This window comes from Klebsiella sp. WP4-W18-ESBL-05 (assembly GCF_014169075.1).
Taxonomy (GTDB): domain Bacteria; phylum Pseudomonadota; class Gammaproteobacteria; order Enterobacterales; family Enterobacteriaceae; genus Kluyvera; species Kluyvera ascorbata_B.
Window position 1 is genome coordinate 1,827,523 of the sequence record NZ_AP022057.1, and the last position, 113,105, is coordinate 1,940,627.

Sequence of the window (113,105 nt, forward strand, 5' to 3'; positions counted from 1 at the left end):
ATCGCCCCGGCGTCGCTGGCGGGCAGCAGCCGCCAGGCGCTAAATCCGACGGCGGCAATCAGTACCAGAACGGACAGGGCAAAAAAGGTACGCGGCGCGAGTCTCATTGCGGCTTCCAGGAATAGTAAAAGTAGTTATCGCAGTAGCTGAACGGGTTATCTTCATGCATGGCGCAGTGGGCAAGAAACACGCGTCCCAGACCGTTGGTTTCCAGCCGGTCGCCGTAGAAAAAGAGAAAGCGTTCCCCCGGTTTGCAGGCGATATTTAAACGCTGGCGCACCTCATCGAAATTTTTACCGTAGGCACCGGCGCTGACCGAACGGCGCATCTCGTCGCTGGCCAGCAGCTCGCACTGGCTGTGGCTGAGACGGGTAAGCGCAATGGGCCGCGATTCCCGCGGGCCAATCAGGCTAAACAGGATCAGCAGCAGCGCGATAGTCAGTAAACATCCTCCCGCCATATACCAGCACATACCGCGCGCGTGGGCGCTGCGCGGCAGCGCTGTGTTGGCGGCAGCGGGTAACGCCTCGGGCTGCGCGTCTGGCTGCGTCTCGGGCTGGACGGACTCCGCGGGTTCAACGGGCGGGGAGGCGTCCAGCGGTTCCACCAACACGTCTGGATTAAGCTGCAAATAGCCGCGTGAGACGGTGATGATGATGTTGTCGATACCGTAGTGGCGGCACGTTTTACGTAGCATGCTGAGGTACTGGTTCAGGTTGCTGTTCGAGGAGGTTAATCCGTTGTCATCCCAAACTTTTTTCAACACCTCTTCGCGGCTGACGATGCCGGGGTGGCGCAGGAAAAAATCGAGCAGCGCGCTGGCGGTAATCGACAGCTGGCTGTCCGGCTCATCGCTTTGCGGCAGCGTCAGGGTACCGTCGGTAGCATCGTAAATAAAACGGGCATTGATGTTGTAGCGCATCGCGGCCTCAGTCTCAGTGCTTCATGCGGGAAGCGTCATCTTATTGAGGGAGTCAACCAGCGCGCGGCGGTGGCCTGCGCTCATGGTGATCCCTTCCGTCAACTCCGACAGCCAGATTCCGTCAGCGGCGTAACGCACCAGCGTGCCGGTTGGGCCGTTGTCCAGCTCGTCACCCTGCGCCAGTTTGTCCAGCATCCAGTCGCGCCAGCATTTACGTAGCACCGGTTCATCGGGCATCGCCAGCGATAGCACCATCAGCTGGCGGCTTTCATGGGTGTCCGTCAGATCGGCAAGATAGTTCAGGTAAGCGCGGGTGAAGCGGCCGTAGCTCACGCCGTCCTGCTGCATGAGCGCGGTAATCGCTTCTTCCATAATGGCCAGCAAACGGGCGAACAGGGCAAAGATCAGCGCTTGTTTATTGGGAAAGTGGTGAATCAGACCGCCTTTGCTGACGCCAGCCTCGCGGGCCACGGCGTTTAGCGAGAGAGCGGCAATGCCGTCTCGTCCGGCGATCGTCGCAGCGGACTCAAGCAGCTGCTGATGCAAACGGACGGGATCTTTTTTACGGTGCTGAGTGTCGATATTCATGGGCCGAATCATACCGACCAGACGGTATGATTATTTTTGACGGCGATCAAGGCGTGCGGGATGTCCGTAAAATGAATGCGGGTAATGCGTGAGAGGTCACAACTTGTAGTAGAAATCAGCCTGTTATCATAGCGTTCATCCGCGATGCGCATATCGCGGATCGCTGTTTCCGCGGGTCACGATGGGAAACAATCACCGCACGACATCATGACTTTTTGCCTATTAAGGCCGTTTTCATCTTTCTCTTCGAACGCCTATTTCAACCTTAAATGGTGGCAAAAGGAAATGCGAAATATCGCTAAGCATTTGCATTTTTCACCCGCCTTTAGCCACGCGCATCAATTATTTTACCTTTAGATAACAATCACTTTCGCCAAATGATATTTGGTAATAAGGCATAGCAAATCGTTATTTGTTCCGCTAAGGGCAGTGTGGGAGCGTAAAAAGACAATACAAAAACAGGGGTATCCAGAAAGATTATGGCAAAGACAAAACAGACAGTAGCACAGCTCGCCATCATGACCGGCCTGGCCGTCGCCAGCGTTACCGCGTTTAGCGCGCAGGCAGATCAGCTGGCCGATATTAAAGCGAAGGGCGTGGTGAAGGTGGCCACGTTTGACGCGAACCCACCGTTTGGTTCCGTGGATGCCAAAACGCACGAGCTGGTCGGCTACGATGTCGATTTTGCGAAGGCGCTGGCCAAATCGCTGGGGGTAAAACTGGAGCTGGTCGCAACCAATCCGGCGAACCGCATCCCGCTGCTACAGTCCGGCAAGGCCGACCTGATTGTGGCCGATATCACCATCACCCCGGAGCGCGCGCAGGTGATTGACTTCTCCACGCCTTATTTTGTGACCGGACAGCAGTTCCTGGTACCGGTCAGCGGTAGCGATAAGCTTGACGGCTACAGCAAGGCGCGCATTGGAGCAGTGAAGGGGACGACCGGTGAGCAAACGCTGCACCAGCGCTTCCCGCAGGCCCGCGTGCTTTCTTATGACGATATCCCGCTGGCGCTGACCGCCCTGCGCAACGGTAACGTGCAGGCGATTACCCAGGACAGTACGATTCTGGCCGGTCTGCTGGGCGAAGCGCCGGATAAAGCCAAATTCAAAATCCTGCCGGATCTGCTGAGCAAAGAAGAGATTGGCGTCGGCGTGAAGAAAGGCGAACCGGCGCTGCTGAAAGCGGTTAACGATGAGCTGGTGGCGCTGGAAAAATCCGGCGACGCGGCAAAAATCTATGACGTCTGGTTTGGCCCCGCCACCAAAGCGCCACAGCCCCGTTCCTTTACCATAGAAGCAAAATAATATGTTGTCGGCTTTACGCACTCTTTCCGCGGCCAAGGCCGCGGATTTTTCACATCTGGAGAACGCCAGCGTGGCCTTCCGACAGGTCGTGAAAACCTACGGCGATCATCGCGTGCTTAACGGCATCGATTTGACGATTAACCCCGGCGAGGTGGTGGCGATTCTCGGGCCTTCGGGCTCGGGGAAATCGACGCTGATTCGCCTCATTAACCAGCTGGAAAACCTGAGCGGCGGCGAGATCCTGATAGACGGTAAACCGACCCGAGGGCTCCGCGGCAGAGCGCTACGCCAGCTGCGCAGCCGCATTGGTTTTGTTTTTCAGCAGTTCAATCTCTATGCCCACCTGACCGCAGCGCAAAACATTACCCTGGCGCTGGAGACGGTGCACGGCTGGCCTCATCAGGACGCACAGGCGCGCGCGCTGGCTCTGCTGCATAAGGTTGGGCTAGCGGAAAAAGCCGACGCCATGCCGTCTGAACTCTCCGGCGGTCAGCAGCAGCGCGTGGCGATAGCGCGGGCGCTGGCCTCATCGCCGCAAATCATTCTGTTTGATGAACCCACCTCGGCGCTGGATCCGGAAACGATTGGCGAGGTGCTGCACGTCATGCAGTCGCTGGCGCACAGCGGTATCACGATGATCGTGGTGACCCACGAAATGCAGTTTGCCCGTGAAATCGCCGATCGCGTGGTGTTTATCGACGGCGGCGACGTGCTGGAGGTCGCCGCGCCGGAGGCCTTTTTCACCCGGCCGCAGCACCCGCGCGCGGTACGTTTTTTGCAGAAGGTGCTCGACCCGCTGCATCAGGAGCGAATGGCGTGATGATTCCTTTTGATTGGCAGGGCGTGCTCAGCGGGCAGCCTTTGCAGTGGATACTCTCCGGTTTTCTCACCACCCTCTGGGTGACGCTTGCCGGCATGGCGCTGGCCAGCCTGCTGGCGGTGCTGTTTTTGCTGCTGCGGCTGGCGGGCGGTCGCGGTGGTGCGGCGGTGGCCGCCGTGTGGGTCTCGCTTTTTCGCAATACGCCGCTGCTGGTGCAGCTGTTGTTCTGGTACTTTGCCGGCTGGAATTTTTTGCCGCAGATCGTACGCGACTTCGTTAACGATCCGCACGACTGGTCAATTCTGCCGGGTAATGTCTGGTGGCTGACGCCCGAGTTTCTCTGTTCAGCGTGGGGCCTTGGCGTGTTCACGTCGGCGTTTCTGGTCGAAGAGATAGCCGCCGGGCTACGCAGTGTCCCTGACGGCCAGCGAGAAGCCGCGCTGGCGCAGGGTTTTTCGCATGCCAGCCTGCTGCGCCATATTCTGTTGCCGCAGGGGCTGGCGAACGCCTGGCAGCCGGTGGTTGGGCAATATCTTAACCTGATGAAGCTCTCTTCGCTGGCGAGCGGCATTGGCTTTGCCGAACTGACCTATCAGGTACGGCAGATTGAAAGCTATAACGCCCATGCGCTGGAGGCCTTCGCCGTGGGCACCGTACTGTATCTGCTGACCGGCGTGGTGCTGGGGCTGCTGTTGAGCCGCCTGGGGCCGAAACCGCACGGAGTATCGATGCGACGGCGTCGGGCGGCCATTGCGCAGAGAGGTATACAGCATGAACGCTAGTCTGGCGACGATCGTGGATAATCTCGACTATCTGCTGTGGGGGCGGCTGGCCGAGGGAGAGCCCGGCGGAGTCGTGCTCACGCTAATGATGGCGCTGGAGGCGGGGGCCATGGCGCTACCGGGCGGCGTACTGCTGGCCTGCACAGCGTGGCGTTTTCCCGGCACCGTGCGTCGCCTGTTGTATCTGTGGGCAGAGATTATTCGCGGTATTCCGCTGATTTTTGTCATCTTCTGGCTGTGGTATCTGCTGCCGATGCTGACCGGCAGCGATATGCCAGGCGCGGTGACGGTGACTTTTGCGCTGGCGTGGTTTACCGCCGCCTCGGTAATGCACTCGGTGCTGGCCGGGCTGCATGCGCTGCCGGGCGGGCAGTATGAAGCGGCGTTGACGCAGGGCTTTAGCGCCGGCCAAATCCTGTGGCGGATTCTGCTACCGCAAACGCTGCGCAACGTACTGCCGTCGTTGGTGGGTATTTTTATCGGCCTGCTCAAGGATACATCGCTGGCGTTTATCGTTAACGTACCGGAGTTGACGACCGTGGCCGGGCAGGTGAACAACCGCGTGCAAATCTATCCGACGGCAATCTTTGCCTTTATCGGCGTCGTCTATTATCTGCTGTGTTTCGGCCTGGAAAGGGGGGCAAAGCGCTGGCAGCGGCGACTGAGGGTATAAAAAAATAGCCCGGCGTCGCGATGGCTGGCCGGGCTACTGAATGAATTTTGTAGGCCTGATAAGTATAGCGCTATCCCGGATAGCGGCGTTGCCTTATCCGGCCTACACGCTCGGATCAAACGTTTTTACGTTCGATGGTTTGTTCGCCCCAGAACAGAGAGTCTTTATCTGTTTTGCTGAAGGCCAGCTCCAGGACGGCATCGCTGCCTTCTTCCCAGATTTGTTCCGCCGCTTTTTCATCATATTTTGCGAGTTCAAAAATCGCTTCGGCGATCTCTGGTGAAGTGTTGCGCAAGCTCGCCCATTCACCGATATGATGTGTTTTGCCTTCTTGTGTGGGCATATCTCTTCTCCCTCAATTAGCCTTTTAATTTAACCGCCAGGCCTGCGACGTATTCGCCCTGATAGCGGGCAATCGCCAGCTCTTCCTGGCTTGGTTGACGTGAACCATCGGCACCAGCAATGGTGGTTGCGCCATACGGCGTACCGCCACGCACCTGCGAAATATCAAACAGTTCTTGTGCCGCATAACCGATCGGTACAATGACCATACCGTGGTGGGCGAGCGTCGTCCAGGTCGAAGTGATGGTCTGTTCCTGGCCGCCACCGGTACCGGTAGAGCTAAAGACGCTCGCCAGTTTGCCGTACAGCGCGCCGGATGCCCACAGACCGCCGGTTTGATCGAGGAAGGTACGCATTTGTCCGGCCATGTTGCCGAACCGGGTGGGGGTACCGAAGATAATGGCATCGTAGTTTGCCAGTTCCTGCGGGGTGGCTACAGGGACCGCCTGCGCTTTGCCGCCGGCTTTCGCAAATGCTTCTGCTTGCATGGTTTCTGGTACGCGCTTGATGACAACGTCTACGCCATCGACTTTGTTTGCGCCTTCAGCAACGGCTTTGGCCATCGTTTCAATGTGTCCATACATAGAATAATAGAGCACCAGAACACTTGCATTTCCACTCATCTTAACTCTCCTGTGTCAAATTCGTTGGTTACGTAACAAGCTCCAATAAGCATAGTTCGTGTTGCGGGATTCGCTGCATCGCAGCGGCAATTAATTGCCAATTGCGTTCGTTTGCTGCTTTATTAAACGAAACTTGCTCAGGTTTTGAGTGAAAATAGATATGTTATTAATAACCATAATAAATAATACTGAGCATTAATTATTTATTTGATTGATTATCATCAACAAAACCGCCCCGTCTTATCAGGACAATGCCTGCGAATGATTCAGCGCAATGACGGAAGATGAATGAAAAAACGGATGGTTGCGGCAGCGCTGATGGGCGCGAGCCTGCTGGCGGTCACGCTGGCATCTGCGCAGGCGGTGACGCAGTACACGCAGGTGGCGAAAAAGCGCGCGTATCACGGGTTTGGTATCACCGTCACGCGCGCGGGCGACGCGGTGAGGGTGAACGGTGAGGCGGCGCGAAAACAGGAATACAGCGCCGACGCCGATGTGTTTGTTCACGGGCCGTACCGCATCGTGTTCCACAAACGCACGGGTAAGGTGAGGTTAATGAAGAACGGCACCTACCTGGGAGTACTAAAATCACGCTGACGCATCACGATACATTTTTCTCCCGCTGCTTTTCCCTGCCGCAAGCGTTGGTTATCGCCTGGCGTGAGGGGGAAAACCTAAAACCCGACGGCAGATATGTCAAAATATATCCAGCCGCTGCGGTGCCTGTCTTTGCCAGCTACGCTTATGACTACCCGCGCCATCTCGCGGGTGATGACGCTTTACATCGACGTCATGCACGATGTCGTTCTCTTAACGGGAGGTCAGTCATGGCAAATCATCGCGGCGGTTCCGGTAATTTTGCTGAAGACCGGGAAAGAGCAGCAGAAGCAGGTCGTAAGGGAGGCCAGCACAGCGGCGGGAATTTTAAAAACGATCCCCAGCGCGCCTCGGAAGCGGGTAAGAAAGGCGGGAAAAACAGTCACGGTAGCCATCGCGGAACCTAGGCGCGGCTGACGACATTTTTCTCTGCCCACCGCCGGTTTTACCGGCGGTGTTTTTTTGGGGGTTGAAGCAGGGCGACGCGATACGCAAAATAGAGGGGAATTTACAAGGAGAGGGCGTATGGCTCAGGATGCAGTAAAGAAAAGCGGCAAACGTTCTCAGGCGGTAAGCGCCAAAAAACAGGCGATACTCAACGCTGCGCTAAATACCTTTTCCCAGTATGGCATCCACGGCACCCGGTTGGATCAGGTTGCCGAGCTGGCCGGGGTGTCAAAGACGAATCTGCTGTACTACTTCCCGTCAAAAGAGGCGCTGTACGTTGCCGTCATGCAGCAGATCCTCGATATCTGGCTGGCGCCGCTGCGCGCCTTTCGCGAAGATCTGGCGCCGCTGGCGGCCATCGGCGAATATATTCGCCGCAAGCTGGAGGTTTCGCGCGACTACCCGCAGGCTTCTAAGCTGTTTTGTCTGGAAATGCTTCAGGGGGCGCCGCTGGTGATGGACGCGTTAACCGGCGATCTGAAACAGCTGGTAGCCGATAAGTCGGCGATCGTCGCCGCGTGGGTGAAGAGCGGCAAACTCGCACCGGTCGATCCGCACCACCTGATTTTTATGATTTGGGCCACCACGCAGCACTATGCGGACTTCGCCACTCAGGTTGAGGCGGTGACCGGCAAAACGCTGCGCGATGAGGATTTCTTCCAGCAAACCGTCGAGAACGTCCAGCGGATCATTATCGACGGTATTCGTGTGCGCTAGCTGGCGGGCGGTAGAGGGCAGCTCAGGTCACCCTCTTCACACTGGAGCAGCGAGGCGAGAAACGCTTCGCGCTCGGTGGTTTTATCGGTCAGGCACTGGCTGTTGATCATCGGCTGTACGCTGCCGCCGTGGGTGCTGGAGCTGAGAAACGCACAGTCGGCATCGCGCAGGGCAATCCACGCCGTCTGGGCTTTTTTCAGTAAATCGCGCTGGGTCGGTTCCGCGCGCTTTAGTACGTCCTGCCAGGTCTGATTGAGCTTCTTATCCGCTGCCTGATACTGCTCGGCGGCGCAGGCGTTCATCTCGGCCTGGGTATTGGCGCTGGCGCATTCGTCGGCCAGCGCATAGCCGCTGGTTAACAGCAGGGCGAGGGCCGGTAAAACAGATTTCATTCGTTGACTCCCAAAAGTAGGCTTCCCGAGCATAGGCTCTGGATATAACACGATTTTAACCTGGAATCTCCTCCAACCAGCGTGCGTTTTTCTGAATTTCAAAGCCAGCGCAATGTTCGGATAGACGCCTTTGGTCGAGAAGGTTGATGATCCCACGCTGGGTGTGAAACAAGGGAGATTGTCAGTGATGACGGGCACGGAAAGTCAGGTGCGGCTGGGGCTTTTTACTCTGGCGTGGCCGATATTTGTGGAACAGCTTTTGCGGTTGATGCTGGGCTACGTGAGCGTTTTTATGCTGGGGCACTACTCGGATGAGGCCGTGGCCGCCACCGGCGTGGCTAACCAGATCCTTGCCATTTCGGTGATCTTCTACGGCTTTCTGACCGTCGGCGTGCAAATTGTGGTGGCGCAGCTGCTGGGGGCGAAGCGCTTCCGGCGCATTGAGCGGGTGATCACCAACGGGCTGGTGGTCGCGTTTCTGATCGGGGTGGCGATGAGCCTGGTGTTTGTGCTGTTTGGCGATACCTTCCTACGGCTGCTGGGGCTCAGCGACGAACTGGTGACAGTGGGGTCGCCGTTTATTCGTATTATCGGCGGCATTTCGGTGGTTATTGCGCTGTACTCCTCCATCCTGCCGATTCTACGTACCCACGGCTACGTGCGTCAGGCTATGCTGGTGCCGATCGCCGTCAGCATTATCAACGTGGTATTTAACTATCTGTTTCTGTACGGCCAGCTGAGCTTCCTTGGGCTTGGCGTTACCGGTGTCGGTATCGCGGTGTGCATTGCCAACGTTGTGGGGATGCTGATGTCGGCGTGGATGCTGAAAAAGTACATCGGCTATGCCTTTCGCTGGCAAAACCTGCGCCACTGCTCGCGCAAAATACTCGGCGCGATTTTGCGCTTCGGCCTGCCATCGGCGGGTGAGAACCTCTCCTATGCCGGGTCGCAGCTGGTGGTCACCGGAATTATCGCTTTTCTGGGCACCGAGGCGCTGACGACCAAAGTTTACGCCTCGACCATCAGTCAGTTCGTCGCGCTGTTTGCGATGTCGATAGGCCAGGCCTCGCAGATTATTATCGGCCGTGCGGTGGGGGCAAGGGAGATTGAGTCCGCCTACCGGCAGGGGCTGAAAAGCTGGCGCCTCGGGCTGGCGGTGGCGTTTTCTATCAGCGTGGTTATCTACCTGCTGGCTGCGCCGATCATGCAGCTCTTTACCCCGAATCAGGAAATTATCGCGCTAACCCGTAAGCTGTTTTTACTGTCTATTTTGCTGGAGCTGGGGCGTGCGACCAATATCATTGTGATCAGCAGCCTGAATGCCACCGGCGACGTTCGCTTTCCGTTTATCTGCGGCATTATTGTGATGTGGATTATCAGCCTGCCGTTTTCGTATTGCCTCGGCGTGTACATCGGGCTGAGGCTGGTGGGGGTCTGGCTGGCCTATATTATTGATGAAGGGCTGCGGGCGATACTGATGTACCGCCGCTGGCGCAGTCGGGTGTGGACAACGAAGTCGATGTTTTAGGCCGGCCCGATAGGCGAAGCGCCATCAGACAAGATGTGTGCACATTGCCGGATGGCAGCGTAAACGCCTTATCCGGCCTCCCCATAAAAAACCCGGCGATTGCCGGGTCAGATTGCAGACAAACCCGCTCGCGCGGTGCCGGATGTCGATTTCAATCAGCGACGCCATCCACGCAGGCCCGATAAGCGTAGCGCCATCGGGCATTGCGGATGTTGTCATCAGTCTTACCCGGCAATCGCCGGGTTTGAAAATCTTAACCAATCGTCATCAAGCTGGCGTTTCCGCCCGCTGCGGCGGTGTTCACGCTGAGCGAACGCTCATGGTACAGACGCTCCAGCAGCAGGTTGGTTTCACCGCGGGCAAAGCCCTGCACCGACACAATCGCCCCGTCGCGCGCCGCCACCTGTTCGCACAGTTCGCGCAGCTGGTCAGAATCACCGTGGTAAATCACCGCATCGAAGAAGGCGTTCATCAGCGTTTCCGGTTTCGCGAAGTGGATACGTTCGCTCACCGCTTTCGGCAATGATTTCACCAGCTCACGTTGCAGTGGCGCATCCTGCCACAGCACTTCACTGCCTACTGCCATCACTGCAGACAGCTGGGTCAGCAGGTCCGTTTCGTTATCCGCCACGCACAGCACTCGTTCGCGTGGGACCAGCGTCCAGGTGTTGCGCTCGCCGGTGGGGCCCGGCAGCACCCGCTGGGTGCCGGCCTGTGCCAGCTCGCTGTACTGCTTGCTGATCGCCAGCAGCGCCGGGCGATCGGCCATCCAGCCCTGCAGTTCGGTCAGCGGTTTTTCCAGCAGCGTTTTCAACTGGGTATCGACGGCCTGACCGGCGTCCTGACGTGCCAGCGTTTTCGCCAGCGCCGTTTCCGGGCGGCTCGCCAGCAGGCGATACAGGTACATCGGGCCGCCCGCTTTCGGGCCGGTGCCGGAGAGGCCTTCACCGCCGAACGGCTGCACCCCAACCACAGCGCCCACCATATTCCGGTTAACGTACAGGTTGCCGACTTTCGCGCTGCCGGTCACCTGCGCGATGGTTTCATCAATGCGGGTGTGCACGCCCAGGGTCAGACCGTAGCCCGAGGCGTTGATCTGCGCGATCAGCTGATCCAGCTGGTTGCGGCTGTAGCGAACAACGTGCAGCACCGGACCAAAGACCTCTTTTTTCAGCTCGTCGAAGCTGTCGAGTTCAATCAGCGTCGGTGGGATAAAGGTCCCACTCTGCCATTCGCGGCTGTCTTCGGCATTTTCACGCGCGGCCTGGAACACGGTGCGGCCTTTGGCGCGCATGGCCTGAATGTGTTTCTCAATGCCGGCTTTCGCCTCGGCGTCAATCACCGGGCCGATGTCGGTCGTCAGGCGGCCCGGGTTGCCCATGCGGCATTCGGCCATTGCGCCGCGCAGCATGGTCAGCGTATGGTCCGCGACGTCATCCTGCAGGCACAATACGCGCAGGGCGGAGCAGCGCTGACCGGCGCTGTCGAAGGCGGAGGCGACTACGTCCACCACCACCTGCTCGGTCAGGGCGGAAGAGTCAACGATCATGGCGTTCATCCCGCCGGTTTCGGCAATCAGCGGCGTCGGGCGGCCCTGTGCGTCCAGACGGGTGGCGATATTACGCTGCAGCAGGCCGGCGACTTCCGTCGAACCGGTAAACATGACGCCGCGCACGCGGGCATCAGAGGTCAGCTGCGCGCCGACGGTTTCACCGCGACCCGGCAGCAATTGGACCACGCCAGCCGGTACGCCAGCCTCCAGCAGCAGTGCGATACCCTGCGCGGCAATGAGCGGCGTTTGTTCGGCTGGTTTTGCCAGCACGCTGTTGCCTGCGGCAAGCGCGGCGGCAATCTGCCCCATAAAGATCGCCAGCGGGAAGTTCCACGGGCTGATACACACCACCGGGCCCAGCGGGCGGTGGGTTTCGTTATCGAAGTCGTCACGAACCTGACCGGCGTAGTAGTGCAGGAAGTCCACTGCTTCACGCACTTCGGCGATGGCGTTGCTGAAGGTTTTACCGGCTTCACGTACCAGAATGCCCATCAGCGGCTGCATCTGATCTTCCATCAGCACCGCGGCGCGTTCGAGAATGGCGGCGCGCTCCTGCGGCGGGGTGGCGAACCAGATGGGGGCGTTGTTCACCGCGCTTTCCAGCGCTTGCTCTACTTCCTGTTCGCTGGCTTCCCGGACATAGCCGACGATATCTTTCGGCTCCGCCGGGTTAATCACCGACAGCATATCGCCGTCGGCAACCGGATGCTCCAGCATCGGTTTTGCGGTCCATTTATGCAGCGCGCTGTTGAGCAGCGAGGAGGAGAGCGACGCCAGGCGGTGTTCGTTGGCCAGATCCAGGCCTGCTGAGTTGACGCGGCCGCTGCCATAGAGATCGCGCGGCAGCGGAATTTTCGGGTGCGGCAGCCCGGACGCGCCTTCCTGCAGAGCCATCTTCTCGACGGCCAGCACCGGATCGGCGACCAGCTCATCCAGCGGCAGGCTGCTGTCGGCGATGCGGTTAACGAACGAGGTATTCGCGCCGTTTTCCAGCAGGCGGCGAACCAGGTAGGCCAGCAGCGTTTCGTGGGTCCCCACCGGAGCATAAATGCGGCACGGGCGATTCAGCTTGCCGTCAGCCACTTTCCCCACCACCTGCTCGTAAAGCGGCTCACCCATCCCGTGCAGGCACTGGAATTCGTACTGCCCCGGATAGTAGTTATTGCCGGCCAGCTGGTAAATCGCCGCCAGCGTGTGGGCGTTATGGGTCGCGAACTGTGGGTAAATCAGGTTAGGGACGCCGAGCAGCTTTTTGGCGCAGGCCAGGTAAGAAACGTCGGTATACACTTTGCGGGTATACACCGGATAGCCTTCCAGGCCGTCCATCTGCGCGCGTTTGATTTCGCTGTCCCAGTACGCGCCTTTAACCAGACGGATCATCAGACGGCGACGGCTGCGGGTGGCGAGGTCGATCAGGTAGTCGATGACGAACGGGCAGCGCTTCTGGTAGGCCTGAATCACGAAACCGATGCCGTTCCAGCCGGCCAGCGCCGGTTCGAAGCACAGTTTCTCCAGCAGATCGAGGGAGATCTCTAATCGGTCGGCTTCTTCGGCATCGATGTTAATGCCGATATCGTACTGGCGTGCCAGCAGGGTCAGGGACTTCAGACGCGGGTACAGCTCATCCATCACGCGATCGTACTGCGCGCGGCTATAGCGTGGGTGCAGGGCAGACAGTTTGATAGAAATGCCCGGGCCTTCATAAATGCCGCGGCCGTTGGAGGCCTTACCAATGGCGTGAATAGCCTGCTGATAAGAAACCATATAGGCCTGGGCGTCGGCGGCGGTAAGCGCCGCTTCGCCGAGCATATCGTAGGAGTAGCGGAAGCCTTTCTCCTCCAGCTTGCGGGCGTTGGCCAGCGCTTCGGCAATGGTTTCGCCGGTGACGAACTGCTCGCCCATCAGGCGCATCGCCATGTCCACGCCTTTGCGCACCAGCGGTTCACCGCTTTTACCGATAATCCGGTTCAGCGAGCGCGACAGGCTGGTTTCGTTGTGGGTGGAGACCAGCTTGCCGGTAAACAGCAGCCCCCAGGTGGCGGCGTTAACAAATAATGACGGGCTGCGGCCAATATGCGACTGCCAGTTGCCGTTGCTGATTTTATCGCGAATTAAGGCATCGCGGGTTGCCTTGTCAGGAATACGCAGCAGCGCTTCCGCCAGGCACATCAGCGCTACCCCTTCCTGAGAGGAGAGGGAGAACTCTTGCAGCAGGCTTTGTACCATTCCGGCGCGACCGCTGGCGGTTTTCTGATTGCGTAGCTTTTCCGCTAGCTTCCAGGCGAGCTGATGCGCCTGCTCGGCGATCGGCTGCGGCAGGCGTGCCTGCTCCAGCAGCATGGGGACGGCGTCGGTTTCGCTGCGGCGCCAGGCGGCGGTGATCGCGGCGCGGGTGACCGACTGGGGCAGGATCTGCTCGGCGAACTCAAGGAACGGCTGAGGGTTGTCGTCGGCCGGCTGTGGCGTTTCGTCGCTTTCGTTAGCGGCACCGGACAGCAGCGCGGGCAGCTCCGGCAGGAGCTCGTCATTTTCCAGCTTTTCCAGATAATTGAAAATTGCCTGCTTGATTAGCCAGTGAGGGGTACGGTCGATTCGGGTCGCCGCACTCTTAATTCGCTCACGCGTTGCGTCATCCAGCTTAACCCCCATGGTGGTGGTGCCCATGCCATCTACTCCTGTTGCTCGGTTGTCATATTTTTTGCGTAACAGGAATATCACCCATGTTGCAACTTTGTGCAACCGTGTTAAATGTGACGTCTGTTGCAGGCTTAAAAATGAATTAATTGTTAAAGATAAAACTTATGATAAAGGCGCTGAGCAATACGTCATGGTGCGAGTTTTTATGCGCTACTTAACAGTTATTTCGGGTGCAACCTGAAAAAGCGTGAGGGAGTGCAACCTATAGAAAAATGCTATCTCCGGCCTGATGCATTCGATGTAAATGCAGTGTTAAATCGTTTGTGAAAAAATTCCGCTTCCGTCAGGATACGGTCGCTTCAAATGATTGCCCCGTTCCGGCAATGATAAAAAACGGCAAATTGGGATGTTGCCGACGCATATTTCTGGAGAGTTGAATGACTATTAGCACCCCGATGCTGGTGACTTTTCTTGTCTATATTTTTGGCATGATCCTCATTGGCTTTATTGCATGGCGCAACACCAAAAACTTTGATGACTATATTCTTGGCGGCCGCAGTCTTGGGCCATTCGTGACCGCGCTGTCCGCCGGTGCCTCTGATATGAGCGGCTGGCTGCTGATGGGCCTGCCGGGGGCGATTTTTATCGCCGGGATCTCTGAAAGCTGGATCGCTATCGGCCTGACCCTGGGCGCGTGGATCAACTGGAAGCTGGTTGCCGGGCGTCTGCGCGTGCATACCGAAGTCAATAATAATGCCTTAACCCTGCCGGACTATTTCACCGGCCGCTTTGAAGACAAGAGCCGCGTGCTGCGCATTATCTCTGCGCTGGTGATCCTGCTGTTCTTCACCATTTATTGCGCATCCGGAATTGTGGCCGGTGCGCGACTGTTTGAAAGCACCTTCGGTATGAGCTATGAAACCGCGCTGTGGGCGGGGGCGGCGGCGACCATCCTGTATACCTTCATCGGTGGTTTTCTGGCGGTGAGCTGGACCGACACCGTGCAGGCCAGCCTGATGATTTTCGCGCTGATCCTGACGCCGGTTATCGTTATTTTCGCCGTTGGCGGCCTTGGCGATTCGCTGGAAGTGATTAAGCAGAAGAGCATTGAGAACGTCGATATGCTCAAAGGGCTGAACTTTGTTGCCATTGTGTCGCTGATGGGCTGGGGGCTGGGTTACTTCGGCCAGCCGCACATTCTGGCGCGCTTTATGGCCGCGGATTCCCACCACAGCATTGTGCATGCGCGTCGTATCAGCATGACGTGGATGATCCTCTGCCTGGCCGGTGCGGTGGCGGTAGGCTTCTTCGGTATTGCCTACTTCCAGAACAACCCGGCGCTGGCCGGACCGGTTGGCCAGAACGCCGAACGCGTGTTTATCGAGCTGGCGCAGATTCTGTTTAACCCGTGGATTGCCGGTATTCTGCTGTCAGCGATTCTGGCTGCGGTGATGTCGACCCTGAGCTGCCAGCTGCTGGTGTGTTCAAGCGCGATTACCGAAGATCTGTACAAAGCGTTTCTGCGTAAAAACGCCAGCCAGAAAGAGCTGGTGTGGGTAGGGCGCCTGATGGTGCTGGTGGTGGCGCTGGTGGCCATTGCGCTGGCCGCTAACCCCGAAAACCGCGTACTGGGACTGGTGAGCTATGCGTGGGCTGGCTTCGGGGCTGCGTTTGGCCCGGTGGTCCTGTTCTCGGTGATGTGGTCACGTATGACCCGCAACGGCGCGCTGGCCGGGATGATCATCGGTGCCGTTACCGTTATCGTCTGGAAACAGTTCGGCTGGCTGGGGCTGTACGAAATTATTCCTGGCTTTATCTTCGGTAGCGTCGGCATTGTGCTGTTCAGCCTGCTGGATAAGGCGCCGTCGAAGACGATGCAGGCGCGTTTTGCTGAAGCAGACGCCCATTACCACTCTGCGCCGCCGTCACGTTTACAGGAACAGGAACAGCGGTAGGCTGGATAAGGCGTTTACGCCGCCATCCGGCAATATGAGCCGAACAGCCTGATGGCGCTACGCTTATCAGGCCTACGTAAACCCGCGGTTTCGCGGGTTTTTTACGCCCATTACTCTAGCGTGCTAGTGATAATCAACGCAACTATATCGTTGCTATTCTTTTACATCTCGTCATTATTTCCCACATATTTCACTTGTGTTTCTTTTTGGCTTAATGATAATCACTATCACTCACATTTACCTGTCTTTGCATAAGTTGACGGCGTTTCACATTTAAGGGTGTTTGCATGTTTGTTCCTTTTCTCATCATGTTGCGCGAAGGGCTGGAAGCAGCGCTGATTGTCAGCCTGATTGCCAGCTATCTGAAGCGAACCCAGCGCGGTCGCTGGATTGGGGTAATGTGGATTGGCGTTTTCCTGGCCGCCGCGCTGTGCCTGGGCTTGGGGATCTTTATTAACGAGACGACCGGCGAGTTCCCGCAAAAAGAGCAGGAACTGTTTGAAGGGCTGGTGGCGGTCATCGCCGTGGTTATCCTGACCTGGATGGTGTTCTGGATGCGTAAAGTCTCCCGCAACGTCAAACAGCAGCTGGAGCAGGCGGTAGACAATGCCCTGCAAAAGGGGAATAACCACGGCTGGGCGCTGATCATGATGGTCTTTTTCGCCGTGGCGCGCGAAGGGCTGGAGTCGGTCTTCTTCCTGCTGGCGGCTTTCCAGCAGGATCTCGGTATCTGGCCGCCGCTGGGTGCGATGCTCGGCCTGGCCACCGCGGTAGTGCTGGGCTTTCTGCTCTACTGGGGCGGTATTCGCCTGAACCTTGGCGTATTTTTCCGCTGGACGAGCCTGTTTATTCTGCTGGTCGCGGCTGGGCTGGCTGCGGGGGCGATTCGCGCCTTCCACGAAGCGGGCCTGTGGAACGCCTTCCAGGATGTCGCCTTCGATCTCAGCGGCACGCTGACCACGCATTCGCTTTTCGGCACCCTGCTGGAAGGTATCTTTGGCTATCAGGAAGCGCCGAGCATCAGCGAAGTGGCGGTCTATTTCCTGTATTTGATTCCGGCACTGGTGCTGTTCTTCTGGCCGCCGCGTGCAACAACGTCAACATCCCGTATCGCCCCTTGAAAGCGATAACGGTGATGGCATCACACTCTACTTATTGAAAGGGATGGACCATGACCAAGAACTTCCGCCGCAGCGCGTTGCAGACGGGGATTGCCGCGCTCTTCTCGACGGCGTTTATGGCACACGCTGCCGATATTCCGCAGGTTAAAGTGACGGTAAACGACAAACAGTGTGAACCGATGTCGATTACCGTGGACGCGGGTAAAACCCAGTTTATCATTCAGAACCACAGCCAGAAGGCGCTGGAATGGGAGATCCTGAAAGGGGTGATGGTGGTGGAAGAGCGCGAGAATATCGCGCCAGGCTTTACCCAGAAGATGACCGCCAACCTGCAGCCGGGTGAGTACGAGATGACCTGCGGCCTGTTGACCAACCCGAAAGGCAAGCTGATCGTGAAGGGAGAAGCGGGCAAAGACGTGGCGAAAGCCGACGCGCTGCGCGATCTGGGCGCGGCGATTACCGCGTATAAAGCCTACGTGACGGCCGAAACCGCCGAACTGGTCAAAGGCACTAAAGCCTTTACCGACGCGGTAAAAGCGGGCGATATCGAAAAAGCGAAATCCCTGTATGCGCCGACGCGTCAGCACTACGAGCGTATTGAACCGATTGCCGAGTTGTTCTCTGACCTCGACGGCAGCATTGACGCGCGTGAAGACGACTACGAACAAAAAGCGGCCGACCCGAAATTTACCGGCTTCCACCGTCTGGAAAAAGCGCTGTTTGGCGACAACAGCGTTAAGGGCATGGAGCACTACGCGACCCAGCTTAATGGCGACGTGCTGGAGCTGCAAAAACGTATCGACGAGCTGGCTTTCCCGCCGTCAAAAGTGGTGGGCGGTGCAGCTGGCCTGATTGAAGAAGTGGCCGCGAGCAAAATCAGCGGGGAAGAGGACCGCTACAGCCATACCGATCTGTGGGACTTCCAGGCGAATATCGACGGCGCACAGAAAATTGTCGACCTGCTGCGTCCGCAGCTGCAAAAAGAGAACGCCGCATTGCTGGCGAAAGTTGACGCCAACTTCAAGAAAGTGGACGGCATTCTCGCGAAATATCGCACGAAAGACGGTTTTGAAACTTATGACAAGTTGACCGATGCGGACCGTAATGCGCTGAAGGGGCCGATCACCACGCTGGCGGAAGATTTGTCTCAACTGCGCGGGATTCTGGGGCTGGATTAAGTAAGATGGCAAAGCAACACGCCGACGACCTGAATGAACCTTCACGTCGTCGTTTATTAAAAGGGATCGGCGCGCTGGGCGGCGCGCTGGCAATTTCAGGCGGTTGCCCGGTGGCGCACGCGGCGAAAGCCAGTGATGCGCCGGTGGCCAATAGCCGGATGGAAACCCAGCCGTTTTACGGCGAGCATCAGGCAGGCGTTTTGACGCCGCAGCAGGCTGCAATGATGCTGGTGGCGTTTGATGTGCTGGCGGCAGACAAATCAGACCTTGAGCGTCTGTTTCGTTTGCTGACGGACCGCATTGCTTTCCTCACCAAAGGTGGCCCGGCGCCGGATACGCCAAACCCGCGACTGCCGCCGATGGATTCGGGCATTCTCGGCGCGTTTATCGCGCCGGATAATCTGACCATCACGGTGTCGGTCGGACACTCGCTGTTTGATAGCCGCTTTGGCCTTGCCGATAAAGCGCCGAAGAAGCTGCAAAAAATGGTTCGTTTCCCGAATGATTCGCTGGATGCGGCGCTGTGCCACGGCGATCTGCTATTGCAGATTTGCGCCAACACGCAGGATACAGTGATCCATGCGCTGCGCGACATTATCAAGCACACGCCCGATTTGCTGAGCGTGCGCTGGAAGCGGGAAGGGTTTATCTCTGACCATGCCGCGCGCAGTAAAGGCAAAGAGACACCCATCAACCTGCTCGGTTTTAAAGACGGCACCGCCAACCCGGACGGCAGCGATAAACCGCTGATGGACGAGGTGGTGTGGGTAACGGGCGATCAGGGTGAACCCGCGTGGGCGAAGGGCGGTACTTATCAGGCTGTGCGCATTATTCAGTTCCACGTTGAGTCCTGGGATCGTACGCCGCTTAAAGAGCAGCAGACGATTTTCGGGCGTGATAAGCACAGCGGCGCGCCGCTGGGGATGAAGAACGAGCACGATACGCCTGACTACACCCGTGACCCGAACGGTGACGTGATTGCGCTGGACAGCCACATTCGTCTGGCCAACCCGCGCACTAAAGAGACGCAGTCGGGCCTGATGATGCGGCGGGGTTACAGCTACTCGCTGGGGGTGTCTAACTCGGGTCAACTCGATATGGGCCTGCTGTTTGTCTGCTATCAGCATGACCTTGAAAAAGGGTTCCTGACGGTGCAGAAACGCCTGAACGGTGAAGCGCTAGAGGAGTACGTGAAGCCGATTGGCGGCGGGTATTTCTTTGTGCTGCCGGGTGTGGCATCGGATAAGCGTTATTTGGGCAGCACGCTGTTGCAGGCTTGAGTACAGTCCCGGCGGTGCTTTGCTTGGCCGGGCTACATTGTACGGTGCACGCTTGTAGGCCGGATAAGGCGTTCACGCCGCCATCCGGCTGCCTATTTGTCGCCCGGGCGAGCGTAAGCGACCCCGGGATTTCTCCCAAACTTCAGAATATCGCCAAAAATCAGTCCTTTTTTTTCATTTCCCCCCTGATTGATATAAAACTGTCACATAAGTGTCAGATGCTATCTCTGAACGCTATCGTTATGTTTATGTAAAAATTATGTTGCATCTTTTGTTGATTTGGATGTAATAATAAATAAAGCGGTAGTTTCCGTTTCACTATGGAGATCGCGAATGGTAGCGTCCTTGACCGGACTCAACAAACCAACAGCCCGCACCATCCAGCGCGGAGGCCCTCTCTCCGGCAGCGATTTCGTCACCTCAATTTTTCAGCCAATGTGCATTCATCTCGTTGTTCCCGACGTATTGTGCGGTGCGCGTAGCCGTGCGTTTTCGTCATTTCGACAGGCAGTTGCTATGGCTTACAAGGAAGCCAAACCTCAGACGTTCGTGCGCATAATCGCGCTGTTTTTAGCGCGTGTGATGTAAACCAACAACTCAAGGTGCTATCCATGGGAAGACAGAAAGCAGTGATCAAAGCTCATCGCGAAGCAAAACGTGTGCTGAGGCGGGATTCACGCAGCCACAAACAACGTGAAGACGAATCGGTCACCTCGCTTGTGCAAATGGGTGGAGTGGAAGCGATTGGCATGGCGCGGGACAGCCGCGACCATTCGCCCATCGTGGCCCGCAATGACGCTCAGGCACGTTACCTGAATGCTATCGAGAGTAAGCAACTGATTTTCGCCACCGGCGAGGCAGGCTGCGGCAAGACCTGGATTAGCGCGGCCAAAGCGGCCGAGGCGCTGATACATAAGGATGTGAATAAAATCATCGTCACGCGCCCGGTCTTGCAGGCCGATGAAGATCTCGGCTTCCTGCCCGGCGACATCTCAGAGAAATTCGCGCCGTATTTCCGCCCCGTTTACGACGTGCTGGTAAAACGGCTGGGGGCTTCCTTTATGCAATATTGCCTGCGCCCGGAAATTGGTAAGGTAGAGATTGCGCCATTCGCCTATATGCGCGGACGTACATTTGAAAATGCGGTGGTGATTCTTGATGAGGCTCAGAACGTTACCGCAGCGCAAATGAAGATGTTTTTAACCCGCCTCGGGGAGAACGTCACGGTTATCGTCAACGGGGATATCACCCAATGTGACCTGCCGCGCGGCGTTCAGTCCGGTCTTAGTGACGCGCTGGATCGTTTTGAAGAAGATGAAATGATAGGCATTGTCCGCTTTACCAAAGATGACTGCGTGCGTTCGGCGCTGTGCCAGCGCACGCTGAAAGCCTACTATTAATCGCAGTTACGTCTGCAAAGCCCGGGAAACCGGGCTTTGTTGTTTTTGGTTGTTGCAAATCCAACAGTGGCAGCAGCAGCGTGTTGCATTTCACACTCCTTATCGCGCGATAACGGCATTAACGTACTGAAAAATATAAATAATAATGTATGGCACAAAGTTTGCTATCAATGCATATAACCTAAAAAGTTAAAGACGCAATAATTCATTCCATTTAATGATATGTATAAATATCAACCGGATGTTGCGTCTGAACGTGCTGATAACATTCAAGTGAGACCATGCTATGCCCGTAAATCACGCTGTTCCCGACTATACGCAACATGCGCCGAACGCCCATCGTATCGCCAGTGATGAAGAGGCGCTGAGCATCGCCCACGAGATCGCTGCTTTTTTACAGGCCGGCGCCTCCGAGCGAGACCTGAGCGGCGTAGTGCCGCCCGACGTCGTCAATACCTACTCCAACAGCGGGCTATGGGGGATAACCGTACCGCGCCGTTTTGGCGGGGCCGAAGTTTCCGCGGCGACGCTGGCGTCGGTGATTGCCATTATCTCGGCGGCAGATCCGGCGCTGGGGCAAATCCCGCAAAACCACTACTGCCTGCTGGAAGATATTCGCCTGCAGGGCAGCGAAGAACAGCAGCGCTACTTCTTCGATCTCGTGCTGCAGGGCTATCGATTTGCCAATGCGCTGTCGGAAACCGGCGGTAAAACGGTACAGGATATTCAGACCCGGCTGACCCAGACTGACGATGGCCTGCGCATTGACGGACGCAAAGGCTACTGCACGGGTTCACTGTATGCTCACTGGCTTGGCGTACTGGCGCTGGATGAGGATGGGCTGGCACAGCTGGCCTTCGTGCCGCGCAACACGCTGGGCGTGACGGTTGTCAACGACTGGGCCTGCCTGGGCCAGCGCACCACCTCCAGCGGTACGGTGCTGGTGGAGAACCTGCGGGTTGAGCCGTTCAATATCATTCCCAGCTGGAAATCTTACGCGACGCCCACTCTCGCCGGGCCGTTTGCCCAGCTCACGACGGCGGCTATTGATGCGGGGATCGCCCGCGCCGCGTTGAACGATACCGTCAGTTTTGTGAATCAGTTCGCTCGCCCGTGGATCGACGCAGGGGTGGAGCGGGCCGGAGACGATCCGCTGACGGTGTATCAGATTGGCGCGCTGGATAGCCGACTCGCCGCCGCTGAGGCGCTGCTTGAACAGGCGGGTAGAGTGCTCGACCGCTATAAACACACGCTGACCGAAGAGACCGTGGCGCTAGCGTCTATAGCGGTTGCTCGCGCCAAAATATTTACCACCGAAGCCGCGCTGGAGGCCTCGACGCGGCTGTTTGAGCTGGGCGGTACGCGCTCGACCCATCCGCGCTACAACTTCGATCGCCACTGGCGCAACGGGCGGGTTCACACGCTGCACGATCCGGTGCGCTGGAAGTATCACCTGCTGGGTAACTGGGTGTTGAACGGCAAAGCGCCCGCGCGCCACGACTGGAACTGAGGAGGCACGATGCTCGCTTTTCTGGCCGAAATGGATTGGGGTGACGTGGCGCAGGCGGGGGCAGATACCCTGACGATGCTGGCCTGGGCACTGGGCTTTACCGTACTGATCGGCCTGCCGCTGGGCGTGGTGCTCTACCTCACCGGGCAGCCGCGGCTGTTGCATGCCCCGATGCTGTATCGCGTGCTCTCGCTACTGGTTAACGTACTGCGATCGCTGCCGTTCATCATTTTGCTGATCGTCATGATCCCGTTGACCACGCTGATTACCGGCACCTCGTTGGGCGTGGAAGGTACCATTCCGCCGCTGGTCGCGGGCTGTGCGCCGTTCTTTGCACGATTGGTAGAGACGTCGTTGCGCGAAGTGGACCACGGGCTGGTGGAAGCCAGCTGGGCGATGGGCGGCAGCACCTGGCAGCTAATCTGGTACACGCTGCTGCCGGAGGCGCGATCGGGGCTGATTGCCGCCGTTACCGTCACGGCGATTGTGCTGGTGGATTACACCTCAATGGCCGGCGTTATCGGCGGCGGCGGGCTGGGAGATTTAGCCATACGCTTTGGCTACCAACGTTTTCAGACCGACGTGATGGCGGTGACGGTGGTGCTGCTGATTGCGCTGGTACAGGTTTTACAAATGAGCGGCGACCGCCTGGTGCGCCGTATGAGTCGTCAATAAATCGCTTAACAGGTATCAACAATGAAAAAAACCGTGATTGCCGGGCTGCTGGCGCTGTTCTCTTATTCGGCGATGGCCAATGAAACCCTGTTGGTAGGCGCCACGCCCGTTCCGCATGCTGAAATACTGGCGTTTGTGAAACCGGTGCTGGCGAAGGAAGGGGTAGATCTGAAAATCAAAGTCTTCAACGATTTTATTCAGCCTAACCAGCAGCTGGCGGAGAAAAATCTCGATGCCAACTACTATCAGTATCGCCCGTTCCTCGATGATTATAACAAAAACCGTCATACCAACCTGGTGCCGGTGGTGGGTGTCCACATCGAGCCGTTTGGCGCCTACTCGACGAAATATAAAAATCTGCACGACCTGCCGGACGGCGCAACGATCGCGATTCCTAACGATCCGGTCAATACCGGGCGCTCGCTGGTGCTGCTCAGCGAAGCGGGGCTGATTACGTTGAAAAACCCACAGGACCCGCAGTCGACGGAGAAAGATATCACCGCCAATCCACACCATTTCAAAATTCGCCCGCTGGAAGGGGCGATGCTGGCGCGGGCGCTGAATCAGGTGGATCTGGCGTTTGTCTTTGCTAACTATGCGCTGGAAGCGGGAATTGATACGGACAAAGCGTTGATCGTTGAAAAAGGCAAAAGCCTGTACGTCGAATATCTTGTGGCGCGCCCCGACAACATTAACGATCCCGGCATTCAAAAGCTGGCGAAAGCGCTTAATTCCGACGCGGTGCGCCAGTTTATTTTGACCCGTTATCAGGGAAAGATTGCCCCCGGTTTTTAGGAGACAGCGTATGACACAGCACCAGAATACGCCGCACATCCGCCTGCGTGGCATCAGTAAAGCCTACCCGAACGGCGTTCAGGCGCTGGAAGACATCAGTCTCGATATTCACGCGGGTGAAATATTCGGCATTATCGGGCGCAGCGGCGCGGGGAAATCGACGCTGCTGCGGCTGTTTAACCGCCTGGAGCGCGCCGATCGCGGCGAAATAGGTATTCACGACGTCCCCATTGATGGCGGCGGCAGCGGGCCGCTGCGCGATTTACGCCGCCGGGTGGCGATGATTTTCCAGCACTTCAATCTGCATTCCACCAGGACGGTGGCGGAGAATATTGAACTGCCGCTGCGAATGGCCGGTATTCCGGCCATCGAACGCCGCCGCCGCGTTGAGGAGATGCTTCGGTTGGTGGGGCTGGAGTCACTCCGCGCGAGCTATCCCTCGCAATTGTCCGGTGGGCAAAAACAGCGAACCGGGATTGCCAGGGCGCTGGTCACGCAGCCAGAAATTTTGCTCTGCGATGAGGCGACTTCGGCGCTCGATCCGGAAAATACGCTAGCCGTGCTGAGCCTGCTCAAAGAGATTAATCAGCGTCTGGGGCTGACCATTATTCTGATTACCCACGAGATGGACGTGATTCGTACGCTGTGCGATCGGGTGGCGGTGCTGGAGAAAGGACGGATTATTGAGCACGGTGAAGTCTGGCAGGTGTTTGGCGACCCGCAGCATGAGGTGACGCGCGGAATGCTCGGGACGCTGCATCACGGGCGCGAGGAGAATCGTGAAATCATGGTCGAAGGACAGCAGCTGATCACGCTGCATTTTAATGGTGTGAACGGGCGGGAACCGGATTTGCAGCAGATTGCGAAGGCGCTCGGTGGTCACCCGCAGCTGGTGTACAGCAGCTGTGAACCGATTCAGGGGCGGATCGTTGGGCAACTGCGGGTGCGTGTCGATACGCCGCTGACGGCGGAGTCTTTGCAGCGGGTGACTCAGGTCGCGGATAAGGTGGCGGTCAGGTAGACCGAGCGGCCCCCGGCGGCGCTGCGCTTGGCCGGGCTACGGGATTGTGCCGGGTCCGGGGTTCTCACCCCGCCTGATTGTGCAACAGGCGAAAAAAAAGCCCGTACTTGCGTACGAGCTCTTCTTTAAATATGGCGGTGAGGCGGGGATTGACTCGCTTCGCTCGCCCTGCGGGCAGCCCGTTCACTGTGTTCACGGTCTGTCCAACTGGCTGCGCCAGTTGTCGAACCCGGGTCCGGGGTTCTCACCCCGCCTGGTTGTGCAACAGGCGAAAAAAAAGCCCGTACTTGCGTACGAGCTCTTCTTTAAATATGGCGGTGAGGCGGGGATTCGAACCCCGGATACGTTGCCGTATACACACTTTCCAGGCGTGCTCCTTCAGCCACTCGGACACCTCACCATATTGTTTTGCTGCTCACCTTAGGTGGTCAACGGGGCGCTACTATAGGGAGTTGACCTAAAACGGTCAAGCATAATTTCGGCTTTCTTTATCGTTCGGTTAAGCATTGAGCATTCCCCCACCGTAAACGGCGGGGGAGGGGACTGACGCTGTGGATCGAGCCGCTCAATGCGTAATCACGCACTGCGCCTTTATGTCGCGGGAGCGCCATGTTTTTAACTTCTGTCGTTTTACATTTGACCAAAACGGCCAGCGTTAAAATCGCGAACGGCTTCGGCAATTTCGGTTTGACTGTTCATCACGAAGGGGCCATAGCCCACAATCGGTTCATTAATTGGTTCTCCGGCCAGCACCAGAACCCTGGCATCGCTGCTGGCGTGCAAATGCACCTGCTCGCCCTGATGACTCATGACAACCAGCTGCGCTTCCTGGACGGCACTTTCACCGTTGACCGTTACGCTACCCTCCAGCACCACCAGTGCGGTGCTCCAGCCGTCGGGCTGCTCAAACATGACCTCTTTGTCCTGATTAATCTGGATATCCCAGACGTTAAGCGGCGAGAAGGTGTGGGCCGGACCCCTGGTGTCGCGGTAGCGCCCGGCGATCGCGCGTAGCGTTCCGCTGTCATCCGGCAGCGCCACGACAGGGATCGATGCGGCTTCTATGCTCTGATATCCCGGCGCGGTCATCTTGTCTTTTGCCGGCAGATTGACCCACAGCTGGATCATTTTCAGCTCGCCGCCACGCTGGGCAAACGCTGCCGAGTGAAATTCCTGATGCAGAATGCCCGAGCCGGCGGTCATCCACTGCACGTCGCCGGGTCCAATAACGCCGCCTTTACCGGTAGAGTCACGATGCTCGACTTCTCCCGCGTAGACGAGAGTGACCGTCTCAAAACCGCGGTGCGGATGCTCACCCACGCCGCGTTTAGCACCGTCAGCGGGGAAGTGTTGCGGCCCGGCGTAATCAAGCAGTAAAAACGGGCTCAGGCTTTCGCCGTGCGACTGATAAGAAAATAACGAACGAACCGGAAAACCGTCGCCCACCCAGTGCGGACGTGGTGCGGTATAAACACCCGTAATTTTTTTCATGGTTTTCTCCTCAGGAGCGAGTCTGGATGTCAATAAGCTTATATTCGAGGGTAAATATCCGGTAGATAGCAAAAGTGACCTACACTGTTGCAAAAATAGAACGATGGAGTGGGTATGCAGGATCTCAATGATTTCGCGTGGTTTGTGCATGTGGTCGATCACGGTGGCTTTGCGGCGGCAGGCAGAGCGCTGGATATTCCCAAGTCAAAACTCAGCCGACGCATTGCCCAGTTGGAAGCGCAGCTCGGCGTGCGGCTGATTCACCGTACCACACGCCAGTTTACGGTCACCGACGTGGGGCAAACCTTTTATCAGCACTGCAAGGCGATGATGATTGAAGCGGAGGCGGCACAGGAGGCGATTGCGGTGTTACAGGCGGAGCCGCGTGGCAGCGTCAGGTTGACATGCCCGGTGACGTTACTGCATGTCCACATCGGCCCGATGCTGGCGCGCTTTATGCGGCGATACCCGGGCGTTCAGCTTCATCTGGAAGCAACCAATCGACGGGTTGACCTGATAGCAGAAGGCGTTGACGTCGCCATCCGCGTGCGGCCAAGGCCATTTGACGACAGTGACTTAGTGATGCGCGTGCTGGCCGATCGCGGGCATTGCCTCGTCGCCAGCCCGTCCCTGGTTGCGGAGCACGGCCTGCCGCGCTCGCCGGACGATCTGAGCCGCTGGCCAGGCTTAAGCATGGCGATGGGCAAACAGGTTCACTCATGGTCGCTTAGCGGACCGAACGGCGCGAAGGTGGACGTACATTTCACCCCGCGGCTGATCGCTAGCGATATGCTGGCGCTGCGTGAAGCCGCCGTCGCGGGAGTGGGCGTGGTACAGCTACCGCTCCTGATGGTGCGGGAACAGCTGGCGAAAGGCGCGCTGGTGCGCGTGCTGGAGGACTGGGAGCCGAAGCGGGAAGTCATTCACGCGGTATACCCCTCGCGTCGCGGTCAACTGCCCGCAGTGCGAGCGCTGGTGGATTTTCTCCGCGAGGAGTATGCGCAGATGATTGAAGAGTGACGTTTCCGGGCAGGTAATCAGGCGAGGTGGAAAGCCAGAGAATAGCCCTGTTCATGCCAGTGCTGTATCAATTCCTGCTGTCGGCGGGTGGGGGTAACCCCCGTCCAGACGAACAGCTGCTGGCCGGGAAACAGTTCAGGGCGCGGTGATTCCAGCGGCTCGGCGAGTACTGCAATATGCCAGCCCCGTTGAGAAAGCCGCCAGGCCTCAAGCCACAAACGCGTACGATCGTCGGTGTCCCAGCCCATCAGCAGCGCATCTTTGCCGGCTTTGCGGCGTGATTCGGACAGGCAGGAGGTGACAAACTCAATCAGCACGCCGTCGAGCAGGCTGCACATGATGCGGGCAGTGTTTTGGTCGAGGCTGAGACGTTGACGAACGGGAACAAAAACATGGTCGATCAGTGCATCACAGGGATGTTCACGACCTAATGCGCTGATTTTGGCGCGCAGCCGCGCCGGGCGAGCGGAGCGGAGTGCTGCCATCATCTCTTCCTGCAAGGCACTCCAGTCATCGTGCGTCGTGGTCTGACTTTCTTCAAGCAGCGCTTTGACTTTACCCACGGGCACGCCGCTTTTGATCCAGCGCTTTATCTCTTCGATACGCTGAATATCTTCTTCATCAAACTGCCGGTGGCCGCCTTCGCTACGCTGGGGCTTTAATAAGCCGTAGCGTCGCTGCCATGCGCGCAAGGTGACGGGATTGATACCGCATCGTTCGGCAACATCGCCTATGCTGTAAAAGCTCATACAATCCCTCATGCTATAACCAAACGTCCTGTATAAAAATAACGAATTCACCGCCATCTGTACAATTTATAATTTATTGTACAGTGCCGTTTGTACAGGTGTCATCGTGGATGATTACCTGCCGAGAAGAAGTAAGCGTAGAGGTGATTAAGATGGTAATTTATTGATTTTTAATGACAAAAAGGAATGACGCACGCCTTCGGCCGGAACCTCAGGCGAAATAATTCATTACAGTTCGGTTTTTTTCTCTGGCCAGGTGATGGCCGGGATCCCATAGTGGCACGGCGCCGCAAATAGATGCCCCTGGAATTCGGTAATCCCAGCAGATTCAAGCCACATCCACTCTTCCGCCTTTTCGACGCCTACCGCAGACACGGCAATTTCAAGTGACGAACAGCATTTGATGATGGCCTGAATAATGGCCTGGCGTGGGCCACTTTTGTGAACATCCTGAATAAGGTCGCGGTTGATTTTAATTCTGTCGGGCTGGAACTGCGCCAGCAGCTGCAGGCCCGCGAATCCCGCGCCAAAATGATCGATAGCGACGCTTATCCCAGAACCCTTCAGCGTACGCACGGCCTGAGTGAAAGCATCAAATTGCGAAATGGCTTCACTTTCAGTGAATTCGACGATGATTTGCTCGGGAATGAGGCCATTGTCGGCAATCGCCTGCAGCAAAATGTTGACCGCATCCGGCACGTTAACCAGCGTCATCGGCAGCAGGTTAATCGACAGCGTCAGATCGCCAATACCGAGCGCAACGGCAAGCGCGAAGGCCGTTTTCTTACTGTGCAGGTCAGCCAGATAAAGGTCGTCGCCGTTGAGTGAGTCAAAGAAAACCGCGGGAGAACCGCCGGAGGGCGCACGGACCAGCGCTTCAAGCGAGACAACCTCCTGAGCAAGCGGGTCAATAATGGGCTGAAATGCAAAGCCGCATTGCGCTTCGCAGTGGATGACGGAAGCGTCGAGGATGTGGTCGCGTTCAGTGGTGATAAACGCCCAGCTATCGGCGGGCGGGATCTCGAAATAATTTTCCTTTTCTACCGACTCGACAAACGTGCGAAAGAATTGCAACGCACGATCGTTATAGGTGAGCTGGTAGCGGGAAGTGCCTTTATTAAGAATGAGTTGCAGTACTTCTGTCCTGTCGTGTTCACGGAGATCGAAAAGCTCCATACCGACTTTGCCAAAGCGACGTGAAGGACCGTAATCGCAAAGTAGCTCGACGATGTTGTAGTGGCGGCGATCCTGGCAAATTGCGCGGTAGATGGGTTTTACCGTTTCTTCCGGACCCTCGAGGAGCTGAAAGAAATGCGTACCGTTGAACAGTAGGATGCCCGTGACGTCGGCATGACCATTTTTAAGATTCGCAGCGGCGACCATACTTTCGAGCGCTTTCACCGGCACGTCATCACAGAGATGGCTGCGGTAGATGATGGTAGTAAGCATGATTTTCCGGCGTAGGAGAGAAGGACCTTAACCCTAACAGATAGCAGCGTAATTAACACATTAAATTAACAAAAGTTTTACCGCTCATGATTATCACGCTTACGTTATGCCAGAAGGAGAGGGGGGTAGCGTTTTTTCTCTTTCAAAATTAGTACAATATCAATGGTTAAAAAATGAAAATTAGCACAGTAAGTAATTGAAAGTATTGCATTAGCATTTTTTGCTAAATTTTAAAACATGTGTTTGTACAGATATTGTGTACAATTTTTATGACTTTGAGTGACGAAGCGTTTACTTTTTTACTGATTCGTACAGGAGCATCTCATGCAGCAGAATGGTTACATTTTTGATACGGCTGGTGCCATCGCACAGTATTTCAATAAGGCCAGCCTGCCTACACAGCAGGAGACACTAGGAGAGATTGTGGTCGAAATTTTGCACGATGGGCGAAACCTTAATCGTAAATCATTGTGCACGAAATTACTGAGTCGCCTTGAACAGGCGTCCTGCGCTGAGGAAAAAGGTCATTACAATGCGTTAATCGGTTTACTTTTCGAACGCTGAGCGCAGGTCACGCCAGAGGCGAGCAGCAGCATGCTGCGACTTCGTTTCTGGCTCAAGGGGTATAAGAGAGCGGTAATGTACAAAAATGACATTGAGAAACTCACGGATGAACTTATCGGGCAGGCAGTGCTGTTATTGCTTAAACGCAACGTTCCAGTGAACTCAATGGCGCTGCTCACTCAGCTTCGTGCGATGCAGGCGACTGAAACTGAACGGTCCCGACGTGATGTTTTCCCGTCGCTGATTGCCCGCATTGAAGCGGCGACGGGTAAGCAAACCAAATTAACGCAGGGCGAGCATAGGGAAAATGCCCGATGGAGATCGCGCGACGGCTCGAGACAACGAAAAAGGAAAGTTCACTAAAACCTTTACTTATCAACAGTGGTGAAAAGAATGAACACAGCAATGATTCAACAACCCGATATTTACAGCGCTTTATCCGATCATTCTCTGTCCGATTATTTTCGTCATGCTGGCGATGTGCTTGCTGAGGAAGCGGCTGTATTAGGTTCAGCCATCCGACATATTCTGATGAACGGTGAGCATATTAATAATAAGAATATTATTTTATCACTTGTACAACGGCTGGAGGTCACCGCTGACGTGGTACAGGCAGATGTTATAAGAAAGACGCTGGAGATTGTGGTTGGTCATACCATGGATGATATTTGATCGCGATGTCAGCGGGTTAATTCATCCGTACTCTAACCCAATACGCTATGGCGGTCGGTAGACGCTGACCAGCCTGGTAATTGCCGTTTGATTTTCAGTGGAAAATGAACAATGTGCTGCGACGACTATGTACGGACGGGGCATGCCGACCTTTGGCTTTCCGACAACTATCTCCGCTGTGGCCTGGAGAATATTCTGACAAAGGTGTCCTTTGGCGATAACGCAATCCGCTATGTATTTTTAACTGAACATGAATATGCCGAAGTTATTAATCATAATTATAACCTGAGAAAAAGCAGGATAATTCTGCTGACCGATGGTTCGCGTTTTGAATTTCTCGATGACCTGTCGGTGTATCAGTTTCCGATGAAATCAAGCGTTGAAGAACTGCATGAATTTATTCTGTCGGTTGTGAATCAAAAAGGGCGACGGGCTGCCCGTAAAAACAGGGTGTTGCTGACGCCACGGGAACGACGGCTGATTGATTTAATTAAGCAGGGTAAACGCATGGCGGATATGGGCGATCACCTGGATCTGCATATCAAAACGATCTATCAGACGCGCCGGGCGCTGATAAAAAAGATGGGATGCAGCGGCGCGGTGGATCTGCTGAAAAAACTGCGCAGCGAAGTCTTTAACAACTGGCTGATGGAGAGCCATTAGTCATTCAGGGACGGACTTCTCACCCCACCATGCCATGCAACAGGCGAAAAAAAGCCCGTACTTGCGTACGAGCTCTTCTTTAAATATGGCGGTGAGGCGGGGATTGACTCGCTTCGCTCGCCCTGCGGGCAGCCCGTTCACGGCGTGCACGGTCTGTCCAACTGGCTGCGCCGCTACTCGGCCCATCCCTGGGCCTCGCCCCTCCGGGGCCAGCGCATGCGCTGTTCAAAATTGCTCCCGGCAATTTTGTGTCGAACCCGGGTCCGGGGTTCTCACCCCGCCAGGCTGTGCAACAGGCGAAAAAAAAGCCCGTACTTGCGTACGAGCTCTTCTTTAAATATGGCGGTGAGGCGGGGATTCGAACCCCGGATACGTTGCCGTATACACACTTTCCAGGCGTGCTCCTTCAGCCACTCGGACACCTCACCATATTGTCTTCCCAGCGTCGCTGGGACGAGCGCTAATGTAGGGAAAAGGCTCTCCAGCGTCAATAAACTTTTTCGAAAAATCGCGCGTTTAGACAAACTTCAATCAAATTGCTTCTTAAACATTCATAAATCGTCTTTTTTGCGATCGCCGCCGCATTTCCCGGGACAGCCTGGCGAAATTTGTTATTCTGTAAAATCACAAAAATAATCAAAAACCGCGTCCGATCGCACAAATACGGGCGCCCTGAGCTGGAGTCACTATGGAGATCATCTTTTATCACCCGACGTTTGATACCCCTTATTGGATTGCCGAACTGAGCAAAAAGCTGCCCGGTGCCAATATTCGTGCCTGGGTGCGCGGGGACAATGCGCCGGCTGACTATGCGCTGGTGTGGCATCCGCCGGTTGAGATGTTACAGGGCAGAACGCTGAAGGCGGTTTTTGCGCTGGGAGCGGGCGTTGACTCGATTCTCAGCAAGCTAAAGGCACATCCGGAGATGTTGCCATTGTCGATCCCCCTGTTCCGCCTTGAAGATACCGGCATGGGTATTCAGATGCAGGAATATGCGGTCAGCCAGGTGTTGCACTGGTTCCGTCGTTTTGATGATTATCAGGCGCAGCAGCGAGAATTTCTCTGGCAGCCGCTGGAGGACTATACCCACGATGCATTCACCGTTGGCATTATGGGCGCGGGGGTTCTTGGCTCAAAGGTCGCGGAAAGCCTGCTGGCGTGGGGTTTCCCGGTACGGGTCTGGAGCCGCAGCCGCAAAGCGTGGCCGCAGGTCACCAGTTTTGCCGGCGAAGGCGAACTGAGTGCGTTCCTCAGCGGTACCCGCGTCCTGATCAACCTGCTGCCGAATACCGCGGAAACCGCTGGCATTATTAAGGCACCGCTGCTTGCGCAGCTTCAGGACAATAGCTACGTGCTTAATCTGGCGCGCGGCGTTCACGTGGTTGAAGACGATCTGTTGGCGGCGCTGGACAGCGGTAAACTCAAAGCGGCGATGCTTGACGTGTTCAGCCGTGAACCGTTGCCGGCTGAAAGTCCGCTGTGGCGTCATCCGCGCGTCACCATGACGCCGCACGTGGCGGCCGTCACCCGTCCGCAGGAAGCTATCGCCTATATTGCCCGCACCATCACGCAGCTGGAGCGCGGTGAAACGCCAGGCGGGCAGGTCGACCGAGTTCGCGGCTATTGAGCCAGGCGTTATAAACGCACGCCATTCCTGCTATCCTTGGTTTATCACGAGAGAGGAGAAAGTGATGTATCCTGTTGACTTACATATGCATACTGTTGCGAGCACGCACGCTTACAGTACCTTGCATGACTATATTGCCGAGGCGAAACGGAAAGGGATTAAGCTCTTCGCCATCACCGATCATGGCCCGGACATGGCCGATGCGCCCCACTATTGGCACTTCGTGAATATGCGTATCTGGCCGCGCGTTGTCGATGGTGTGGGTATCCTGCGCGGTATTGAATCCAATATTAAAAATATTGCGGGTGAGATTGATTGCACCGGGCCGATGCTGACGTCGCTGGACTTTATTATCGCCGGGTTCCATGAGCCGGTTTTCGCGCCGCAGGACAAAGAGACCCATACTCAGGCGATGATCGCGGCGATGGCGAGCGGTAATGTGCATATGATTTCACACCCGGGAAACCCTAAATTCCCGGTGGATATTCCCGCCATCGCGGCGGCGGCGGCGAAATATCATGTGGCGCTGGAAATCAACAACTCATCGTTTGTCAGCTCGCGCGTCGGCAGTGAACATAACTGTCGGGCTATTGCCGCAGCGGTTCGGGATGCGGGGGGCTGGCTGGCCCTGGGCTCGGACTCGCACACCGCGTTCACGCTTGGTGAGTTTACCGAATGCCAGAAGATCCTTGATGCGGTTGATTTCCCGCAGGAGCGGATCCTGAACGTCACGCCGCGACGTTTTCTGAATTTCCTTGAGTCGCGCGGGATGCCGCCGATTCCTGAATTTGCTGAATTTTAACGACTAACTGGAATAATTGAATGAACGAGTTTTCTATCCTCTGCCGCGCGCTGGGTTCTCTGTACTACCGTCAGCCGCAGGATCCGCTGCTGGTGCCGCTGTTTACCCTGATTCGGGAAGGCAAGCTGGCGGCAAGCTGGCCGCTGGAGCAGGATGAACTGCTGGCTCGTCTGCAAAAAAGCTGCGATATCCAGCAGATTGCTGCCGACTATAACGCGCTGTTTGTGGGTGAAGAGTGCCGCGTGCCGCCGGTGCGCAGCGCCTGGGTAGAAGGGGCGAGCGAAGCGGAAGTGCGTGCGTTCCTCAGCGGTCAAGGTATGCCGCTGGGGGAGAGCCCGGCGGATCAGATGGGGACGCTGCTGTTGGCGGCTTCATGGCTGGAAGACAACGTTGAAGATGATAATGAGGCGCTGGAAACCCTGTTTGCCGACTATCTGTTACCGTGGTTTGAAACGTTCCTCGGGAAGGTCGAAGCTCATGCCACGACCGCCTTCTGGCGTACGATGGCACCGCTGACCCGCGAAGCGATTGCGGCCATGTGGGATGAGCTGCAGGAAGAAGCTGAAGAGTGATTTAAGTCACGCTTTTGGTGAAAATGAAATGTATATGATGAACATAATGTGCTCGTGATCTCATTATAACGGCGGGCATCTGCTAAGATGCTCGCCATGAACGTTATCTTAGCTATCGCAATCACAACAGGCATTCTCTCCGGTATCTGGGGATGGGTGGCCGTGTCTCTCGGACTCTTGAGCTGGGCCGGTTTTCTTGGCTGTACGGCCTATTTCGCCTGTCCGCAGGGCGGGCTGAAAGGGCTGGCTATTTCCACCTGCACGACCATGAGCGGGGTTGTCTGGGCGCTGGTGATTATCTACGGCAGCGCATTAGCGCCGCATCTGGAGATTGTCGGCTACATGATGACTGGCGTCGTGGCATTTCTGATGTGCATTCAGTCTAAGCAGCTGCTGTTGTCATTTGTCCCCGGCACGTTTATTGGCGCTTGCGCTACGTTCGCAGGACAGGGCGACTGGCGCGCGGTTGTGCCGTCGCTGCTGGTGGGGTTGTTGTTTGGCTATGCCATGAAAAACAGCGGCCTATGGCTGGCGAATCGTAAGGCGGAACGTAAGCAAACGGAAGAATCGGCGCTATAACGGTTCAGACATGACGAAGACAAAACGGCGGCGGGGGAATACCCTGGCCGCCGTTTTTTTGTCACGCGATCTTAATGTTTGAAGTTATCGTTAGCCCAGGAAACGGCCTGTGTGCGGTTTTTGACGGCTATTTTCTTAAATAAATGATAGAGATGCGTTTTAACGGTACTCTCACTAATAAAGAGCGCACGGGCGATCTCAAGATTGGAGGCACCGATCCGCAGCTTGTTCAGGATCTCTTTCTCGCGATAGGTGAGAATAGTACTTTCCGAATTATCATAGCGATAGTTACCGGAATGCATAATAAGATAGCTTGCTAATTTACGTGAAAAGTAGCATTCGCCTTCCATCACCTTTTGCAGCCCTTTGACCAGAAAGTGTTCTTCATCATGTTCATAGAATATGCCGCTGATGTGCGGCCATGCCTCGATGTCGGGATAGGAGTACTCTTCTGGCGTGTTGAACAGCAATAATTTTGCACCGTTGTTCAATTTGCACAGCGCTTCCTGCCAGGCCTTCATTAACCGTCTATCGGTATCCATCATATCGAAAAGGATAATGCCCGGGTCTAAATTATCAATGTTAACTAGATGAATATTAACAATTTTAATTTCCATCCTGAGTAACTTTTTCAAATTCTGCGACAGGGCACAAGACTGTAATGAAGGCCTTGTGACTAAGGAGAGAGTCTGGTTTGTCGAGGTAAGCTCTTTTGCCATGATGAGTCCCCAATATAAATTATGCAGCAGGCAAATATTATCAAATCATCTATTTAAGCACTGCTGAAATGTGGTTGCTGTATGGATGAAGTGTTTCAAATAAGAGAATTAAAACTAAAGTTTCTTAATTTAAAATTTAGACGCTGATAAACCTAAATCAAGAAATAATCATGAAACATAATGTAAAAATAAATTACAAAATGTAAATAGGGCCGATTTATTAAGTTTTTAACCTGCATTCTTAATGATCATACATATTGCGCCTTTATATTTTATTTTGTTATTATTCAATATGATATCGACTGGTTTATTTTAAGTAATATGATCGCATCAGACAATTTGTGTGATGATTGCGTGTGACCTTAAGCACTTTTCAAACTTTTGTTGAATCGTCTTCTTTATAACGTGTTGTTTTCCGTGTGCGTTATTCGGTTAGCCTCTCGGAGGATTTATTAATACTAAAGGTTGACTTTTTGAAAATAAATCAACCTTTGTTATGAGATCGCCACACCAAACTGGTATGCATTCTCATCCATATAGCATCGAGTCACTCAGTATTATCGGTGTGGTAAACATAATGCAGCTTTCCTTCGATATTTCTAACATGGCGGGGTGGTTTGTTTTCAAAAGTATGATGAGCTAACCGAATACAGATAAATGGGATGCGGTCTGCACTACGGGTTTTATTTAAATTCGTGGCGAGGATTATTATACCATCAAATACTGTGCGTAATCTTTTTTCAGATTGTGCCGGGCAGCTATCAACTTATTTTTGGCCATTATTTTCTTCTTTCGACATTGTCTGCGATAACGGATTGAAAGAAAGACCATTATCTGCAGATTGGCTTTTATCTATATCGTCAGAATGCTAGGTCATTTATCAATGGGTGTCGTGATTATCACCAGTTCTATTTTGTATACATTGCAAAATAATCGATTGTTACGGCAATAGCATACAGCAACTTATAACGTGTGAAAGGGTTCATCATGAAAATGAAGCAACTCGCCATCATTATGGCGCTCACCGTTTTATACCCTGCGACGACTATATATGCCGTAGCTGCAGGTGAGAATGGTAATAACGACAACCGCGGTCAAAATTCAAATAACCGGGGGAATGGCAACGACAACGGAAATGGCGGAAACGGTCAGGATAACGGTCAGGGCGGAGGCGGCAATAGCGGCAGCGACCATGGAGGCGGCGGCAACGGAGGCGGCGGCAACGGCGGTGGTGGCGACCATGGAGGCGGTGGCAACGGAGGCGGCGGTAACGGCGGTGGTGGCGACCATGGAGGCGGCGGCAACGGAGGCGGCGGTAACGGCGGCGGCGGCAATGGAGGCGGCGGTAACGGCGGCGGCGGCAACGGAGGCGGTGGTAACGGCGGCGGCGGCAACGGAGGCGGCGGCAACGGCGGTGGTGGCAACGGAGGCGGTGGCAACGGAGGCGGCGGCAACGGAGGCGGTGGCAACGGAGGCGGCGGCAATGGAGGCGGCGGCAACGGAGGCGGTGGCAACGGAGGCGGCGGCAACGGAGGCGGTGGCAACGGAGGCGGCGGCAATGGAGGCGGCGGCAACGGAGGCGGTGGCAACGGAGGCGGTGGCAACGGAGGCGGCGGCAATGGAGGCGGCGGTAACGGAGGCGGCGGTAACGGCGGTGGTGGCGACCATGGCGGCGGCAACGGCGGTGGTGGCAACGGAGGCGGTGGTAACGGCGGTGGCGGCAATGGAGGCGGCGATAACGGCGGTGGTGGCCAAGGCAGCGGCGGTGGCGATCACGGCGGTATGGGTGGTGGCCAGGGCGGCAGCGACGGTGGCGATCACGGTGGTATGGGTGGCGGCCAGGGCGGCAGCGGCGGCGATCACGGCGGTATGGGTGGTGGCCAGGGCGGCAGCGGCGGCGATCACGGCGGTATGGGTGGTGGCCAGGGCGGCAGCGACGGTGGCGATCACGGTGGTATGGGTGGTGGCCAGGGCGGCAGCGGCGGCGATCACGGCGGTATGGGTGGTGGTCAGGGCGGCAGCGGCGGCGATCACGGTGGTATGGGTGGTGGCCAGGGCGGCAGCGGCGGCGATCACGGCGGTATGGATGGTGGCCAGGGCGGCAGCGGCGGCAATCACGGCGGTATGGGTGGTGGCCAGGGCGGCAGCGGTGGCGATCACGGCGGTATGGGCGGTAATGGCGGCGGTCAGGGTCATAACCCGTTTGGTGGTCATGATAACCACGGTGGCAACGGCGGCGGCAACCAGGGCGGTGGTGATAACCACGGCGGTATGGGCGGCGGTCAGGGTCATAACCCGTTTGGCGGCCATGGTAATCACGGTGGCAACGGCGGCGGTGGCAACCAGGGCGGCGGTGATAATCACGGCGGTATGGGCGGCGGCCAGGGTCATAACCCGTTTGGCGGTCATGGTAATCACGGTGGCAATGGCGGCGGTGGTAACCAGGGCGGTGGTGATAATCACGGCGGTATGGGCGGCGGCCAGGGTCATAACCCGTTTGGCGGTCATGGTCACCACGGCGGTAACGGCGGCGGCGATGATAATCATGGCGGCGGTCACCACGGCGGTAACGGCGGCGGCGATGATAATCATGGCGGCGGTCACCACGGCGGAAACGGCGGCGGCGATGGTAACCATGGCGGTGGTCACCACGGCGGAAACGGCGGCGGCGATGATAACCATGGCGGTGGTCACCACGGTGGTAACGGCGGCGGCGGTAACAACGGCGGCGGTAACAACGGCGGTGGCAACAATGGCGGCGGTAATAACGGTGGCAGCAATGGTGGTAGTAACGTCGGCGGGGTTCAAACAACCAGCGGAATTACGGGCACCACGGTGACGACGACCGGAAGACAATCAAGCGGCAACAACGGCGACAGGTCGCGCTCCGGCTTGTGCAACCAACCGGGTGCTATTGGCTGTAACTTCCGCTAATTGAGCGATAACGCTTTATCGTTAACAAAGCATCAAGACAGATCGTTAGTAAAAGGCCGTAACCCAAGCGTTACGGCCTTTTTTTGTCGTTTGCACGGCAGGCATAAAGTATATGGTTCAGTTGCCGATAATGAGTCTAACTATATAAATTTTCTATATAAAAAGAGATTGCAATTGGCAGGCTTGGTTACTATTGTAAACATAATGTTTACAAAATGTGCTAACTAACCATTTCTGCTTCGGGACAGATCCTGCTCAGGGACGATCTCAGATAAACGGGGAGTTACCATGCAAACATTTACGCGCATTTTCATTCCGATCGTTTCACTGCTGTCTGTTTTTACAACCGGAGCGCTGGCGGCAAACAGCGGTGTTATCCATTTCCGTGGGCAGATTGTCGAATCCCCCTGTGATTATCAAACCCTACCGGGCAAAGTGGGGGTCAGCTGTTATCAGGATGGAAAAACCCGGCACCAGTCGGTTCCCATCCATACGCTGCTGGACGGGCGGCAGTTCGTGAATGAAAAAAGCACCGCCAACCTGCGCTGGATTGATAAGGATAAAAAAACAGCAGTCCTCACCGTGGAATACAAATAGCCGAAACGAAATGACGAGTCGTGTTGTCTATGGTAGATAATCGATTTGTCTGAGTGAGAGGATAGTAAGCATGGCCGAACGAATTCAGGTGCTGCAGGGGGATATCACCACCCTGGAGGTGGATGTTATCGTCAATGCAGCCAACCCTTCGTTAATGGGCGGTGGCGGCGTTGATGGTGCGATTCATCGCGCTGCCGGGCCGTCGTTACAGGAAGCCTGCGCGGTTGTGCGTCAGCAGCAGGGGACCTGTCCGACGGGGCATGCGGTGATTACGCATGCGGGAAACCTGAAAGCAAAAGCCGTGATTCACACGGTCGGGCCGGTGTGGCAGGGGGGCGGTGAGCAGGAAGCATCGTTGTTACAGCAGGCGTATTATAACAGCCTTCAGCTGGCGCTGGATAATGGCTATCACACGCTCGCCTTTCCGGCGATCTCAACGGGCGCTTATGGCTACCCGCTGAAGGCGGCAACGGAAATCGCCGTCAGCACGGTGGCGGCATTTTTGACCCGCCGTAGCCTACCGGAGACGGTCTATTTCGTGTGCTTTGATGACGCGACCACCCGGTTGTATCGGGAGGTACTTGGCCAGACGAGAATCCCCGTTCTGGCCAACGATGCGAACACTTAGTGGCTGGCAGCCTGGGTTTTCGTCACCTTTTGCTGCGGTTTACCGGAAAACAGGAAACGCAGCAACGGGATACGCAGGTGAATTTCATAGAGCACCAGCGCACAGCCGACCACAAAGACCAGCCCCGTCAGGAAGCCGAGTGAGTTTGAGCTGATGCTCGGCATAATCCATGCGCCATAGAACAGCGTTAGCGGATGGTGTACTAAATAGATAAACAAGGAAGCATTCACGAAATAGGTCACGCGGGCAGACTGGAAGTTGAGCATGCGGTGACCGAACGAGAACACGACGTTCACCATCCACAGCCCCAGCACCATCGTAATCAGGTATTCCGTTTCATACATCCATGCGTCGCCAGAACCATAGTGCTGGTTCAGGCGGTAGGCGATAAAGCCGAGCAGCGCCGCGACGATGCACCACGGTGACGGGGTGGTGAACAGGGTTTTGAGCTTTGGATGAATAAAGGCCAGCGCGCCCAGGATAAAGAACGGCACGTAAAATAGCGTCTGCATCACTACAAAGTTGAACAGCCCATCGCTCAGAATCGGCGGATAGACGATGAAAATGGTGCGACGGATGGCGGCGTAGAGCAGGCCAAGCAGCAGAAACATGACCGTCAGTTTGCCCATCGTCATGTTATCGAAAAGATCCGCGCGACGGCGCGTCTGGCGACGGCGCATAAAGCGGAAGGCCATAATCCCGAGCGTGGTGAGCACCACCAGCACAAGCAGGAACCACAGGTGTGACACCAGCTCCCAGGCCAGCGTATTATATTTTTGGTAAAACGTCAGCGTATGCCACGTTTCCGTCTTACCCTTAACGTATTGCAGCATCAAAAATTGCGGCAGCGTGAGCAGCGGAATGGCGGTTAGCATCGGGATACCGACCCGTTCCACGCGAACTTTCCACCATTTTTTCAGCGGGTAACGCAGAAAAAGCATGTAGGAAAAGTAGCCGGAAATGACAAAGAACACCTGCATGCGAAACGCGTGCACAAAATCGTTAAACAGCGTCAGCCACCATGACGGCGTCGGGCTGTTCATATGCCAGGTGTGGGTCGAATACAAAAGTGAGATGTGAAAGGGGATCCCCAGCAGCATCAGCCAGGCCCGGATCGAGTCGAGAAAATATTCACGCTGTGCGGGTTTGTTATTCATAGGGTTAGGTACGATTCTCAGACTAATCGCCTTACAGCGTAAGGTGATAAAGTTTACATTCGTTGGCAACCCTACACGAACTCTGGTTACCTGTCTCCAGGATAAGCACGCAAAGTGCAAAGCGCAGTTAACAGTTGCTTACTCGATAAGCCACCGCGCTCAACAATACGGGGATTATGTTGTCGGATAGCTTGAATTTCCAGTAAAATGGATCGGATCGATTTAAGCACACAAAGGGGGAAGTGCTTAGTTATATGAAACAGAAACCACAGATGATGAAACTGCGTTGGTTAGGCGCAGCCGTAATGTTGTCCCTGTGTACTTCATCTGCATGGGCATTCAGTATTGATGACGTTGCAAAGCAGGCTAAAACGCTGGCGGGCAAGAGCTACGAAGCGCCAAAAAGCAACCTGCCTTCCGTCTTCCGCGACATGAAATACGCGGACTACCAGCAAATCCAGTTTAATCACGATAAGGCATACTGGAGCAAAGTTAAGACCCCGTTTAAGCTCGAATTCTACCATCAGGGTATGTATTTCGACACGCCGGTGACGATTAATGAAGTCACGGCAACCTCCGTGCGCAAAATTAAGTACAGCCCGGACTACTTCACGTTCGGCGACGTTCAGCATGACAAAGATACCGTGAAGGATCTTGGCTTCGCGGGCTTCAAAGTGCTGTACCCGATCAACAGCAAAGACAAAAACGACGAAATCGTCAGCATGCTGGGCGCCAGCTACTTCCGCGTGCTGGGTCAGGGCCAGGTTTATGGTCTGTCCGCTCGCGGTCTGGCGATTGATACCGCCCTGCCGTCCGGCGAAGAGTTCCCGCGTTTTCGCGAATACTGGATCGAGCGTCCGAAAGCGACCGACAAGCGCCTGACGATTTATGCGCTGCTGGATTCCCCGCGCGCGACCGGTGCTTACCGCTTCGTGGTGATGCCGGGCCGCGATACCGTGGTTGACGTACAGACCAAAATTTATCTGCGCGATAAAGTCGGTAAGCTGGGCGTCGCGCCGCTGACCAGCATGTTCCTGTTCGGGCCGAACCAGCCTTCTACCACAACCAACTATCGCCCGGCGCTGCACGACTCTAACGGTCTGTCTATTCATGCCGGTAACGATGAGTGGATCTGGCGTCCGCTGAACAACCCGAAACATCTGGCCGTCAGCAGCTATGCGACCGAAAACCCGCAGGGCTTTGGCCTGTTACAGCGTGGCCGCCAGTTCTCTCGTTTCGAAGATCTTGATGACCGCTACGATCTGCGCCCAAGCGCCTGGATCACCCCGAAAGGCGATTGGGGCAAAGGCACCGTTGAGCTGGTAGAGATTCCGACCAACGACGAAACCAACGATAACATCGTTGCATACTGGACGCCGGACAAGCTGCCGGAAGCCGGTAAAGAGATGAACTATAAGTACACCATCACCTTCACCCGTGACGAAGACAAACTGCACGATGCGGACAGCGCATACGTGATGCAGACGCGTCGCTCCACCGGTGATGTGAAGCAGTCGAACCTGATCCGTCAGCCGGACGGTACGCAGGCGTTTATCATCGACTTTACCGGCGCGGATATGCGCAAAATGCCGCAGGACACGCCGGTAACGGCGCAGGCCAGCATCGGTGATAACGGTGAAATCGTTGAAAACAGCGTTCGCTACAATCCGGTGACCAAAGGCTGGCGTCTGACGCTGCGCGTGAAGGTGAAAGATCCGAAGAAAACCACTGAAATGCGCGCTGCGCTGGTCAACGCTGACCAGACGCTGAGTGAAACCTGGAGCTATCAGCTGCCTGCAAATGAATAAGACAACGAAGTATATCGACGCACTGTCGCTTACGGATGCAGAAAAAGCGGCGCTCCCGGACACGACGCTGCGCGCCGTGCACGAAGCGCTGGATGACGAGCATCAGGCTTTTCCACGCGATGACGACACGCCGCTGGCGTCCGTGAAGGCGCGTCTGGAAGAGGGCTGGCCGGACTCCCTGGGCGGCGAGCAGCTTATCAAAGACGACGAAGGGCGCACGCAGCTGCAGGCGATGCCGAAAGCAACGCGCTCTTCTATGTTCCCGGACCCGTGGCGGACCAACCCGGTCGGCCGCTTTTGGGATCGTCTACGTGGTCGCGATGTCACCCCGCGCTACCTGTCTCGTCTCACCAAAGAAGAGCAGGAGCATGAGGCGAAATGGCGTACGGTGGGTTCGTTACGCCGTTACACCCTGTTGATCCTGACGCTGGCGCAGACCGTCGTCGCCACCTGGTATATGAAGACCATCCTGCCGTATCAGGGCTGGGCGCTGATTAACCCGGCCGATATGGTCGGGCAAAATCTGTGGGTCTCCTTTATGCAGCTGCTGCCATATCTGCTGCAAACCGGGATTCTGATCCTTTTCGCCGTGCTGTTCTGCTGGGTCTCCGCCGGTTTCTGGACCGCGCTGATGGGCTTCTTACAGCTGCTGATAGGTCGCGATAAGTACAGTATTTCTGCGTCAACCGTTGGCGATGAGCCGCTAAATCCAGAGCACCGGACGGCGCTGATCATGCCTATCTGTAATGAAGACGTCTCTCGCGTCTTCGCCGGCCTGCGTGCGACCTGGGAGTCGGTGAAGGCCACGGGCCAGCAGAAGCACTTCGACGTGTATATCCTCAGCGACAGCTACAATCCGGATATCTGCGTTGCGGAGCAAAAGGCCTGGATGGAGCTGATTGCCGAAGTGCAAGGGGAAGGGCAGATCTTCTATCGCCGTCGCCGCCGTCGCGTGAAGCGTAAAAGCGGTAACATCGATGATTTCTGTCGTCGTTGGGGTAACCAGTACAGCTATATGGTCGTGCTGGACGCTGACTCGGTGATGTCCGGCGACTGCCTGACTAACCTGGTGCGTCTGATGGAAGCGAATCCGAACGCGGGGATCATCCAGTCTTCGCCGCGCGCTTCCGGTATGGACACCCTGTACGCGCGCTGCCAGCAGTTTGCTACCCGCGTCTACGGGCCGTTGTTTACCGCCGGTCTGCACTTCTGGCAGCTCGGTGAATCGCACTATTGGGGGCACAACGCCATCATCCGCGTGAAGCCGTTTATCGAGCACTGCGCGCTGGCGCCGCTGCCGGGCGACGGTAACTTTGCCGGGTCGATTCTGTCGCATGACTTTGTTGAAGCCGCGCTGATGCGTCGCGCAGGGTGGGGCGTATGGATCGCCTACGACCTGCCGGGCTCCTATGAAGAACTGCCGCCGAACCTGCTGGACGAACTGAAGCGTGACCGCCGCTGGTGTCAGGGTAACCTGATGAACTTCCGCCTGTTCCTGGTGAAAGGGATGCACCCGGTTCACCGTGCGGTGTTCCTGACCGGCGTGATGTCCTACCTGTCTGCGCCGCTGTGGTTTATGTTCCTGGCCCTGTCGACCGCACTGCAGGTGGTTCACGCCCTGACCGAGCCGCAGTACTTCCTGCAGCCGCGTCAGCTGTTCCCGGTATGGCCACAGTGGCGTCCTGAGCTGGCGATTGCGCTGTTTGCATCGACCATGGTGCTGCTGTTCCTGCCGAAACTGCTGAGTATCATCCTCGTATGGTGCAAAGGGTCGAAAGAGTACGGCGGTTTTATGCGCGTGACGATCTCTCTGCTGCTTGAAGTCCTGTTCTCTGTGCTGCTGGCGCCGGTACGTATGCTGTTCCACACCGTGTTTGTGGTCAGCGCGTTCCTCGGCTGGGAAGTGGTCTGGAACTCGCCGCAGCGTGACGATGACTCTACGCCGTGGAGCGAAGCCTTTATGCGTCATGGTTCTCAGCTGCTGCTGGGGCTGGTATGGGCGGTCGGGATGGCGTGGCTGGATCTGCGCTTCCTGTTCTGGCTGGCGCCGATTGTGTTCTCGCTGATCCTCTCGCCATTCGTGTCGGTGATTTCCAGCCGTTCCACTATGGGGCTGCGCACCAAGCGCTGGAAGCTGTTCCTGATTCCGGAAGAGTACAGCACGCCGAAAGTGCTGGCCGATACCGAAGCCTATCTGGAACAGAACCGTGCGCGCGTGCTGGACGATGGCTTTATGCACGCGGTGTTTAACCCGTCGTTTAACGCCCTGGCCACGGCGATGGCCACCGCGCGTCACCGCGCGAGCCACGTGCTGGAGATCGCTCGCGATCGCCACGTCGAGCAGGCGCTGAACGAAACGCCGGACAAGCTGAACCGCGATCGTCGCCTGGTACTGCTGAGCGACCCGGTCACGCTGTCGCGAATGCACTATCGTGTTTGGGCCGCACCGGAGAAATACTCCTCATGGGTGGCCGAGTACGATAAGCTGACGCTGAACCCGCTGGCGCTGAAAGCCAAATAGCGCGGCGCTTCTCTGGCGTCGGTATTGTGCCTCGTCCGGGCTGCCGGTTAGTAGCCCGGGCAAGTGTGGCACCGCCAGAGAGGGCTCTGAGCCATTGTTTGCCGCAAAAAATACCGGCCATCAAGCCGGTATTTTTTTGTCTGTTTAATGAGGAGAATGACGTGATAAGAATCATACTGGTTGCCGCCATGGCGATCGTGCTCAGCGGATGCGGTAGTATTATCAGTCGAACGATCCCCGGGCAGGGCCACGGAAACCAGTACTATCCGGGCGTGAAGTGGGACCTGCGCGACTCTGCCTGGCGCTATGTCACCATCATCGACCTGCCGTTTTCACTGGTGTTTGACACGCTGCTGCTCCCTATTGACGCCAGCCATGGCCCCTACGAGTAGCTAGCGTTCATCCCATTCATCCGCGGCGGTCTGCCCCTCTTCCGTATCGAGAGAGGGCTCCAGCTGGTATTCGCCTTCGTCCCACTCGTGCAGCGTGTTTTCCTCCAGCCACTCCTGACGCAGTTCTATCTCATCAAAATCGCCGTCAAACACGCTCTGCGCGGCTTCACCGCTGAGCATAGGCAGACACTCTCCTTCACCGTCTTCATCGGCGAAGAACTCGGCCTGCCACATGATGTCACCGTCTTGTAAAACGTACTTTTGCATATTGAACTGCTGTACGTCCGCTTCACTCTCCTCAAGACCAGGGTTATCGGCGAGAAAAGTTTCGCGTGCCGCATCAATAGCTTCTTCGAGCGTGGCGTATAAAGTCATCTCAACTCCCTGCAATTTGACGTGGTATTTAGGGAAATAATAGCTGAAGTTTTCGGTTGTACACGCCCTGCGCGATGTTTTCATACTCAGCGCAGGGCAGGGATGACTAGGGGCGGGAGGGCTCGGGGCTACGGCGCAGGCTAAAACCGGTATAAATAGCGTTAAACAGGACCACCGTGGCGGTGACGCAGAATACGGCGCGGAAACCGTAGTTGGCCGACACCGCGGCGCCGATTAGCGGCCCGGTGACGTTACCGATATCGCGGAACGACTGGTTATAGCTGAATATGCGCCCGGCGATCTGATTACTGGAGTTATAGACCAGCAGCGTTTGGACGGCCGGCAGCAGCGCGCCGTCAGCGGCACCGAGCAGAAAACGCAGAATGCCAAGCTGCAGCGGGTTTTGTACAAACGACATGGGAATCAGCAGCAGCACGGAAACGATCAGCGCGGCAATCAGAATTTTTTCTGGCCCAATACGATCGCCCAGCTTGCCTAACCGCGGCGCGCAGATCAACGCCGCCACGCCGGGTACCGAGGCTATCATGCCGCTGACAAAGGCAATATCGCTGATGTTACCCGCTAAATCGCGGACGTAGAGCGTCAGAATGGGGGCAATCGAGCCGGTCGCCACCTGAATAATCAGCGTGGTGACGAACAGGCTGAGCACCAGTTCGCGGTTTTTCAGCGAACCAAACACCTCTTTGACGTGCAGCATCTCTTTTTTGGACACCGGCGTGAACTGTTCGCGGATGAAAAACAGCGTCAGCACAAAGCAGATAAACAGCACGGTAGCGGTCATAAAGAACACCGGACGCAGACCATAGTTATCGGCCAGAAAGCCGCCGGCCAGCGGCCCGAGCAGCGCACCGCTGACGGCGCCGGTGGACAGCGTGCCCAGCGCCCAACCGCTCTTATGGCGTGGAATTTGCGTGGCGATCAGCGCATTGGCGTTGGGAATAAAGCCGCCAAGCAGGCCGAGCAGCGCGCGCAGAATCAGAAACTGCCAGATATTCTGCGCCATCCCCATCAGCAGCATGACGATAGCCATGCCTAGCGCCGAGCGCAGCAGCATGATTTTACGCCCCTTGCGGTCGGCTAATCCGCCCCACAGCGGCGAGGCGATAGCGGAAAACAGGAACGTGATGCTGAATACCAGGCCAGACCACATGTTCAGCGCGCCATGTCCGGTCACGCCAAGCTGTTCAACGTAAAGCGGGAGGAAGGGCATGACGAGGCTGAAGGCGGCGCCGGTTAAAAAACAGCCTAGCCAGACGACAGCGAGGTTACGCTTCCAGTTAATGGGGGCATCTGAGGGTTGCATAAGGTTCCGTAGGAAAAAGGGTGTATTTGTAAGCCTGCTAATTATGCGCCTGTGTTCATATCACCGCAACGCGAAGGGCTTTTAAAGCTAAAACGCGCGCGGTCGGGGACCGCGCACGGGGGATCAGTAGCGAGAAGGAACGCCTTCCGGGCGGGTTTTAAAGCGTCGGTGCAGCCACATATATTGCTCGGGGGCCATCATGATGCATTTCTCAACGACGGTGTTCATCCACGCCGCGGTAGTTTCAGCATCATCGAGCGGCGGATTACACTCCGGTTCAAGGATGATCAGCTCATAGCCTTTACCGTCCGGCTTACGACGCGGTACGAACGGTACCACGCAGGCCTTTGACATTTTGGCCAGCATCCAGGTGCCGGAGGTCGTCGCGGCGTCTTTAACCGCAAACAGCGGTACAAACACGCTGGCGCGCGGGCCGTAGTCGTGATCCGGCGCGTACCAGATAATCTCGCCGTTTTTCAGCGCTCTGATCATGCCCTTCAGATCCTTACGATCGATCATGCTTTTATTCGAGCGCATGCGGCCCCAGGTCTGCAGCCAGTCAAGAACCGGATTGTCGTTTGGCCGATAGACGCCGATCCCCGGGTTATGGATACCGAACATACGGGCACCCATTTCGAGGGTCAGGAAATGGATACCGATCAGCAGAACGCCGCGCCCTGAATCCTGCACGCTGCGAATGTGTTCGAGGCCGCTGGCGTCCATCCAGCGATTGATGCGTTTAGTCGGCCAGAACCAGGCGATGCCGGTTTCCATCACGCCCATGCCCACGGACTCAAAATTCTTTACCACCATTCGGTGACGCTCGGCCGCGCTCATTTCCGGGAAACAGAGCTCAAGGTTGCGATAGGCAATTTTCGCGCGGCGCTTCATCAAGCGCATGGCCAGATGCCCCATGGCGTTGCCGAGGCGATAGATGACCGGATACGGCAGTTGAACAACCAGCCAGAGCAGGCCAATACCCAGCCAGGAGGGCCAGTAGCGGGGGTGCAGCAGCGCAGCGGTGAACTTAGGTAACTGGGTCATGTGTTTCCTGTTTTTACGAGCAACGGGTTCTATTGTCGCACTATTTTTCCCTCAACCAAAATGCGGGGGGCGCAAGTGGCGCTATTTTAGGCAGAGTTTTTACGCGCCAGGATTAATGGTGATGAAAATGTAGCGCAAAATGTGGGGATGTAAATTAACGATGATTGCTATATCATGCGCCCCGATCATAACTCTCCATTCTCTTTTGCAGGATAAGAACACCATGCCAGTGTTGCATAACCGCATTTCGAATGAGACGCTGAAAGCGCAAATGCTGGCTGAAACCGAGCCGCGCACCACCATCTCATTCTATAAATATTTCACCATCGTCGATCCAAAAGCGACCCGCGATGCCCTCTACATTGCGCTGACCGAACTGAAGGTCTTTGGTCGCATCTATCTCGCCCATGAAGGGATTAACGCCCAGATAAGCGTGCCGGCAAGTCAGGTCGGAAGCCTGCGTGAGCGTCTGTACCGCTTCGATCCGGCGCTGAAGGACCTGCGTCTGAACATCGCGCTGGATGATGACGGCAAATCCTTCTGGGTGCTGCGTATGAAGGTGCGCGATCGTATCGTGGCCGACGGCATTGACGATCCGACCTTTGACGCCAGCGACGTTGGCGATTATCTGAAGGCGGCGGAAGTGAACGCCATGCTTGACGATCCGGATGCGGTGTTTATCGATATGCGTAATCATTACGAATATGAGGTAGGCCATTTCGAACAGGCGCTGGAGATCCCGGCGGACACCTTCCGCGAACAGCTGCCGAAAGCCGTTGAGATGATGCAGGAACATAAAGATAAAAAGATCGTGATGTACTGTACCGGCGGTATTCGTTGTGAAAAAGCCAGCGCATGGATGAAACACAACGGCTTTAAGCAGGTGTGGCATATTGAAGGCGGAATCATTGAATACGCCCGCCGCGCTCGCGAGCAGGGGCTGCCGGTGCGCTTTATTGGCAAGAATTTTGTCTTTGATGAGCGGATGGGCGAGCGTATTTCCGATGAGGTCATCGCGCATTGCCACCAGTGCGGAACGCCGTGCGACAGCCACACCAACTGTCTTAATGACGGCTGCCATCTGCTGTTTATCCAGTGCCCGGCCTGTGCCGAGAAGTTCGAAGGCTGCTGCAGTGAAGTGTGTCAGGAAGAACACAAGCTGCCGGAAGAGGAACAGCGTCAGCGCCGCGCCGGCCGTGAAAACGGCAATAAGATCTTTAATAAATCGCGCGGCCGTCTGAATACCCGTCTGGGGATCCCCGACCCCCAGACGCATAATGACTAGCTGAAATAGAGCCAGAGAAGGTCGGCGATGGCCAACAGCATCGATAGCGTCAGATAGAGCATCAGATGCTCGCGAATATTGTTGACCAGAAAGTAGAACAGACGGCGCATAGTCATTCCTGCTAAACGGCCCCGCATCGTCGGGGCCGTTGCTATTTTAGCGGTTAAAGCGGGTGAGGGCGAAGGGACTTAAGTCGAATGCCGGGGCTTGCTGCTGCGCAAACTGCGCGGCAATTTCGCCCAGCACGGTGGCAAACTTAAATCCGTGACCGCTGAGACCGCCGATAAACAGCACATCGGGCTGGCCCGGCAGGGTATCAATAATAAAATCTTCGTCTGGCGAATTGTCATAGGTGCAGGCTGCTCCGTGCAGACAGCCGCCGATACCCGGCAGAATCTGACGCAGGAAGCTAAATGCCTCCGAGCCGTCGGTGGCTACTGCGCCAAACGCTTTACGTTCTTGCGGCTGGTGAATCAGCTGGCCACCGTTGTGCTTACCTATCTTCAGTTCGTTGTCGACGGCCGGAAAACCGTAGAACTGATCGCCGTTCGGCAGCTCGCCGGTGAAGGCCGGGAAGTTATTTTTTTGGCTGTAGCGGCCGTCGGCCTGAAACCAGGCAAAAACCTTACGTACCGGCTGAATCGGCAGCTCAGGGTAAAACTGCTTTACCCAGGTCCCGGCGGTCAGCAGCAGTTTTTTACCTCGCCAGCTACCTTCGGCGGTGTCAATCGTCACGCCGTCAGCATCGCTGTGAATCGCGGTGACCGGGCAGTTAAACAGCTGGGCGCAGCCAGCCTCTTTGGCCATGGCAATCAGCGTTTTGACCGCCAGCTCGCTTTTCAGTACGCCAGAACCCGGCTCGAAAATAGCCCGGTAATGGGCGGGTACGGTAATCTCCGGCCAGCGGGCCATCAGCGCGTCGGCATCAAGCTGCTCTACCTCGAGGTTAAACTGTGCGGCGCTGTGGGCCACGGTGCGCAAAAATTCGGAATCAGCAGGGCCAAGATTGACCACGCCGCTGCGCTCGAACAACGGCTCGCCGCTGACGGCGGCCAGTTCGTCCCACAGCGCCTGGGCACGCAGCACCAGCGGAACATACTTCTCGCCTTCGCCGTAGGCATGACGCATCAGGCGGGTGTCGCCGTGGTGGCTGCCTTCATGATGAGGCGGCATATGGGCGTCGGTCATCAGAACGTTCAGGCCCGCTTTACGGGCGTAATATCCAGCCGCGGCACCAACGGAGCCGCTGCCCAGAATAATGAGATCGTATTGCATAGTCTTTCCTGACGCGATAATAAGGCCGAAATCTGTGTTTTGTAGAGTAATTAAGCCACAGTTGTTATACAAGCGTGAAAACAAGAAAGGCACCCTAAGGTGCCTGTTTGCCCGAAATCGGCGGAAAGTATCGGCGTTAGTGCCTGCGATACTCGTTGACCTGGTAATCGCCAGATTCAATTTTGGCAATCCCGGCTTCCAGTATGGAAATAAACTGACGTGCGACGTCCGTGGTTAGCCACAAGGTCTGGCCAACTTCTGCCTCTTTGCTGCTCGATTGATTGGGGTCTTGGTAGTGCAGGCGCAACATCAGCGCATCATAGCTGTCTACGGTGCTGATGTCCCATCCGACGAGGGGATGGGTCTGGATGACTTCATTATTCTTTTCCATCATAACCCCTTATTTACGTGTTAAAAGGCAACAACTCTCGAGGTTTAATGCAATTTTTTGTGAAGCTTTATCAGTATACAACACTTCAATAAATACTCGAGAATCGAAATCAAAAGCAACATAAATTCCTGAGTCAGCGGCCTGTTTGCGCAATAAACAACCATGTCGGCCATTGTTTTGCCGCTAATGTAAAAAGTGGGGATGGATCACAAAAAAACAAGCGGGAAGATAAAAAAGCCGGGGCGACCCGGCAAAGACACAATGAGGGAAAAACTAATCGGTGATGAACCAGTCGTCGGCGCTTTCCCAGGTTTCCTGGAGGATTTCGCTGATGCGGTCTTTGTCTTCTTTAATGCCGCCGATCACGGAAAGGTTATTGTTGGCCGCATAGCGCACGCTGACGGCGCCATCACGGTCCGGAAATTGAGAGTTGATACGGCGGGAAAGTTCGTTGGCCAGCGCGTCTAAGGCGCCTGCCGGCAACGCGGTGGTTTTTGCAATAGTGACTTCAATGCGCATAATTGCCCCCTGTGTAATATACTGTATATTTATACAGTCACTCGCGAATATTTACAACAGGGGGCGTGATTTTATTTTTTTACCGTCCAGCGCAGCGTTTCCCCGGCGAGGAACGGCACCAGGGTGTCATCGCTCAGGGCGATGCTTTCGGCGACCTGGCTTTCTTCGCGCACCAGTTCGACGTAGCCGTCGTTCACCGGCAGGCCGTAGAAACGCGGGCCGTTGAGGGAGCAGAAGCCCTCAAAGTGCGATAAGGCATTCATCTCTTCAAACACCGTTGCGTAGCTGCCCAACGCGGTCGGCGCATTAAAGCAGCCGGCGCAGCCGCAGCTGGCTTCTTTACGATGGCGAGCGTGGGGCGCGGAGTCGGTGCCGAGGAACGCGCGTTCAAAGCCGCTAGCGACCAGCTCACGCAGCGCCTGCTGGTGAATATTACGCTTGAGAATCGGCAGGCAGTACAGATGCGGGCGCACGCCGCCGACCAGCATATGGTTACGGTTAAACATCAGATGCTGCGGTGTGATAGTGGCGGCAAGCAGATCGTTACCGTCGCGCACGTACTCGGCGGCATCTTTGGTGGTGATATGCTCAAACACCACTTTCAGGCCCTGCAGGCGCTGGCGCAGCGGCTCCATGACGGTGTCGATAAAGCGCGCTTCACGGTCGAAGATATCGATGTCCGCGTGGGTGACTTCACCGTGCACCAGCAGCGGCATACCCAATTTTTCCATGCGCTCAAGCACCGGCATAATCGCATCGGTGCTGGTGACGCCGTGGCTGGAGTTGGTGGTGGCATTGGCCGGGTACAGCTTGGCGGCGGTGAATACGCCTTCGTTAAAGCCGCGCTCCAGCTCATTCGGATCGAGAGTATCGGTCAGATAGCAGGTCATCAGCGGCGTGAAATCGTGCCCGGCGGGAACGGCGTCGAGAATACGCTGGCGGTAAGCGATCGCGGCGTCGACGGTGGTAATCGGCGGAACCAGGTTCGGCATGATAATTGCGCGGCCATACAGCTCACTGGTATACGGTACAACCGTTTTCAGCATCTCGCCGTCGCGAAGATGGATGTGCCAGTCGTCTGGGCGGCGAATTTTCAGAACTTGCGGTAGTGCGGTCATGTAAGGCTCCGGCTGGTGGGATATCAGTCATTTTTGCCGGGCACTAAGGATAAGCGGAAACGTTTTCCTTTGCATCCTTTTCTGTAAAAAATAACGCGGGGAGGGTGATGCCCGATACGCGATCGGGCATACGTGGCACGAGGCTTAATTGGTGAACGGGATGATAATTTCGCCCGGCTTGACTTCAATGCCCTTGGCGTATTTCTTCGCCAGCGCTTCGCCTCTGCTGGCGTCTTCTTTCAGCACATAGGCCGGCTGCTGGTTAAAGTAGGTACGCAGGGACTGGTTGAGATACGGGATTAACGTCTGTACGACTGACTGCATTTTCTCTGGCGTCACTTTGGCATCCACCACTTCCATTTCCTGCAGGTAAATGGCTCCCTGCTCCTGGTTAAACACCGGCAGCGCCTTCAGCGTCAGCGCGATGTTGGCTTTCTGGCTGCCAAACAACGAATTCAGGTCCAGCTTCGCATCGCCGCTGAGGGTCACTTTATTGGGCTCTGCGCGGCCAATCGCACTGGTCAGATTGTTAAGGACGATATGGGCGTCGGCGACGCCGGGGACCCCGATATCTTTGGAGAAGTTATTCCGTTTTTGCAACGCCTGGTTAATCTCCTGCTCGCTGACGGAATACTGCGTCAGCTGATTACAGCCGACGACCAGACCGCTGACGATCAGGGCGGCAATGACAAACAATTTTTTCATGGGGTTCCTCAACGTAAAGCGTTGTATGCATCCTGACATAAAGCAGCATACGCTGTCAGTAGGTCTCTGACAGCGGAAAATACTGAAAGTGCCGCCGACGGACAAAATGGCTGAGGCCGTGGGCCGCGAAACGGCGTGAAAGCGGTCGCGTACGCCGATCAATAACGCCACGAGACGGGGCACCGATGACAAAAAAACCGCCGCTGCGTTTTATCACATTTCTCAATTGCTTAGCCGCAGAGGCCCGGCCAGGCGAAACATCTTCATTTTCCGCGCTATCTCACCTTTTCACGTATTGCCAGCGGTAACCCTTTTTTATCACAATGCAAAAAGACAGCGTGTTGTTTTCATTGGCTGCCGTCAGGCAGGTATAGTGAAATGACCAGGGTATAGATTGGGTACAGGAGTAGTGAGATGTTTGGCTATCGCAGTAATGTGCCGAAAGTGAGGTTAACGACGGACCGGCTGGTTGTTCGGCTGATCCATGACCGCGACGCATGGCGTCTGGCGGACTATTACGCCGAAAATCGGCAGTTTTTAAAACCCTGGGAGCCCATTCGCGATGACAGCCACTGCTACCCCTCCGGGTGGCAGGCGCGCCTGTCGATGATTAATGAATTCCATAAGCAGGGCACGGCCTTTTATTTTGCGCTGCTCGACCCGGAAGAGAAGGAAATTATCGGTGTAGCCAATTTCTCCAACGTGGTGCGCGGTTCATTTCACGCCTGCTATCTCGGTTACTCGATTGGCCAGAAATGGCAGGGGCAGGGCATGATGTACGAAGCGCTCACCAGCGCCATTCGCTATATGCAGCGCACGCAGCATATTCACCGCATTATGGCGAACTATATGCCGCATAATCAGCGCAGCGGGAATCTGCTGGCGCGCCTTGGCTTCGAAAAAGAAGGTTATGCGAAGGACTACTTATTGATTGACGGCGAATGGCGCGATCACGTGCTGACCGCGTTAACCACCCCACAATGGACGCCTGGCCGCTAAGGAAAAACGATGAAATACCAATTAACACCTCTTGAAGCTCGAGTGATCGGCTGTCTGCTGGAAAAGCAGGTCACCACGCCGGAGCAGTATCCGCTGTCCATTAACGCCGTGGCGACGGCCTGTAACCAGAAAACCAACCGCGAGCCGGTGATGACGCTCAGCGAAGCCGAGGTGCAGGAGCAGCTCGATACCCTGGTGAAGCGCCATTATTTACGCACGGTGAGCGGCTTCGGCAATCGTGTGACCAAATACGAGCAGCGTTTTTGTAACTCTGAGTTCGGCGATCTGAAGCTCTCCTCCGCGGAAGTGGCGCTGGTCACTACGCTGCTGCTGCGCGGGGCTCAAACCCCTGGCGAGCTGCGCGGTCGCGCCCAGCGGATGCACGAATTTGCCGATATGGCGGAAGTCGAAAGCACCCTTGAACGGCTGGCAAACCGCGAGGACGGCCCGTTTGTGGTGCGCCTGCCGCGCGAGCCGGGTAAACGTGAAAGCCGCTACATGCATCTGTTCAGCGGCGAGGTCGACCTCCAGACTGCGGCGGTTCAGAGCGACGCGTCGGCGGTCGATGACGATCTGCGCGCGCGCGTTGAGGTGCTGGAAGGTGAGGTTGCCGAACTGAAACAGCGGCTGGATTCACTGCTGGCGCATTTAGGGGAGTAATCAGCATGGCGAAGATTCGCATTGGCGTCGTTGGGCTGGGCGGAATCGCCCAGAAGGCGTGGCTGCCGGTCGTCAGCGCGGCGACCGACTGGACGCTGCAGGCGGCGTGGTCGCCGGGCAAAGAGAAAGCGCTGAAGGTGTGCGAAGCCTACCGAATGCCGTATGCCGACTCGCTGGCGTCGTTGGCGGCCCAGTGCGACGCGGTCTTTGTGCATAGCTCTACCGCCTCGCACTACGCGGTGGTGAGCGAGCTGCTCAATGCCGGCGTTCACGTCTGCGTGGATAAGCCGCTGGCCGATAAGCTCGACGACGCCGAACGCCTGGTGGCGCTGGCGGCACGTAAAAATCTGACCCTGATGGTGGGCTTTAACCGTCGCTTCTCGCCGCTGTATCGCGAGCTGAAAAAGCGCGCGGGAGAGATGTCTTCGCTGCGCATGGATAAACACCGTAGCGATAGCGTCGGGCCGCACGATCTGCGCTTTACCCTGCTTGATGATTACCTGCACGTGGTCGACACCGCGCTATGGCTGGCGGGGGGCAGAGCGAAGCTCGGCGGCGGCGTTCTGCACACCACCGACGAAGGCTGTCTGTTCTATGCTGAGCATCACTTCAGTCAGCCGGGTCTGCAAATCACCACCAGCATGCACCGCCGCGCGGGCAGCCAGCGTGAGTCAGTGCTGGCGGTCGCGGACGGTGGTCTGTACGACGTGACCGACATGCGCGAATGGCGTGAGGAGCGCGGCGCGGGCGTGGTGACCCGGCCGATTCCCGGCTGGCAAACCACGCTTGAGCAGCGCGGTTTTGTGGGTTGCGCGCGACACTTTATCGAATGCGTGCAAAATCAGACCGTTCCGGAAACGGCGGGAGAGCAGGCCATCCTGGCGCAGCGTATCGTTGAAGGGCTGTGGCGTGAGGCGATCCGCGAGTAGGACGTGCCGTAGGCCGGATAAGCGCAGCGCCATCCGGCACCCTATGGCACATGACCGGAGCAATCCACTGTAACAACTGGCAGTAGCAATTCATCCCGAACCCGGTAGACTAACGCCACTTTTTTAGCGCTCATCCATCGGGCGCTCGTTCCGGTTTGTGGAATCACAAGTTAATGAACCTATTAAAATCGCTGGCAGCCGTCAGCTCGATGACAATGTTTTCGCGCGTGCTGGGTTTTGCGCGCGACGCGATTGTGGCCAGGGTGTTTGGTGCCGGTATGGCAACCGACGCCTTTTTCGTGGCGTTTAAGCTGCCGAACCTGCTGCGCCGTATCTTTGCCGAAGGCGCTTTTTCCCAAGCATTCGTGCCGATTCTTGCCGAATACAAAAGCAAACAGGGCGAAGAGGCCACGCGGGTCTTTGTCGCCTATGTCTCCGGGCTGCTGACGCTGGCGCTGGCGATCGTCACCGTGCTCGGGATGCTGGCGGCGCCGTGGGTGATCACCATTACCGCACCGGGCTTTGCCGATACCGCCGATAAGTTTGCGCTGACCACGCAGCTGCTGCGCATTACCTTCCCGTATATCCTGCTGATCTCGCTGGCTTCGCTGGTGGGGGCCATTCTGAACACCTGGAACCGTTTCTCGGTGCCGGCCTTTGCGCCGACGTTCCTCAATATCAGCATGATAGGCTTTGCGCTGTTTGCCGCGCCGCACTTCCATCCGCCGGTGCTGGCGCTGGCGTGGGCGGTAACGGTCGGCGGCGTGCTGCAGCTGGCCTATCAGCTGCCGCACCTGAAAAAAATTGGCATGCTGGTGCTGCCGCGTATCAGCTTTAAAGATGCTGGCGCGGTGCGGGTGGTGAAACAGATGGGGCCGGCGATCCTCGGCGTCTCGGTCAGCCAGATCTCACTCATCATCAATACCATCTTTGCTTCGTTCCTCGTCTCGGGCTCCGTGTCGTGGATGTACTACGCCGATCGCCTGATGGAGTTCCCCTCCGGCGTGCTGGGCGTGGCGCTGGGCACCATTCTGCTGCCGTCGCTGTCGAAAAGTTTCGCCAGCGGCAACCACGATGAATATTGCCGCCTGATGGACTGGGGGCTGCGTTTATGCTTCCTGCTGGCGCTGCCGAGCGCCGTGGCGTTGGGTATTCTGGCTAAACCGCTCACCGTCGCGCTGTTCCAGTATGGCAAGTTTACCGCCTTTGACGCGGCCATGACTCAGCGCGCGCTGGTCGCCTACTCGGTTGGCCTGATGGGGCTGATTGTGGTGAAGGTGCTGGCGCCGGGCTTTTACTCGCGTCAGGACATTAAAACGCCGGTTAAAATTGCCATCGTGACGCTGATCATGACCCAGGTGATGAACCTGGCGTTTATCGGCCCGCTTAAACACGCCGGGCTGTCGCTGTCGATTGGTCTGGCAGCCTGTCTGAACGCTGCGCTGCTGTACTGGCAACTGCGTAAGCAGAAAATCTTCACGCCGCAGCCGGGCTGGGGCGCGTTCTTAGTGCGTCTGGTGGTGTCGGTGCTGGTCATGGCGGCCGCGCTGCTCGGCATGATGTACGTGATGCCGGAGTGGTCGCTGGGCACCATGCCATATCGTCTGCTGCGCCTGCTGGGCGTGGTGGTGGTCGGCGTGGTGGCCTATTTTGCGACGCTGGCGATTCTGGGCTTCAAGATTAAAGAGTTTGCGCGCCGGACGGCGTAATGAAGGGGCACTTCGCGGGGTCGTTTTTGACCCCGCACGCTGTCAGACAGAGAATTTCTTCGCGCTGCGGGCGATAGGGTTGCCCGCCGCCTGACCATCCTTTCCGTACAGCCCCGTTTCCTGATACGGCTTCAGTACCGCAATCGCCTGCTGGTTGCGGACAATCTGCCCTTCCAGAAGCCAGCCGTTATGCTGGTTTAAGCGACGCAGCTGCTGCGTGGTCTCGGTAATATGCTGCCAGCGGCCGCTGATGTCTTCAGCATCGTCGCTGCGCTGGGCGTCTTGTTCGACGCGACGCTGTTTTTCCAGGTAGTCCAGCGTGGCCAGCAGAGAGCTTTTCTCTTCCGTAATGCTGGCAAGCTGCAGGCCGTTAACGTTACCCGCAGAGAGCTGCTGTTGCTCAGCATCCATCACCGTTTTCAACGAATGAAGGATGCTGGTCATTTGGTCCAGAATGGCTGACAAACTGCTCATGTGATTATTTACTCTGCAGATAATCTTGCGTGTCCTGGATTAACGCGTCGGCAATTTTACCGGTGTCCATCTTTAACTCGCCGTTACGAATGGCGGTTTTCAGTTCCTCAACGCGCGCCATATTGATATCACCGCTGCTTGAACGGGTCAGTGCGGTCTGTGCATTGCTCAGGGTGACGCTGGCGCTGGTGGCCGTTTCGGTTTTTTCCGCGCGCACTTTCTGTGAATGGGTTTCCGGAGTTTCGCGATGCTGTACCGCCGTTACCGCTTTCAAAGATGATGTACGATCGATGCTCATGATGTATTCCTCATTGGAGGCTTTTGTATGGCGCAGGCGCCGACTCTCATTAATTGTTAATTATCTATCGGCAAGCGACACATATTCTTTAAGAAGTTTATAGATTAATCAGAATATTCCCATCAGCGCCGACCTGCCCGCTGACCACCTGGCCAGAGGGCATTCGCACCCGCGCGTTCTGGGCAACGGCGGCGTTATTTAACGCCTGGCCTTCACTATTAATACTAAAGCCTTCACCCTGCGCAACCACCATGACTTTTTGCCCGGCTTTCACCCGCCATGACTGGCGCACCATCGACAGCTGAAGCGGCTGGCCTATCGCCACGTCGCGCAGGCTGATGGCATCTTCTGCCTGCGACAGCGTGAGCATCGTACGCGGCGGTAGCTGGTCGAGTCGCCCACGCATCAACGCCACGCTCTGTGCTTCGATGGGGGCTCCGCGCACGATGGGGGCGGCGGCGACCACGTAGTTACCCATCGCTTGTACGTTGACCTGTAAAAACTGTTTCGCGTTTCCGCACTGGGCCTGCACCGTCAAATTTCCCCACAGCCGCGAGTTGCCCGGCGTGCTGAACGTGGGCGCTTCGCAGGCAAGCGGCTGGCGTTGCGTATTGCGCAGACTCACGCTGACTTCATCGCTAAAACCGGCAAGCCGCTGGCTAAAAAACGCAGTCAGCTGCGTCTGAATATCGGCCGCCTGAACCAGCGGGCTAAAGGCCAGTATCGCAGCGGTGAGTGGGGCAATGAGCTGACGCATTGAACGCTCCAGTGGGTGGCGAATGGACGTATTTTACCCATCTTGCGATGACATCAACGCAACAAATAGCGACGCATATTGCGTTTATTCCGGCGATGACGCGCGCGTAATGAGAATTAAGCTGTCGGCTGAAACTTTGTCATTAGCGGAGGAGACATGCTCGATAAACTCGACGCCGCATTACGTTTTCAGCAAGAGGCATTAAACCTGCGCGCCGAACGGCAGGAAATTCTGGCTGCCAATATCGCGAACGCCGATACCCCAGGGTTTCAGGCGCGCGATATTGATTTTTCCAGCGAACTTAAAAAAGTGATGGCGCGCGGACGTCCGGAAAACAGCGGCGTGGCGCTGACCCTGACCTCTGAACGGCATATTCCAGCCCAGGCGATCTCTACGCCCAACGCCGATCTGTTGTATCGCATTCCTGACCAGCCCGCGTTGGACGGCAACACCGTCGATATGGACCGGGAACGCACGCAGTTCGCCGATAACAGCCTCCAGTACCAGACCGGGCTTTCGGTTCTGGGCGGACAAATCAAGGGCATGATGAGTGTCCTGCAGGGGAACTAATCCATGGCATTACTCAATATCTTCGACGTTGCCGGCTCCGCGCTAACCGCGCAGTCCAAACGTCTTAACGTGGCCGCCAGTAACCTGGCGAACGCCGACAGCGTAGCCGGGCCGGACGGCCAGCCGTATCGTGCCAAACAGGTGGTGTTCCAGGTGGATGCTCCGATGGGGGCAGCGACCGGCGGCGTGAAGGTGGCCGACGTGGTGGAAAGCCAGGATCCGGACAAGCTGGTTTATCAACCGGGTAATCCGCTGGCGGACGCTAAAGGCTATGTACGTATGCCGAACGTGGATGTCGTGGGAGAGATGGTTAACACCATGTCGGCGTCACGCAGCTATCAGGCGAACGTCGAGGTTCTCAATACCGTGAAGAGCATGATGCTCAAAACGCTGACGCTTGGGCAATAACGGAGGTCACCGATGTCTGTCGTAGCCAATATTAACGATACCACCAGCAGCAGCGCGACTTCGTCATCGTCGTCGCTCAGCAGTTCCGGCACCAACAGTTCGTCCGATCTGCAAAGCAGCTTTCTGACGCTGCTGGTCGCTCAGCTGAAAAACCAGGATCCAACCAATCCGCTGCAAAACAACGAACTCACCTCACAGCTGGCGCAGATCAGCACCCTGAGCGGCATTGAGAAGCTCAACACCACGCTGGGGTCTATCTCCGGACAGATCAACAGCGGCCAGTCGCTGCAGGCCAGCGCGCTGGTCGGCCACGGGGTGATGATTCCGGGCAGCACCATTCTGGCAGGCAAAAACAGCAGCGATGAGACCAGCGTGGACACCACGCCGTTTGGTATTGAGCTGACGCAGGCCGCTGAGAAGGTGACGGCCACTATCGTCGACGGTACCGGTAAGGTCGTCCGCACGCTGAACTTAGGGGCGCAGACCGCGGGCGTACATACCTATACCTGGGACGGCAAGATGGACGACGGTACCGCAGCGCCGGACGGCGCCTACAACATCAACTTTGCCGCCAGCCAGGGCACCACGCAGCTGGTGGTTCAGCCGCTGCAGTTCGCACTGGTGCAGGGCGTCACGCTCGGCAGCGATGGCAACAAACTGGATTTGGGAACGTACGGCACCACCACGCTGGATCAGGTTCGCCAGATTATTTAAGCCTTTAACTATTTCAGGAGAGACGTTATGGCCTTTTCACAAGCGGTCAGCGGTTTAAACGCGGCTGCCACCAACCTCGATGTTATCGGCAACAACATCGCCAACTCCGCCACCTATGGCTTTAAATCGGGGACCGCCTCGTTTGCCGATATGTTCGCCGGCTCCAAAGTCGGGCTGGGGGTCAAAGTGGCGGGAATTACCCAGGACTTTACCGACGGTACGACAACCAACACCGGCCGCGCGCTGGACGTGGCAATCAGCCAGAACGGCTTCTTCCGCCTGGTGGATGCCAATGGTTCCGTTTACTACAGCCGTAACGGCCAGTTTAAGCTCGATGAAAACCGCAATCTGGTCAATACCCAGGGCCTGAGCGTGACCGGTTACCCGGCTACCGGTTCACCTGCGACGATCCAGCAGGGGGCTAACCCGGTTGCGCTGACGATTCCGAATACGCTGATGTCGGCAAAAGCGACGTCGACGGCAGCGATGCAGATGAACCTGAACTCCACCGACAGCGCTATTACCAAGACCTTTAACGCCAGCGATCCGGATACCTACAACAAAAAGGGTACCGTGACGGTTTATGACACCCTCGGTAACGCCCATGACATGAACGTTTATTACGTGAAGAACACGGATAACAAGTGGGATGTCTGGACGCTGGACTCTAGCGTCAGCGGCGCAACCCCGGTGAAAGCGGCGCAGATGGAGTTTTCCTCTAGCGGCACGCTGCTTGGCGTCACGAACTATAAAGCGGATGCCACCGCAACGGACGGTTGGGCTCTGGATACGGCAACAGGCGCGAATGCGGCTCCGCAGATCAATATTACGCTCGCAGGGTTAAATGGCTCCGCCACTAACACCACGTTCAGCCTGAGCTTCCTCAACTCGATGCAGCAGAACACCGGTTCGAACGATATCGTCGCCACCACTCAGAACGGCTTCGCGCCGGGCAACCTGGTGAGCTACCAGATCAACGAAGACGGCACGGTGGTGGGTAACTACTCCAACCAGCAAAGCCAGCTGCTGGGGCAGATCGTGCTGGCGAACTTCGCCAACAACGAAGGCCTGAAGTCGGAAGGCGACAACGTCTGGTCGGCAACTCAGTCTTCCGGTGTCGCGCTGCTGGGCACCGCCGGTACCGGTAACTTCGGCTCGCTGACCAACGGTGCGCTGGAAGCATCCAACGTTGACCTCAGCAAAGAGCTGGTGAACATGATCGTCGCGCAGCGTAACTATCAGTCGAACGCGCAGACTATCAAGACCCAGGATCAGATCCTCAACACGCTGGTTAACCTGCGTTAATCGCTTAACAGGGTAACGTTATGGATCACGCCATATACACGGCCATGGGTGCCGCCAGCCAGACCATGCAGCAGCAGGCGGTCACGGCGAGCAACCTGGCCAACACCTCGACGCCGGGCTTTCGCGCCCAGCTGACGGCGATGCGCGCGGTGCCGGTGGTCGGCCCGATTGTGGAAACCCGTACGCTGGTTGCCGCCACCACGCCGGGGGCGGATATGACGCCCGGGCAGCTCGACTACACCGCGCGTCCGCTGGACGTCGCGGTGCAGCAGGACGGCTGGCTGGCGGTACGCGCGGCCGACGGCACGGAAGGGTATACCCGCAACGGTAATATCCAGGTCAGCGCCACCGGACAGCTGACTATCCAGGGCAACCCGGTCATCGGCGAAGCCGGACCGCTGAACGTGCCGGAAGGCTCGCAGGTGACCATTGCCGCCGATGGCACCATCTCCGCGCTCACCCCGGGGGACCCGCCGAATACGGTGTCGCCGGTGGGCAAACTGAAGATGGTCAAAGCTAACCCGACCGAAGTCGCCCGCGGCGATGACGGGCTGTTCCACCTGACGCCGACGGCCATTGCCGCGCGCGGGCAGGCACTGCAGGCCGACCCGACGCTGCGCCTGCAGTCCGGCGTGCTGGAGGGGAGCAACGTGAAACCTGTGGCGGCGATGGCGGATATGATCGCCAGTTCGCGCCGTTTTGAAATGCAGATGAAGGTTATCAGCAGCGTGGATGAAAACACGCAGAAAGCTAACCAGCTGCTGTCCATGAGCTAAGGAAAATTATGATCAGTTCATTGTGGATCGCCAAAACCGGTCTCGACGCGCAGCAAACCAATATGGACGTTATCGCCAACAACCTGGCGAACGTCAGTACTAATGGTTTTAAGCGCCAGCGCGCGGTGTTTGAAGACTTGCTCTATCAAACCGTGCGCCAGCCGGGTGCGCAATCATCCGAGCAAACGACGCTGCCTTCCGGCCTGCAGATCGGTACCGGGGTACGCCCCGTCGCCACCGAGCGCCTGCACAGCCAGGGCAACTTGTCGCAAACCAATAACAGCAAAGACGTGGCGATCAAAGGCGAAGGGTTCTTCCAGATCCTGCTGCCGGATGGCTCGTCGGCGTATACCCGCGACGGCTCGTTCCAGGTTGACCAGAACGGCCAGCTGGTGACCTCCAGCGGCTATCAGGTGCAGCCGGCGATCACCATTCCGGCGAACGCCATCAGCATCACCATTGGCCGCGACGGGATCGTCAGTGTGACCCAGCAGGGGCAGGCGAATCCGGTGCAGGTGGGGCAGTTGAACCTGTCGACCTTCATGAACGAAACCGGTCTCGAAAGCATCGGGGAAAACCTGTACATCGAAACCCAGGCGTCGGGCGCACCGAACGACACCACGCCGGGCTTGAACGGCGCGGGGCTGCTGTATCAGGGCTATGTTGAAACCTCGAACGTCAACGTGGCGGAAGAGCTGGTCAACATGATTCAGGTGCAGCGTGCGTACGAAATCAACAGTAAAGCGGTATCGACGACTGACCAGATGCTGCAAAAACTGACGCAGCTGTAACGGTAAGCAGGGCGACTACATTGCCGGATGGCGACGCTCACGTTGCTTATCCGGCCTACGGACTTCCATCGTTTGTTGGCCGGATAAGGCGAAGCCGCCATCCGGCACTCCGTCGCCAGGCTGAGCGACGCGAGGCCGAGATGTTCCCGAGATTCAGAAGAAGAAAACAATGCAAAAATCCGCAGCGTTTCGTTATCCGCTTTTAACCGTCATCGCCATGAGCGTGGCGGGATGTGCATGGATCCCCTCTAAGCCGCTGGTCGAAGGGGCGACGACCGCACAACCGATCCCCGGCCCGGTGCCGGTGGTGAACGGTTCTATTTTCCAGACCGCTCAGCCGATTAACTACGGCTACCAGCCGCTGTTTGAAGACCGTCGTCCGCGCAATATTGGCGATACGCTGACCATTCAGCTGCAGGAAAACGTCAGCGCAAGCAAGAGCTCGTCAGCGAATGCCAGCCGCGATGGCAAAACCAGCTTTGGCATTGATACGGTGCCGCGCTATCTGCAAGGGCTGTTTGGCAATGCGCGCGCCGACGTGGACTCCTCCGGCAGCAACTCGTTTAACGGTAAGGGCGGCGCGAATGCCAGCAATACATTTAGCGGCACGCTGACCGTGACCGTCGACCAGGTGCTGGTCAACGGCAACCTGCATGTGGTGGGTGAGAAACAAATCGCCATCAACCAGGGGACCGAATTTATCCGCTTCTCCGGCGTGGTTAACCCGCGCACGATCAGCGGTAGTAACACCGTTCCGTCGACGCAGGTGGCGGATGCGCGCATCGAATACGTCGGCAACGGCTATATCAACGAAGCGCAGAATATGGGCTGGCTGCAGCGTTTCTTCCTTAACTTATCGCCGATGTAACGAGGTGAACCATGTTTAAAACTCTGCTTACTCTGGCGCTGGTGCTGGTCACCGGCCTGGCGCACGCCGAGCGCATCCGCGATCTGACCAGCGTCCAGGGCGTCAGGGAAAACTCGCTGATAGGCTACGGTCTGGTCGTGGGCCTGGACGGCACGGGCGATCAGACGACCCAGACACCGTTCACCACCCAGAGCCTGAATAACATGCTGTCGCAGCTGGGGATCACCGTCCCAGCGGGCACGAATATGCAGCTGAAAAACGTGGCGGCGGTGATGGTAACCGCACAGCTACCGGCCTTTGGTCGTCAGGGGCAGACCATCGATGTGGTGGTCTCTTCCATGGGCAACGCCAAAAGCCTGCGCGGCGGCACGCTGCTGATGACCCCGATGAAGGGCGTCGACAGTCAGGTGTATGCGCTGGCTCAAGGCAACATTCTGGTCGGCGGCGCGGGCGCGTCGGCGGGCGGCAGCAGCGTTCAGGTGAACCAGCTTAACGGCGGGCGTATCACCGGCGGCGCGACCATTGAACGCGAGCTGCCGAGCCAGTTCGGCGCGGGCAACACCATCAATCTGCAGCTCAATGATGATGACTTCACTATGGCGCAGCAGATTGCCGACACCATTAACCGCCGCAGCAGCCTGGGTAACGCCACCGCGCTGGACGCGCGTACCGTCCAGGTGCGCGCGCCGGTCGGTGGCAGCGGTCAGGTGCGGTTACTGGCCGATATCCAGAACCTGGAAGTGGGGATGCCGCCGCAGGACGCGAAGATCATTATCAACTCGCGTACCGGTTCGGTGGTGATGAACCGCGAAGTGACGCTGGATACCTGTGCCGTGGCGCAGGGCAATCTCTCCGTGTCGGTTAACCGTTCCGCGCAGGTCAGCCAGCCGGATACGCCGTTCGCCGGTGGTCAGACGGTGGTTACACCGCAAACCCAGATAGACCTGCGCCAGAGCGGCGGTTCGTTGCAGAGCGTGCGAGCTAGCGCCAATCTTAACAACGTAGTGCGCGCGCTGAACGCACTGGGCGCTTCGCCAATGGAGCTGATGTCGATTATTCAGGCCATGCAGAGCGCGGGCTGCCTGCGCGCCAAGGTGGAGATTGTCTGATGCTGACAGACAGCAAATTACTGTCCAGCGCCGCGTGGGATGCGCAGTCGCTGAACGAGCTGAAAACCAAAGCCGGGCAAGACCCGCAGGCCAACCTGCGTCCGGTGGCGCGTCAGGTGGAGGGGATGTTCGTGCAGATGATGTTGAAAAGTATGCGCGAAGCCCTGCCCAAAGACGGGCTGTTCAGCAGCGATCAGACCCGGCTCTATACCAGTATGTATGACCAGCAAATCGCCCAGCAGATGACCGCCGGGAAGGGCCTTGGCCTGGCCGATGAGATGGTCAAACAGCTGTCGGCGCAGCAGCAGGAACCGGCTGACTCCGTCGGCCAGGTTCCGATGAAGTTTGATATGCAAACGGTCACCAGCTACCAGAACGCCGCGCTGACGCAGATGGTGCGTAAAGCGCTGCCGAAGGCGCCGGACAACAGCGATACGCCGCTGTCCGGCGACAGTAAAGACTTCCTCGCACAGCTGTCGCTGCCCGCGCGGCTGGCGAGCGAGCAGAGCGGTATTCCGCATCACCTGATTCTGGCGCAGGCGGCGCTGGAATCCGGCTGGGGCCAGCGGCAGATTCGCCGCGAGAACGGTGAACCAAGCTTTAACCTGTTTGGCGTGAAAGCGTCCGGCGACTGGAAGGGCAAGGTTACCGAGATCACCACCACAGAATTTGAAAACGGCGAGGCGAAAAAGGTGAAGGCGAAGTTCCGCGTTTACGGCTCGTATCTGGAAGCGCTGTCTGACTATGTCAGCCTGCTGACCCGCAACCCGCGCTATGCGGCGGTGACCTCGGCGGCGACGGCAGAGCAGGGCGCGCAGGCGCTACAGAACGCCGGATATGCGACCGATCCGCAGTACGCGCGCAAGCTGACCAGCATGATTCAGCAGTTGAAATCAATGAGCGATAAGGTCAGCAGCGCCTACCGAAATGATATTGAAAATCTGTTCTGATTCATCTCAAGTTTGCCGTCCGCCAACCGATAAGTAATACCATGGTCTTAAGAAGGAGCGTTCATGTCCAGTTTAATTAACAGCGCGATGAGCGGGCTCAGCGCCGCGCAGTCGGCGCTGAATACCACCAGTAACAACATCGCAAGCTATAACGTCGCCGGCTACACGCGTCAGACAACGGTGCTGGCCTCTGCCAACAGTACGCTGGGTGCCGGCGGTTGGGTGGGCAACGGTGTGTACGTCTCTGGCGTGCAGCGTGAATATAATGCCTTCATTACCAACCAGCTGCGCTCGGCGCAGAGCCAGAGCAGCGGTTTAACCACCCGCTATGAGCAGGTGTCGAAAATTGACAATATGCTCTCCAGCTCAACCAACAACCTGTCGACAACGCTGCAGGATTTCTTCAGCAGCCTGCAAACGCTGGTCAGCAACGCCGAAGATCCGGCGGCGCGCCAGACCGTGCTCGGCAAGGCCGACGGCGTCGTGAACCAGTTTAAGGTGACGGATCAGTATCTGCGCGATCAGGACAAGCAGGTTAACCTGTCGATTGCCTCGAGCGTTGATCAGATCAACAACTACACCTCACAGATCGCCAGCCTCAACGACAAGATCTCGCGCCTGACCGGCGTGGGCGCCGGAGCGTCACCGAACGACCTGCTGGACCAGCGCGATCAGCTGGTGAGCGATCTGAACAAGCTGGTGGGCGTGGAAGTCAGCGTGCAGGACGGCAGCACCTACAACATCACCATGGCCAACGGCTATACGCTGGTGGCGGGGACGAAGTCAAACCAGCTTGCCGCGGTACCGAGCAGCGCAGACGCGTCGCGCACGACCGTAGCGTATGTGGATAATGTAGCCGGCAACGTGGAAATCCCGGAAAAACTGCTGACCACCGGTTCGCTGGGCGGCCTGCTGACCTTCCGTTCACAGGACCTGGACCAGACCCGTAATAGCCTGAACCAGATGGCGCTGGCCTTTGCCGACGCGTTTAACCAGGTGCATCGCGGCGGGATTGATGCCGATGGCAACACCAACGTCGATTTCTTCGACTTCGGCGATCCATCGGTAGTGGCTAACGGTAAAAACAGCGGTAAAGCCGAGCTGACGGCGACGATGACCAGTTCATCGGCGGTGCTGGCGACCGATTATCGTATTACCAAAACCGATTCCGGCTGGGAAGTGACTCGTCTGTCCAACAACACGAGCGTGACGCTGGACCCGACCAGCGACGCGCAGACTCTGGTGTTTGATGGTCTGTCGGTCAAAGTTGACAGCACCAAGGGCGCTGCCAACACCGGCGACAGCTTTACCGTTAAACCGGTCAGCGACACCATTGTGAATATGAAGGTGGCCATCAGCAGTGAATCGCAGATTGCGATGGGGCTGGCGGATACCACCACTGGCACGAGCGTGGGTGAAAGCGATAACCGTAACGGACAGAAGCTGCTGGATCTGCAAAACAGCAAGGTAGTCGGCGGATCGAAGACCTTTAACGATGCCTACGCCGCGCTGGTCAGTAATATCGGTACCCAAACGGCGACGCTGAAGAGCAGCAGTACCACTCAGGCGAACGTGGTGACCCAGCTGAGCAATCAGCAGCAGTCTATCTCCGGGGTTAACCTCGACGAAGAGTACGGTAACCTGCAGCTGTTTCAGCAGTACTATCTGGCCAATGCGCAGGTGCTGCAAACCGCCAGCACGCTGTTCGATGCATTAATTAATATCCGCTAAGGAAGGGGGCAGCCATGCGCGTGAGTACCATCATGATGTACCAGCAGAATATGAGAGGCATCACGGACTCTCAGTCTGAATGGTTAAAGTACGGCGAACAGATGTCTACCGGCAAGCGGGTTAACCGTGCCTCAGATGACCCGGTCGCCGCGTCGCAGGCGGTGGTGCTGTCACAGGCCCAGGCGCAGAACAGCCAGTACGCTACCGCGCGAACCTTTGCCACCCAGCGCGTATCGATTGAAGAAAGCACGTTGTCGCAGGTGACCACTGCGATTCAGTCGGCGCAGGAGAAGATCGTTTATGCCGGTAACGGCACGCTGAGCGACGATGACCGCGCTTCGCTGGCAACCGACCTGCAAGGGATCCGCGACCAGTTAATGAACCTGGCCAACAGCCAGGACGGTAATGGGCGTTACATTTTTGCGGGCTATAAAACGGATACGCCACCGTTTAGCGATGATGGCACCTACGTCGGCGGCAATATCAACGTTGAGCAGCAGGTGGATTCGTCGCGGACCATGGTTATCGGGCATACGGGCAATCTGATTTTTGATAATGCGACCAGCAATGCCAAGCCGGATGCGGATAAAAACATTTTTACCGCGCTCGATACGGCCATTGCTCAGCTGAAAATCCCGGTCGCTGACGATGAAACCGCCCAGGCGACGGCATCGGCGGCGATTGATAAAACTAACCGCAGCCTGAGCAATGCGTTGAATAACGTGCTGACCGTTCGCGCCGAACTGGGCACCCAGCTCAATGAGCTGGATAAGCTGGATTCCCTGGGCGATGATCGTGCGCTGGCGCAAACGCAGCAGATGAGCAACCTGGTGGATGTGGACTGGAACTCGACGATTTCCAACTACACCATGCAGCAAACGGCGCTGCAGGCGGCCTATAAAGCCTTTACCGATATGCAGGGCATGTCACTGTTCCAACTGAATAAATAACAACATGCAGTTTTGAACATGTCTGGAAACTGGATATGTTTTTGTCGCCCGCGTCACTACCCCGTCGCGGGCTTTTTTTCCTGTTTTATCGCGCGTTAAGCGCCGTCTGGCGCAGACGGTAGGTTTCACTCACGCGAATAGCCAGCGCCACCAGGCCTGCGACCGTCGCTAACGCCACCACGCCTTCCCAGCCCGCCAGTGAATACACCTGCGTGCCCAGCACGGAGCCCACGGACATGCCGATAAACACGCCGGTAAACAGCAGCGCATTCAGGCGACCGCGCGCCTGAGGTTCCAGGCTATAGACCAGATTCTGGTGCGCCACCAGGCTTGATTGCAGACCCAGGTCAAAGCCGATGGCGGAGATGGCAATCAGCGCCAGCTGGGCCATCGGCGGCAGGGCAGGCAGCAGGAACATCAGGGCAAACGAAATGCTGACCAGCAGAGCACCCAACTGGGTAACCTTTTCCGCGCCTACTTTATCGGCTAAACCACCTGCCAGCGGGGCGGCCAGCGCGCCCGCCGCCCCGGCGATACCAAAACCCCCGGCGACCGCGCTACCCATGTGGTAACGTTCGGCCAGCATCACCGCCAGCGTTGACCAGAAAGCACTAAAGGCGATGGACAGAAAGCCCTGCGCCATCGCGGCGCGGCGCAGCGTGGGATAACGACGCCACAGGTGCGCCATCGACATCATCAGCGCCGGGTAGCGCAGCTCGGAGTGGGCGGTAAAGTGCGGCAGCACGCGCCACAGCAGCGCGCCAATCAGCGCAATACTGACGGCGGCAGCCTGATACATCACGCGCCAGCCGAACAGCTCACCCACCACGCCGCTGACGGTACGCGACAGCAGGATCCCTAGCAGCAGGCCGGTCATGACCGTGCCGACCATCTTCCCTTGCTTACCCGCCGGGGCGAGGATGGCCGCCGCCGGAACGATGTCTTGCGCCATGGTGGCCGCCATACCGATGAGCAGGCTGACCGCCAGCAGCGAGTGAAACTGCTGGGTCAGGCTGTAAACAAGCAGCAGCGCTGCCAGCGACAGGCTTTTAAGCAAAATGAGCGTGCGGCGATCGTAGCGGTCGCCGAGCGGCAACAGGAACAAAATGCCCAGCGCGTAGCCGGCCTGGGTCAGCGTCGGGATAAGCCCCATCCCTTCAACGCTCAGCTTCAACGTTTCCCCCATCAGCGGCAGCAGCGGCTGAGCATAGTAGATGGCGGCGACGCTAAAGCCTGCGCCAAGCGCCAGGACAAAAATCATCAGGCGGGATGCCTGAGTGTGGATATGTTCGGTTTTCATGGTGTCATCCTCAACGGTGTATGCCGCGTATTCTCTGCTTCTTCAGGGTGGTGCGGTAGCCGCAGCGGTGGTAAAACAGTTATACGTTTCGCGTATAGGTAATATGGTTATGAAAAGAAATGAGCGTATAGATCGCGTCGAGCTGATGCGCACCTTCATTCGCATCGTCGAGTCCGGCTCGCTGTCGGCGGCGGCGCGACAGCTGGAAACCACGCAGGCGACCATCAGCCGTCGCCTGCAATCGCTGGAAGCGCTGCTGGGGGCGAAGCTGCTGCTGCGTTCGACCCATGCGATGAAGCTGACTGACGACGGCGAACGCGCTTACCAGCACGCGCGGCAGGTGGTCGACGCATGGCTGGCGCTGGAGGACGCGCTGCAGCTTACCGAGGAACAGCCGGTGGGGACGCTACGCGTACGTGCCCCGCATGCGTTCGGCCAGCAGCAACTGCTGATGCCGCTGGTGGGATTCCTGGCGCGCTACCCGCAGCTTTCCGTGGAGTGGATGTTGCACGACAGGGCGGTGGATTTTATTAGCGATAATATTGACTGTGCGATTCGGGTTGGCGCTGAGGTCGATCCGGCAACGGTTTCGGTACTGCTGGCGGAAGTGCCGCGCTGTACCGTAGCCTCACCCCAGCTGTTGGCCCACTATCCGACGATAGCCGGGCCCTCCCAGCTATCTGCGCTGCCGTGGATTGCCATCAGTACGTTCTATCAGCATGAGGTTGTGCTGCACCATGTGGAACGCGGGCTGAGTGAGAATATTGCGATCGCCGCCCGTTTGAGCACCGACAGCCTGTATGTGGCAAAGAACGCGGCGCTGGCGGGGCTTGGGGCGGCGGTCGTATCAAGCTGGACGGTGGAAGAGGAGCTGGCAAACGGTACGCTGGTGGAACTGCTGCCGGAATGGCAGGCAGCGCCGCTGCCGGTCCATCTGGTCTACCCGTGGGCGCGCTATTATCCGGCGCGTCTGCGCACGTTTCTGAACCTGATGCGCGAAGTGATGCCGCAGATTGCGGGGATGCGGCTGCCGGAGCAGGACTAGAAGGCCCCAGGCCTGGCGCTAGCAGCCACTCGACGGATAAAAAAAATCGGCCGCGGAGGGCCGATTTTTTATTTCACGCGCGCGGTTTATTCAACCGACTGCGGGCGAGTAGGGCCTGCGGTAGCGGTGTGCGTTGCACTGTGGCCGCCAGCGGAACCTTTGCCGTCGAAGTCGAAGGACGGACGAACCCAGTCGCTATGACGCGGCGCTTCCGGCACGTAGTCCGGCGCAGGTGCGCGGGTCATCGGTGCAGAGGCGCGGTTAGCGGCCACCGGTTTTGCAACCGGAGCTGGCTCGACAATCGCCGGGCTGGCGGCGGCAGGTTCAGCGACGACCGGTGTTTCGACGACCGGTGTTTCGACGACAGGCGCTTCAACAACCGGCGCTTCAACAACGGGAGCCTCAACTACCGGGGCAGCAACAACAACCGGTTCAGCTTCAACCGCAGGGGCAACGACCGGCTCAGCCTGAACAGCCGGTGCCGCTTCGACGACCGGTGCGTCTGCTTCGGCTTTTGCCTCTTCGACGACTGCCGGCGCGGCGGCTTCTTCCACCTGTGCTACGACGGCGTCTTCGACGACCGTGGCGACAGGGGCTTCGCTTTCCGCTGCCTGTTCCTGCACAATGACAGCCGGTTCAGTCACGACGGTTTCAGCGTGTTCCGTTACGGTTTCTACCGCGACGGCTTCAGCAACGACAGCCTGCTCGGTGGCTTGCATCTCAATCGGCTGCACGACTTCTTCTTGCTCAACCGGTGCTTCGAGATCGGCCTGATTTTGCACCTGTGCAATCGGGTAGCTGATCCACACTTTACCGGAAGCCAGCTCAGGTGACGCACAGGCGACAGTCAGCGGCATCGGTGATTGGGTCGGGTAACGCTCGTCACGGTAACGACGACGACGCTGGCCGCTCACGCGCAGGTGGCGCGGGGAACGACGAGAACGACGTGGCATACCGTTGTTATCGCGGCCTTCGGCGCTTTCGTCCTGCTCGCCCTGAACCGGGGCATCGACAACGGCTGGCAGGTCAACTTTGGCCAGCGCGGTACGCGGCGCTTCCTGCTGAGGTTCATCGTCGACGATCAGCTCGCGGGCTGCGGTCTGCTCAGGCGTTTCGATACGCACTTTCTGCGCCAGCTGACGCGGCTTACGACGCGGCATGGTCTGTACGCGTTCTTCCTGCGCGGCGTCTGACTCGACAACCGATTCTTCACGCACCTGCTGCGGTTTCGCTTCCTGCGGCTGCTGACGTTTTTCGTCATTGCGGCGGCGGTTACGTTCGCGGCGGGACTGCTGCTGTTCGTCGCGTGACTTCGCTTTCTCGGCGTCATCTACGGCGTTCTGCTGGCGATTTTCGCGGGCTTCGGTCTGCTGTGGCTTCTCGCGGCGGTTGCGGCGATTGTCTTCGCGACCTTCACGGGTTTCGCGCGGCTCGCGAGCTTCGGCGTTTTCGTTACGTTCGCTGCGATCGTTACGATCATTACGGTCGTTACGACGGTCGCTGCGTTCGTTGCGATCGCGACGGTTGTTCTGACGCGGCTTGCGGCGCTCCTGCTGACGCTCAGGTTTCGCATCCTGCTTCTCCGGTACGGCTTCAACCGGCTTCTCCGGGCTACCGGCAAACAGGCTCTTCAGCGCGGCAAAGAAGCGAGAGAGCAGGCCCGGTGCGGCAGCAACAGCGACTTTTGGCTGTACGGCGGCCGGTGCAGCTTTCTCGGCAGTCGCCTCAGGCGGAACTTCCGGCATGACGAAGGTTGCCAGCGCCGGCTGCTCAGGCAGCTTACGTTCAGCAAACTCTTCTTCAACCGGCAGCGCCATGGCTTCTTCATGCAGCTTCGGCAGCAGGTAGCTTAGGGTGGTCGTCTCTTCGCCTTTACGCACGCGCAGTACGGAGTAGTGCGGCGTTTCCATCTGGTCGTTCGGAACAATGATGCAGCGAACGCCGCCCAGGCGGGATTCAATGGCGCTGACTGCCGCACGTTTTTCGTTCAACAGATAGGATGCAATCGGCACCGGGACGATGGCGTGAACTTCTTTGGTGTTCTCTTTCAGCGCTTCTTCTTCAATCAGACGCAGAATGGAGAGCGACAGCGATTCGTTATCACGCACGGTGCCGGTGCCGGAGCAGCGCGGGCAGACGTGATGGCTGGACTCGCCGAGCGACGGGCTCAGACGCTGACGGGACATTTCCAGCAGGCCGAAGCGAGAAATGTGGCTGATCTGGATACGTGCACGGTCCTGACGCACCGCTTCGCGCAGACGGTTTTCGACCGCGCGCTGGTGGCGTACCGGGGTCATATCGATAAAGTCGATGACGATCAGGCCGCCGAGGTCACGCAGACGCAGCTGGCGAGCGATTTCATCGGCCGCTTCAAGGTTGGTGTTGAAGGCGGTTTCTTCGATATCGCCGCCGCGGGTTGCCCGCGCGGAGTTGATGTCGATAGCGGTCAGCGCTTCGGTGCTATCGATAACGATAGACCCACCTGACGGCAGACGGACTTCACGCTGGAAGGCGGATTCAATCTGCGATTCAATCTGATAATGGCTGAACAGCGGGATTTCGCCGGTGTACAGCTTAATTTTGCTGCTGAAATCTGGACGGCCCAGCGCAGAAATGTGCTGACGCGCCATTTCCATCACTTTCGGGTTGTCGATCAGGATTTCGCCGATGTCCTGGCGCAGGTAGTCGCGGAAGGCGCGAACGATGACGTTACTTTCCTGGTGAATCAGGAATGGAGCAGGGCGGCTTTCAGCGGCTTTCTGGATGGCTTCCCAGTGCTTCAGGCGGAAGCTTAAGTCCCACTGCAGCGCTTCGGCGGATTTGCCAACGCCTGCGGTACGAACGATTAAGCCCATGCCGTCAGGCAGTTCGAGGCTGGACAGCGCTTCTTTCAGTTCGGTACGATCGTCACCTTCAATGCGACGGGAGATACCGCCCGCGCGCGGGTTGTTCGGCATCAGTACCAGATAGCTGCCCGCCAGGCTGATAAAGGTCGTCAGCGCAGCGCCTTTGTTGCCGCGTTCTTCTTTATCGATCTGGACGATAACTTCCTGGCCTTCACGCAGCACATCTTTGATGTTTGGACGACCGTGTGAGCTGTAGTTGGCTGGGAAGTATTCGCGAGCGATTTCTTTGAGAGGGAGGAAACCGTGACGTTCGGCGCCGTAATCAACAAATGCGGCTTCGAGGCTCGGTTCAATACGGGTAATTTTGCCTTTGTAGATGTTCGCTTTTTTCTGTTCGTGCCCTGGGCTTTCAATATCCAGATCGTACAGACGCTGCCCATCAACAAGGGCGACACGCAACTCTTCCTGCTGAGTTGCGTTGATTAACATTCTTTTCATCGTAACTTACTCATTATTCTTACATTGACGACTAAGCTGCGAGCAGAGTGTTGCCTTTCCGGGGTAAACCGATGGCCTCGTGACTATTCACGTCGCCAACCTCACGGTTGTCGCTCGCTTAAGAGGCGCAGAGTGTCGGTAGCCTGTGTTTCAAACGGAAACACAGCGCAATTATTTGGGGAACAGCCTGGGATAACTCTCCAGAGAAGATTCCATTTATACTCGTCATCTTTCAGAAGGTAGAGGGTGCACGGATGTTTCCCGTTGCGTTTTCTTTCTGCCATCTAAAATTCGTACAGTATATGTACCGGTAAGGACTGCAACTCGCAGCCCGCTAACTGTCTGAGGGATCAATACGTCTTACGCCATTGCTGCGTGGATGATCGAACAGACAAAACTGGTCATTCCGTCATACACTTCATCGTTCAAGCTGCTTCGGCGTTGGCTGCGTTCGTTCGCTTCAGTGACGTACTCAAGTACGCTCCTGCGGGCTCACTCCCTTGCCGCCTTGATGCCGCTAGAATGATTTTGTGCATTTATCCTTGTTATTCCAGGTTCAACACGGAAAACAGCTTCATTATTCCTTGGTAACCCGGTTATAGCAAGATGACTTTCACCTTTTATCACCCGGTTACTCACAGTTTCTTCACTCGCTCACTGAGATTGTTCTAATAACAAACAGCTCGCGGGGAAAAGCAACAGCAATAAACGGGTAATGATAAATATAAGCATAGAAAAATGAGTGGCGCTAATGTGCCGGGATATTTAAAATCGCGCACCATGAAAACTGAGACTCCGACCGTAAAAATGATTGCCATTAGCGCTGATGAAGCCGGGCAACGAATTGATAACTTTTTGCGCACCCAGTTAAAGGGCGTGCCAAAGAGCATGATTTATCGCATCCTGCGTAAGGGCGAGGTGCGGGTGAATAAAAAGCGCATCAAGCCAGAGTACAAGCTGGAAGCCGGCGATGAAGTGCGTATTCCGCCGGTGCGCGTCGCCGAGCGTGAAGAAGAAGCGGTCTCGCCGCATCTGCAAAAGGTGGCCGCGCTGAGCGATGTGATTCTGTATGAAGACGATCATATCCTGGTGCTCAATAAACCTTCCGGTACCGCAGTGCACGGCGGCAGCGGCTTAAGCTTTGGGGTGATTGAAGGGCTGCGCGCCCTGCGCCCGGAAGCCCGCTTCCTTGAGCTGGTTCATCGTCTCGACCGCGATACCTCCGGCGTGCTGCTGGTGGCGAAGAAGCGCTCGGCGCTGCGTTCGCTGCACGAGCAGCTACGCGAGAAGGGGATGCAGAAAGACTATCTGGCGCTGGTGCGCGGGCAGTGGCAGTCGCACGTGAAATCGGTGCAGGCGCCGCTGCTGAAAAATATTCTGCAAAGCGGCGAACGCATTGTGCGCGTGAGTCAGGAAGGCAAACCGTCGGAAACCCGCTTTAAGGTGGAAGAGCGCTATGCGGTCGCTACGCTGGTGCGCTGTAGCCCGGTGACCGGACGTACGCACCAGATTCGCGTACACACGTTGCATGCCGGCCATCCCATCGCTTTTGATGACCGCTATGGCGACCGCGAGTTTGATAAACAGCTGGCGGGCACCGGCCTGAATCGCCTGTTCCTGCACGCGGCGGCGCTGAAGTTTACCCACCCGGGTACCGGCGAAGTTATGCGCGTGGAAGCGCCGATGGACGACCAGCTTAAGCGTTGTCTTCAGGTACTGCGTAATCAAAGCAAGCAGCAGTAAGCTGTAAGGCCGCAGGCCGGATAAGCGAAGCGCCATCCGGCTGATGCCGCCCAGATTGCCGGATGGCGATTCGCTTATCCGGCCTACTAGCCTCTCTTATTTTCACTCACTTCAGCCATTTATCCAGCCAGGGGAAAACTTCCTCCTGCTGTTGCAGGTAAAAGACGTGACCTAAATCTTGCCAGGTTTTGGTGACGAGCCTATCGTCGGCGTTTTGCGAAGACCAGACGCGGTGTGCTTTAGCAAAGGCATCATTGACGGCGTTCGCCGGGAACAGTTTGTCCTGCCCGCCGCTGAAAATCAGCATCGGTTTCGGCGCGGCGAGGCTGGCGATATCAGGGATATCCATTCTGGCAGGCATCCCCGGATGCAGCATATAAAACGCCGACTGGCCGCGCAGCACGTTGTTGCCCGGCGTCATCAGGCCATCGTAGGTACCAAACCAGGAGATAACCGCCGTGGCGGCGACGTTTTCAGAGAGCGCAGCCAGCTGCCAGGCGCGGAAACCGCCCATTGAGAAGCCGAGCGCGCCGATACGCTGAGGGTCGACGCCCTTAAGCGAAGCGACGAAGTCGACGGTACGCATATCTTCATAGGCGACTTCCCCGGCTAACGAACGGCCAAGATTGAAGTAGTTACTGGCCAGCGCCTGCTGCTGTTCGTAGACCATCGGGCCACGATCGCCCCAGCCGGGGCTGTCGATGGCGATCACCACATAGCCACGCTTGGCCAGTTCATCACCGATAAAGCGCCCGGTAAAGAACTTATCGGCCCACGCCTGGGCGCTGGCGAGCTGTTGCGGATTGCCCCAGGGGCGAATCAGCTTCTCTTTACCAATATCGAATTTTGAACCATGGTCGTGCAGCAGGACGATGGCCGGATGCGGGCCGGGCGATTTGGGCGTGAGCATGAGCGCGGAGATACGGTTGTCGTCGGTAATATTGAGCGCTAACTTTTCCGCGGTATAGCTGCCGCGGTCTTCACTGGCGATTTTTCGCGCATCGAAAGGTTTGGTTGCGTCCGGCGTCAGCAGGGATTGCCGGAATACCTGCCGGGCGTGCTGCTGCCAGCGTTTAAAATCAGTGAAATGCCCGGAAAGCCACGAATCAGGGTACTGCATGCTGGTTTTCATCTGCTGCCAGCTGGCAGGGAGATTGCCCTCCACCACGCCCTGTGTTTGCCAGTCATCAGCGGCGTGCGCCTGAACTGCGGTTAGCATTGCCAGCATAAATAATATGTTACGTTTGCCACGCATTATTACCCCTTAAATTAAAACATTGTTTCAATATGGTAAGGGGATTTTAACGGTGAGGAAAAAATAAACTGTGATCGTGGAAGAAATAAGCACGTTTATAGCGCGCGTTTCCCGACGCCGGATCACAACGCCGGGAAGCGACTAATCTAACAGCGGGTTATGATTTTCGCGGCGCAGCATTTTGCACAGCGCAATCAGCGGTAGCCCCACCAGCGTATTGGGGTCACGGCCTTCAAGCCGTTCAAAAAGCGTAATACCTAACCCCTCGCTTTTAAAACTGCCGGCACAGTTGAGCGGGTTTTCTTTGCGAATATAGGCGGTGATTTCTTGTTCGCTTAAATGGCGGAAATGCACATCGAACGGTTCGCATTCGGTCTGTAATTGTCCGTTAGCGGAATTGTACAGCGCCAGCCCGGTATAAAATGTCACCACATTACCGCTGGCTTTTTGTAATTGCAGGCGGGCGTTATCCGGCGTGTGCGGTTTGCCGGTAATTTCACCATCCAGCATACAGACCTGATCGGAGCCGATAATCAGATGATTCGGGAAGCGTTGTGCCAGCGCCTGCGCCTTTAGCTGCGCCAGACGCAGCACCAGGCTGCGTGGCGTTTCGCCCGGCAGCGGCAGCTCGTCCACCTCCGGAGCTGCGCATTCGAAGGGCACGCCAAGCTTCTCTAGCAGCTGTTTGCGATAGGGGGAAGTGGAGGCAAGGATCAAATCAGGCATAATTTTTCAAATAGACGGTAGCGAATTAGATTCCGACATTTTAAACTATAGGCCGCAATGTGTGCGAATTATTGGCAAAAGGCAACCTGAGGCTGCCTTTTTCTTTGACTCTATGACGTTACAAAGTTAATATGCGCGCCCTATGCAAAAGGTAAAATTACCCCTGACTCTCGATCCGGTTCGTACGGCTCAAAAACGCCTTGATTACCAGGGTATTTATACCCCCGATCAGGCGGAGCGCGTCGCCGCGTCCGTAGTCAGTGTGGACAGTGATGTAGAATGCGAGATGTCCTTCGCTATCGATAACCAACGCCTCGCGGTCTTGACCGGTGATGCGAAGGTGACGGTATCGCTGGAATGTCAGCGTTGCGGGAAACCGTTTACTCATCATGTCTACACAAAGTATTGTTTCAGCCCGGTCAAAAATGACGATCAGGTTGAGGCACTCCCGGAAGCGTATGAGCCGATTGAGGTTAACGAATTCGGTGAAATCGACCTGCTGGCGTTGGTAGAAGATGAAATCATCCTCGCCTTGCCGGTAGTTCCGGTGCATGATTCTGAACACTGTGAAGTGTCCGAGGCGGACATGGTCTTTGGTGAATTGCCTGAAGAGGCACAGAAGCCAAATCCATTTGCCGTATTAGCCAGCTTAAAGCAAAAGTAATTGAGGAGTAAGGTCCATGGCCGTACAACAGAATAAACCAACCCGTTCCAAACGTGGCATGCGTCGTTCTCATGACGCTCTGACCGCAGTCACCAGCCTGTCTGTAGACAAAACTTCTGGTGAACAACACCTGCGTCACCACATCACTGCCGACGGTTTCTACCGTGGCCGTAAGGTCATCGCTAAGTAATCACGCGAAAGCGTGGTGAAGCTTAGTGAGGATTTCCCCGCGCAAGCGGGGATAAACCAAACCGAGCGGCGACGATACCTTGACACGTCTAACCCTGGCGTTAGATGTCATGGGGGGCGATTTTGGTCCTTCCGTGACAGTGCCTGCAGCTTTGCAGGCACTGAGTTCTAATCCGCAACTCTCACTTCTTTTAGTCGGCAATCCCGACGACATTACGCCATTACTTGCCAGAGCTGACTTTGAACAACGTTCACGTTTGCAGATTATTCCTGCCCAGTCGGTTATTGCCAGTGATGAGCGGCCATCGCATGCTATCCGCCACAGTCGCGGCAGCTCAATGCGATTGGCGCTGGAGATGGTGAAAGAAGGGCGGGCCGAAGCCTGCGTCAGCGCTGGAAATACCGGTGCGCTGATGGGGTTGGCAAAATTGCTGCTCAAGCCCATTAAAGGGATTGAGCGCCCGGCGCTGGTGACGGTACTGCCGCATCAGCAGAAGGGCAAAACGGTGGTGCTGGATCTCGGCGCTAACGTAGATTGCGACAGTACCATGCTGGTGCAGTTTGCCGTCATGGGGTCGGTGATGGCCGAGGAAGTGTTGGGAATTGCTAACCCGCGCGTTGCCTTGCTCAACATCGGCGAAGAAGAGATTAAGGGTCATGATAGTATTCGTGACGCCTCATTAATGTTAAAAACAATCTCTTCGCTCAATTATATCGGCTATCTTGAAGCCAATGAGCTGTTAACGGGCAAAACTGACGTTCTGGTTTGCGACGGCTTTACAGGAAACGTCACCTTAAAGACGATGGAAGGGGTGGTTCGCATGTTCCTTTCGCTGCTGAAATCGCAGAGCGAGGGGAAAAAACGGGCGTGGTGGCTGATTTTATTAAAGCGTTGGTTACAAAAAAGCCTGACAAGGCGATTCAGTCACCTCAACCCCGACCAGTATAATGGCGCCTGTCTGTTAGGATTGCGCGGCACGGTGATTAAGAGCCATGGTGCCGCCAACCAGCGAGCCTTTGCGATCGCCATTGAACAGGCAGTGCAGGCGGTGCAGCGACAAGTTCCTCAGCGAATTGCCGCTCGCCTGGAATCCGTATACCCCGCAGGGTTTGACGTGCTGGAAACGGGCAAGCAGTAAGGCCCGCTTCGCCGTGCGTTAAACAGAGCGGCTAAATTAGCGAAAAGTGACTGAGCGTACATGTATACGAAGATTATTGGTACCGGCAGCTATCTGCCTGAGCACGTGCGGACTAACGCCGATCTGGAAAAAATGGTTGATACGTCTGACGAGTGGATTGTCACCCGTACAGGTATCCGTGAGCGCCGTATTGCTGGCCCTGATGAAAACGTGTCTACGCTGGGTTACGAAGCGGCAAAACGCGCGCTGGAAATGGCGGGTATTGAGGCAAGCGAACTGGGCCTGATTGTGGTCGCGACCACTTCGGCGACCCACGCGTTCCCAAGCGCTGCCTGCCAGATTCAGGATATGCTGGGCGTGAAAGGCGCGCCGGCGTTTGACGTTGCCGCCGCGTGCGCAGGTTTTACCTATGCACTGAGCGTGGCCGATCTGTACGTGAAAACGGGCGCGGTGAAGTACGCGTTGGTTGTGGGTGCGGATACGTTGGCTCGTACCTGCGATCCTACCGATCGCGGCACGATCATTATCTTCGGTGACGGCGCGGGCGCCGTGGTGCTGGGCGCTTCCGAAGAGCCGGGCATCATCTCTACCCATCTGCACGCCGATGGGAGCTACGGTAAGCTGCTGACGCTGCCGAACGCCGATCGCGTTAACCCGGAAAACTCTATCCATCTGACGATGGCGGGTAACGAAGTCTTTAAAGTCGCGGTGACCGAACTGGCGCACATCGTTGATGAGACGCTGGCTGCGAACAACCTCGACCGTTCTGAACTGGACTGGCTGGTGCCGCACCAGGCGAACTTACGTATTATCAGCGCGACGGCGAAGAAGCTCGGCATGTCCATGGACAACGTCGTCGTCACCCTTGACCGTCACGGTAACACCTCGGCGGCTTCCGTACCGTGCGCCTTCGATGAAGCCGTACGCGATGGCCGCATTAAGCGCGGTCAGCTGGTGCTGCTGGAGGCCTTCGGCGGTGGTTTCACCTGGGGCTCTGCGCTGGTTCGTTTCTAAGTATAAGGATAAAAAACATGACGCAATTCGCTTTTGTGTTCCCGGGGCAGGGTTCACAGGCGGTAGGCATGCTGTCTGAACTGGCGGCTACCTATCCGGTTATCGAAGAAACTTTTCATGAAGCTTCTGCGGCGCTGGGTTATGACCTGTGGGCGCTGACTCAGCAGGGTCCGGCGGAAGAGCTGAACAAAACCTGGCAAACGCAGCCTGCGCTGCTGACGGCTTCCGTTGCGCTGTATCGCCTATGGCAGCAGCAGGGCGGTAAAGCACCGGCGGTGATGGCGGGCCACAGCCTGGGCGAATACTCTGCGCTGGTTTGCGCGGGCGTTATTGCCTTTGCTGACGCGGTACGTCTGGTTGAAATGCGCGGCAAGTTTATGCAGGAAGCCGTACCGGAAGGCACCGGCGGCATGTCCGCAATTATCGGTCTGGATGACGCCTCTATTGCCAAAGCGTGTGAAGAGTCTGCTGAAGGGCAGGTGGTTTCTCCGGTTAACTTCAACTCGCCGGGTCAGGTGGTTATCGCGGGCCATAAAGAGGCGGTTGAACGTGCGGGCGCAGCCTGTAAAGCCGCAGGCGCCAAGCGCGCGCTGCCGCTGCCGGTCAGCGTGCCGTCTCACTGCGCGCTGATGAAGCCTGCCGCAGAAAAACTGGCCGTAGAACTGCAGAAAATCACCTTTAATGCGCCGACGGTTCCGGTTGTGAACAACGTTGACGTGAAGTGCGAAACCGATGCCGACGCGATTCGCGACGCGCTGGTTCGCCAGCTGTACAGCCCGGTTCAGTGGACCAAAACCGTTGAGTTTATGGCGTCCCAGGGCGTAGAGCATCTGTATGAAGTTGGTCCGGGTAAAGTCCTCACCGGCCTGACCAAACGTATTGTAGATACCCTGACTGCGTCGGCCATTAACGAACCGACTGCCCTGTCAGCGGCACTTGCGCAATAAAGAGGAACGCATGAGCTTTGAAGGAAAAATTGCCCTGGTAACGGGTGCAAGCCGCGGTATTGGCCGCGCGATCGCTGAAACTCTCGTCGCTCGCGGCGCAAAAGTTATCGGCACTGCGACCAGCGAAAGCGGCGCGCAGGCGATTAGCGACTATCTGGGTGCGAACGGTAAAGGTCTGATGTTGAATGTGACCGACCCTGCATCTATTGAATCTGTTCTGGGAAATATCCGCGCAGAGTTTGGTGAAGTCGATATTCTGGTCAATAATGCCGGGATTACTCGTGATAACCTGTTAATGCGCATGAAAGATGACGAGTGGAACGATATCCTCGAAACCAACCTGTCATCTGTTTTCCGTCTGTCAAAAGCGGTAATGCGCGCTATGATGAAAAAGCGTCATGGGCGTATCATCACTATCGGTTCTGTGGTTGGTACCATGGGAAATGCGGGTCAGGCTAACTACGCTGCGGCGAAAGCCGGTCTGATCGGCTTCAGTAAATCACTGGCGCGTGAAGTTGCGTCACGCGGTATTACTGTGAACGTTGTTGCTCCGGGCTTTATTGAAACGGACATGACGCGTGCGCTGACCGATGAGCAGCGTGCGGGTACACTGGCGGCAGTTCCTGCGGGGCGCCTCGGCACTCCAAATGAAATCGCCAGTGCGGTTGCATTTTTGGCCTCCGACGAAGCAAGTTACATCACTGGTGAAACGTTGCACGTAAACGGCGGGATGTACATGGTCTGATCGTGTTTTGCACAAAGTGCTCAGACAACGGGCAATCTACGTATGTCTGAGTATGATTAGTGCAAAATCATTTGCGTTATGAGGGCAAACACCCGCAAAATAGCGTAAAATCGTGGTATGACCTGCCGGGATTTAGTTGCAAATTTTTCAACATTTTATACACTACGAAAACCATCGCGAAAGCGAGTTTTGATAGGAAATTTAAGAGTATGAGCACTATCGAAGAACGCGTTAAGAAAATCATCGGCGAACAGCTGGGCGTTAAGCAGGAAGAAGTGACCAACAATGCTTCCTTCGTTGAAGACCTGGGCGCAGATTCTCTTGACACCGTTGAGCTGGTAATGGCTCTGGAAGAAGAGTTTGATACTGAGATTCCGGACGAAGAAGCTGAGAAAATCACCACCGTTCAGGCTGCCATTGATTACATCAACGGTCACCAGGCGTAAGTGAACATCTCCAGGCGGTCATTCGACCGCCTGAGTTTTATCTTTTTGTCCCACAAGTATCTATTTTATCCCTCCCTGGAGGACAAACGTGTCTAAGCGTCGTGTAGTTGTGACCGGACTGGGCATGTTGTCTCCTGTCGGCAATACCGTAGAGTCTACCTGGAAAGCTCTCCTTGCCGGTCAGAGTGGCATCAGCCTGATCGACCATTTCGATACTAGCGCCTATGCAACCAAATTTGCTGGCTTAGTAAAGGATTTTAACTGTGATGACATCATCTCGCGTAAAGAACAGCGCAAGATGGATGCCTTCATTCAATATGGAATTGTCGCTGGCGTTCAGGCCATGCAGGATTCTGGCCTTGAAGTGACGGAAGAGAACGCTCACCGTATTGGCGCCGCTATCGGCTCCGGTATTGGCGGCCTCGGTCTGATCGAAGAAAACCACAGTTCGCTGGTAAACGGCGGGCCGCGTAAGATCAGCCCCTTCTTCGTTCCGTCCACGATTGTTAACATGGTGGCAGGTCACCTGACCATCATGTTCGGTCTGCGTGGGCCAAGCATCTCTATCGCGACCGCCTGTACTTCCGGTGTGCATAACATCGGCCAGGCCGCGCGTATCATCGCCTACGGCGATGCAGATGCCATGGTTGCCGGTGGTGCCGAGAAAGCCAGTACCCCGCTGGGCGTGGGTGGCTTTGGCGCAGCGCGTGCGCTGTCTACGCGTAACGATAACCCGCAGGCGGCAAGCCGTCCGTGGGATAAAGATCGCGATGGCTTCGTGCTGGGCGACGGCGCAGGTATGGTCGTGCTGGAAGAGTACGAACATGCGAAAAAACGCGGTGCGAAAATCTATGCGGAAGTCGTTGGCTTCGGTATGAGCAGCGATGCCTACCACATGACGTCACCGCCGGAGAACGGCGCAGGTGCTGCGCTGGCGATGGTTAACGCCATTCGCGATGCAGGTATTGAAGCGGGCCAGATTGGCTACGTCAATGCTCACGGTACCTCTACGCCAGCGGGCGATAAAGCAGAAGCACAGGCCGTTAAGTCTGTCTTCGGCGACGCCGCCAGCCGCGTTATGGTCAGCTCCACTAAGTCAATGACCGGCCACCTGCTGGGCGCTGCGGGTGCAGTAGAGTCTATCTACTCCATCCTGGCGCTGCGCGATCAGGCCGTGCCGCCAACCATCAACCTGGATAACCCGGATGAAGGTTGCGATCTGGACTTCGTTCCGCACGAAGCGCGTCAGGTCAGCGGAATGGAATACACCCTGTGTAACTCCTTCGGCTTCGGTGGTACCAACGGCTCGTTGATTTTCAAAAAAGTCTGAGTTCGTTGTCTGACAACGCCGTGATAAGGGCCCGCTAGTCGGGCCTTTTTTTATTCGGCTTTCTCTGCTTGTTCAGCGTGGTTCATCCTGCGACACTACCCGGCCATCAATAAGGAGCCATGATGTTCTTAATTAATGGTATTGAGCAGAACGCCCTTGCGGCGGGCGATCGCGCCACGCAGTTTGGCGACGGTTGTTTCACCACCGCGCGGGTGATACAAGGGCGAGTACAGATGCTGGCGGCCCACATCACCCGTCTGCAGCAGGCGTGCCAGCGCCTGGCGATTCCCTTTACCGACTGGTCTACCCTGAGTCAGGAGATGACGCAGCTGGCGCAGTCGCAGCGTGACGGCGTGCTGAAGGTTATTCTCAGCCGCGGTGCCGGCGGCCGCGGCTACAGCGGCAGCGCCTGCCTCGCGCCGACGCGCATTTTGTCTACCTCTCCCGTGCCCGCACACTACACCCGCTGGAAAGAAACGGGCATAACGCTTGCCCTCAGCCCGGTTCCACTGGGCCGCAATCCTTATCTTGCAGGAATGAAACACCTCAATCGCCTTGAGCAGGTGTTGATTCGTTCTCATCTTGAGCAGACGGACGCCGATGAGGCCCTTGTTCTTGACAGCGACGGGTGGCTTACGGAATGCTGTGCCGCAAATCTGTTCTGGCGCTGCGGGCAGAATGTCTATACCCCATGCCTCGACCAGGCTGGCGTAAACGGTATTATGCGGCAGTTTATCATCGCCCAACTGGCACTGACCGCGTATCGCGTTGTCGAAGTGAATGCGCCGCTAACGGCGCTCGCACAGGCCGATGAAGTCCTTATTTGTAACGCGCTGATGCCGGTGATCCCCGTTCAGCGCTACGCGGAGCAGCAGTGGCCTGCGCGCGAACTTTACCAATATTTAGCCCCAATTTGTGAGTCGTCTGATTAGCATGAAGAAACTGTTACGCCTTGTTCTGTTACTGTTGGTTGCCCTCGGCGTTGCCGCCGGCGTCGGCATGTGGAAAGTGCGCCAGCTGGCAGACAGCACTATCCTGGTGAAAGACGAGACCATCTTCACCTTAAAAGCGGGCACCGGGCGACTGGCGCTGGGCGACCAGCTGTACGCCGAGAAGGTGATCAATCGTCCGCGGGTGTTCCAGTGGCTGCTGCGCCTTGAGCCGGAGCTTTCCCACTTCAAAGCCGGGACCTATCGCTTTACGCCGCAGATGACCGTTCGCGACGTGATGCAGTTGCTGGCCAGCGGCAAAGAGGCGCAGTTCCCGCTGCGCTTCGTTGAAGGTATGCGTCTGAGCGATTATCTGAAGCAGCTGCGCGAAGCGCCTTATATCAAACACACGCTGAGTGACGATAGCTACGCCACCGTGGCGAAAGCGCTGGCGCTGGAGAACCCAGAGTGGATTGAAGGCTGGTTCTGGCCTGACACCTGGATGTATACCGCCCACACGACCGATGTCGCCATCCTCAAGCGTGCGCACCAGAAAATGGTTGCCCAGGTCGATAAAGCCTGGGAAGGGCGAATGGACGGCCTGCCGTATCAGGATAAAAACCAGCTGGTGACCATGGCGTCGATTATTGAAAAAGAGACGGCGGTAGCGGAAGAGCGCGATCGCGTGGCGTCGGTATTTATCAATCGCCTGCGTATAGGTATGCGTCTGCAAACCGATCCCACCGTGATTTACGGCATGGGAGAGCGCTACGATGGGAAGATCTCGCGTAAGGATCTTGAGACCCCAACTGCGTATAATACCTACACGATATCTGGCCTGCCGCCGGGCCCGATCGCCAGCCCGGGCGAAGCGTCGCTGAATGCCGCCGCGCATCCGGCAAAAACGCCGTACCTCTATTTTGTGGCCGACGGTAAAGGTGGTCATACGTTTAATACCAATCTTGCGAGCCATAATCGCTCGGTGCAGGATTACCTGAAAGTGCTAAAGGATAAAAATGCGCAGTAATTACATCGTCATTGAAGGACTGGAAGGGGCCGGGAAAACCACCGCACGGGATGTCGTCGTTGACACGTTGCGCGGCCTCGGCGTCAACGATCTGCTGTTTACCCGCGAGCCGGGTGGCACCGTGCTGGCAGAGAAGCTGCGCAGCCTGGTTCTGGATATCAAATCAGTCGGCGACGAAGTCATTACTGATAAGGCCGAAGTGCTGATGTTCTACGCCGCGCGCGTGCAGCTGGTTGAAACGGTGATTAAACCGGCGCTGGCAAGCGGGCAGTGGGTGATTGGCGACCGCCACGATCTTTCAACCCAGGCCTACCAGGGCGGCGGGCGCGGTATCGATCGCCATTTGCTGTCGACGCTGCGTGATGCGGTGCTCGGTGACTTCCGTCCTGACCTGACGATTTACCTTGATGTGACGCCGGAAGTTGGCCTTAAGCGCGCCCGCGCGCGCGGCGATCTTGACCGCATTGAGCAAGAGTCGCTGAACTTCTTTAACCGCACCCGCGCGCGCTACCTTGAACTGGCTGCGGCGGATGACAGTATTCTCACCATTGATGCCACCCAGCCGCTGGACAACGTGATGAGCGATATCCGTGCGGCGGTGACCGCGTGGGTGGTGGAGCAACAGGCATGAAATGGTATCCGTGGTTACGCCCGCCGTTTGAACAGCTCGTCACGAGCTATCAGGCCGGACGTGGTCACCATGCGCTGCTGGTTCAAGCGCGCAGGGGAATGGGGGCTGACTCGCTGGTCTATGCTATCACCCGCTTCCTGATGTGCCAGACGCCGGACGGTCATAAAAGCTGCGGCCACTGCCACAGCTGCCAGCTGATGCAGGCCGGTACGCACCCGGATTACTATGCGCTACAGCCTGAGAAAGGCAAAAGTACGCTGGGGATTGATGCGGTGCGCGAGGTCAGCGAAAAGCTGTACGAGCACGCGCGTCTCGGTGGCGCTAAAGTGGTGTGGATAGCCGATGCGGCGCTGTTGACCGAGGCTGCCGCTAACGCGTTACTGAAAACGCTGGAAGAGCCGCCGAAGAATACCTGGTTCTTTCTGGCCTGTCAGGAGCCCGCGCGGCTGCTGGCTACGTTGCGCAGCCGCTGCCGTTTTTACCATCTGGCTCCGCCGGGTGAAGGGTACGCGCTGGCGTGGCTTGAGCGTGAAATCAGTGCGTCGCGTGAGACGCTGCTGAGCGCGCTGCGCCTGTCCGATCACGCGCCCGCTGCGGCGCTGGAACTGCTTGCCCCCGATACCTGGGCGGCACGGGAAAAATTATGTCAGGCGCTGAGTGCCACGATCGACAGCGGCGACTGGCTGGCATTTTTGCCGTCGCTGAACCATGATTCAGTCGTACAGCGTTTACATTGGTTTTCATCGCTGCTGCTGGATGCCCTTAAGCATCAGCAGCGGATTACGCGCCTGACCAATGCCGACTGTCCGGCGCTGGTTCACCAGCTGGCGCAGACGCTGTCCGGCGCTCGCCTGCAGGCGATTGCCGCCGATGCCTGCACCTGCCGTGAGCAGCTGCAAAGCGTGACCGGGCTGAACCGCGAATTAATCCTCACCGAGCGCCTGCTGCGCTGGGAACAGTATTTGCAACCTGGTGCGGTACTGCCAGTATCTCACCTCTAAGAGAGACACCATGTTTTTAGTCGACTCGCACTGCCATCTTGATGGCCTTGATTATCAATCCCTGCACAAAGACGTAGACGACGTGATGGCGAAAGCCGCCGCGCGTGACGTCCGTTTTGCTCTGGCGGTGGCCACCACGCTGCCGGGCTACCGTCATATGCGCGAGCTGGTGGGCGCGCGCCCGGAGGTGGTGTTCTCCTGCGGCGTACACCCGCTCAACCAGGACGAAGCCTACGATGTTGAAGAGCTTCGCCGTTTCGCGGCGGAGGAGGGCGTCGTGGCCATGGGTGAAACGGGCCTGGACTACTTCTATACGCCGGAAACCAAAGCGCAGCAGCAGCTGTCGTTTCGCCAGCATATTCAGATTGGTCGTGAACTGAACAAACCGGTTATCGTCCATACCCGTGACGCCCGGGCCGATACGCTGGCGATTCTGCGGGAAGAAAAAGTGACGGATTGCGGCGGTGTACTACACTGTTTCACTGAAGACGCGGAGACGGCGGGCAAGCTGCTGGATATGGGGTTCTATATTTCATTTTCCGGGATTGTGACCTTCCGTAATGCTGAACAGCTTCGCGAGGCCGCGCGCTATGTGCCGCTGGATCGTCTGCTGGTAGAGACCGATTCACCTTATCTGGCGCCGGTACCGCATCGTGGCAAAGAGAACCAGCCGGCCATGGTTCGTGACGTCGCCGAATATATGGCGGTGCTGAAGGGCGTAAGCGTTGAACAGCTGGCCGAACAGACCACCGAAAACTTCTCTACGCTCTTCCATATCGACCCCGCCCGCCTGCAATCTGCCTGATTTTAGAGCTTATTTTAATGCTCGTAATTAATGGTCAAAGCGAGTACAGTTCACCGCCATAAAAGTGGCGGTGAATGTTAATCTTGCAACATACAGACACGTTTTATGTAAAGAAGATTAAGTTTTTAAGCCATGGCTCTTTGAAACGTGATAGCCGTCAAACAAAAGCACAGGGATTTATTTTACTCTGTGTAATAAATAAAAAGGGCACTTAGATGCCCTGTCCCTGGTGAGTTTCTCCCCATCTCACCGATGCGTGAAAACGTAGATAAAAGTACAAACTCAGGAGCACTCCTTATTATGTTTAAGAATGCATTTGCTAACCTGCAGAAGGTCGGTAAATCGCTGATGCTGCCGGTATCCGTACTGCCTATCGCAGGTATTCTGCTGGGCGTCGGTTCCGCAAACTTCAGCTGGCTGCCAGCCGTCGTTTCCCATGTTATGGCAGAAGCAGGCGGTTCTGTTTTTGCTAACATGCCGCTTATCTTCGCTATTGGTGTCGCATTAGGCTTCACCAATAACGACGGTGTTTCCGCGCTGGCGTCCGTCGTCGCTTACGGCATCATGGTGAAAACCATGGCCGTGGTCGCGCCGCTGGTACTGCACTTACCGGCTGAAGAGATTACCGCGAAACACCTGGCTGATACCGGCGTGCTCGGCGGGATCATCTCCGGTGCGATTGCCGCGTACATGTTCAATCGCTTCTACCGTATCAAGCTGCCGGAATACCTGGGCTTCTTCGCGGGCAAGCGTTTTGTTCCGATCATTTCAGGTCTGGCCGCCATCTTTACCGGTGTGATCCTGTCCTTCATTTGGCCGCCAATCGGTACCGCCATTCAGACCTTCTCTCAGTGGGCTGCTTACCAGAACCCGGTTGTGGCGTTCGGTATTTACGGCTTCATCGAGCGTTGCCTGGTGCCGTTCGGTCTGCACCACATCTGGAACGTTCCTTTCCAGATGCAGATCGGCGAATTCACCAACGCAGCGGGTCAGGTCTTCCATGGCGATATTCCTCGTTACATGGCAGGCGACCCGACCGCGGGCAAACTGTCCGGTGGTTTCCTGTTCAAAATGTACGGCCTGCCGGCTGCTGCGATTGCAATCTGGCACTCTGCTAAACCAGAGAACCGTGCAAAAGTGGGCGGTATCATGATCTCCGCTGCGCTGACCTCGTTCCTGACCGGTATCACCGAGCCGATCGAGTTCTCCTTCATGTTCGTAGCGCCGATTCTGTACGTTATCCACGCGATTCTGGCGGGTCTGGCATTCCCGATCTGTATCCTGCTGGGTATGCGTGACGGGACGTCGTTCTCTCACGGCCTGATCGACTTTATCGTCCTGTCCGGTAACAGCAGCAAACTGTGGCTGTTCCCGATTGTCGGTATCTGCTATGCGATCGTGTACTACGTCATCTTCCGCGTGCTGATTAAAGCACTGGATCTGAAGACGCCGGGCCGCGAAGACACCACTGAAGAAACCAAAGCGGGCGCAACCAGTGAAATGGCTCCGGCGCTGATTGCAGCCTTCGGCGGTAAAGAAAACATCACGAACCTTGACGCCTGTATCACTCGTCTGCGCGTGAGCGTAGCCGACGTCGCGAAAGTGGATCAGGCTGGCCTGAAGAAACTGGGCGCTGCGGGTGTGGTGGTTGCAGGTTCCGGCGTTCAGGCTATTTTCGGTACCAAATCCGATAACCTGAAAACCGAGATGGACGACTATATTCGTAATAACTAAGTTATTCGAAGTCGAAAAGTTGGGGAGACTAAGGCAGCCGAATGGCTGCCTTTTTTACGTCTGGAGCAGGGTGCCGGATGGCGGCGGCGCCTTATCCGGCCTACAGCTGAACATCCCGTAGATCGGATAAGCGTCAGCGCCATCCGGCAATAAAAAAGGAGCCATCAGGCTCCTTTTGTCTAGTGACGCTCCCCGGTCAGAACTGATAGCTCGCGGTCACGCTCACGTTACGCGGTTCACCGTACACGATTGAACCATCAATATTGGTGTCGTAGGTTTTATCAAACAGGTTGTTCAGGTTGCCCTGAATAGCGAAGTTTTTGGTGACCTGATAACGGGTGAATAAATCCACCAGCGCGTAGCTGCCTTGTTCTGCTCGGAACGTTCCGTATGCGGTGGCGGTATCTTTGTAGACGCGGTTCTGCCAGTTCACGCCGCCGCCAACGGTCAGTTCGGGCATTGCAGGCAGGCGATAGTGGGTGAACAGCTTCACGGTGGTGCGCGGCAGGTTCGGGTTAACCGCTTGACCTTGATTGTCGGTGGCAACATAGCGGGTGGCGCCAAAGGTCATCTGCCAGTTGTCAGTCAGCGCACCGTTAATTTCAAATTCAACGCCTTTGCTGACGGTGCCGTCGGCGGTGGTGTAGGCCGTTTCGCCGTTGCTGCCGGCGATCGGTACCCCGGTAGACTGCGCCAGGTTATCCTGCTCAATGCGGAACACGGCAAGCGTGGTGGTCAGGCGGCTGTCCATCCAGTCGGATTTCAGGCCGACTTCATAGTTGTTGCCGGTAATAGGCTTCAGATATTTGCCGGAACTGTCTTTGTCCTTTTGCGGCTGGAAGATGGAGGTATAGCTGGCGTAGGTAGACCAGTTATCGTTGATGTCGTAAACCAGCCCCGCGTACGGCGTCGTGTGGTTCTGTTCCATGCTGTAGGACAGCGTGTTAACGCTCCAGTTGGTATAACGTGCCCCAACGATCAGATGAAGCGGGTCTGCGAGCGTGATGCGCGTAGCTGCATACAGCGACTTCATGCGCGTGGTATCGTCCTGCGCGAGGCTCTGTGGGGACCAGTTGGTTTCCGGGAAACTGGCGCTATTGAAGTTATCAAAGTTGCCGATTGCATCCGGGAAAACGTTATCCCAGGAGCTGAAATAGCGATTGTTCTGCTTGCTGTAGCTACCGCCCAGCATCAGGTTATGCTGGCGGCCGAACAGGTCATAGCTCCCGTCTGCATAAAGATCTAACGCATCAACTTTACGCTTACCGCTGTTCCAGCCCGTCCCGCCAACGTATTCATAATCCGGACCGTAGCTGCCGTACGGGCCAACTAATGTTCCATCCGCCTTGTTAACATAGGCATCGATGTACATCATTTTACTGTCGAACTTCACCTCTGAATGGGTGGCATTCAGCGTCGCCTGCCAGGTATCGGCAAAGCGCTGCGTCAGCGTCATGAAGACTTTATTGATGTCTTTATCGTTATAGGCCCAGTCCGGCGAGGTGCTGTGCGCGCGATCGTAATGGTTGGTACTGCCGTCGGTATTCCAACGTGGTAAACCGCCCCAGGTAGGGCTGTTGACATTGATTTGCTGGTATTCATAACCAACGGAGAGGCGGGTGGTGTCGCCGAGATCCGCATCCAGAATGCCTGAGAAGAAGGTCTTTTCGTTATTGTAGCGGTCAAGCCAGGAATCATTGTTCTGATAGCCTGCAACGATACGCGCGCGCACTTTACCGTCATCGGTCAACGGGCTTTGCAGGTCGGCAACATAGCGTTGTTTATTCCAGCTACCGTACTCAGCGGAAAGGTTGCCTTTGAACTCCTGGCTGGTGGCATGTTTACGGATCATGTTAATGGAGGCGGAAGGGTTCCCGGTCCCCGTCATCAGGCCATTTGACCCGCGTACCACTTCCACGCGTTCAAACAGCGCGGTATCGGAAAGCGCATCGCCCAGGTTCCAGCGGGATTCAAAATAGGTCGGGATACCGTCGACCATATAGTTATCGATTTGAAAGCCGCGTGAGAAATAGCTGGTGCGATCGGAGTCGGCCTGGCTGCTGGTAATGCCGAGGGTATTATTCATGACGTCGCCGAGCGTTTGCAGCTGCTGATCCTGCATACGCTGCTCGTTCACAATGCTGACCGACTGCGGGATATCGCGCTGAACCATCTGCATTTTGGTGCCAGCGGTGGTGGATTTTACGCTGTAGTCCTGCTGGTCGTTGGCAGCACTGCTGTCGGCCGAACCATCGACGACGATGGTGTCTTCGCCGCTGCTGGCAGCAATGCCGAGGCCTGGGTAGAGCGCCAGCGCAATGCCCATAGCCACGAGAGTGAGGGCGGCACGGTTATCCCGGGTAGTGGAAATGAAAGACATGATAAACCCTTAATCTAACGAGTGTTGTTGTGTTCCGCAGCTCTGTGGCCACGGTCAATGAGTGATGCCAATGTGCACTTAAAGATAAATGCAAATGAGAAATATACGCATTTTTATTCATATGTAAACAAAAGTAAGCCGGATAAGGGGCGAAGTGAAACGGTTTTTCAGTCGGGAGCGATCGGTGAGGAAAGGGGGGGCGGGGAGAAATGGCCCGGCGGCGCGACGCTTACCGGGCCTACCATGATGAGGTTAAAAGCCGGGTAAACGTCGCGCCGCTCGGCAGGAGAAACTCAGGCGAGCGCGTTCTCTTCAAGCTGGCGCATAAACTGGCGTACCCAGTCCATGCGTGTTTTACGATCGCCGAGCTCCTGGAAGAACTTCAGACGCGTCGGGCCGTCGAGACGGAAGTGCTGCGGCTGCTTCTGTAGCAGGCCAATCAGCCACGTCGGGTTAACGTGGTTCTTCTCGGCGAACTCGATAACCCCACCTTTCTCGTTGCCCTCCAGCTTGCGAATGCCCAGCTTCTGCGCCTGCTGACGCAGACGGGCAATATCCAGCAGGTTACGCGCGGCGTCCGGCAGCAGGCCGAAGCGATCAATCAGCTCAACCTTGATTTCATCCAGCTCGTTTTCGCCCTTCGCGCTAGCGATACGCTTGTAGAACGACAGGCGCGTGTTGACGTCCGGGATAAAATCGTCCGGCAGCAGCGACGGCATGCGCAGCTCGACTTCGGTTTGCTGGCTGGTTAAATCCTCCAGCGACGGCTCGCGACCTTCTTTGAGCGCATCGACGGCGTTTTCCAGTAGCTCCATATACAGCGAGAAGCCGATGGTCTCCATGGAACCACTTTGGTCTTCGCCGAGCAGTTCGCCCGCACCGCGAATCTCGAGGTCGTGGGTCGCCAGCGCAAAGCCCGCACCGAGGTCTTCCAGTGACGCAATGGCTTCCAGGCGTTTTTGCGCATCGGTGGTCATCGCTTTCGGATGCGGCGTCAGCAGCCAGGCGTAGGCCTGGTGATGCGACCGACCGACGCGGCCGCGCAGTTGGTGTAGCTGCGCTAAGCCGAAGTGGTCCGCTCGCTCGATGATAATGGTGTTGGCGGTCGGAATGTCGATACCGGTTTCGATGATGGTGGTACACACCAGCACGTTGAAACGCTGGTGGTGGAAATCGTTCATCACCCGTTCCAGCTCGCGTTCGCGCATCTGGCCGTGACCGATGGCGATACGCGCTTCGGGCACCAGCTCAGCCAGCCGGTCGGCCGCTTTCTGGATATTCTCGACGTCATTGTACAGATAGTACACCTGGCCGCCGCGCAGGGTTTCACGCAGAATCGCTTCGCGTACGACAAGGCTATCGTACTCGCGCACGAAGGTTTTCACCGCCAGACGTCGGGCGGGTGGGGTGGCAATAATGGACAGATCGCGCATCCCGCTCATCGCCATATTCAGGGTTCGCGGGATCGGGGTGGCGGTCAGGGTCAGTATATCGACGTCGGCACGCATCGCCTTAATGCGCTCTTTATGGCGCACGCCGAAGCGGTGTTCTTCATCGACAATCAACAGGCCCAGGTCGCGCAGCTTGACGTCGCTTTGCAGCAGCTTATGGGTGCCGATGAGAATGTCAATTTTGCCTTCAGCGGCTTCGGCAAGGATCTGTGTTTGCTCTTTGGCGCTGCGAAAACGCGAGAGCATTTCAATACGCACCGGCCAGTTGGCGAAGCGGTCGCGGAAGTTATCGTAGTGCTGCTGAGCCAGCAGGGTGGTCGGTACCAGCACTGCCACCTGCTTGTGGTTCTCTACCGCGAGGAAAGCGGCGCGCATGGCGACTTCGGTTTTACCAAAGCCGACGTCGCCGCACACCAGTCGGTCCATCGCCAGCGGCTGGCACATATCGCTGAGCACGGCGTTAATCGCCTGCGCTTGGTCCGGCGTGGTTTCGAACGGGAAGCTGTCGCAGAACAGCTGGTACTGCTCGCGGTCATGTTTGAAGGCGAAGCCTTCTTTTGCCGCCCGCTGCGCGTAAATATCCAGCAGTTCTGCTGCGACATCGCGCACCTTCTCGGCGGCTTTCTGTCGCGCGCGGGTCCAGGCATCGCCGCCCAGTTTGTGCAACGGTGCGTTCTCTTCGGCCCCACCTGCATAGCGGCTGATCAGATGCAGGGACGACACCGGCACATACAGTTTGGCGTCGTTCGCGTAGGTGAGCATCAGATACTCGGCGGTAATGCCGCCCGCTTCCAGCGTGGTCATTCCGGCATAGCGGCCGACTCCGTGCTCCAGATGCACCACCGGCTGGCCAACGTGCAGCTCCGCCAGGTTACGAATCAGGGTATCCGGGTTGATGGTACGCCGTGCGTCCTGACGACGACGGGCCACGCGCTCGCCCAGCAGATCGCTCTCGCAGACCAGCGCCAGATTGGCCTGAGTGTCGATAAAACCGTGCTCGGCCGCGCCAATCATCAGATAGTGACCTTTGCCGCTGGCCTCATCCAGCCGCTGAATACGCTTAGGCGACAGCTTAATGCGCGCCAGCAGCTCGCCCAGCGCCTCGCGGCGGCCTTCGCTCTCTACCGAGAACACCACTGAGCCGCCAAAGGACTCAATAAATTTGCGCAGGTTATCCAGCGGCGATTTATTCTGCGCCTGCACGGAAAGGTCCGGCAGCGGCTGGAACCCCAGGTTCGTGTGGGCCGCTTTCTCGGCCAGACGGTCGGTCTTCAGCTGGACGCGCGGCCATTTTTTGAGTTCGCTGTTCAGCTCGTCGGTGCGCAGCCAAAGCTGGGCAGGCGGCAGCAGCGGGCGCATCGGGTCAACGCCGCGGCTTTCAAAACGCGCCTGCGCATCGGCCTGGAAACGCGCCGCGCTGGCTTCCAGATCGCCGGTATTGACCAACAGCGTGTTGGCGGGGAAATAGCTAAACAGCGGCGGCAGCGGCTCGCTGAAGAACAGCGGCTGCCAGTATTCGATCCCGGCGGGCAGGGTGCCTTTGCTGACCTGCTGGTAGATATGCTCGGCATCGCGTTTGACATCGAACTTGTCGCGCCACGCGCTGCGGAACAGCTCAATAGCCGCTTTGTCGGTGGGAAATTCGTGCGCGGGCAGCAGGTTGATGGCCTCAACCTCTTCCAGGGTGCGCTGGCTGTCGACGTCAAACACGCGCAGGCTGTCAATTTCATCGTCGAAGAAATCGAGACGATAGGGTCGGTCGCTGCCCATCGGGTAGAGGTCGAGCAGCGCGCCGCGGGTAGCGAATTCGCCGTGTTCCATAACCTGATCAACGTGACGGTAACCCGCGCTGTCTAGCTGGTCGCGCAGGGCGTCGCGCGACAGGCGCTGGCCTTTTTTCATCACCAGCGCGTGGCCGTGCAGGAAGCTGTGCGGGCATACCCGCTGCATCAGCGTGCTGACCGGCACAATCAGTACACCGCGCTGCATGGTCGGCAGCTGGTACAGCGTCGACAGGCGCGAGGAAATAATATCCTGATGCGGCGAGAAGCTATCGTAGGGCAGGGTTTCCCAGTCGGCAAGGTTCATCACCATGCTGTCGGTAAACTGGCCGATTTCATCGTGCAGGCGCAGAGCGTTTTGCATATCCGGGGCGATGAGCACCACCGGCCCCGCGTGGCGTTCGGCAATATCTGCCACCAGCGTCGCACAGGCCGCGCCGGTCAGTTCGCCAAGCTGGCGCTGGTCGCCAGGTTTTGTCGGTAGGGCATAACGAGCAAGTTCAGGCATAGTCAGCGCACGTTCTCCAGAAGGCCGTAATTTCACGGTAATAATATAAATTTGCTGTACTTATTATCCGTGATGGCGGCGGGAGTGCAACCGCTGAAAGTGCGGGGCGTTCGGGTTTCAGATCATTTGCCGTCTCTGCTGGCTGAGCTTGCGGTATTGCTGCGGCGACATGCCGACAAATTTGCTGAAGGTACTGTAAAAACGACTGCTCGAGCGGAACCCGGCGGTCATGGCAACGTCGATAATGGTTTTATCGGTATCGCTGAGCAGCGCGCGCACGTGGTTGATGCGCATGGCGGTAATGTATTGCTTCAGCGTGAGCTGCATGACGCGTTGGAAGATGCCCATTGCGTAGTTAGCGTTAAGCTTCACGTGTTCGGCGACGTCGTTGATCGTCAGCGCCTGATCGTAGTTGTCGGCAATAAAGCCCAGCATCTGGCTGACATAAAACTGCGCGTGGCGCGAGACGCTGTTTTTGTGGGTGCGTGAAGTTTTGTTCAGCAGGATCGGCTGCCAGCCGGAAAGGCTAAAGCGTTTGAGCATCAGGGCGATTTCGTCGATCGCCAGCTGGCGAATTTGCTCGTTGGGGCTGCTGATTTCCTGCTGCCAGCGCATCACTTCAAAAGTGCTGAGCTGCTGGGTAGCCAGTGATTTAATCACCATACCATGCGTCACGTGATTGACCAGTTCCCGGTCCAAAGGCCAGGAGAGAAACAGATGCATAGGCAGGCTGAAAATGGCCATCTGTTTACAGCTACCGGGGCGGGTTAGCTGGTGCGGCGTACAGGCCCAGAACAGGGTGATGTGCCCCTGTTTTATCTGCACCACTTCGTTGTTAATCAGGTATTCCACATCGCCGTCGAACGGGACGTTGACCTCAACCTGCCCGTGCCAGTGGCTGGCGGGCATGGCGTGAGGCGGGCGCAGCTCAACGTCCAGCCGCTGGTATTCGGAGTAAAGCGACAGCGGGCTGCGGGTCTGTTTTTCATCGCCGTTACACATGTGCGGGTCGGGAGGAAGAAAGACTATCGGTTCGCTGCTCATGATTGCTCCATTTCCTGATTTATCAGAATCATGCCATCGCGGTGGCTTTTAAACCGGGAAGCAGGCCGCAAAAGCCACCGTTACTCATAAGAATAGACTCAAAAAAGGGCCGGATACTCTGCTTTTTTGCCTATTTGTTCCCATAAACTCAGATTATTTGCCTTCCCGCAGAGGATCTGAGTTTATGGGAATGCTCATTGTGGAAGGTGGAAGTTTTCTGTACCTGGCGCGTGCCACCATGAAGGTGTCCAATACTGTTCGGGAGAGTCATGATGACAGCACCAAAAATTACCTTTATCGGCGCCGGTTCCACCATTTTTGTTAAGAATATCCTCGGCGACGTGTTTCACCGCGAGGCGCTGAAGTCGGCGCATATCGCGCTGATGGATATCGACGAAACGCGGCTGGAAGAGTCGCATATCGTGGTGCGCAAGCTGATGGATTCCGCCGGTGCATCCGGCCATATTACCTGCCACACCGACCAGCGCGTTGCGCTGCAGGGGGCTGATTTCGTGGTCGTCGCCTTCCAGATTGGCGGCTACGAGCCGTGCACCGTCACCGACTTTGAGGTTTGTAAGCGCCACGGTCTGGAACAGACGATCGCCGATACCCTTGGCCCCGGCGGCATCATGCGCGCGCTGCGTACGATCCCGCATTTGTGGCAGATTTGTGAGGATATGAGCGAACTGTGTCCGGATGCCACCATGCTGAACTACGTCAACCCGATGGCGATGAACACGTGGGCGATGTATGCCCGCTATCCGCATATCAAACAGGTTGGGTTATGTCACTCCGTACAGGGAACGGCGGAAGAGCTGGCGCGTGACCTGGATATCGATCCGGCATTGCTTCGCTATCGCTGCGCCGGAATTAACCATATGGCGTTTTATCTTGAGCTGGAGCGTAAAACGGCCGATGGCCGCTACGTCAATCTGTACCCTGAGCTGCTGGCTGCCTATGAGGCCGGGCAGGCGCCTAAGCCGAATATTCATGGAAATACGCGTTGCCAGAACATCGTGCGCTATGAAATGTTCAAAAAGCTGGGCTACTTCGTCACCGAGTCGTCTGAACACTTTGCGGAATATACCCCGTGGTTTATCAAACCCGGACGGGAAGATCTCATTGCGCGCTACCGCGTTCCGCTGGATGAGTACCCGAAACGCTGCGTTGAGCAGGTGGCGAACTGGCATAAGGAGCTGGAGGAGTACAAACGCGCCGATCGCATTGATATTAAACCGTCGCGCGAGTACGCCAGCACCATTATGAACGCGCTGTGGACCGGTGAGCCCAGCGTCATTTATGGCAACGTGCGCAATGACGGGCTGATTGATAACCTGCCGCAGGGCAGTTGCGTGGAAGTGGCTTGTCTGGTTGATGCTAACGGGATCCAGCCAACCAAAGTCGGGGCGATACCTGCGCACCTGGCGGCGATGATGCAGACCAACATCAACGTGCAGACGCTGCTCACGGAAGCCATTCTGACGGAAAACCGCGATCGTGTTTACCATGCGGCAATGATGGACCCGCATACCGCTGCCGTGCTGGGTATTGAGGAGATTTATGCGCTGGTGGATGACCTGATTGCTGCCCACGGCGACTGGTTGCCAGCCTGGCTGCATCATTAATCAAAATGACACTGCGCCGGGCAATGTATCCGGCGCGTTACCTTTTGCTACTCTACAGAAGGCGGGCGCTGGTAACAGCGACCCGATACCCTATGAGCATCTCTCTGACGACAAAACTGAGTTACGGATTCGGGGCATTTGGTAAGGACTTCGCTATCGGTATTGTGTACATGTACCTGATGTATTACTACACCGATGTTGTGGGGCTGTCGGTGGGCCTCGTGGGCACGCTTTTTCTGGTGGCGCGCATCTGGGACGCGATAAACGACCCGATTATGGGGTGGATTGTCAACGCGACCCGCACGCGATGGGGGAAGTTTAAACCGTGGATTTTTATCGGCACGCTGGCGAACTCGCTGGTACTGTTTTTGCTGTTCAGTGCGCATTTGTTTGAAGGCACCGCGCAGGTGGTTTTTGTCTGCGTCACCTACATTTTGTGGGGCATGACCTACACCATTATGGATATTCCCTTTTGGTCGCTGGTACCGACCATTACGCTTGATAAACGTGAACGCGAGCAGTTGGTGCCATATCCACGCTTTTTCGCTAGCCTGGCCGGGTTCGTCACGGCGGGCATTACGCTGCCGTTTGTGGAATTTGTCGGCGGGGCGGATCGCGGCTTTGGCTTCCAGATGTTTACGCTGGTGTTAATTGCCTTCTTTATCGTCTCCACCCTGGTCACGCTGCGCAATGTCCATGAGGTCTTTTCCTCGGATAGTGACGCCTCTGCCGACGGCGCTCGCCTGACGCTGAAAGGGATTGTTGCGCTGATCTACAAAAACGATCAGCTCTCCTGTCTGCTTGGTATGGCGCTGGCCTATAACATTGCCTCAAACATCATTACCGGCTTTGCGATTTACTATTTCACCTACGTGATTGGCGATGCGGCGCTGTTCCCGTATTACCTGTCCTACGCCGGGGCGGCAAATTTACTGACGCTGATATTGTTCCCGCGGCTGGTGAATGCGCTCTCGCGCCGGGTGCTGTGGGCCGGGGCATCGGTGCTGCCGGTTATCAGCTGCGCGGCGTTATTTGCCATGGCGCTGGCGGGCTATCATAACGGACCGATGATTGTGCTGGCAGGGATCTTCCTTAACGTCGGTACCGCGCTGTTCTGGGTGCTTCAGGTCATTATGGTGGCTGACACCGTCGACTACGGCGAGTATAAGCTCAACGTGCGCTGTGAAAGTATTGCCTATTCGGTACAAACAATGGTGGTAAAAGGCGGCTCGGCGTTTGCCGCATTCTTTATCGCCGTGGTGCTCGGGGTGATTGGCTATACGCCTAACGTGGCGCAGTCGGCGCAAACCATTCAGGGGATGCAGTTCATTATGATTGCGCTGCCGGTGCTGTTTTTCATCGTGACGCTGGTGCTTTATTACCGCTTCTATCGCCTGAATGGCGACATGCTGCGTAAGATTCAAATCCAGCTGCTGGATAAATACCGCAAAGTCCCGCAGCCGACGGTGACCCCGGAGAAACCGGCCATCGCGGTGGCAACGGCACGTGACGTAAAGGCATGAGCATGGAATGGTCGTCATGGATTGGTTATCTGGCCGCCAGCCTCACCACGCTCTCGTTTTTACCGCAGGCGATAAAGGTTATCGCCACGCGCAACACGCAGGGTATTTCCGGGCTGATGTACGTGATGTTTGTCTGCGGGCTGGTGATGTGGCTGGTTTATGGCCTGATGATTGAAGACGCGGCGGTAAGCATGGCGAATTTTCTGACGCTGGTGTTTGCTCTGCCGATTTTAATTATCAAGTTTCGTCGCGGGTAACGTGCGCCGCCATCCGGCCTACAACTCGATCCCGTAGGCCGGATAAGCGCTAACGCCATCCGGCAGATTTCAGTTGGCAACTGTGCCAGCGCGCCAGCAGCAGCACCGTCGTCAATGCGCCCAGCAGCGCACAGAACATGTCCGACTGGGTATCCCACGGGTCACCCTGAGTGCCAAGAAAATCGTCCGCGCCTTGCCCCATCGCCAGCGCCGCCCACCATTCAATCAGCTCGTAGGTGGCGCTGATCGCCAGCGCCACGCAGCACACCAGAAACGCCAGCATTTTTTCACCGCGTACAATGTGCCCGCGCAGCAGAATTTCGCGCGCCGCTAGCGCCGGTACCAGCCCCTGGAAGAAATGGCCGAGTTTGTCGTAGGGATTACGGCTCAGGCTCAGCCACTCCTGCACCTCAAACCCCAGCGGGACTTTCGCATAGGTATACTGGCCGCCGACCATCAAAATGACGGCATGCAGGAAAATCAGCAGATACAGCAGTGGCGTCAGCGGGTAGCGCTTTGCCGTTAACAGCAGCAGCGGGACCACAATTATCACCGGCGTCACCTCCATCAGCCAGGTCACTTTTTCTGCGGCGCTGACGCCGGTATACAGTAAGAACAGGCTCAGCAACAGGGCGCCAGCGGCTAATATCTGTGGGGGAACGGTGCGGATCATCATGAATTCACGGCTAATAAGGGAAAACATCACTATTAACCGTTACGGCGAAAATTTCAACGTTGTCGCCGCCCGGCGGAGAATTGTCAACCTTGCGCTTACGGTTCAGTCATTTACCCATCCTGCTTTCGCTTATATACTCGTGCTTCTGCTATCAGCAACCAGACGGATTACATGTACCAACCTGTCGCACTATTTATCGGCCTGCGCTACATGCGCGGGCGAGCAGCGGACCGCTTTGGTCGCTTTGTTTCCTGGCTGTCAACTATCGGCATTACGCTTGGCGTGATGGCGCTGGTCACCGTACTTTCGGTGATGAACGGCTTTGAACGCGAGCTGCAAAACAACATCCTGGGGCTGATGCCGCAGGCCATTCTGAGCGCCGATCAGGGCTCACTCAATCCGCAAAAAATTCCGCAGGATAGCGTGAAGCTACAGGGCGTGACCCGCGTGGCACCGCTGACGACCGGCGACGTCGTGCTGCAAAGCGCGCGCAGCGTGTCGGTTGGCGTGATGCTGGGCATTGACCCTGCGCAGAAAGATCCGTTGACGCCATATCTGGTGAACGTTAAGCAAACCGACCTGGCGCCGGGCAAATACAACGTGATCCTGGGTGAACAGCTGGCAGGCCAACTGGGCGTGAATCGCGGCGATCAAATCCGCGTGATGGTGCCTTCGGCCAGCCAGTTCACGCCGATGGGGCGTCTGCCGAGTCAGCGTCTGTTCACGGTAATTGGCACCTTTGCGGCGAACAGTGAGGTCGACGGTTACCAGATGCTGGTCAACATTCAGGACGCTTCGCGCCTGATGCTTTACCCGCTGGGCAACATCACCGGCTGGCGTCTGTGGCTGGATAAACCGCTGCAGGTCGACACCCTTAGCCAGCAAACGCTGCCGGCAGGCACCAAATGGCAGGACTGGCGCGAGCGTAAAGGCGAGCTGTTCCAGGCCGTGCGCATGGAAAAAAACATGATGGGCCTGCTGCTCAGCCTGATCGTCGCCGTTGCCGCATTTAACATCATTACCTCGCTGGGGCTGATGGTGATGGAGAAGCAGGGCGAAGTGGCTATTCTGCAAACCCAGGGCCTGACGCCGCGGCAGATCCTTACCGTCTTTATGGTGCAGGGGGCCAGCGCGGGTATTATCGGCGCACTGTTAGGCGCGGTGCTTGGCGTGCTGCTGGCCAGCCAGCTCAATAATTTAATGCCGATTATCGGTGCGTTCCTCGACGGCGCGGCGCTGCCGGTTGCCATCGAGCCGCTGCAGGTTATCGTGATTGCGCTGGTGGCGATGGCCCTGGCGCTGTTGTCAACGCTTTACCCTTCCTGGCGCGCTGCCGCCACCCAACCCGCTGAGGCTTTACGTTATGAATAAGATCCTGTTGCAATGCGACAACCTGTGCAAACGCTATCAGGAAGGCTCGGTGCAGACTGACGTGCTGCACAACGTCAGCTTCAGCGTCGGCGAGGGGGAAATGATGGCGATTGTCGGCACCTCCGGCTCGGGCAAAAGTACGCTGCTGCACCTGCTGGGCGGCCTGGACACGCCGACCAGCGGTGATGTGATTTTCAGCGGCCAGCCGATGAGCAAACTGTCGTCGGCGGCAAAAGCCGAACTGCGCAACCAGAAGCTCGGCTTTATTTACCAGTTCCACCACCTGCTGCCAGACTTCACGGCGCTTGAAAACGTGGCGATGCCGCTGCTGATTGGCAAGAAAAAAGCGGCAGAAATTAACACCCGCGCGCTGGAAATGCTCAATGCGGTCGGCCTGGCGCATCGCGCCAGCCATCGTCCATCGGAGCTGTCCGGCGGCGAACGTCAGCGCGTCGCGATCGCCCGCGCGCTGGTCAATAACCCGCGTCTGGTGCTGGCGGATGAGCCGACCGGCAACCTGGATGCCAAAAATGCCGATAGCATCTTCAAACTGCTTGGCGAACTGAATCAGTCTCAGGGCACCGCTTTTCTCGTCGTGACCCACGATTTGCAGCTGGCGAAACGTATGGGGCGTCAGCTTGAGATGCGCGACGGCCACCTGAGCGACCAACTGACCCTGATGGGAGCGCATTAATGGCTCCTTCGCTGTCGTTACTGATCGGCCTGCGCTTTAGCCGCGGGCGTCGGCGCAGCGGCATGGTGTCGCTGATTTCCGTTATCTCAACCGTTGGCATTGCGCTGGGCGTAGCGGTACTGATCGTCGGGCTAAGCGCGATGAATGGCTTTGAGCGCGAGCTGAACAACCGCATTCTGGCGGTGGTACCGCACGGCGAAATTGAGGCGGTCAACCAGCCGTGGAACCACTGGCAGAGCGTGTTACCGAAAGTTGAAGCGGTGAGGGGCATTGAGGCCGCCGCGCCGTACATCAACTTTACCGGTCTGGTGGAGAGCGGCAGCAATCTGCGCGCGATTCAGGTTAAAGGCGTGGATCCACAGCAGGAAACCCGACTGAGCGCGCTACCGCGCTTTGTGCAGGCCGATGCCTGGGCCAACTTTAAAGCCGGTGAACAGCAAATTATTCTCGGCAAAGGCGTTGCCGATGCGCTAAAGGTCAAAGCCGGTGACTGGGTATCGATAATGATCCCCAACTCCAACCCTGAACACAAGCTGCTGCAGCCAAAACGCGTGCGTCTGCACGTGACCGGCATTCTGCAGCTGAGCGGCCAGCTTGACCATAGCTTCGCCATGATCCCGCTCCAGGATGCTCAGCAGTATCTCGATATGGGCGAGAGCATTTCCGGTATCGCCATCAAAGTGAACGACGTGTTTAACGCCAATAAACTGGTGCGCGACGCGGGCGAGGTGACGAATAACTACGTCTATATCAAAAGCTGGATTGGCACCTACGGCTATATGTACCGCGATATCCAGATGATCCGTGCGATCATGTATCTGGCGATGGTACTCGTGATAGGTGTGGCTTGCTTCAACATCGTGTCGACGTTAGTGATGGCCGTTAAAGATAAAAGTAGCGATATTGCGGTGCTGCGCACACTGGGTGCCAAAGACGGGCTGATTCGCGCAATTTTCGTGTGGTATGGTTTATTGGCCGGTTTGCTGGGCAGCATCTGCGGTGTGGTTATCGGGGTGCTGGCATCCCTGTATCTGACCGGCATTATTAACGTGATTGAAAAACTGATTGGTCACCGATTCTTGTCGGGTGACATTTATTTTATCGACTTCCTGCCGTCTGAACTGCACTGGCTGGATGTCGTTTATGTGCTGGTCACGGCACTGTTGCTGAGTCTGCTGGCAAGCTGGTATCCCGCCCGCCGCGCCAGCCGTATCGACCCTGCGAGGGTGCTGAGTGGCCAGTAATTTGACGTCCTGACCACGCGGCGTTGCTGCTGCGTGCGTCAGTTAGAGGAATTGATCATGATGCATTATGGATTTGACATTGGCGGCAGCAAAATCGCGCTGGGCGTATTTGATTCATCGCGCCAGCTTCAGTGGGAAAAACGCATTCCGACGCCGACAGAGAGCTATGAACGCTTTCTTGAGGCGGTGACCGGCCTGGTGGCGGAGGCTGACGAACGCTTTCACTGCCGGGGCTCTGTCGGTATCGGTATTCCCGGTATGCCGGAAACCGAAGACGGTACGCTGTACGCGGCGAACGTGCCAGCGGCGACCGGACGCCCGCTGCGCGCGGACCTGAGCAGGCTACTGGAACGTGACGTACGGCTCGACAACGACGCCAACTGCTTTGCCATCTCCGAGGCCTGGGACGACGAGTTTACCCAGTACCCGCTGGTGATGGGGCTGATTCTCGGCACCGGCGTGGGTGGCGGCATCGTACAGAACGGTAAATCGATTACCGGGCATAGCTATATCACCGGCGAGTTTGGCCATATTCGTCTGCCGGTCGATGCGCTGGAAGTCGTGGGGCGTGATTTTCCGCTCGTCCGCTGCGGCTGCGGCCAGCTTGGCTGCATTGAAAACTATTTATCCGGTCGCGGGTTTGCCTGGCTGTATAACCATTTTTATCAACAGTCGCTCACTTCACCGGAGATTGTGGCCCTGTGGCAGCAGGGAGATGAAAAGGCGCGTGAACACGTTGAACGCTACCTGGATCTGCTTGCCGTCTGCCTGGGCAATATACTGACCATTGTCGACCCGGATCTGCTGGTGCTCGGCGGTGGGCTATCAAACTTTTCAGCGATCGCCGATGGACTAGCGCACCGCCTACCGCGTCATTTACTGCCTGTAGCCCGCACGCCGCGTATTGAACGCGCGCGCCACGGCGATGCAGGGGGAATGCGCGGCGCTGCGTTCCTTCATCTGACCAACTAACATGGAGTAGATATGCAGTCGCGCCGCTTACATCGATTGAGCCGTTTCCGTCGGAATAAACGTCAACTGCGCCAGCGTCTGCGCCAGCGTATTTTTTTCACGGACAGGGTGATGCCAGAACAGATGGATAAACCAAGAGTACTTGTGCTTACGGGCGCGGGGATTTCGGCAGAGTCGGGTATTCGGACCTTCCGCGCGGCGGATGGCTTATGGGAAGAACACAAGGTTGAGGATGTGGCGACGCCGGAAGGCTACGCGCGCGATCCGCAGCTGGTGCAACATTTCTATAATGCCCGTCGTCGCCAGCTTCAGCAGCCGGAGATTGCGCCCAACGCGGCGCACCTGGCGCTGGCCCGGCTGGAAGCGGCGCTTGGCGAGAACTTTATGCTGGTGACGCAGAACATCGATAACCTGCACGAGCGCGCGGGCAATCACAACGTGCTGCATATGCACGGCGAGCTGCTGAAGGTGCGCTGTACCCAAAGCGGCCAGGTGTTCGACTGGCCGGGGGATTTAACGGTGGAGGACCGCTGCCACTGCTGCCAGTTCCCGGCGCCGCTGCGCCCGCATATCGTCTGGTTTGGCGAGATGCCGTTCGAGATGGACCATATCTATCTTGCGCTGTCGATGGCCGATATTTTTATCGCTATTGGCACTTCTGGCCACGTCTACCCGGCGGCGGGTTTTGTGCACGAGGCGAAGCTGCACGGTGCGCATACCGTTGAGCTGAATCTTGAACCGAGCCAGGTGGGCAGCGAGTTTGAGGAGAAGCATTACGGTCTGGCGAGCGAAGTGGTCCCAGCCTACGTCGACGCGCTGCTGAAATCGCTGTAAACGTTCGGGCGCCCGCGACAACTCGCCGGGCGCCCGAAAATTAACTTTCTGCGTAGTAAAATTCTCCCTCCAGCAGTGATGCGCTGTTCAGGCCGACAAAGACCCTGAACCTGCCGTACTCCAGCCGAACATCGCCTTCGGCATCGTAGAAGCCAAGATCGTGCGGCGTTATCTCAAAGTGAACCACCTGCGTTTCACCCGCGGCGAGCATCACCTGGGTAAAGCCTTTCAGCTGCAGGGCGGGGCGGGCGATGCTGGCGACACAATCATGAAGATACAACTGGAGGGTTTCGAGGCCGTCAACGTCAGACGTATTGTGAGCTGCCACGCTCACCATGACCGTCCCTCCGGGCAGCAGACGGGGCGTCACGTGAAGATCGCTGAGGCGCGTCTCGTGCCACGATAGGCCAAAACCAAAGGGAAACAGCGGCGCGTTCGGGCAGTCCAGATATTTGGACAGAAAGCGCGGGCTATGGTCGGACTGATGCGCCGGTCGGCCGGTATTCAGCGCGTTGTAATAGACCGGCACCTGGCCGTTGGCATAAGGGAAACTCATCGACAGCCGTCCGGAAGGGTTGCGTTTGCCGCTGAGTACATCGACCAGCGCGTGGCTGCCCTCAATGCCGGGGAACCAGGCCTCGACGATGGCGTCAACGTGGTCGACAACGTCGGTCAGCACCAGCGGTCTGCCGTTAAACAGGATCAGCACGGTTTTCTTTGCCACGGCGGCGATCTGCTGAATAAATTCGACCTGGTGGCGGGGCAGATGCAGGTCGGTGCGGCTGGCGGCTTCGCCGCTCTGCATCATATGTTCCCCCATCGCCAGCAGGACCACATCGGCCTGACGCGCGTAGTCCAGCGCGCGCTCAAGCTCCTGTGCTCGCTCGTTATCGGTCAGGCAGCGGGTTTGTTCTACCTGGTGCGTTGCGCCAAATTCGCCGAGAAAACCGTAGTCCAGCAGCAGGTCGCAGCCCGGCGTTACGCACAGGTTGCCGTCGGGGATGGTCTCTTGCAGCGCGGTCTTAAGCGTCGTACAGCGCGATTTCTCGCCGTAAACGGCCCACAGCCCAAAGATATCCGGGTTGTCGGCATAAGGGCCAATCAGCGCAACGCGCGTTGTCGCTGGGTTAAACGGCAGCGTCTGACGATCGTTTTTGAGCACCACCAGCGATTTCCCCGCCGTCTCTCGGGCAAGGCGCAGATGCTCCGGGTGATAGCAGCAGCGCTGCTCGCCCTCGGGGGTGACGCCGCGATACGGATCGTCGAATAACCCCAGCTTCTGCTTCAGCCGCAGCACGCGCAGGACGGCGTCATCCAGCGCGCGTTCGCTGATTTTTCCGGCCGCCAGCAGCGGCTTCAGGCCGTTGGCATAGCAGGCGGTTTTCATGTCGATATCCAGCCCGGCGTTGAACGCGATCGCGCAGGCGTCCTGTTCATCGGCCGCGACGCCGTGCGCAATCAGCTCTTTCACGGCGGCATAGTCGGCAATGGTGATCCCCTGAAACCCCCAGCGCTCGCGCAGCAGGGTTTTCAATAGCCATGGGTTGGCGGTGGCGGGAACGCCGTCAACGGTGTTGAAGGACGTCATCACCATCTCGCAGCCCGCGTCAATGGCGGCCTGGAAGGGCGGGAAATAGTCTTCGAACAGGCTCTGGTGCGACAGCTCGACGGTATTGTAGTCGCGACCGCCGATCGGCGCGCCGTAGCCGGCAAAATGCTTCACGCAGGCGGCCAACCCATGCTGCGTGGGCATATCCTGCTGGAAACCCTCAACGCTGGCGCGCACGTACTGTGTGTTCAGAAACACATCTTCGCCGGTTGACTCCATGCAGCGACCCCAGCGAGCATCGCGCACCAGGTCGGCCATTGGCGCAAAGGTCACATGGCTACCGGCGCTGGCGGCTTCTCTCGCCGCCACGACGCAGCACTGACGGATCAGCGCGGGCGACCAGCTGCAGCCGAGCGCCAGCGGGATCGGGAAGATCGTCCGGTAGCCGTAAATCACGTCGGCCATAAACAGCAGCGGTATCTTTAGCCGACTGTTTTGCAGGTGTTTGCGCTGGATTTCGCGCGTTTTCACCGCACCGGAGACGTTCAGCACCGAACCGACGTTATCCACCACCGCCTGCGCGATACCCAGCTTCGCCTTCGGCCCCACGGTCAGCTGGGGCTCATCAAGGAAAAATTCCCCGGACAGCTGCACCAGCTGGCCTATTTTTTCGTCCAGCGTCATCTGCGCCAGCAGCGCGTGAAGGGAGGTCATTGGGCCTCCTGGTCAGCGTTGCGTTCTGCCGCCAGCGCGGCGCGCTCGGCCATTTTGAACCACGGATACCAGAGCAGCGGCGAAAGAATCAGCTGCAGGAACAGGTGCAGGGCGATAATTGATGTCGCGCCGCCTACCGCAGCGAAGAAGCCGACCGGCAGGCCAAAGAGGGTCTGAGCCCCCACGATTTTGGCCACCAGCCCCAGTTTGATCAGCAGCCACGCAATGACGATGGCGATGGCGTTGTTGGTCACAAACGGCACCATCAGGCGGTAGTTCATCACCAGCGGCGTACCGAAGATCACCGGTTCGGTGATGCCGAACAGCGCGGGCATCAGCGCCAGCCTGCCCATCTGGTTAAACTGTTTGCTTTTTGACAGACACATCAACAGTACCAGCCCCAGCGCCAGCCCGCTCCAGGTCACGATGTTAAAGAACGCCAGCCCGAGCACGTTGGGCATTTCCAGACCGTTACGCCACGCGTCAAGGTTTTCGAGATCCATCGCCAGCCAGATGGGGGTCACCAGCGGCAGCACCACGTTGGTGCCGTGAATACCGAGAAACCACATCAGCTGCATGACCAGCGTGACCAGCAGGAACGCCCAGAGGCTACCGCCCAGCCCTTTCAGCGGTTGCTGGATAAGGGTATAGATGCACTGGTGAATGTTTTCCCACGGTGTTGCCACAAAGAGGCGGTTAATCAGCAGAAACACAATACCCACCAGCACGAACGGAAACAGGCCTTCGAACACCCGGCCAATCATCGGCGGCACGCCTTTTGGCAGACGCAGCGTCCAGCCGCGCTGGATGGTAAAGATAAACAGACGCCCGACGCCCAGGCCAATCAGCATCGCGGAAAAAACACCCTGTACACCGAGCCAGGTCAGGGGAATAGCGGTAATTGCGCCACTTTCGTCCGCCATCGGCGTCACGATTAAAAAGGCCATGACAGCCGCCACGCCGCTCAGCGTACTGTCCGTGTCGACGTTGTACTGCCGGACCAGGTTGCGCGCCATGAAGAACGTAACGTAAATGGCCAGGATGCCTAGCGTGCTGGTCGTGACGTTGTTAAACACCGGCATCATGCTGCTGCTGACAAAAAATTGATGCACGCTGTCGATAGGCAGCACCATCAGGAGCACGCTGAGCGATCCGATGAGCGTAATTGCGACGGTAGAAACCATTGAAATAGAGATGGCCTGTAGCCATGGGCTTTTCCCGAGCCAGACAATAAGAGGATTTATTTTATGAAAGGTTTTTTCTAATTTATTCATGAGGTTAATGATAAGTGGTCAGGTCGTCGGGTATTTTTGTTTTAATTGGCTCGGGATAATGTTAAGTCCATCAATATTTTTCTGCGCTGACGTGTCCATTTACATCGCCAGACAGGAATAGGTAGGCGGGAATGGTGCGTAATCATTATTTATCTTATTGAAATAATGATGAAAAAACGTGTTCCTTAGTGGTGCCTTTGCGTGCTGGCAATCCGGGGAAATCGCGTTATGCTGTTTCTCTGAACCGCAGGGAGGCTGCCATGATTTACCGTTCGGTTGTCCATTTAATAAATGAATATATTGATACGTCGAACCGGCGGGAGGGCGATGCGCTACCGGCGGAAAAATCGCTCGCCGCGCATTTCAAGGTGTCGCGAAATACGCTGCGTAAAGCGCTGGCGGTGCTGGAAGCGGAAGGTATTATTGAAAAACGGCAGGGCGCTGGCAGTATTATTCGCCACAAAAAAACGGTGGCCTGGCTGAATGGATTTATGGGGTTTAGCGAGATTGCCCGCATTCAAGGCAAACCGGCGGTCAGCCGCGTGCTGAGCTTTGAGGTGATCCCGGCAGTGGAGAATATTGCCGGTTGGCTACAGTGTGACCCGGGTGAGCCGTTGTTCCACGTGAAGCGGATTCGCACTATGGATAAAACCCCAATGCAGTTGGAGGAAACCTGGCTGTCGGCGCTGCGTTTTCCTCGTTTGACGCTGGAGCACATGAACCACTCAAAGTTCGACTTCTTCGAACAAGAGTGCGGTATTACCATCGCCGGCTGTTACGAGACGTTTTCTACCACTTTAGCTCGCCGAGACGTGGCGCGGATGCTCAATCTGAGCGAAAAGGACCCGGTGATTCGTATCGAAACGCAGGCCGTGGAACCCTCGGGCAGGCCGCTCGACTATTCGGTACTGTATAACAATAACGATGAATTTCGGGTGCGCTATTTCTACCCGCGGGTGAGGTGAGCGTCGGGACGCACGGTGTCCCGACGCGTGGACGCTTAACGTCCGGCTTTCAGTTTCTGATAATACTGTTCATACAGCGCGCTGGCGTTGCCGACGTCGTTCTGCCACTCGCCTTTCTGAATGGTTTCGGCGTCAGGGTAGAGCGACTTATCGTTGGCCACCTCCGGGCTCAGCAGTTTGCGTGCCGCCAGGTTAGGCGTCGGGTAGCCGATGGTTTCCGCAACCTGTTTTGCCACGTCCGGGCGCAGCAGGAAGTTAATCAGCTTCAGCGCGCCCTCTTTATTTTTGGCATTGGCCGGAATCGACAGGCTGTCCATCCAGAAGATACCGCCTTCTTTCGGCCACACGATTTCCAGCGGCGTGCCCGCCTGGCGAGCCACGAACGCCGA

At 56.9% G+C, this 113,105-nt stretch carries 109 protein-coding genes and 2 tRNA genes (2 of these 111 only partly in view); 73 read left to right on the top strand and 38 right to left on the bottom strand.

The genetic code is table 11. The features are described from left to right. The 3 genes in view from H7R58_RS08715 to H7R58_RS08725 are tightly spaced (at most 21 nt apart) and all read right to left on the bottom strand, a layout consistent with a single transcriptional unit that may run on beyond the window. Nucleotides 1-107 carry the beginning of a FidL-like protein gene (locus H7R58_RS08715; RefSeq protein ID WP_106926174.1) on the bottom strand. The gene continues 412 nt to the left of window position 1, outside the view, so only the first 107 of its 519 coding nucleotides appear in the window; it begins with the start codon at nt 105-107; its stop codon lies beyond the left edge, outside the window. Further along, nucleotides 104-922 carry a winged helix-turn-helix domain-containing protein gene (locus tag H7R58_RS08720; RefSeq protein ID WP_182929123.1) on the bottom strand — a complete coding sequence of 273 codons (819 nt, stop codon included), beginning with the start codon at nt 920-922 and terminating at the stop codon, nt 104-106. Before H7R58_RS08720 ends, H7R58_RS08715 begins: the two co-directional genes overlap by 4 nt. A 21-nt stretch (nt 923-943) precedes the next feature. After that, a complete protein-coding gene (locus tag H7R58_RS08725) occupies nt 944-1,522 on the bottom strand; it encodes a TetR/AcrR family transcriptional regulator (protein WP_106926178.1) in 579 nt (192 codons plus the stop codon). Between the two features lie 506 nt (nt 1,523-2,028). Between H7R58_RS08725 and H7R58_RS08730 the strand changes: the two genes are divergently transcribed. Genes H7R58_RS08730 through H7R58_RS08745 form a run of 4 tightly spaced genes read left to right on the top strand, consistent with a single transcriptional unit; the run spans nt 2,029 to nt 5,092 of the window. Then, nucleotides 2,029-2,817, top strand: a complete 789-nt coding sequence (locus H7R58_RS08730; protein ID WP_182930651.1) for an ABC transporter substrate-binding protein — start codon at nt 2,029-2,031, stop codon at nt 2,815-2,817. Between the two features lies 1 nt (nt 2,818). Next, a complete protein-coding gene (locus H7R58_RS08735; RefSeq protein WP_182929122.1) occupies nt 2,819-3,637 on the top strand; it encodes an amino acid ABC transporter ATP-binding protein in 819 nt (272 codons plus the stop codon). Then, nucleotides 3,637-4,419 carry an amino acid ABC transporter permease gene (locus H7R58_RS08740; RefSeq protein WP_106926184.1) on the top strand — a complete coding sequence of 261 codons (783 nt, stop codon included), beginning with the start codon at nt 3,637-3,639 and terminating at the stop codon, nt 4,417-4,419. The genes H7R58_RS08735 and H7R58_RS08740 overlap by 1 nt, the downstream gene beginning before the upstream one ends. Then, on the top strand, nt 4,409-5,092 hold the full coding sequence (locus tag H7R58_RS08745) for an amino acid ABC transporter permease (RefSeq protein ID WP_182934700.1): 684 nt from the start codon (nt 4,409-4,411) through the stop codon (nt 5,090-5,092). The genes H7R58_RS08740 and H7R58_RS08745 overlap by 11 nt, the downstream gene beginning before the upstream one ends. Before the next feature lie 115 nt (nt 5,093-5,207). Here the strand turns inward: H7R58_RS08745 and H7R58_RS08750 are convergent, their stop codons facing one another. Together H7R58_RS08750 and wrbA are read right to left on the bottom strand one after the other, a co-directional pair. Further along, on the bottom strand, nt 5,208-5,435 hold the full coding sequence (locus H7R58_RS08750; protein WP_106926188.1) for a YccJ family protein: 228 nt from the start codon (nt 5,433-5,435) through the stop codon (nt 5,208-5,210). Nucleotides 5,436-5,451: 16 nt separating this feature from the next. After that, nucleotides 5,452-6,057: an NAD(P)H:quinone oxidoreductase gene (gene wrbA / locus H7R58_RS08755; RefSeq protein WP_106926190.1), complete on the bottom strand. Its 606-nt coding sequence runs from the start codon at nt 6,055-6,057 to the stop codon at nt 5,452-5,454. A 288-nt stretch (nt 6,058-6,345) separates the two neighbouring features. On the opposite strand from wrbA, the gene H7R58_RS08760 reads away from it, so the two are divergent. From H7R58_RS08760 to rutR, 3 genes are all read left to right on the top strand, one after another. Then, nucleotides 6,346-6,654, top strand: coding sequence for a hypothetical protein (locus H7R58_RS08760; protein ID WP_106926192.1), 309 nt, complete (start codon nt 6,346-6,348; stop codon nt 6,652-6,654). Nucleotides 6,655-6,884: 230 nt separating this feature from the next. Continuing rightward, nucleotides 6,885-7,061 carry a con-10 family general stress protein gene (locus tag H7R58_RS08765; protein WP_106926194.1) on the top strand — a complete coding sequence of 59 codons (177 nt, stop codon included), beginning with the start codon at nt 6,885-6,887 and terminating at the stop codon, nt 7,059-7,061. Nucleotides 7,062-7,179: 118 nt separating this feature from the next. After that, nucleotides 7,180-7,818: an HTH-type transcriptional regulator RutR gene (gene rutR / locus H7R58_RS08770; RefSeq protein ID WP_106926196.1), complete on the top strand. Its 639-nt coding sequence runs from the start codon at nt 7,180-7,182 to the stop codon at nt 7,816-7,818. Here rutR and H7R58_RS08775 read toward each other — a convergent pair. Continuing rightward, nucleotides 7,815-8,210: a lysozyme inhibitor LprI family protein gene (locus H7R58_RS08775; RefSeq protein WP_106926198.1), complete on the bottom strand. Its 396-nt coding sequence runs from the start codon at nt 8,208-8,210 to the stop codon at nt 7,815-7,817. The genes rutR and H7R58_RS08775 overlap by 4 nt on opposite strands. A gap of 187 nt (nt 8,211-8,397) precedes the next feature. On the opposite strand from H7R58_RS08775, the gene H7R58_RS08780 reads away from it, so the two are divergent. Continuing rightward, the gene (locus tag H7R58_RS08780) at nt 8,398-9,738 is read left to right on the top strand and encodes an MATE family efflux transporter (RefSeq protein WP_182934795.1); all 1,341 of its coding nucleotides are present in this window, start codon (nt 8,398-8,400) and stop codon (nt 9,736-9,738) included. A 253-nt stretch (nt 9,739-9,991) separates the two neighbouring features. Here H7R58_RS08780 and putA read toward each other — a convergent pair whose 3' ends face one another. Further along, nucleotides 9,992-13,954, bottom strand: a complete 3,963-nt coding sequence (putA, locus tag H7R58_RS08785; protein WP_106926202.1) for a trifunctional transcriptional regulator/proline dehydrogenase/L-glutamate gamma-semialdehyde dehydrogenase — start codon at nt 13,952-13,954, stop codon at nt 9,992-9,994. 410 nt (nt 13,955-14,364) lie between these two features. Between putA and putP the strand changes: the two genes are divergently transcribed. The 10 genes from putP to H7R58_RS08835 all read left to right on the top strand — a co-directional run bounded on the left by putP (nt 14,365) and on the right by H7R58_RS08835 (nt 24,862). Next, nucleotides 14,365-15,882 (top strand): sodium/proline symporter PutP, encoded by a 1,518-nt coding sequence (gene putP / locus H7R58_RS08790; RefSeq protein WP_106926204.1) that lies wholly within the window; start codon nt 14,365-14,367, stop codon nt 15,880-15,882. Between the two features lie 287 nt (nt 15,883-16,169). Then, nucleotides 16,170-17,003, top strand: a complete 834-nt coding sequence (gene efeU, locus H7R58_RS08795; RefSeq protein WP_106926206.1) for an iron uptake transporter permease EfeU — start codon at nt 16,170-16,172, stop codon at nt 17,001-17,003. Nucleotides 17,004-17,053: 50 nt separating this feature from the next. Continuing rightward, complete coding sequence (gene efeO / locus H7R58_RS08800; RefSeq protein ID WP_106926208.1) at nt 17,054-18,181, top strand: iron uptake system protein EfeO; 1,128 nt, start codon at nt 17,054-17,056, stop codon at nt 18,179-18,181. Nucleotides 18,182-18,186: 5 nt separating this feature from the next. Further along, a complete protein-coding gene (gene efeB / locus H7R58_RS08805) occupies nt 18,187-19,461 on the top strand; it encodes an iron uptake transporter deferrochelatase/peroxidase subunit (RefSeq protein ID WP_182929119.1) in 1,275 nt (424 codons plus the stop codon). 333 nt (nt 19,462-19,794) lie between these two features. Next, nucleotides 19,795-20,049, top strand: a complete 255-nt coding sequence (locus tag H7R58_RS08810) for a hypothetical protein (protein ID WP_182929118.1) — start codon at nt 19,795-19,797, stop codon at nt 20,047-20,049. A gap of 23 nt (nt 20,050-20,072) precedes the next feature. Next, a complete protein-coding gene (gene phoH, locus H7R58_RS08815; protein WP_181357984.1) occupies nt 20,073-20,861 on the top strand; it encodes a phosphate starvation-inducible protein PhoH in 789 nt (262 codons plus the stop codon). A 286-nt stretch (nt 20,862-21,147) separates the two neighbouring features. Further along, on the top strand, nt 21,148-22,371 hold the full coding sequence (locus H7R58_RS08820; RefSeq protein ID WP_182929117.1) for an SfnB family sulfur acquisition oxidoreductase: 1,224 nt from the start codon (nt 21,148-21,150) through the stop codon (nt 22,369-22,371). Nucleotides 22,372-22,380: 9 nt separating this feature from the next. Next, nucleotides 22,381-23,046: a methionine ABC transporter permease gene (locus H7R58_RS08825; protein WP_182929116.1), complete on the top strand. Its 666-nt coding sequence runs from the start codon at nt 22,381-22,383 to the stop codon at nt 23,044-23,046. Between the two features lie 21 nt (nt 23,047-23,067). Next, the gene (locus H7R58_RS08830) at nt 23,068-23,841 is read left to right on the top strand and encodes a MetQ/NlpA family ABC transporter substrate-binding protein (RefSeq protein WP_106926220.1); all 774 of its coding nucleotides are present in this window, start codon (nt 23,068-23,070) and stop codon (nt 23,839-23,841) included. Between the two features lie 10 nt (nt 23,842-23,851). Continuing rightward, a complete protein-coding gene (locus tag H7R58_RS08835; RefSeq protein WP_106926222.1) occupies nt 23,852-24,862 on the top strand; it encodes a methionine ABC transporter ATP-binding protein in 1,011 nt (336 codons plus the stop codon). 312 nt (nt 24,863-25,174) lie between these two features. On the opposite strand, the gene H7R58_RS08840 is transcribed toward H7R58_RS08835, so the two are convergent. Together H7R58_RS08840 and H7R58_RS08845 are read right to left on the bottom strand one after the other, a co-directional pair. After that, nucleotides 25,175-25,262: transfer RNA gene (locus H7R58_RS08840), tRNA-Ser, on the bottom strand. A gap of 230 nt (nt 25,263-25,492) precedes the next feature. Further along, complete coding sequence (locus H7R58_RS08845) at nt 25,493-26,353, bottom strand: pirin family protein (protein ID WP_106926224.1); 861 nt, start codon at nt 26,351-26,353, stop codon at nt 25,493-25,495. A 114-nt stretch (nt 26,354-26,467) separates the two neighbouring features. On the opposite strand from H7R58_RS08845, the gene H7R58_RS08850 reads away from it, so the two are divergent. Further along, nucleotides 26,468-27,373 carry a LysR family transcriptional regulator gene (locus H7R58_RS08850; RefSeq protein ID WP_182929115.1) on the top strand — a complete coding sequence of 302 codons (906 nt, stop codon included), beginning with the start codon at nt 26,468-26,470 and terminating at the stop codon, nt 27,371-27,373. 17 nt (nt 27,374-27,390) lie between these two features. Here the strand turns inward: H7R58_RS08850 and H7R58_RS08855 are convergent, their stop codons facing one another. Continuing rightward, nucleotides 27,391-28,122, bottom strand: a complete 732-nt coding sequence (locus H7R58_RS08855; RefSeq protein ID WP_182929114.1) for a MerR family transcriptional regulator — start codon at nt 28,120-28,122, stop codon at nt 27,391-27,393. Nucleotides 28,123-28,350: 228 nt separating this feature from the next. Continuing rightward, a complete protein-coding gene (locus H7R58_RS08860; protein WP_182929113.1) occupies nt 28,351-29,571 on the bottom strand; it encodes a diguanylate phosphodiesterase in 1,221 nt (406 codons plus the stop codon). A gap of 324 nt (nt 29,572-29,895) precedes the next feature. Here H7R58_RS08860 and ycgZ point away from each other — a divergent pair, with 324 nt between their 5' ends. The 4 genes from ycgZ (at nt 29,896) to H7R58_RS08880 (ending at nt 31,470) form a co-directional block, all read left to right on the top strand. Then, nucleotides 29,896-30,135, top strand: a complete 240-nt coding sequence (gene ycgZ / locus H7R58_RS08865; RefSeq protein WP_106926232.1) for a regulatory protein YcgZ — start codon at nt 29,896-29,898, stop codon at nt 30,133-30,135. A gap of 30 nt (nt 30,136-30,165) precedes the next feature. Continuing rightward, the gene (locus tag H7R58_RS08870) at nt 30,166-30,498 is read left to right on the top strand and encodes a hypothetical protein (protein ID WP_106926234.1); all 333 of its coding nucleotides are present in this window, start codon (nt 30,166-30,168) and stop codon (nt 30,496-30,498) included. Between the two features lie 42 nt (nt 30,499-30,540). Beyond that, nucleotides 30,541-30,807 carry a biofilm development regulator YmgB/AriR family protein gene (locus tag H7R58_RS08875; protein WP_106926236.1) on the top strand — a complete coding sequence of 89 codons (267 nt, stop codon included), beginning with the start codon at nt 30,541-30,543 and terminating at the stop codon, nt 30,805-30,807. A gap of 111 nt (nt 30,808-30,918) precedes the next feature. Beyond that, nucleotides 30,919-31,470 (top strand): helix-turn-helix transcriptional regulator, encoded by a 552-nt coding sequence (locus H7R58_RS08880; RefSeq protein ID WP_106926238.1) that lies wholly within the window; start codon nt 30,919-30,921, stop codon nt 31,468-31,470. A gap of 340 nt (nt 31,471-31,810) precedes the next feature. Here the strand turns inward: H7R58_RS08880 and H7R58_RS08885 are convergent. Beyond that, nucleotides 31,811-31,898: transfer RNA gene (locus H7R58_RS08885), tRNA-Ser, on the bottom strand. Nucleotides 31,899-32,158: 260 nt separating this feature from the next. Between H7R58_RS08885 and ghrA the strand changes: the two genes are divergently transcribed. The 4 genes from ghrA to H7R58_RS08905 all read left to right on the top strand — a co-directional run bounded on the left by ghrA (nt 32,159) and on the right by H7R58_RS08905 (nt 35,050). Next, nucleotides 32,159-33,097 (top strand): glyoxylate/hydroxypyruvate reductase GhrA, encoded by a 939-nt coding sequence (gene ghrA, locus H7R58_RS08890; protein WP_182929112.1) that lies wholly within the window; start codon nt 32,159-32,161, stop codon nt 33,095-33,097. A 64-nt stretch (nt 33,098-33,161) separates the two neighbouring features. Then, entirely contained in the window at nt 33,162-33,899 is a 738-nt protein-coding gene (locus H7R58_RS08895) for a phosphatase (RefSeq protein WP_181357985.1), read from the top strand. A 20-nt stretch (nt 33,900-33,919) separates the two neighbouring features. Beyond that, entirely contained in the window at nt 33,920-34,471 is a 552-nt protein-coding gene (locus tag H7R58_RS08900) for a TorD/DmsD family molecular chaperone (RefSeq protein ID WP_106926246.1), read from the top strand. A 96-nt stretch (nt 34,472-34,567) separates the two neighbouring features. After that, complete coding sequence (locus H7R58_RS08905) at nt 34,568-35,050, top strand: DUF1097 domain-containing protein (protein WP_182929111.1); 483 nt, start codon at nt 34,568-34,570, stop codon at nt 35,048-35,050. Nucleotides 35,051-35,121: 71 nt separating this feature from the next. On the opposite strand, the gene csgD is transcribed toward H7R58_RS08905, so the two are convergent. After that, nucleotides 35,122-35,769: a biofilm master transcriptional regulator CsgD gene (csgD, locus tag H7R58_RS08910; RefSeq protein ID WP_106926250.1), complete on the bottom strand. Its 648-nt coding sequence runs from the start codon at nt 35,767-35,769 to the stop codon at nt 35,122-35,124. 1,101 nt (nt 35,770-36,870) lie between these two features. Then, on the bottom strand, nt 36,871-38,577 hold the full coding sequence (locus H7R58_RS08915) for a hypothetical protein (protein ID WP_182934701.1): 1,707 nt from the start codon (nt 38,575-38,577) through the stop codon (nt 36,871-36,873). A gap of 414 nt (nt 38,578-38,991) precedes the next feature. Here H7R58_RS08915 and H7R58_RS08920 point away from each other — a divergent pair, with 414 nt between their 5' ends. After that, nucleotides 38,992-39,300: a hypothetical protein gene (locus H7R58_RS08920; RefSeq protein ID WP_106926252.1), complete on the top strand. Its 309-nt coding sequence runs from the start codon at nt 38,992-38,994 to the stop codon at nt 39,298-39,300. 70 nt (nt 39,301-39,370) lie between these two features. Next, on the top strand, nt 39,371-39,928 hold the full coding sequence (ymdB, locus tag H7R58_RS08925) for an O-acetyl-ADP-ribose deacetylase (RefSeq protein WP_106926254.1): 558 nt from the start codon (nt 39,371-39,373) through the stop codon (nt 39,926-39,928). On the opposite strand, the gene mdoC is transcribed toward ymdB, so the two are convergent. Further along, the gene (gene mdoC / locus H7R58_RS08930) at nt 39,925-41,085 is read right to left on the bottom strand and encodes a glucans biosynthesis protein MdoC (RefSeq protein ID WP_106926256.1); all 1,161 of its coding nucleotides are present in this window, start codon (nt 41,083-41,085) and stop codon (nt 39,925-39,927) included. The genes ymdB and mdoC overlap by 4 nt on opposite strands. A 254-nt stretch (nt 41,086-41,339) precedes the next feature. Here mdoC and mdoG point away from each other — a divergent pair, with 254 nt between their 5' ends. From mdoG to H7R58_RS08945, 3 genes are all read left to right on the top strand, one after another. Beyond that, complete coding sequence (gene mdoG / locus H7R58_RS08935; RefSeq protein ID WP_106926258.1) at nt 41,340-42,893, top strand: glucans biosynthesis protein MdoG; 1,554 nt, start codon at nt 41,340-41,342, stop codon at nt 42,891-42,893. Continuing rightward, on the top strand, nt 42,886-45,414 hold the full coding sequence (gene mdoH, locus H7R58_RS08940; protein ID WP_182929106.1) for a glucans biosynthesis glucosyltransferase MdoH: 2,529 nt from the start codon (nt 42,886-42,888) through the stop codon (nt 45,412-45,414). The genes mdoG and mdoH overlap by 8 nt, the downstream gene beginning before the upstream one ends. A 164-nt stretch (nt 45,415-45,578) precedes the next feature. Beyond that, complete coding sequence (locus tag H7R58_RS08945) at nt 45,579-45,806, top strand: YceK/YidQ family lipoprotein (RefSeq protein ID WP_106926607.1); 228 nt, start codon at nt 45,579-45,581, stop codon at nt 45,804-45,806. Here the strand turns inward: H7R58_RS08945 and H7R58_RS08950 are convergent, their stop codons facing one another. The 3 genes from H7R58_RS08950 to H7R58_RS08960 form a co-directional block, all read right to left on the bottom strand. After that, a complete protein-coding gene (locus tag H7R58_RS08950; RefSeq protein WP_106926262.1) occupies nt 45,807-46,181 on the bottom strand; it encodes a MysB family protein in 375 nt (124 codons plus the stop codon). Nucleotides 46,182-46,287: 106 nt separating this feature from the next. After that, entirely contained in the window at nt 46,288-47,505 is a 1,218-nt protein-coding gene (gene mdtG / locus H7R58_RS08955; RefSeq protein ID WP_106926264.1) for a multidrug efflux MFS transporter MdtG, read from the bottom strand. A gap of 123 nt (nt 47,506-47,628) precedes the next feature. After that, complete coding sequence (locus H7R58_RS08960; protein WP_182929105.1) at nt 47,629-48,549, bottom strand: Kdo(2)-lipid IV(A) acyltransferase; 921 nt, start codon at nt 48,547-48,549, stop codon at nt 47,629-47,631. A 223-nt stretch (nt 48,550-48,772) separates the two neighbouring features. Here H7R58_RS08960 and H7R58_RS08965 point away from each other — a divergent pair, with 223 nt between their 5' ends. Then, nucleotides 48,773-49,834: an oxygen-dependent tRNA uridine(34) hydroxylase TrhO gene (locus H7R58_RS08965; protein WP_106926268.1), complete on the top strand. Its 1,062-nt coding sequence runs from the start codon at nt 48,773-48,775 to the stop codon at nt 49,832-49,834. On the opposite strand, the gene H7R58_RS08970 is transcribed toward H7R58_RS08965, so the two are convergent. From H7R58_RS08970 to H7R58_RS08995, 6 genes are all read right to left on the bottom strand, one after another. Beyond that, on the bottom strand, nt 49,831-49,944 hold the full coding sequence (locus H7R58_RS08970) for a YceO family protein (RefSeq protein WP_106926270.1): 114 nt from the start codon (nt 49,942-49,944) through the stop codon (nt 49,831-49,833). The two genes, H7R58_RS08965 and H7R58_RS08970, sit on opposite strands and share 4 nt — an antisense overlap. Before the next feature lie 46 nt (nt 49,945-49,990). After that, nucleotides 49,991-51,109, bottom strand: a complete 1,119-nt coding sequence (gene solA / locus H7R58_RS08975; protein WP_106926272.1) for an N-methyl-L-tryptophan oxidase — start codon at nt 51,107-51,109, stop codon at nt 49,991-49,993. A gap of 136 nt (nt 51,110-51,245) precedes the next feature. Continuing rightward, complete coding sequence (gene bssS / locus H7R58_RS08980) at nt 51,246-51,500, bottom strand: biofilm formation regulator BssS (protein WP_182929104.1); 255 nt, start codon at nt 51,498-51,500, stop codon at nt 51,246-51,248. 273 nt (nt 51,501-51,773) lie between these two features. Next, on the bottom strand, nt 51,774-52,019 hold the full coding sequence (gene dinI / locus H7R58_RS08985; protein WP_106926276.1) for a DNA damage-inducible protein I: 246 nt from the start codon (nt 52,017-52,019) through the stop codon (nt 51,774-51,776). A 71-nt stretch (nt 52,020-52,090) separates the two neighbouring features. Continuing rightward, complete coding sequence (pyrC, locus tag H7R58_RS08990; protein WP_182929103.1) at nt 52,091-53,137, bottom strand: dihydroorotase; 1,047 nt, start codon at nt 53,135-53,137, stop codon at nt 52,091-52,093. A 144-nt stretch (nt 53,138-53,281) separates the two neighbouring features. Next, nucleotides 53,282-53,842: a lipoprotein gene (locus H7R58_RS08995; RefSeq protein ID WP_106926280.1), complete on the bottom strand. Its 561-nt coding sequence runs from the start codon at nt 53,840-53,842 to the stop codon at nt 53,282-53,284. A 414-nt stretch (nt 53,843-54,256) separates the two neighbouring features. Here H7R58_RS08995 and rimJ point away from each other — a divergent pair, with 414 nt between their 5' ends. The 4 genes from rimJ (at nt 54,257) to murJ (ending at nt 58,139) form a co-directional block, all read left to right on the top strand. Further along, complete coding sequence (gene rimJ, locus H7R58_RS09000; RefSeq protein WP_106926282.1) at nt 54,257-54,841, top strand: ribosomal protein S5-alanine N-acetyltransferase; 585 nt, start codon at nt 54,257-54,259, stop codon at nt 54,839-54,841. A 9-nt stretch (nt 54,842-54,850) separates the two neighbouring features. Beyond that, a complete protein-coding gene (locus tag H7R58_RS09005) occupies nt 54,851-55,501 on the top strand; it encodes a YceH family protein (RefSeq protein ID WP_106926284.1) in 651 nt (216 codons plus the stop codon). A 5-nt stretch (nt 55,502-55,506) separates the two neighbouring features. Next, nucleotides 55,507-56,430, top strand: a complete 924-nt coding sequence (locus H7R58_RS09010) for a Gfo/Idh/MocA family protein (RefSeq protein ID WP_182929102.1) — start codon at nt 55,507-55,509, stop codon at nt 56,428-56,430. A 173-nt stretch (nt 56,431-56,603) separates the two neighbouring features. Further along, nucleotides 56,604-58,139 carry a murein biosynthesis integral membrane protein MurJ gene (gene murJ / locus H7R58_RS09015; protein ID WP_106926288.1) on the top strand — a complete coding sequence of 512 codons (1,536 nt, stop codon included), beginning with the start codon at nt 56,604-56,606 and terminating at the stop codon, nt 58,137-58,139. Between the two features lie 42 nt (nt 58,140-58,181). Here murJ and flgN read toward each other — a convergent pair whose 3' ends face one another. The 3 genes from flgN to flgA form a co-directional block, all read right to left on the bottom strand. Further along, nucleotides 58,182-58,613 (bottom strand): flagella biosynthesis chaperone FlgN, encoded by a 432-nt coding sequence (flgN, locus tag H7R58_RS09020; protein ID WP_106926290.1) that lies wholly within the window; start codon nt 58,611-58,613, stop codon nt 58,182-58,184. Between the two features lie 4 nt (nt 58,614-58,617). Next, on the bottom strand, nt 58,618-58,911 hold the full coding sequence (flgM, locus tag H7R58_RS09025; RefSeq protein WP_106926292.1) for a flagellar biosynthesis anti-sigma factor FlgM: 294 nt from the start codon (nt 58,909-58,911) through the stop codon (nt 58,618-58,620). Between the two features lie 97 nt (nt 58,912-59,008). After that, a complete protein-coding gene (flgA, locus tag H7R58_RS09030) occupies nt 59,009-59,668 on the bottom strand; it encodes a flagellar basal body P-ring formation chaperone FlgA (protein WP_106926294.1) in 660 nt (219 codons plus the stop codon). A gap of 156 nt (nt 59,669-59,824) precedes the next feature. On the opposite strand from flgA, the gene flgB reads away from it, so the two are divergent. The 11 genes from flgB to flgL all read left to right on the top strand — a co-directional run bounded on the left by flgB (nt 59,825) and on the right by flgL (nt 69,840). After that, nucleotides 59,825-60,238, top strand: coding sequence for a flagellar basal body rod protein FlgB (flgB, locus tag H7R58_RS09035; protein WP_106926296.1), 414 nt, complete (start codon nt 59,825-59,827; stop codon nt 60,236-60,238). A gap of 3 nt (nt 60,239-60,241) precedes the next feature. After that, on the top strand, nt 60,242-60,646 hold the full coding sequence (flgC, locus tag H7R58_RS09040) for a flagellar basal body rod protein FlgC (RefSeq protein ID WP_064549094.1): 405 nt from the start codon (nt 60,242-60,244) through the stop codon (nt 60,644-60,646). Nucleotides 60,647-60,658: 12 nt separating this feature from the next. Next, entirely contained in the window at nt 60,659-61,360 is a 702-nt protein-coding gene (gene flgD, locus H7R58_RS09045; protein WP_106926298.1) for a flagellar hook assembly protein FlgD, read from the top strand. A gap of 27 nt (nt 61,361-61,387) precedes the next feature. After that, a complete protein-coding gene (gene flgE / locus H7R58_RS09050; protein WP_106926300.1) occupies nt 61,388-62,665 on the top strand; it encodes a flagellar hook protein FlgE in 1,278 nt (425 codons plus the stop codon). 20 nt (nt 62,666-62,685) lie between these two features. Next, nucleotides 62,686-63,441 (top strand): flagellar basal body rod protein FlgF, encoded by a 756-nt coding sequence (locus H7R58_RS09055; RefSeq protein WP_106926302.1) that lies wholly within the window; start codon nt 62,686-62,688, stop codon nt 63,439-63,441. Between the two features lie 8 nt (nt 63,442-63,449). Next, nucleotides 63,450-64,232: a flagellar basal-body rod protein FlgG gene (gene flgG / locus H7R58_RS09060; RefSeq protein WP_182929101.1), complete on the top strand. Its 783-nt coding sequence runs from the start codon at nt 63,450-63,452 to the stop codon at nt 64,230-64,232. A 169-nt stretch (nt 64,233-64,401) separates the two neighbouring features. Then, nucleotides 64,402-65,100 carry a flagellar basal body L-ring protein FlgH gene (flgH, locus tag H7R58_RS09065; protein ID WP_106926307.1) on the top strand — a complete coding sequence of 233 codons (699 nt, stop codon included), beginning with the start codon at nt 64,402-64,404 and terminating at the stop codon, nt 65,098-65,100. An 11-nt stretch (nt 65,101-65,111) separates the two neighbouring features. Beyond that, nucleotides 65,112-66,209: a flagellar basal body P-ring protein FlgI gene (locus H7R58_RS09070; protein WP_106926309.1), complete on the top strand. Its 1,098-nt coding sequence runs from the start codon at nt 65,112-65,114 to the stop codon at nt 66,207-66,209. Then, nucleotides 66,209-67,159 carry a flagellar assembly peptidoglycan hydrolase FlgJ gene (flgJ, locus tag H7R58_RS09075; protein ID WP_106926311.1) on the top strand — a complete coding sequence of 317 codons (951 nt, stop codon included), beginning with the start codon at nt 66,209-66,211 and terminating at the stop codon, nt 67,157-67,159. Before H7R58_RS09070 ends, flgJ begins: the two co-directional genes overlap by 1 nt. Before the next feature lie 63 nt (nt 67,160-67,222). Beyond that, entirely contained in the window at nt 67,223-68,890 is a 1,668-nt protein-coding gene (gene flgK / locus H7R58_RS09080) for a flagellar hook-associated protein FlgK (RefSeq protein WP_182929100.1), read from the top strand. Between the two features lie 14 nt (nt 68,891-68,904). Next, on the top strand, nt 68,905-69,840 hold the full coding sequence (flgL, locus tag H7R58_RS09085) for a flagellar hook-associated protein FlgL (protein WP_106926315.1): 936 nt from the start codon (nt 68,905-68,907) through the stop codon (nt 69,838-69,840). An 85-nt stretch (nt 69,841-69,925) separates the two neighbouring features. On the opposite strand, the gene H7R58_RS09090 is transcribed toward flgL, so the two are convergent. Next, nucleotides 69,926-71,140 carry an MFS transporter gene (locus tag H7R58_RS09090; RefSeq protein WP_106926317.1) on the bottom strand — a complete coding sequence of 405 codons (1,215 nt, stop codon included), beginning with the start codon at nt 71,138-71,140 and terminating at the stop codon, nt 69,926-69,928. Between the two features lie 103 nt (nt 71,141-71,243). On the opposite strand from H7R58_RS09090, the gene H7R58_RS09095 reads away from it, so the two are divergent. Further along, nucleotides 71,244-72,185 (top strand): LysR family transcriptional regulator, encoded by a 942-nt coding sequence (locus tag H7R58_RS09095; protein ID WP_413774307.1) that lies wholly within the window; start codon nt 71,244-71,246, stop codon nt 72,183-72,185. Between the two features lie 86 nt (nt 72,186-72,271). On the opposite strand, the gene rne is transcribed toward H7R58_RS09095, so the two are convergent. After that, nucleotides 72,272-75,529, bottom strand: a complete 3,258-nt coding sequence (rne, locus tag H7R58_RS09100; protein ID WP_182929099.1) for a ribonuclease E — start codon at nt 75,527-75,529, stop codon at nt 72,272-72,274. Nucleotides 75,530-76,309: 780 nt separating this feature from the next. On the opposite strand from rne, the gene rluC reads away from it, so the two are divergent. Beyond that, nucleotides 76,310-77,272 carry a 23S rRNA pseudouridine(955/2504/2580) synthase RluC gene (rluC, locus tag H7R58_RS09105; RefSeq protein ID WP_181357987.1) on the top strand — a complete coding sequence of 321 codons (963 nt, stop codon included), beginning with the start codon at nt 76,310-76,312 and terminating at the stop codon, nt 77,270-77,272. 106 nt (nt 77,273-77,378) lie between these two features. Here the strand turns inward: rluC and H7R58_RS09110 are convergent, their stop codons facing one another. After that, nucleotides 77,379-78,500 carry a dienelactone hydrolase family protein gene (locus H7R58_RS09110; protein WP_413774319.1) on the bottom strand — a complete coding sequence of 374 codons (1,122 nt, stop codon included), beginning with the start codon at nt 78,498-78,500 and terminating at the stop codon, nt 77,379-77,381. A gap of 168 nt (nt 78,501-78,668) precedes the next feature. Then, nucleotides 78,669-79,253: a Maf family protein gene (locus H7R58_RS09115; protein ID WP_182929097.1), complete on the bottom strand. Its 585-nt coding sequence runs from the start codon at nt 79,251-79,253 to the stop codon at nt 78,669-78,671. Nucleotides 79,254-79,395: 142 nt separating this feature from the next. Between H7R58_RS09115 and yceD the strand changes: the two genes are divergently transcribed. The 14 genes from yceD (at nt 79,396) to ptsG (ending at nt 91,854) form a co-directional block, all read left to right on the top strand. Beyond that, the gene (gene yceD, locus H7R58_RS09120; RefSeq protein ID WP_106926331.1) at nt 79,396-79,917 is read left to right on the top strand and encodes a 23S rRNA accumulation protein YceD; all 522 of its coding nucleotides are present in this window, start codon (nt 79,396-79,398) and stop codon (nt 79,915-79,917) included. 16 nt (nt 79,918-79,933) lie between these two features. Then, on the top strand, nt 79,934-80,107 hold the full coding sequence (rpmF, locus tag H7R58_RS09125) for a 50S ribosomal protein L32 (protein WP_003036242.1): 174 nt from the start codon (nt 79,934-79,936) through the stop codon (nt 80,105-80,107). Between the two features lie 79 nt (nt 80,108-80,186). Continuing rightward, a complete protein-coding gene (plsX, locus tag H7R58_RS09130; protein ID WP_106926333.1) occupies nt 80,187-81,245 on the top strand; it encodes a phosphate acyltransferase PlsX in 1,059 nt (352 codons plus the stop codon). A gap of 60 nt (nt 81,246-81,305) precedes the next feature. Next, nucleotides 81,306-82,259: a beta-ketoacyl-ACP synthase III gene (locus tag H7R58_RS09135; protein ID WP_106926335.1), complete on the top strand. Its 954-nt coding sequence runs from the start codon at nt 81,306-81,308 to the stop codon at nt 82,257-82,259. Nucleotides 82,260-82,276: 17 nt separating this feature from the next. After that, a complete protein-coding gene (fabD, locus tag H7R58_RS09140) occupies nt 82,277-83,206 on the top strand; it encodes an ACP S-malonyltransferase (RefSeq protein WP_182929096.1) in 930 nt (309 codons plus the stop codon). 10 nt (nt 83,207-83,216) lie between these two features. Then, complete coding sequence (gene fabG / locus H7R58_RS09145) at nt 83,217-83,951, top strand: 3-oxoacyl-ACP reductase FabG (protein ID WP_182929095.1); 735 nt, start codon at nt 83,217-83,219, stop codon at nt 83,949-83,951. Between the two features lie 209 nt (nt 83,952-84,160). Beyond that, on the top strand, nt 84,161-84,397 hold the full coding sequence (gene acpP, locus H7R58_RS09150; protein WP_000103754.1) for an acyl carrier protein: 237 nt from the start codon (nt 84,161-84,163) through the stop codon (nt 84,395-84,397). Between the two features lie 88 nt (nt 84,398-84,485). Beyond that, nucleotides 84,486-85,727: a beta-ketoacyl-ACP synthase II gene (fabF, locus tag H7R58_RS09155; RefSeq protein WP_106926341.1), complete on the top strand. Its 1,242-nt coding sequence runs from the start codon at nt 84,486-84,488 to the stop codon at nt 85,725-85,727. A 122-nt stretch (nt 85,728-85,849) separates the two neighbouring features. Then, a complete protein-coding gene (gene pabC, locus H7R58_RS09160) occupies nt 85,850-86,659 on the top strand; it encodes an aminodeoxychorismate lyase (RefSeq protein WP_106926343.1) in 810 nt (269 codons plus the stop codon). A gap of 1 nt (nt 86,660) precedes the next feature. Further along, nucleotides 86,661-87,683: a cell division protein YceG gene (gene yceG / locus H7R58_RS09165; RefSeq protein ID WP_106926345.1), complete on the top strand. Its 1,023-nt coding sequence runs from the start codon at nt 86,661-86,663 to the stop codon at nt 87,681-87,683. Then, nucleotides 87,673-88,314: a dTMP kinase gene (gene tmk / locus H7R58_RS09170; RefSeq protein ID WP_182929094.1), complete on the top strand. Its 642-nt coding sequence runs from the start codon at nt 87,673-87,675 to the stop codon at nt 88,312-88,314. The genes yceG and tmk overlap by 11 nt, the downstream gene beginning before the upstream one ends. Then, a complete protein-coding gene (gene holB, locus H7R58_RS09175) occupies nt 88,311-89,315 on the top strand; it encodes a DNA polymerase III subunit delta' (RefSeq protein WP_182929093.1) in 1,005 nt (334 codons plus the stop codon). Before tmk ends, holB begins: the two co-directional genes overlap by 4 nt. Before the next feature lie 10 nt (nt 89,316-89,325). Continuing rightward, entirely contained in the window at nt 89,326-90,120 is a 795-nt protein-coding gene (locus H7R58_RS09180; RefSeq protein ID WP_106926351.1) for a metal-dependent hydrolase, read from the top strand. Nucleotides 90,121-90,420: 300 nt separating this feature from the next. Then, a complete protein-coding gene (gene ptsG, locus H7R58_RS09185; protein ID WP_106926353.1) occupies nt 90,421-91,854 on the top strand; it encodes a PTS glucose transporter subunit IIBC in 1,434 nt (477 codons plus the stop codon). Between the two features lie 196 nt (nt 91,855-92,050). Here ptsG and fhuE read toward each other — a convergent pair whose 3' ends face one another. The 3 genes from fhuE to melR all read right to left on the bottom strand — a co-directional run bounded on the left by fhuE (nt 92,051) and on the right by melR (nt 99,018). Beyond that, nucleotides 92,051-94,234 (bottom strand): ferric-rhodotorulic acid/ferric-coprogen receptor FhuE, encoded by a 2,184-nt coding sequence (gene fhuE, locus H7R58_RS09190; RefSeq protein WP_182929092.1) that lies wholly within the window; start codon nt 94,232-94,234, stop codon nt 92,051-92,053. 293 nt (nt 94,235-94,527) lie between these two features. Then, nucleotides 94,528-97,974 carry a transcription-repair coupling factor gene (gene mfd, locus H7R58_RS09195; protein ID WP_182929091.1) on the bottom strand — a complete coding sequence of 1,149 codons (3,447 nt, stop codon included), beginning with the start codon at nt 97,972-97,974 and terminating at the stop codon, nt 94,528-94,530. 117 nt (nt 97,975-98,091) lie between these two features. Further along, nucleotides 98,092-99,018 carry a transcriptional regulator MelR gene (gene melR, locus H7R58_RS09200; RefSeq protein WP_182929090.1) on the bottom strand — a complete coding sequence of 309 codons (927 nt, stop codon included), beginning with the start codon at nt 99,016-99,018 and terminating at the stop codon, nt 98,092-98,094. 269 nt (nt 99,019-99,287) lie between these two features. Between melR and melA the strand changes: the two genes are divergently transcribed. The 3 genes from melA to H7R58_RS09215 all read left to right on the top strand — a co-directional run bounded on the left by melA (nt 99,288) and on the right by H7R58_RS09215 (nt 102,423). Continuing rightward, on the top strand, nt 99,288-100,643 hold the full coding sequence (gene melA, locus H7R58_RS09205) for an alpha-galactosidase (protein ID WP_106926361.1): 1,356 nt from the start codon (nt 99,288-99,290) through the stop codon (nt 100,641-100,643). A gap of 92 nt (nt 100,644-100,735) precedes the next feature. Then, nucleotides 100,736-102,166 (top strand): melibiose:sodium transporter MelB, encoded by a 1,431-nt coding sequence (gene melB / locus H7R58_RS09210; RefSeq protein ID WP_182929089.1) that lies wholly within the window; start codon nt 100,736-100,738, stop codon nt 102,164-102,166. A 2-nt stretch (nt 102,167-102,168) separates the two neighbouring features. After that, nucleotides 102,169-102,423 (top strand): SemiSWEET transporter, encoded by a 255-nt coding sequence (locus H7R58_RS09215; RefSeq protein ID WP_106926364.1) that lies wholly within the window; start codon nt 102,169-102,171, stop codon nt 102,421-102,423. A gap of 49 nt (nt 102,424-102,472) precedes the next feature. On the opposite strand, the gene H7R58_RS09220 is transcribed toward H7R58_RS09215, so the two are convergent. Then, nucleotides 102,473-103,096, bottom strand: a complete 624-nt coding sequence (locus tag H7R58_RS09220) for a DUF2238 domain-containing protein (protein WP_106926609.1) — start codon at nt 103,094-103,096, stop codon at nt 102,473-102,475. Between the two features lie 174 nt (nt 103,097-103,270). Between H7R58_RS09220 and lolC the strand changes: the two genes are divergently transcribed. From lolC to cobB, 5 genes are read left to right on the top strand one after another with little or no spacing between them, the layout of a single operon-like run. Then, on the top strand, nt 103,271-104,470 hold the full coding sequence (gene lolC / locus H7R58_RS09225; protein ID WP_182929088.1) for a lipoprotein-releasing ABC transporter permease subunit LolC: 1,200 nt from the start codon (nt 103,271-103,273) through the stop codon (nt 104,468-104,470). Continuing rightward, on the top strand, nt 104,463-105,164 hold the full coding sequence (gene lolD, locus H7R58_RS09230) for a lipoprotein-releasing ABC transporter ATP-binding protein LolD (RefSeq protein WP_106926368.1): 702 nt from the start codon (nt 104,463-104,465) through the stop codon (nt 105,162-105,164). Before lolC ends, lolD begins: the two co-directional genes overlap by 8 nt. Next, nucleotides 105,164-106,408, top strand: a complete 1,245-nt coding sequence (lolE, locus tag H7R58_RS09235; protein ID WP_106926370.1) for a lipoprotein-releasing ABC transporter permease subunit LolE — start codon at nt 105,164-105,166, stop codon at nt 106,406-106,408. Before lolD ends, lolE begins: the two co-directional genes overlap by 1 nt. A gap of 60 nt (nt 106,409-106,468) precedes the next feature. Then, the gene (gene nagK / locus H7R58_RS09240) at nt 106,469-107,380 is read left to right on the top strand and encodes an N-acetylglucosamine kinase (protein ID WP_106926611.1); all 912 of its coding nucleotides are present in this window, start codon (nt 106,469-106,471) and stop codon (nt 107,378-107,380) included. A gap of 12 nt (nt 107,381-107,392) precedes the next feature. Then, nucleotides 107,393-108,214 carry a Sir2 family NAD+-dependent deacetylase gene (gene cobB, locus H7R58_RS09245; protein WP_106926372.1) on the top strand — a complete coding sequence of 274 codons (822 nt, stop codon included), beginning with the start codon at nt 107,393-107,395 and terminating at the stop codon, nt 108,212-108,214. A gap of 40 nt (nt 108,215-108,254) precedes the next feature. Here the strand turns inward: cobB and bglX are convergent, their stop codons facing one another. Together bglX and H7R58_RS09255 are read right to left on the bottom strand one after the other, a co-directional pair. Next, nucleotides 108,255-110,477 carry a beta-glucosidase BglX gene (bglX, locus tag H7R58_RS09250; RefSeq protein WP_182929087.1) on the bottom strand — a complete coding sequence of 741 codons (2,223 nt, stop codon included), beginning with the start codon at nt 110,475-110,477 and terminating at the stop codon, nt 108,255-108,257. Then, nucleotides 110,474-111,751 carry a PTS sugar transporter subunit IIC gene (locus tag H7R58_RS09255; RefSeq protein ID WP_106926376.1) on the bottom strand — a complete coding sequence of 426 codons (1,278 nt, stop codon included), beginning with the start codon at nt 111,749-111,751 and terminating at the stop codon, nt 110,474-110,476. Before H7R58_RS09255 ends, bglX begins: the two co-directional genes overlap by 4 nt. A 260-nt stretch (nt 111,752-112,011) precedes the next feature. Between H7R58_RS09255 and H7R58_RS09260 the strand changes: the two genes are divergently transcribed. After that, nucleotides 112,012-112,716 (top strand): GntR family transcriptional regulator, encoded by a 705-nt coding sequence (locus H7R58_RS09260; protein WP_106926378.1) that lies wholly within the window; start codon nt 112,012-112,014, stop codon nt 112,714-112,716. A gap of 35 nt (nt 112,717-112,751) precedes the next feature. Here H7R58_RS09260 and potD read toward each other — a convergent pair whose 3' ends face one another. Next, a protein-coding gene (gene potD / locus H7R58_RS09265; protein ID WP_182929086.1) for a spermidine/putrescine ABC transporter substrate-binding protein PotD crosses the window boundary here: on the bottom strand, nt 112,752-113,105 show its end. Its footprint extends 693 nt past the window's final position; only the last 354 of its 1,047 coding nucleotides appear in the window; its start codon lies beyond the right edge, outside the window; it ends in the stop codon at nt 112,752-112,754.

Excerpts from the sequence above, each read along its gene's own strand:
- murJ (WP_106926288.1), top strand. The coding sequence starts at position 56,604 with ATGAACCTATTAAAATCGCTGGCAGCCGTCAGCTCGATGACAATGTTT.
- mfd (WP_182929091.1), bottom strand. The coding sequence starts at position 97,974 with ATGCCTGAACTTGCTCGTTATGCCCTACCGACAAAACCTGGCGACCAG.
- fabG (WP_182929095.1), top strand. The coding sequence starts at position 83,217 with ATGAGCTTTGAAGGAAAAATTGCCCTGGTAACGGGTGCAAGCCGCGGT.
- rne (WP_182929099.1), bottom strand. The coding sequence starts at position 75,529 with ATGAAAAGAATGTTAATCAACGCAACTCAGCAGGAAGAGTTGCGTGTC.
- H7R58_RS08905 (WP_182929111.1), top strand. The coding sequence starts at position 34,568 with ATGAACGTTATCTTAGCTATCGCAATCACAACAGGCATTCTCTCCGGT.
- melA (WP_106926361.1), top strand. The coding sequence starts at position 99,288 with ATGATGACAGCACCAAAAATTACCTTTATCGGCGCCGGTTCCACCATT.
- flgC (WP_064549094.1), top strand. The coding sequence starts at position 60,242 with ATGGCATTACTCAATATCTTCGACGTTGCCGGCTCCGCGCTAACCGCG.
- melB (WP_182929089.1), top strand. The coding sequence starts at position 100,736 with ATGAGCATCTCTCTGACGACAAAACTGAGTTACGGATTCGGGGCATTT.
- H7R58_RS08760 (WP_106926192.1), top strand. The coding sequence starts at position 6,346 with ATGAAAAAACGGATGGTTGCGGCAGCGCTGATGGGCGCGAGCCTGCTG.
- H7R58_RS08965 (WP_106926268.1), top strand. The coding sequence starts at position 48,773 with ATGCCAGTGTTGCATAACCGCATTTCGAATGAGACGCTGAAAGCGCAA.
- putA (WP_106926202.1), bottom strand. The coding sequence starts at position 13,954 with ATGGGCACCACCACCATGGGGGTTAAGCTGGATGACGCAACGCGTGAG.
- H7R58_RS08960 (WP_182929105.1), bottom strand. The coding sequence starts at position 48,549 with ATGACCCAGTTACCTAAGTTCACCGCTGCGCTGCTGCACCCCCGCTAC.
- H7R58_RS09115 (WP_182929097.1), bottom strand. The coding sequence starts at position 79,253 with ATGCCTGATTTGATCCTTGCCTCCACTTCCCCCTATCGCAAACAGCTG.
- H7R58_RS08900 (WP_106926246.1), top strand. The coding sequence starts at position 33,920 with ATGAACGAGTTTTCTATCCTCTGCCGCGCGCTGGGTTCTCTGTACTAC.
- H7R58_RS08750 (WP_106926188.1), bottom strand. The coding sequence starts at position 5,435 with ATGCCCACACAAGAAGGCAAAACACATCATATCGGTGAATGGGCGAGC.
- H7R58_RS09255 (WP_106926376.1), bottom strand. The coding sequence starts at position 111,751 with ATGAATAAATTAGAAAAAACCTTTCATAAAATAAATCCTCTTATTGTC.
- pyrC (WP_182929103.1), bottom strand. The coding sequence starts at position 53,137 with ATGACCGCACTACCGCAAGTTCTGAAAATTCGCCGCCCAGACGACTGG.
- ptsG (WP_106926353.1), top strand. The coding sequence starts at position 90,421 with ATGTTTAAGAATGCATTTGCTAACCTGCAGAAGGTCGGTAAATCGCTG.
- H7R58_RS08740 (WP_106926184.1), top strand. The coding sequence starts at position 3,637 with ATGATTCCTTTTGATTGGCAGGGCGTGCTCAGCGGGCAGCCTTTGCAG.
- H7R58_RS08780 (WP_182934795.1), top strand. The coding sequence starts at position 8,398 with ATGACGGGCACGGAAAGTCAGGTGCGGCTGGGGCTTTTTACTCTGGCG.
- solA (WP_106926272.1), bottom strand. The coding sequence starts at position 51,109 with ATGCAATACGATCTCATTATTCTGGGCAGCGGCTCCGTTGGTGCCGCG.
- dinI (WP_106926276.1), bottom strand. The coding sequence starts at position 52,019 with ATGCGCATTGAAGTCACTATTGCAAAAACCACCGCGTTGCCGGCAGGC.
- H7R58_RS08830 (WP_106926220.1), top strand. The coding sequence starts at position 23,068 with ATGAAAAAAACCGTGATTGCCGGGCTGCTGGCGCTGTTCTCTTATTCG.
- H7R58_RS09055 (WP_106926302.1), top strand. The coding sequence starts at position 62,686 with ATGGATCACGCCATATACACGGCCATGGGTGCCGCCAGCCAGACCATG.
- H7R58_RS08845 (WP_106926224.1), bottom strand. The coding sequence starts at position 26,353 with ATGAAAAAAATTACGGGTGTTTATACCGCACCACGTCCGCACTGGGTG.
- mdoG (WP_106926258.1), top strand. The coding sequence starts at position 41,340 with ATGAAACAGAAACCACAGATGATGAAACTGCGTTGGTTAGGCGCAGCC.
- H7R58_RS09180 (WP_106926351.1), top strand. The coding sequence starts at position 89,326 with ATGTTTTTAGTCGACTCGCACTGCCATCTTGATGGCCTTGATTATCAA.
- csgD (WP_106926250.1), bottom strand. The coding sequence starts at position 35,769 with ATGGCAAAAGAGCTTACCTCGACAAACCAGACTCTCTCCTTAGTCACA.
- H7R58_RS09005 (WP_106926284.1), top strand. The coding sequence starts at position 54,851 with ATGAAATACCAATTAACACCTCTTGAAGCTCGAGTGATCGGCTGTCTG.
- flgG (WP_182929101.1), top strand. The coding sequence starts at position 63,450 with ATGATCAGTTCATTGTGGATCGCCAAAACCGGTCTCGACGCGCAGCAA.
- H7R58_RS08810 (WP_182929118.1), top strand. The coding sequence starts at position 19,795 with ATGGTAGCGTCCTTGACCGGACTCAACAAACCAACAGCCCGCACCATC.
- pabC (WP_106926343.1), top strand. The coding sequence starts at position 85,850 with ATGTTCTTAATTAATGGTATTGAGCAGAACGCCCTTGCGGCGGGCGAT.
- tmk (WP_182929094.1), top strand. The coding sequence starts at position 87,673 with ATGCGCAGTAATTACATCGTCATTGAAGGACTGGAAGGGGCCGGGAAA.
- H7R58_RS08920 (WP_106926252.1), top strand. The coding sequence starts at position 38,992 with ATGCAAACATTTACGCGCATTTTCATTCCGATCGTTTCACTGCTGTCT.
- H7R58_RS08775 (WP_106926198.1), bottom strand. The coding sequence starts at position 8,210 with ATGAAATCTGTTTTACCGGCCCTCGCCCTGCTGTTAACCAGCGGCTAT.
- mdtG (WP_106926264.1), bottom strand. The coding sequence starts at position 47,505 with ATGCAACCCTCAGATGCCCCCATTAACTGGAAGCGTAACCTCGCTGTC.
- H7R58_RS08950 (WP_106926262.1), bottom strand. The coding sequence starts at position 46,181 with ATGACTTTATACGCCACGCTCGAAGAAGCTATTGATGCGGCACGCGAA.
- H7R58_RS08825 (WP_182929116.1), top strand. The coding sequence starts at position 22,381 with ATGCTCGCTTTTCTGGCCGAAATGGATTGGGGTGACGTGGCGCAGGCG.
- rutR (WP_106926196.1), top strand. The coding sequence starts at position 7,180 with ATGGCTCAGGATGCAGTAAAGAAAAGCGGCAAACGTTCTCAGGCGGTA.
- bglX (WP_182929087.1), bottom strand. The coding sequence starts at position 110,477 with ATGACCTCCCTTCACGCGCTGCTGGCGCAGATGACGCTGGACGAAAAA.
- ycgZ (WP_106926232.1), top strand. The coding sequence starts at position 29,896 with ATGCAGCAGAATGGTTACATTTTTGATACGGCTGGTGCCATCGCACAG.
- rluC (WP_181357987.1), top strand. The coding sequence starts at position 76,310 with ATGAAAACTGAGACTCCGACCGTAAAAATGATTGCCATTAGCGCTGAT.
- H7R58_RS08970 (WP_106926270.1), bottom strand. The coding sequence starts at position 49,944 with ATGCGCCGTCTGTTCTACTTTCTGGTCAACAATATTCGCGAGCATCTG.
- melR (WP_182929090.1), bottom strand. The coding sequence starts at position 99,018 with ATGAGCAGCGAACCGATAGTCTTTCTTCCTCCCGACCCGCACATGTGT.
- H7R58_RS09135 (WP_106926335.1), top strand. The coding sequence starts at position 81,306 with ATGTATACGAAGATTATTGGTACCGGCAGCTATCTGCCTGAGCACGTG.
- H7R58_RS09090 (WP_106926317.1), bottom strand. The coding sequence starts at position 71,140 with ATGAAAACCGAACATATCCACACTCAGGCATCCCGCCTGATGATTTTT.
- H7R58_RS08725 (WP_106926178.1), bottom strand. The coding sequence starts at position 1,522 with ATGATTCGGCCCATGAATATCGACACTCAGCACCGTAAAAAAGATCCC.
- rimJ (WP_106926282.1), top strand. The coding sequence starts at position 54,257 with ATGTTTGGCTATCGCAGTAATGTGCCGAAAGTGAGGTTAACGACGGAC.
- efeO (WP_106926208.1), top strand. The coding sequence starts at position 17,054 with ATGACCAAGAACTTCCGCCGCAGCGCGTTGCAGACGGGGATTGCCGCG.
- flgD (WP_106926298.1), top strand. The coding sequence starts at position 60,659 with ATGTCTGTCGTAGCCAATATTAACGATACCACCAGCAGCAGCGCGACT.
- H7R58_RS08860 (WP_182929113.1), bottom strand. The coding sequence starts at position 29,571 with ATGCTTACTACCATCATCTACCGCAGCCATCTCTGTGATGACGTGCCG.
- efeU (WP_106926206.1), top strand. The coding sequence starts at position 16,170 with ATGTTTGTTCCTTTTCTCATCATGTTGCGCGAAGGGCTGGAAGCAGCG.
- flgM (WP_106926292.1), bottom strand. The coding sequence starts at position 58,911 with ATGAGCATCGATCGTACATCATCTTTGAAAGCGGTAACGGCGGTACAG.
- flgA (WP_106926294.1), bottom strand. The coding sequence starts at position 59,668 with ATGCGTCAGCTCATTGCCCCACTCACCGCTGCGATACTGGCCTTTAGC.
- H7R58_RS08880 (WP_106926238.1), top strand. The coding sequence starts at position 30,919 with ATGTGCTGCGACGACTATGTACGGACGGGGCATGCCGACCTTTGGCTT.
- H7R58_RS08765 (WP_106926194.1), top strand. The coding sequence starts at position 6,885 with ATGGCAAATCATCGCGGCGGTTCCGGTAATTTTGCTGAAGACCGGGAA.
- flgL (WP_106926315.1), top strand. The coding sequence starts at position 68,905 with ATGCGCGTGAGTACCATCATGATGTACCAGCAGAATATGAGAGGCATC.
- H7R58_RS09010 (WP_182929102.1), top strand. The coding sequence starts at position 55,507 with ATGGCGAAGATTCGCATTGGCGTCGTTGGGCTGGGCGGAATCGCCCAG.
- fhuE (WP_182929092.1), bottom strand. The coding sequence starts at position 94,234 with ATGTCTTTCATTTCCACTACCCGGGATAACCGTGCCGCCCTCACTCTC.
- H7R58_RS08720 (WP_182929123.1), bottom strand. The coding sequence starts at position 922 with ATGCGCTACAACATCAATGCCCGTTTTATTTACGATGCTACCGACGGT.
- H7R58_RS08820 (WP_182929117.1), top strand. The coding sequence starts at position 21,148 with ATGCCCGTAAATCACGCTGTTCCCGACTATACGCAACATGCGCCGAAC.
- H7R58_RS09095 (WP_413774307.1), top strand. The coding sequence starts at position 71,244 with ATGGTTATGAAAAGAAATGAGCGTATAGATCGCGTCGAGCTGATGCGC.
- rpmF (WP_003036242.1), top strand. The coding sequence starts at position 79,934 with ATGGCCGTACAACAGAATAAACCAACCCGTTCCAAACGTGGCATGCGT.
- putP (WP_106926204.1), top strand. The coding sequence starts at position 14,365 with ATGACTATTAGCACCCCGATGCTGGTGACTTTTCTTGTCTATATTTTT.
- H7R58_RS09215 (WP_106926364.1), top strand. The coding sequence starts at position 102,169 with ATGGAATGGTCGTCATGGATTGGTTATCTGGCCGCCAGCCTCACCACG.
- yceD (WP_106926331.1), top strand. The coding sequence starts at position 79,396 with ATGCAAAAGGTAAAATTACCCCTGACTCTCGATCCGGTTCGTACGGCT.
- H7R58_RS08870 (WP_106926234.1), top strand. The coding sequence starts at position 30,166 with ATGCTGCGACTTCGTTTCTGGCTCAAGGGGTATAAGAGAGCGGTAATG.
- H7R58_RS08855 (WP_182929114.1), bottom strand. The coding sequence starts at position 28,122 with ATGAGCTTTTACAGCATAGGCGATGTTGCCGAACGATGCGGTATCAAT.
- flgH (WP_106926307.1), top strand. The coding sequence starts at position 64,402 with ATGCAAAAATCCGCAGCGTTTCGTTATCCGCTTTTAACCGTCATCGCC.
- mdoH (WP_182929106.1), top strand. The coding sequence starts at position 42,886 with ATGAATAAGACAACGAAGTATATCGACGCACTGTCGCTTACGGATGCA.
- flgK (WP_182929100.1), top strand. The coding sequence starts at position 67,223 with ATGTCCAGTTTAATTAACAGCGCGATGAGCGGGCTCAGCGCCGCGCAG.
- nagK (WP_106926611.1), top strand. The coding sequence starts at position 106,469 with ATGCATTATGGATTTGACATTGGCGGCAGCAAAATCGCGCTGGGCGTA.
- flgJ (WP_106926311.1), top strand. The coding sequence starts at position 66,209 with ATGCTGACAGACAGCAAATTACTGTCCAGCGCCGCGTGGGATGCGCAG.
- H7R58_RS08835 (WP_106926222.1), top strand. The coding sequence starts at position 23,852 with ATGACACAGCACCAGAATACGCCGCACATCCGCCTGCGTGGCATCAGT.
- efeB (WP_182929119.1), top strand. The coding sequence starts at position 18,187 with ATGGCAAAGCAACACGCCGACGACCTGAATGAACCTTCACGTCGTCGT.
- flgE (WP_106926300.1), top strand. The coding sequence starts at position 61,388 with ATGGCCTTTTCACAAGCGGTCAGCGGTTTAAACGCGGCTGCCACCAAC.
- cobB (WP_106926372.1), top strand. The coding sequence starts at position 107,393 with ATGCAGTCGCGCCGCTTACATCGATTGAGCCGTTTCCGTCGGAATAAA.
- H7R58_RS09070 (WP_106926309.1), top strand. The coding sequence starts at position 65,112 with ATGTTTAAAACTCTGCTTACTCTGGCGCTGGTGCTGGTCACCGGCCTG.
- H7R58_RS09220 (WP_106926609.1), bottom strand. The coding sequence starts at position 103,096 with ATGATCCGCACCGTTCCCCCACAGATATTAGCCGCTGGCGCCCTGTTG.
- H7R58_RS08995 (WP_106926280.1), bottom strand. The coding sequence starts at position 53,842 with ATGAAAAAATTGTTTGTCATTGCCGCCCTGATCGTCAGCGGTCTGGTC.
- H7R58_RS08850 (WP_182929115.1), top strand. The coding sequence starts at position 26,468 with ATGCAGGATCTCAATGATTTCGCGTGGTTTGTGCATGTGGTCGATCAC.
- fabD (WP_182929096.1), top strand. The coding sequence starts at position 82,277 with ATGACGCAATTCGCTTTTGTGTTCCCGGGGCAGGGTTCACAGGCGGTA.
- wrbA (WP_106926190.1), bottom strand. The coding sequence starts at position 6,057 with ATGAGTGGAAATGCAAGTGTTCTGGTGCTCTATTATTCTATGTATGGA.
- yceG (WP_106926345.1), top strand. The coding sequence starts at position 86,661 with ATGAAGAAACTGTTACGCCTTGTTCTGTTACTGTTGGTTGCCCTCGGC.
- H7R58_RS08730 (WP_182930651.1), top strand. The coding sequence starts at position 2,029 with ATGACCGGCCTGGCCGTCGCCAGCGTTACCGCGTTTAGCGCGCAGGCA.
- H7R58_RS09110 (WP_413774319.1), bottom strand. The coding sequence starts at position 78,500 with ATGCTGGCAATGCTAACCGCAGTTCAGGCGCACGCCGCTGATGACTGG.
- phoH (WP_181357984.1), top strand. The coding sequence starts at position 20,073 with ATGGGAAGACAGAAAGCAGTGATCAAAGCTCATCGCGAAGCAAAACGT.
- lolD (WP_106926368.1), top strand. The coding sequence starts at position 104,463 with ATGAATAAGATCCTGTTGCAATGCGACAACCTGTGCAAACGCTATCAG.
- holB (WP_182929093.1), top strand. The coding sequence starts at position 88,311 with ATGAAATGGTATCCGTGGTTACGCCCGCCGTTTGAACAGCTCGTCACG.
- H7R58_RS08875 (WP_106926236.1), top strand. The coding sequence starts at position 30,541 with ATGATTCAACAACCCGATATTTACAGCGCTTTATCCGATCATTCTCTG.
- flgN (WP_106926290.1), bottom strand. The coding sequence starts at position 58,613 with ATGAGCAGTTTGTCAGCCATTCTGGACCAAATGACCAGCATCCTTCAT.
- lolE (WP_106926370.1), top strand. The coding sequence starts at position 105,164 with ATGGCTCCTTCGCTGTCGTTACTGATCGGCCTGCGCTTTAGCCGCGGG.
- bssS (WP_182929104.1), bottom strand. The coding sequence starts at position 51,500 with ATGGAAAAGAATAATGAAGTCATCCAGACCCATCCCCTCGTCGGATGG.
- H7R58_RS08895 (WP_181357985.1), top strand. The coding sequence starts at position 33,162 with ATGTATCCTGTTGACTTACATATGCATACTGTTGCGAGCACGCACGCT.
- acpP (WP_000103754.1), top strand. The coding sequence starts at position 84,161 with ATGAGCACTATCGAAGAACGCGTTAAGAAAATCATCGGCGAACAGCTG.
- H7R58_RS08745 (WP_182934700.1), top strand. The coding sequence starts at position 4,409 with ATGAACGCTAGTCTGGCGACGATCGTGGATAATCTCGACTATCTGCTG.
- H7R58_RS08735 (WP_182929122.1), top strand. The coding sequence starts at position 2,819 with ATGTTGTCGGCTTTACGCACTCTTTCCGCGGCCAAGGCCGCGGATTTT.
- flgB (WP_106926296.1), top strand. The coding sequence starts at position 59,825 with ATGCTCGATAAACTCGACGCCGCATTACGTTTTCAGCAAGAGGCATTA.
- H7R58_RS09260 (WP_106926378.1), top strand. The coding sequence starts at position 112,012 with ATGATTTACCGTTCGGTTGTCCATTTAATAAATGAATATATTGATACG.
- ghrA (WP_182929112.1), top strand. The coding sequence starts at position 32,159 with ATGGAGATCATCTTTTATCACCCGACGTTTGATACCCCTTATTGGATT.
- lolC (WP_182929088.1), top strand. The coding sequence starts at position 103,271 with ATGTACCAACCTGTCGCACTATTTATCGGCCTGCGCTACATGCGCGGG.
- mdoC (WP_106926256.1), bottom strand. The coding sequence starts at position 41,085 with ATGAATAACAAACCCGCACAGCGTGAATATTTTCTCGACTCGATCCGG.
- ymdB (WP_106926254.1), top strand. The coding sequence starts at position 39,371 with ATGGCCGAACGAATTCAGGTGCTGCAGGGGGATATCACCACCCTGGAG.